98 protein-coding genes and 1 tRNA gene are annotated in these 95,291 nt (G+C 62.6%); 62 read left to right on the top strand and 37 right to left on the bottom strand.

Features of this window, described 5'->3' with window-relative positions; genetic code table 11:
- Window positions 1–278: 278 nt before the first annotated feature.
- Complete coding sequence (locus MVC20_RS03060) at window positions 279–1,325, top strand: efflux RND transporter periplasmic adaptor subunit (protein ID WP_027260084.1); 1,047 nt, start codon at window positions 279–281, stop codon at window positions 1,323–1,325.
- A 10-nt stretch (window positions 1,326–1,335) separates the two neighbouring features.
- Window positions 1,336–4,377: an efflux RND transporter permease subunit gene (locus tag MVC20_RS03055; protein ID WP_297538325.1), complete on the top strand. Its 3,042-nt coding sequence runs from the start codon at window positions 1,336–1,338 to the stop codon at window positions 4,375–4,377.
- Between the two features lie 112 nt (window positions 4,378–4,489).
- Here MVC20_RS03055 and MVC20_RS03050 read toward each other — a convergent pair whose 3' ends face one another.
- A complete protein-coding gene (locus MVC20_RS03050; protein ID WP_297538324.1) occupies window positions 4,490–5,530 on the bottom strand; it encodes a hypothetical protein in 1,041 nt (346 codons plus the stop codon).
- A 378-nt stretch (window positions 5,531–5,908) separates the two neighbouring features.
- Here MVC20_RS03050 and MVC20_RS03045 point away from each other — a divergent pair, with 378 nt between their 5' ends.
- From MVC20_RS03045 to MVC20_RS03020, 6 genes are all read left to right on the top strand, one after another.
- Complete coding sequence (locus MVC20_RS03045) at window positions 5,909–7,141, top strand: integrase arm-type DNA-binding domain-containing protein (protein WP_297538322.1); 1,233 nt, start codon at window positions 5,909–5,911, stop codon at window positions 7,139–7,141.
- Between the two features lie 346 nt (window positions 7,142–7,487).
- Window positions 7,488–7,691: an AlpA family phage regulatory protein gene (locus MVC20_RS03040; protein WP_297538320.1), complete on the top strand. Its 204-nt coding sequence runs from the start codon at window positions 7,488–7,490 to the stop codon at window positions 7,689–7,691.
- Between the two features lie 3 nt (window positions 7,692–7,694).
- Window positions 7,695–8,099, top strand: a complete 405-nt coding sequence (locus MVC20_RS03035) for a hypothetical protein (protein ID WP_297538318.1) — start codon at window positions 7,695–7,697, stop codon at window positions 8,097–8,099.
- 91 nt (window positions 8,100–8,190) lie between these two features.
- Entirely contained in the window at window positions 8,191–9,069 is an 879-nt protein-coding gene (locus tag MVC20_RS03030) for a toprim domain-containing protein (protein WP_297538316.1), read from the top strand.
- Window positions 9,066–10,562: a YfjI family protein gene (locus tag MVC20_RS03025; protein WP_297538314.1), complete on the top strand. Its 1,497-nt coding sequence runs from the start codon at window positions 9,066–9,068 to the stop codon at window positions 10,560–10,562. The genes MVC20_RS03030 and MVC20_RS03025 overlap by 4 nt, the downstream gene beginning before the upstream one ends.
- Window positions 10,563–10,892: 330 nt before the next feature.
- Complete coding sequence (locus MVC20_RS03020) at window positions 10,893–11,423, top strand: hypothetical protein (protein ID WP_297538311.1); 531 nt, start codon at window positions 10,893–10,895, stop codon at window positions 11,421–11,423.
- Window positions 11,424–12,061: 638 nt separating this feature from the next.
- On the opposite strand, the gene MVC20_RS03015 is transcribed toward MVC20_RS03020, so the two are convergent.
- Window positions 12,062–12,991, bottom strand: coding sequence for a class I SAM-dependent methyltransferase (locus tag MVC20_RS03015; protein WP_297538309.1), 930 nt, complete (start codon window positions 12,989–12,991; stop codon window positions 12,062–12,064).
- Window positions 12,992–13,219: 228 nt separating this feature from the next.
- Here MVC20_RS03015 and MVC20_RS03010 point away from each other — a divergent pair, with 228 nt between their 5' ends.
- Window positions 13,220–14,182 carry a sulfotransferase domain-containing protein gene (locus MVC20_RS03010; RefSeq protein WP_297538307.1) on the top strand — a complete coding sequence of 321 codons (963 nt, stop codon included), beginning with the start codon at window positions 13,220–13,222 and terminating at the stop codon, window positions 14,180–14,182.
- Between the two features lie 345 nt (window positions 14,183–14,527).
- Here MVC20_RS03010 and MVC20_RS03005 read toward each other — a convergent pair.
- Window positions 14,528–14,617: transfer RNA gene (locus MVC20_RS03005), tRNA-Ser, on the bottom strand.
- Between the two features lie 133 nt (window positions 14,618–14,750).
- Here MVC20_RS03005 and MVC20_RS03000 point away from each other — a divergent pair.
- The 8 genes from MVC20_RS03000 (at window position 14,751) to MVC20_RS02965 (ending at window position 21,685) form a co-directional block, all read left to right on the top strand.
- Window positions 14,751–15,596 (top strand): DUF2059 domain-containing protein, encoded by an 846-nt coding sequence (locus tag MVC20_RS03000; protein ID WP_297538305.1) that lies wholly within the window; start codon window positions 14,751–14,753, stop codon window positions 15,594–15,596.
- 2 nt (window positions 15,597–15,598) lie between these two features.
- Entirely contained in the window at window positions 15,599–16,405 is an 807-nt protein-coding gene (locus tag MVC20_RS02995; RefSeq protein ID WP_297538303.1) for a DUF2059 domain-containing protein, read from the top strand.
- A gap of 201 nt (window positions 16,406–16,606) precedes the next feature.
- The gene (locus MVC20_RS02990; protein WP_297538301.1) at window positions 16,607–17,221 is read left to right on the top strand and encodes a 50S ribosomal protein L21; all 615 of its coding nucleotides are present in this window, start codon (window positions 16,607–16,609) and stop codon (window positions 17,219–17,221) included.
- An 11-nt stretch (window positions 17,222–17,232) separates the two neighbouring features.
- Window positions 17,233–17,502 carry a 50S ribosomal protein L27 gene (gene rpmA / locus MVC20_RS02985; RefSeq protein ID WP_297538299.1) on the top strand — a complete coding sequence of 90 codons (270 nt, stop codon included), beginning with the start codon at window positions 17,233–17,235 and terminating at the stop codon, window positions 17,500–17,502.
- A 186-nt stretch (window positions 17,503–17,688) separates the two neighbouring features.
- Window positions 17,689–18,228, top strand: a complete 540-nt coding sequence (locus MVC20_RS02980; protein WP_297538297.1) for a GNAT family N-acetyltransferase — start codon at window positions 17,689–17,691, stop codon at window positions 18,226–18,228.
- 35 nt (window positions 18,229–18,263) lie between these two features.
- On the top strand, window positions 18,264–19,307 hold the full coding sequence (gene obgE, locus MVC20_RS02975) for a GTPase ObgE (RefSeq protein WP_297538295.1): 1,044 nt from the start codon (window positions 18,264–18,266) through the stop codon (window positions 19,305–19,307).
- Window positions 19,295–20,401 carry a glutamate 5-kinase gene (proB, locus tag MVC20_RS02970; protein WP_297538293.1) on the top strand — a complete coding sequence of 369 codons (1,107 nt, stop codon included), beginning with the start codon at window positions 19,295–19,297 and terminating at the stop codon, window positions 20,399–20,401. Before obgE ends, proB begins: the two co-directional genes overlap by 13 nt.
- Window positions 20,402–20,419: 18 nt before the next feature.
- The gene (locus MVC20_RS02965; RefSeq protein WP_297538291.1) at window positions 20,420–21,685 is read left to right on the top strand and encodes a glutamate-5-semialdehyde dehydrogenase; all 1,266 of its coding nucleotides are present in this window, start codon (window positions 20,420–20,422) and stop codon (window positions 21,683–21,685) included.
- Here the strand turns inward: MVC20_RS02965 and MVC20_RS02960 are convergent.
- The gene (locus tag MVC20_RS02960; RefSeq protein WP_297538289.1) at window positions 21,645–22,274 is read right to left on the bottom strand and encodes a histidine phosphotransferase family protein; all 630 of its coding nucleotides are present in this window, start codon (window positions 22,272–22,274) and stop codon (window positions 21,645–21,647) included. The genes MVC20_RS02965 and MVC20_RS02960 overlap by 41 nt on opposite strands.
- 25 nt (window positions 22,275–22,299) lie before the next feature.
- Between MVC20_RS02960 and MVC20_RS02955 the strand changes: the two genes are divergently transcribed.
- The 3 genes from MVC20_RS02955 to MVC20_RS02945 all read left to right on the top strand — a co-directional run bounded on the left by MVC20_RS02955 (window position 22,300) and on the right by MVC20_RS02945 (window position 24,188).
- Window positions 22,300–22,482: a DUF3553 domain-containing protein gene (locus MVC20_RS02955; RefSeq protein ID WP_297538287.1), complete on the top strand. Its 183-nt coding sequence runs from the start codon at window positions 22,300–22,302 to the stop codon at window positions 22,480–22,482.
- A gap of 108 nt (window positions 22,483–22,590) precedes the next feature.
- Window positions 22,591–23,358 carry a GNAT family N-acyltransferase gene (locus MVC20_RS02950; protein WP_297538285.1) on the top strand — a complete coding sequence of 256 codons (768 nt, stop codon included), beginning with the start codon at window positions 22,591–22,593 and terminating at the stop codon, window positions 23,356–23,358.
- A 20-nt stretch (window positions 23,359–23,378) separates the two neighbouring features.
- Complete coding sequence (locus MVC20_RS02945; RefSeq protein ID WP_297538283.1) at window positions 23,379–24,188, top strand: lysophospholipid acyltransferase family protein; 810 nt, start codon at window positions 23,379–23,381, stop codon at window positions 24,186–24,188.
- Window positions 24,189–24,197: 9 nt separating this feature from the next.
- Here MVC20_RS02945 and MVC20_RS02940 read toward each other — a convergent pair whose 3' ends face one another.
- On the bottom strand, window positions 24,198–24,818 hold the full coding sequence (locus MVC20_RS02940) for a thiamine phosphate synthase (protein ID WP_297538281.1): 621 nt from the start codon (window positions 24,816–24,818) through the stop codon (window positions 24,198–24,200).
- A 180-nt stretch (window positions 24,819–24,998) separates the two neighbouring features.
- On the opposite strand from MVC20_RS02940, the gene MVC20_RS02935 reads away from it, so the two are divergent.
- Genes MVC20_RS02935 through MVC20_RS02920 form a run of 4 tightly spaced genes read left to right on the top strand, consistent with a single transcriptional unit; the run spans window position 24,999 to window position 30,495 of the window.
- On the top strand, window positions 24,999–26,411 hold the full coding sequence (locus MVC20_RS02935) for a YcjX family protein (RefSeq protein WP_297538279.1): 1,413 nt from the start codon (window positions 24,999–25,001) through the stop codon (window positions 26,409–26,411).
- A complete protein-coding gene (locus tag MVC20_RS02930) occupies window positions 26,408–26,854 on the top strand; it encodes a GNAT family N-acetyltransferase (RefSeq protein WP_297538277.1) in 447 nt (148 codons plus the stop codon). Before MVC20_RS02935 ends, MVC20_RS02930 begins: the two co-directional genes overlap by 4 nt.
- Window positions 26,851–27,852, top strand: a complete 1,002-nt coding sequence (locus MVC20_RS02925) for a TIGR01620 family protein (protein ID WP_297538275.1) — start codon at window positions 26,851–26,853, stop codon at window positions 27,850–27,852. The genes MVC20_RS02930 and MVC20_RS02925 overlap by 4 nt, the downstream gene beginning before the upstream one ends.
- A 3-nt stretch (window positions 27,853–27,855) precedes the next feature.
- Entirely contained in the window at window positions 27,856–30,495 is a 2,640-nt protein-coding gene (locus MVC20_RS02920) for a DUF2339 domain-containing protein (protein ID WP_297538273.1), read from the top strand.
- Here MVC20_RS02920 and MVC20_RS02915 read toward each other — a convergent pair.
- Together MVC20_RS02915 and MVC20_RS02910 are read right to left on the bottom strand one after the other, a co-directional pair.
- Window positions 30,492–31,079, bottom strand: coding sequence for a nucleotidyltransferase family protein (locus MVC20_RS02915; protein WP_297538271.1), 588 nt, complete (start codon window positions 31,077–31,079; stop codon window positions 30,492–30,494). The two genes, MVC20_RS02920 and MVC20_RS02915, sit on opposite strands and share 4 nt — an antisense overlap.
- Complete coding sequence (locus tag MVC20_RS02910) at window positions 31,079–31,885, bottom strand: ABC transporter permease subunit (protein WP_297538269.1); 807 nt, start codon at window positions 31,883–31,885, stop codon at window positions 31,079–31,081. The genes MVC20_RS02915 and MVC20_RS02910 overlap by 1 nt, the downstream gene beginning before the upstream one ends.
- 71 nt (window positions 31,886–31,956) lie before the next feature.
- On the opposite strand from MVC20_RS02910, the gene MVC20_RS02905 reads away from it, so the two are divergent.
- A complete protein-coding gene (locus tag MVC20_RS02905) occupies window positions 31,957–32,838 on the top strand; it encodes a WYL domain-containing protein (protein WP_297538267.1) in 882 nt (293 codons plus the stop codon).
- Between the two features lie 23 nt (window positions 32,839–32,861).
- Here the strand turns inward: MVC20_RS02905 and MVC20_RS02900 are convergent, their stop codons facing one another.
- The 6 genes from MVC20_RS02900 to MVC20_RS02875 all read right to left on the bottom strand — a co-directional run bounded on the left by MVC20_RS02900 (window position 32,862) and on the right by MVC20_RS02875 (window position 37,118).
- Window positions 32,862–33,743, bottom strand: a complete 882-nt coding sequence (locus MVC20_RS02900; protein WP_297538265.1) for an ABC transporter permease subunit — start codon at window positions 33,741–33,743, stop codon at window positions 32,862–32,864.
- A 58-nt stretch (window positions 33,744–33,801) separates the two neighbouring features.
- The gene (locus MVC20_RS02895) at window positions 33,802–34,515 is read right to left on the bottom strand and encodes a transporter substrate-binding domain-containing protein (RefSeq protein WP_297538263.1); all 714 of its coding nucleotides are present in this window, start codon (window positions 34,513–34,515) and stop codon (window positions 33,802–33,804) included.
- A 31-nt stretch (window positions 34,516–34,546) separates the two neighbouring features.
- Window positions 34,547–35,323 carry an ATP-binding cassette domain-containing protein gene (locus MVC20_RS02890; protein WP_297538261.1) on the bottom strand — a complete coding sequence of 259 codons (777 nt, stop codon included), beginning with the start codon at window positions 35,321–35,323 and terminating at the stop codon, window positions 34,547–34,549.
- A 122-nt stretch (window positions 35,324–35,445) separates the two neighbouring features.
- A complete protein-coding gene (locus tag MVC20_RS02885; RefSeq protein WP_297538259.1) occupies window positions 35,446–36,201 on the bottom strand; it encodes a PhnD/SsuA/transferrin family substrate-binding protein in 756 nt (251 codons plus the stop codon).
- Entirely contained in the window at window positions 36,198–36,638 is a 441-nt protein-coding gene (locus MVC20_RS02880; RefSeq protein WP_297538257.1) for a TerB family tellurite resistance protein, read from the bottom strand. Before MVC20_RS02880 ends, MVC20_RS02885 begins: the two co-directional genes overlap by 4 nt.
- 42 nt (window positions 36,639–36,680) lie before the next feature.
- The gene (locus MVC20_RS02875; protein ID WP_297538255.1) at window positions 36,681–37,118 is read right to left on the bottom strand and encodes a TerB family tellurite resistance protein; all 438 of its coding nucleotides are present in this window, start codon (window positions 37,116–37,118) and stop codon (window positions 36,681–36,683) included.
- 144 nt (window positions 37,119–37,262) lie between these two features.
- Between MVC20_RS02875 and MVC20_RS02870 the strand changes: the two genes are divergently transcribed.
- Window positions 37,263–37,838 carry a hypothetical protein gene (locus MVC20_RS02870; protein ID WP_297538253.1) on the top strand — a complete coding sequence of 192 codons (576 nt, stop codon included), beginning with the start codon at window positions 37,263–37,265 and terminating at the stop codon, window positions 37,836–37,838.
- Between the two features lie 9 nt (window positions 37,839–37,847).
- On the opposite strand, the gene MVC20_RS02865 is transcribed toward MVC20_RS02870, so the two are convergent.
- Complete coding sequence (locus MVC20_RS02865; RefSeq protein ID WP_037271396.1) at window positions 37,848–39,155, bottom strand: HlyC/CorC family transporter; 1,308 nt, start codon at window positions 39,153–39,155, stop codon at window positions 37,848–37,850.
- Window positions 39,156–39,225: 70 nt separating this feature from the next.
- On the opposite strand from MVC20_RS02865, the gene MVC20_RS02860 reads away from it, so the two are divergent.
- Window positions 39,226–40,041 (top strand): metallophosphoesterase family protein, encoded by an 816-nt coding sequence (locus tag MVC20_RS02860; RefSeq protein WP_297538249.1) that lies wholly within the window; start codon window positions 39,226–39,228, stop codon window positions 40,039–40,041.
- Here MVC20_RS02860 and MVC20_RS02855 read toward each other — a convergent pair.
- The 3 genes from MVC20_RS02855 to MVC20_RS02845 are packed head-to-tail and all read right to left on the bottom strand — an operon-like array spanning window position 39,978 to window position 42,680.
- Window positions 39,978–40,949, bottom strand: a complete 972-nt coding sequence (locus tag MVC20_RS02855; RefSeq protein ID WP_297538247.1) for a site-specific tyrosine recombinase XerD — start codon at window positions 40,947–40,949, stop codon at window positions 39,978–39,980. The genes MVC20_RS02860 and MVC20_RS02855 overlap by 64 nt on opposite strands.
- Window positions 40,946–42,478, bottom strand: coding sequence for a hypothetical protein (locus tag MVC20_RS02850; RefSeq protein WP_297538245.1), 1,533 nt, complete (start codon window positions 42,476–42,478; stop codon window positions 40,946–40,948). Before MVC20_RS02850 ends, MVC20_RS02855 begins: the two co-directional genes overlap by 4 nt.
- Window positions 42,465–42,680, bottom strand: a complete 216-nt coding sequence (locus MVC20_RS02845) for a hypothetical protein (RefSeq protein ID WP_297538330.1) — start codon at window positions 42,678–42,680, stop codon at window positions 42,465–42,467. Before MVC20_RS02845 ends, MVC20_RS02850 begins: the two co-directional genes overlap by 14 nt.
- A gap of 24 nt (window positions 42,681–42,704) precedes the next feature.
- Between MVC20_RS02845 and MVC20_RS02840 the strand changes: the two genes are divergently transcribed.
- Together MVC20_RS02840 and aroB are read left to right on the top strand one after the other, a co-directional pair.
- Window positions 42,705–43,286 (top strand): shikimate kinase, encoded by a 582-nt coding sequence (locus tag MVC20_RS02840; protein WP_297538243.1) that lies wholly within the window; start codon window positions 42,705–42,707, stop codon window positions 43,284–43,286.
- Window positions 43,283–44,401: a 3-dehydroquinate synthase gene (gene aroB, locus MVC20_RS02835; protein ID WP_297538241.1), complete on the top strand. Its 1,119-nt coding sequence runs from the start codon at window positions 43,283–43,285 to the stop codon at window positions 44,399–44,401. The genes MVC20_RS02840 and aroB overlap by 4 nt, the downstream gene beginning before the upstream one ends.
- A 61-nt stretch (window positions 44,402–44,462) precedes the next feature.
- Here the strand turns inward: aroB and tyrS are convergent, their stop codons facing one another.
- The gene (gene tyrS, locus MVC20_RS02830) at window positions 44,463–45,716 is read right to left on the bottom strand and encodes a tyrosine--tRNA ligase (protein ID WP_037271410.1); all 1,254 of its coding nucleotides are present in this window, start codon (window positions 45,714–45,716) and stop codon (window positions 44,463–44,465) included.
- Between the two features lie 63 nt (window positions 45,717–45,779).
- On the opposite strand from tyrS, the gene MVC20_RS02825 reads away from it, so the two are divergent.
- Genes MVC20_RS02825 through MVC20_RS02815 form a run of 3 tightly spaced genes read left to right on the top strand, consistent with a single transcriptional unit; the run spans window position 45,780 to window position 48,771 of the window.
- Window positions 45,780–46,880, top strand: coding sequence for an anhydro-N-acetylmuramic acid kinase (locus MVC20_RS02825; protein ID WP_297538239.1), 1,101 nt, complete (start codon window positions 45,780–45,782; stop codon window positions 46,878–46,880).
- A complete protein-coding gene (locus MVC20_RS02820; RefSeq protein ID WP_297538237.1) occupies window positions 46,880–47,632 on the top strand; it encodes an Asp/Glu racemase in 753 nt (250 codons plus the stop codon). Before MVC20_RS02825 ends, MVC20_RS02820 begins: the two co-directional genes overlap by 1 nt.
- Window positions 47,629–48,771, top strand: coding sequence for an aminotransferase class I/II-fold pyridoxal phosphate-dependent enzyme (locus tag MVC20_RS02815; RefSeq protein ID WP_297538234.1), 1,143 nt, complete (start codon window positions 47,629–47,631; stop codon window positions 48,769–48,771). Before MVC20_RS02820 ends, MVC20_RS02815 begins: the two co-directional genes overlap by 4 nt.
- A 127-nt stretch (window positions 48,772–48,898) precedes the next feature.
- Here the strand turns inward: MVC20_RS02815 and MVC20_RS02810 are convergent, their stop codons facing one another.
- The 6 genes from MVC20_RS02810 to mdoH all read right to left on the bottom strand — a co-directional run bounded on the left by MVC20_RS02810 (window position 48,899) and on the right by mdoH (window position 56,492).
- Window positions 48,899–49,459 carry a sarcosine oxidase subunit gamma gene (locus MVC20_RS02810; RefSeq protein WP_297538232.1) on the bottom strand — a complete coding sequence of 187 codons (561 nt, stop codon included), beginning with the start codon at window positions 49,457–49,459 and terminating at the stop codon, window positions 48,899–48,901.
- Window positions 49,452–52,406, bottom strand: a complete 2,955-nt coding sequence (locus MVC20_RS02805) for a sarcosine oxidase subunit alpha family protein (protein WP_297538230.1) — start codon at window positions 52,404–52,406, stop codon at window positions 49,452–49,454. Before MVC20_RS02805 ends, MVC20_RS02810 begins: the two co-directional genes overlap by 8 nt.
- Window positions 52,403–52,690, bottom strand: a complete 288-nt coding sequence (locus MVC20_RS02800) for a sarcosine oxidase subunit delta (protein ID WP_037271427.1) — start codon at window positions 52,688–52,690, stop codon at window positions 52,403–52,405. The genes MVC20_RS02805 and MVC20_RS02800 overlap by 4 nt, the downstream gene beginning before the upstream one ends.
- A gap of 13 nt (window positions 52,691–52,703) precedes the next feature.
- Window positions 52,704–53,954: a sarcosine oxidase subunit beta family protein gene (locus tag MVC20_RS02795; RefSeq protein WP_297538227.1), complete on the bottom strand. Its 1,251-nt coding sequence runs from the start codon at window positions 53,952–53,954 to the stop codon at window positions 52,704–52,706.
- Between the two features lie 128 nt (window positions 53,955–54,082).
- Complete coding sequence (locus tag MVC20_RS02790; protein ID WP_297538225.1) at window positions 54,083–54,673, bottom strand: YceI family protein; 591 nt, start codon at window positions 54,671–54,673, stop codon at window positions 54,083–54,085.
- 28 nt (window positions 54,674–54,701) lie between these two features.
- Complete coding sequence (gene mdoH / locus MVC20_RS02785) at window positions 54,702–56,492, bottom strand: glucans biosynthesis glucosyltransferase MdoH (protein ID WP_297538224.1); 1,791 nt, start codon at window positions 56,490–56,492, stop codon at window positions 54,702–54,704.
- Window positions 56,493–56,654: 162 nt separating this feature from the next.
- Between mdoH and MVC20_RS02780 the strand changes: the two genes are divergently transcribed.
- From MVC20_RS02780 to MVC20_RS02760, 5 genes are all read left to right on the top strand, one after another.
- The gene (locus MVC20_RS02780; RefSeq protein ID WP_297538223.1) at window positions 56,655–57,050 is read left to right on the top strand and encodes a 6-carboxytetrahydropterin synthase; all 396 of its coding nucleotides are present in this window, start codon (window positions 56,655–56,657) and stop codon (window positions 57,048–57,050) included.
- Window position 57,051: 1 nt separating this feature from the next.
- On the top strand, window positions 57,052–57,831 hold the full coding sequence (locus tag MVC20_RS02775) for a class I SAM-dependent methyltransferase (protein WP_297538222.1): 780 nt from the start codon (window positions 57,052–57,054) through the stop codon (window positions 57,829–57,831).
- Between the two features lie 107 nt (window positions 57,832–57,938).
- Entirely contained in the window at window positions 57,939–58,757 is an 819-nt protein-coding gene (locus MVC20_RS02770) for a RibD family protein (RefSeq protein WP_297538221.1), read from the top strand.
- Window positions 58,758–58,762: 5 nt separating this feature from the next.
- The gene (locus MVC20_RS02765; protein WP_297538220.1) at window positions 58,763–59,728 is read left to right on the top strand and encodes a zinc-binding alcohol dehydrogenase; all 966 of its coding nucleotides are present in this window, start codon (window positions 58,763–58,765) and stop codon (window positions 59,726–59,728) included.
- Window positions 59,718–60,782, top strand: coding sequence for a glycosyltransferase family 4 protein (locus MVC20_RS02760; protein WP_297538219.1), 1,065 nt, complete (start codon window positions 59,718–59,720; stop codon window positions 60,780–60,782). Before MVC20_RS02765 ends, MVC20_RS02760 begins: the two co-directional genes overlap by 11 nt.
- Here MVC20_RS02760 and MVC20_RS02755 read toward each other — a convergent pair.
- Window positions 60,764–61,771, bottom strand: coding sequence for a helix-turn-helix domain-containing protein (locus tag MVC20_RS02755; RefSeq protein ID WP_297538218.1), 1,008 nt, complete (start codon window positions 61,769–61,771; stop codon window positions 60,764–60,766). The two genes, MVC20_RS02760 and MVC20_RS02755, sit on opposite strands and share 19 nt — an antisense overlap.
- A gap of 146 nt (window positions 61,772–61,917) precedes the next feature.
- Here MVC20_RS02755 and MVC20_RS02750 point away from each other — a divergent pair, with 146 nt between their 5' ends.
- From MVC20_RS02750 to MVC20_RS02710, 9 genes are all read left to right on the top strand, one after another.
- Window positions 61,918–63,153 carry an N-acetylmuramoyl-L-alanine amidase gene (locus MVC20_RS02750; RefSeq protein ID WP_297538217.1) on the top strand — a complete coding sequence of 412 codons (1,236 nt, stop codon included), beginning with the start codon at window positions 61,918–61,920 and terminating at the stop codon, window positions 63,151–63,153.
- Between the two features lie 112 nt (window positions 63,154–63,265).
- A complete protein-coding gene (locus MVC20_RS02745) occupies window positions 63,266–65,770 on the top strand; it encodes a PBP1A family penicillin-binding protein (RefSeq protein ID WP_297538328.1) in 2,505 nt (834 codons plus the stop codon).
- A 64-nt stretch (window positions 65,771–65,834) separates the two neighbouring features.
- A complete protein-coding gene (gene prfB, locus MVC20_RS02740; protein WP_297538216.1) occupies window positions 65,835–66,962 on the top strand; it encodes a peptide chain release factor 2 in 1,128 nt (375 codons plus the stop codon).
- A gap of 164 nt (window positions 66,963–67,126) precedes the next feature.
- On the top strand, window positions 67,127–67,351 hold the full coding sequence (locus MVC20_RS02735; RefSeq protein ID WP_297538215.1) for a twin-arginine translocase TatA/TatE family subunit: 225 nt from the start codon (window positions 67,127–67,129) through the stop codon (window positions 67,349–67,351).
- A 7-nt stretch (window positions 67,352–67,358) separates the two neighbouring features.
- On the top strand, window positions 67,359–67,853 hold the full coding sequence (gene tatB / locus MVC20_RS02730) for a Sec-independent protein translocase protein TatB (RefSeq protein WP_297538214.1): 495 nt from the start codon (window positions 67,359–67,361) through the stop codon (window positions 67,851–67,853).
- A complete protein-coding gene (locus MVC20_RS02725; RefSeq protein WP_297538213.1) occupies window positions 67,850–68,779 on the top strand; it encodes a twin-arginine translocase subunit TatC in 930 nt (309 codons plus the stop codon). Before tatB ends, MVC20_RS02725 begins: the two co-directional genes overlap by 4 nt.
- Window positions 68,780–69,616, top strand: a complete 837-nt coding sequence (locus MVC20_RS02720) for an ATP-binding protein (protein WP_037271460.1) — start codon at window positions 68,780–68,782, stop codon at window positions 69,614–69,616.
- Window positions 69,617–69,728: 112 nt separating this feature from the next.
- Window positions 69,729–72,587 carry an excinuclease ABC subunit UvrA gene (uvrA, locus tag MVC20_RS02715; RefSeq protein ID WP_297538212.1) on the top strand — a complete coding sequence of 953 codons (2,859 nt, stop codon included), beginning with the start codon at window positions 69,729–69,731 and terminating at the stop codon, window positions 72,585–72,587.
- Window positions 72,588–72,590: 3 nt separating this feature from the next.
- Complete coding sequence (locus tag MVC20_RS02710) at window positions 72,591–73,589, top strand: DUF4105 domain-containing protein (RefSeq protein ID WP_297538211.1); 999 nt, start codon at window positions 72,591–72,593, stop codon at window positions 73,587–73,589.
- 19 nt (window positions 73,590–73,608) lie between these two features.
- Here MVC20_RS02710 and MVC20_RS02705 read toward each other — a convergent pair whose 3' ends face one another.
- From MVC20_RS02705 to MVC20_RS02690, 4 genes are all read right to left on the bottom strand, one after another.
- Complete coding sequence (locus tag MVC20_RS02705) at window positions 73,609–73,926, bottom strand: excinuclease ABC subunit A (RefSeq protein ID WP_297538210.1); 318 nt, start codon at window positions 73,924–73,926, stop codon at window positions 73,609–73,611.
- Between the two features lie 87 nt (window positions 73,927–74,013).
- Complete coding sequence (locus MVC20_RS02700; protein ID WP_297538209.1) at window positions 74,014–74,217, bottom strand: DUF2892 domain-containing protein; 204 nt, start codon at window positions 74,215–74,217, stop codon at window positions 74,014–74,016.
- 114 nt (window positions 74,218–74,331) lie between these two features.
- Window positions 74,332–75,114, bottom strand: a complete 783-nt coding sequence (xth, locus tag MVC20_RS02695) for an exodeoxyribonuclease III (RefSeq protein ID WP_297538208.1) — start codon at window positions 75,112–75,114, stop codon at window positions 74,332–74,334.
- Window positions 75,115–75,176: 62 nt separating this feature from the next.
- On the bottom strand, window positions 75,177–75,500 hold the full coding sequence (locus MVC20_RS02690) for an iron-sulfur cluster assembly accessory protein (protein WP_297538207.1): 324 nt from the start codon (window positions 75,498–75,500) through the stop codon (window positions 75,177–75,179).
- An 80-nt stretch (window positions 75,501–75,580) separates the two neighbouring features.
- Here MVC20_RS02690 and MVC20_RS02685 point away from each other — a divergent pair, with 80 nt between their 5' ends.
- The 8 genes from MVC20_RS02685 (at window position 75,581) to MVC20_RS02650 (ending at window position 83,468) form a co-directional block, all read left to right on the top strand.
- Window positions 75,581–76,750: a deoxyguanosinetriphosphate triphosphohydrolase gene (locus tag MVC20_RS02685; protein WP_297538206.1), complete on the top strand. Its 1,170-nt coding sequence runs from the start codon at window positions 75,581–75,583 to the stop codon at window positions 76,748–76,750.
- 100 nt (window positions 76,751–76,850) lie between these two features.
- Window positions 76,851–77,483, top strand: a complete 633-nt coding sequence (locus MVC20_RS02680; protein ID WP_297538205.1) for a hypothetical protein — start codon at window positions 76,851–76,853, stop codon at window positions 77,481–77,483.
- Window positions 77,484–77,535: 52 nt separating this feature from the next.
- The gene (gene argS, locus MVC20_RS02675) at window positions 77,536–79,281 is read left to right on the top strand and encodes an arginine--tRNA ligase (protein ID WP_297538204.1); all 1,746 of its coding nucleotides are present in this window, start codon (window positions 77,536–77,538) and stop codon (window positions 79,279–79,281) included.
- A 73-nt stretch (window positions 79,282–79,354) separates the two neighbouring features.
- Entirely contained in the window at window positions 79,355–80,281 is a 927-nt protein-coding gene (locus tag MVC20_RS02670; protein WP_297538202.1) for an SPOR domain-containing protein, read from the top strand.
- A complete protein-coding gene (gene nagZ / locus MVC20_RS02665; protein ID WP_297538200.1) occupies window positions 80,257–81,285 on the top strand; it encodes a beta-N-acetylhexosaminidase in 1,029 nt (342 codons plus the stop codon). Before MVC20_RS02670 ends, nagZ begins: the two co-directional genes overlap by 25 nt.
- Entirely contained in the window at window positions 81,278–82,066 is a 789-nt protein-coding gene (locus MVC20_RS02660) for a ScpA family protein (RefSeq protein WP_297538198.1), read from the top strand. Before nagZ ends, MVC20_RS02660 begins: the two co-directional genes overlap by 8 nt.
- Before the next feature lie 4 nt (window positions 82,067–82,070).
- Window positions 82,071–82,733, top strand: a complete 663-nt coding sequence (scpB, locus tag MVC20_RS02655; protein ID WP_297538196.1) for an SMC-Scp complex subunit ScpB — start codon at window positions 82,071–82,073, stop codon at window positions 82,731–82,733.
- Between the two features lie 264 nt (window positions 82,734–82,997).
- Window positions 82,998–83,468, top strand: coding sequence for a YHS domain-containing (seleno)protein (locus MVC20_RS02650; protein ID WP_363320677.1), 471 nt, complete (start codon window positions 82,998–83,000; stop codon window positions 83,466–83,468).
- A 101-nt stretch (window positions 83,469–83,569) separates the two neighbouring features.
- Here MVC20_RS02650 and MVC20_RS02645 read toward each other — a convergent pair whose 3' ends face one another.
- From MVC20_RS02645 to MVC20_RS02615, 7 genes are all read right to left on the bottom strand, one after another.
- The gene (locus MVC20_RS02645) at window positions 83,570–84,205 is read right to left on the bottom strand and encodes a uracil-DNA glycosylase family protein (RefSeq protein WP_297538192.1); all 636 of its coding nucleotides are present in this window, start codon (window positions 84,203–84,205) and stop codon (window positions 83,570–83,572) included.
- Window positions 84,171–84,569, bottom strand: a complete 399-nt coding sequence (locus MVC20_RS02640; protein WP_297538190.1) for a VOC family protein — start codon at window positions 84,567–84,569, stop codon at window positions 84,171–84,173. Before MVC20_RS02640 ends, MVC20_RS02645 begins: the two co-directional genes overlap by 35 nt.
- A gap of 2 nt (window positions 84,570–84,571) precedes the next feature.
- Window positions 84,572–85,105 (bottom strand): GNAT family N-acetyltransferase, encoded by a 534-nt coding sequence (locus MVC20_RS02635; protein WP_297538188.1) that lies wholly within the window; start codon window positions 85,103–85,105, stop codon window positions 84,572–84,574.
- Between the two features lie 13 nt (window positions 85,106–85,118).
- Complete coding sequence (locus MVC20_RS02630) at window positions 85,119–85,796, bottom strand: glutathione S-transferase family protein (RefSeq protein ID WP_297538186.1); 678 nt, start codon at window positions 85,794–85,796, stop codon at window positions 85,119–85,121.
- 60 nt (window positions 85,797–85,856) lie between these two features.
- Entirely contained in the window at window positions 85,857–86,213 is a 357-nt protein-coding gene (locus tag MVC20_RS02625) for a cupredoxin domain-containing protein (RefSeq protein ID WP_297538184.1), read from the bottom strand.
- Window positions 86,214–86,486: 273 nt separating this feature from the next.
- Complete coding sequence (locus tag MVC20_RS02620; protein WP_297538182.1) at window positions 86,487–86,969, bottom strand: YHS domain-containing (seleno)protein; 483 nt, start codon at window positions 86,967–86,969, stop codon at window positions 86,487–86,489.
- Window positions 86,970–87,160: 191 nt separating this feature from the next.
- Complete coding sequence (locus MVC20_RS02615; RefSeq protein WP_297538180.1) at window positions 87,161–87,673, bottom strand: cytochrome P460 family protein; 513 nt, start codon at window positions 87,671–87,673, stop codon at window positions 87,161–87,163.
- Between MVC20_RS02615 and MVC20_RS02610 the strand changes: the two genes are divergently transcribed.
- The 8 genes from MVC20_RS02610 (at window position 87,672) to MVC20_RS02575 (ending at window position 94,352) form a co-directional block, all read left to right on the top strand.
- Window positions 87,672–87,890, top strand: coding sequence for a hypothetical protein (locus tag MVC20_RS02610; RefSeq protein WP_297538178.1), 219 nt, complete (start codon window positions 87,672–87,674; stop codon window positions 87,888–87,890). The genes MVC20_RS02615 and MVC20_RS02610 overlap by 2 nt on opposite strands.
- Window positions 87,891–87,900: 10 nt before the next feature.
- Window positions 87,901–88,866: an AraC family transcriptional regulator gene (locus MVC20_RS02605; RefSeq protein WP_297538176.1), complete on the top strand. Its 966-nt coding sequence runs from the start codon at window positions 87,901–87,903 to the stop codon at window positions 88,864–88,866.
- A 387-nt stretch (window positions 88,867–89,253) separates the two neighbouring features.
- Complete coding sequence (locus tag MVC20_RS02600) at window positions 89,254–89,616, top strand: hypothetical protein (RefSeq protein WP_037272407.1); 363 nt, start codon at window positions 89,254–89,256, stop codon at window positions 89,614–89,616.
- Window positions 89,617–89,656: 40 nt separating this feature from the next.
- Complete coding sequence (locus MVC20_RS02595; protein ID WP_297538173.1) at window positions 89,657–90,205, top strand: carboxymuconolactone decarboxylase family protein; 549 nt, start codon at window positions 89,657–89,659, stop codon at window positions 90,203–90,205.
- Window positions 90,206–90,637: 432 nt separating this feature from the next.
- The gene (locus tag MVC20_RS02590; RefSeq protein WP_297538171.1) at window positions 90,638–90,925 is read left to right on the top strand and encodes a hypothetical protein; all 288 of its coding nucleotides are present in this window, start codon (window positions 90,638–90,640) and stop codon (window positions 90,923–90,925) included.
- Window positions 90,926–90,946: 21 nt separating this feature from the next.
- Window positions 90,947–93,364 carry a Hint domain-containing protein gene (locus MVC20_RS02585; protein ID WP_297538169.1) on the top strand — a complete coding sequence of 806 codons (2,418 nt, stop codon included), beginning with the start codon at window positions 90,947–90,949 and terminating at the stop codon, window positions 93,362–93,364.
- 161 nt (window positions 93,365–93,525) lie between these two features.
- Entirely contained in the window at window positions 93,526–93,966 is a 441-nt protein-coding gene (locus tag MVC20_RS02580; protein ID WP_297538167.1) for a hypothetical protein, read from the top strand.
- Window positions 93,967–93,971: 5 nt separating this feature from the next.
- Complete coding sequence (locus MVC20_RS02575; protein WP_297538165.1) at window positions 93,972–94,352, top strand: hypothetical protein; 381 nt, start codon at window positions 93,972–93,974, stop codon at window positions 94,350–94,352.
- 219 nt (window positions 94,353–94,571) lie between these two features.
- On the opposite strand, the gene MVC20_RS02570 is transcribed toward MVC20_RS02575, so the two are convergent.
- The gene (locus MVC20_RS02570) at window positions 94,572–95,159 is read right to left on the bottom strand and encodes an SCO family protein (protein WP_297538164.1); all 588 of its coding nucleotides are present in this window, start codon (window positions 95,157–95,159) and stop codon (window positions 94,572–94,574) included.
- Window positions 95,160–95,291: the final 132 nt, after the last annotated feature.

Raw genomic sequence — 95,291 nt, 5'->3', positions numbered from 1 at the left:
CCGTCTGATCCGCCCTGTTCCAGCTGCTTGTGCGACCAAAGACGCCGGTTGGGGCGAAAAATGCTTGTCCAGCAGGCAAAATCAGGCGATCTTGACGTCAGAAGGCAGGCCACTTGGGGAATGTCGGTCACAGGAAAGTTCCCGCAACTGAGCTATAGGCCGCAAATTCCCCGGCAGGCCGGCGCACGGGCCGGTTTCCAGGCCGATTGCGCAACCGGGCGTGATAACAAAACAATGATGCGGACAGGCGGCAAATCCGCCCGGAAGGAGTGACTAGAATGCGTTGGAGCAAATCCCTTGCCGTTGCGGGAGGTTTTGCCGCCCTTTCCGCGGCCGCCGCGGCCCAGGAGCCGCTGAAACCCGTGAAACTGCTGCAGACCTCATCGGACTCTCTGCTGCTGGAGCGGCAGTTCTTTGGCCAGGTTGCCGCCAAACAGACGGTTGATCTGGCCTTCCAGGTCGGCGGGCAGATCCTGAAATTCCCGGTGACCGAAGGCGGCGCCGTTACCCAGGGCGGCTTGATTGCCGAACTGGACCTGGAACCGTTCGAGTTGCAGCTGGAACAGGCGCAGCTGCGCAAGGAACAGGCCGACCGCACGGTGGTGCGGCTGGAAAAGCTGAGCGGCACCGTAAGCCAGGTGTCGATCGACGACGCCGAGACCGAGGCGGGCCTGGCCCGCGTCGCCCTGCGGGACGCCGAATATGCGCTTGGCCATGCGACCCTGAATGCCCCCTTTGATGCGCTGGTCTCCAGCCGCGAGGTCGAGCAATTCACCACCATCTCCGCCGGCACCCCGGTTGTGCGGCTGCACGACATGTCCGAACTGCACATCAAGGTCGACGTCCCCGAGGTTCTGTTTCAGCAGGCCGATCAAAGCGATGTGCTGACGATTGTTGCGAATTTCCCCGGCCAGGACCAGGAAACGGACTATCCACTGGAGATCCTGGAATTTGACGCCGAGGCCAGCAGCGTCGGCCAGACCTACCGGGTGACCTTCCGCTTGACCCCGCCCGAAGACCGCCAGATCCTGCCCGGCGCCTCGGCCACAGTGAATGTGCGCGTGGACACCGGCGATGCGGCGATCCGGGTGCCCGGCACCGCACTGGTCGCCGCCGCCGATGGCAGCACCGGGGTAATGGTCTTTGCCCCCGCGGGCGCAGAAGACGGCACCGTCACCTGGACCCCGGTAAAGGTCGAGGCAAGCCAGAACGGCGACTTCCGCATCGCGGACGGCCTCAAAGGAGGCGAAGAGATCGTGCTGACCGGCGGCTCCGCGCTGAAAGACGGCCAGCAGGTCAGCCGCTTCACCGGCTTCGGCAACTGAGGGCGAACGCATGGACATCGCACGCGGGTCGATCAACCGGCCGCTTTACACCTGGCTCATCATGCTTGCCGCCTTGCTCGGCGGGATCTGGGGCTTTTTGAACCTGGGCCGTCTGGAAGACCCGGCCTTTACCATCAAATCCGCAGTCATCGCGACCCAGTATCCCGGAGCCAGCAGCGCCCAGGTGGCGCTGGAAGTCTCGGAACCGCTGGAATCCGCAATCCAGAAAATGGGCGAGGTGAAGCTGATCACCTCGGTGAACCGGCCCGGTTCTTCGCTGATCGAAGTGGAGATGCAGGACACTTACGACGGCACCGAGCTGCCCGCAATCTGGACCAAACTGCGCGCTGAGGTCCGCGATGCGGCCCGCGCCCTGCCCGATGGCGTCAGCCAGCCATACGTCAATGACGGCTTTGGCGATGTGTTCGGCCTGTTCTACGCGGTAACAGCCGACGGCTACACCGACGCCGAGAAACACGAGCTGGCAACCTTCCTGAGGCGCGAGCTGCTGACCGTGGACGGGGTCGCCGATGTCGAAATCGCCGGCCTGCCGCAAGAAGCGGTGTTTGTCGAGCCGAAGATGGCGGTTGCGGTCAATCAGAACATCCCGATTGACGCCATCAGCAGCGCTTTGGCCAATGCCAACTCGGTCCGCCCGGCCGGCAGTCTTGAGGCCGGTCCCTCGGACACCCGGCTCAGCGCCCCGGAAGGCTCGGACTCGGTCACTGAAATTGCGGGTCTCACCATCGGCTCGCAGGGTGAAGTGGTCAATGTGATCGACATGGCCGACGTCCACCGCGGCCGCATCAGCGACCCGGACCTGCTGATCCGCTTTGACGGGGTTGAGGCCTTTACCCTGGGCATTGCCGGCCTAGCCACCGAAAACATCGTCGAAGTGGGCCAGAACGTCGACGCCAAACTGGCCGCACTCGACAGCCGGATCCCCTATGGCGTGGACCTGAAACCGATCTACCAGCAGCATGTGGTGGTCGAGCAGGCCTCCAACGACTTCCTTGTCAACCTGGCGATGTCGGTCAGCATTGTTGTGGTGGTTCTGGCCCTGTTCATGGGCTGGCGCGCCGCCGTGGTGGTGGGCTCCACCTTGCTGCTGACGGTTGTCGGCACGCTGTTCTTCATGAACATGTTCTCGATCGAGATGGAGCGGATCTCGCTGGGCGCGCTGATCATCGCCATGGGGATGCTGGTGGACAATGCCATTGTGGTCGCCGAGGGGATGCAGATTTCCATGCTGCGCGGCAAGACCTCGCGCGAGGCCGCGCATGACGCTGCCTCAAAAACCCAGATCCCGCTGCTGGGCGCCACGGTGATCGGCATCATGGCCTTTGCCGGCATCGGTCTCAGCCCGGATTCTGCGGGCGAATTCCTGTTCTCGCTGTTTGCGGTGATCGCAATCTCGCTGCTGCTCAGCTGGCTGCTGGCGCTGACCGCAACACCGCTGCTGGGCCACTATTTTTTCAAACAAGGCACAGAAGACAGCAAAGACGCCTACAGCGGCCTCCTGTTCCGCACCTATGGCAAGCTCCTGGCATCGGCGCTGAAGCTGCGCTGGCTGGTGGCCGCCGGGCTGGCGGGCATTACCGTGGTCTGCTTCATCGGCTTCGGCCAGGTGAAACAGCAGTTCTTCCCGGACTCCAACACGCCGCTGTTCTTTGTCCACTATAAGCTGCCGCAGGGCACCTCGATCCAGGCAACGTCCAAGCATCTGAAGGTGTTCGAGGACTGGCTCGCCGAACGCGAAGACGTGGTCTCGGTTGCCTCCTTCGCCGGCCAGGGCGCCACCCGCTTCATGCTCACCTACTCGGCAGAGAAGCCGAACCCCAGCTACGGGCATCTGATCGTCCGCACCGAAACCCTTGACGCCATCCCGCCGCTGCAGGCGGACCTCGAGGCCTTCGGCCAGGCGCAGTTCCCCGAGGGCGAGTTCCGCACCAAGCGGCTGGTCTTCGGCCCCGGCGGCGGCGACCCGATCCAGGTGCGGTTCTCCGGCCCCGACCCGCGCGTCCTGCGTGATCTGGGAGAGGAGGCAAAGCGGCGGCTTGAGGCGGCCTCCGCCAATATCCTGATCCCGCGCCACAACTGGCGCGAACAGGAGCCTGTGCTGAAACCCGTCTATGCCACCGACCGGGCGCAAACCGCCGGCGTCACCCGCGAAAACATCGCCGATGCGCTGCAGTTTTCCACTGACGGGCTGCAGATGGGGGTGTTCCGCGAACGCGACCGGCTGATCCCCATCGTCGTCCGCCGCGCACCGCAGGAGCCTTACAACATCTATGATCAGGTGGTCTTCTCCTCGTCGGCCGGCAAGTTTGTACCGCTGGAGCAGATGATCGACGGCGTTGATGTGGTGGTTGAAAACACCCTGGTGCACCGCCGTGACCGGCTGCCGACCCTGACCGTCGGCGCCGATATCCCGCCGGACCTGACTGCCGCCACCGTCTTTGCCGAGGTCCGGGAGACCATCGAAGCGATGGACATTCCGCCGGGCTACCTGATGGAATGGGGCGGCGAGCATGAAAGCTCGGGCGATGCGAATGAGTCTTTGGGCAAGCAGCTGCCGGTGACGCTGCTGATCATGGTGCTGATTTCGGTGCTGCTGTTCAATGCGATCCGCCAACCTGTGATCATCTGGCTGTTGGTGCCGATGTCGGTCAACGGCGTGGTGATCGGGCTTCTGGGCACCGGCTTCCCTTTTACTTTCACCGCGCTTCTGGGCCTGCTCAGCCTGTCGGGGATGCTGATCAAGAACGGCATTGTTCTGGTCGAGGAAATCGACCTGGTGCGCGAAACCGGCCTGCCCCTGCGCGAAGCAATCGTCGAGGCATCGGTGTCGCGTCTGCGCCCGGTGATGCTGGCGGCAGTGACAACGATCCTTGGCATGGCGCCCTTGCTGACCGACGCCTTCTTTGTGTCGATGGCGATCACCATCATGGGCGGCCTGGCCTTTGCCACCGTGCTGACACTGGTGGCCGCGCCGGTCTTCTATCTGATCTTCTTCCGGCGGGTGGAGAAACAGGAAATGGCGGGGGTTTGACCCTCCGCCATCTGCAATCCAGGGCGCTTTTCAGGACCACAACCTGATCCTGCAGGGCCGCTTGCCACAAGCGGCCCGCCCTACCCCGCCAGATCCTCCAGCGCGCCGGGGATCAGCTCTTCCCAGAATTCCGCCATCTCACCGGCCAGCAGCGCCGCAGCCCAGCCCCGGTTGCGGAATTCCTCACGGTCGATCTCTGCTTAGTACCAAACCGCACGCTTTGGAATTTATCCGGTGGGATCATCGGAAACTGCTCAGCAATGAACCAATTAACGCTTGTGCTGTGCACCTTCGACCTGGCGACGAAATCAAGCGCTAGAGAATTAAGGTTTGCCGCGATCAGGTCGGCACATTCCCGATAAGCATCAACCTCTTCAGGCAGCAAAAGCGGTGCCTTATTGCCAAACCCTGCCTTGGGAACGATCGCCGCTATCATCGTCCGCGCGTCGGTGGCCCTGGCGATGTCCCGAAATGCGATCGTCCATTCGATGCCCAGAGGGAGATCGACCTCACTCTCCGGCACCCAATATTGAGGGGTCGGCACGAAGTCAGGATCGGCTTTCTGCTCTTCCGATACCGCGCCACTCAGCGCCGCGTTGTGCAAGTTGGCCTCGTTGACCTCAACCGATGCCGCGCGGTGATCGAACTGGTGGATCATCCGCCCGACATAGAGAGGCAGCCAATTTCCCGATGTACTGCCGAACGTGTTGCCGCCCAGGGGATAAGCCGTGTAGGCTTTTTCGAACTCACCTTCTTCATTCTTAATGATGCCGGGGCTTGGCACGACGATTAGATCGCCAAGTTTGGCGTCGTGGTATAAACCGTTGAGCCAGCCTAGATTCAATTCACGCTTTCGGCCCCAGCGCGAAGAACTAAAATCTTTATTCCGTACTTCTCGAAGCTGCGCTTCAAGGTCTTCGCCGTCGGCGTTCACGAGGGATTGCATCTCTTCCGAGCGTGCAATCGCTTGCAACATTTCATCGGACTTATCGTACCCAGTTCGACCGGGTAGAGGGATATGAGGATTATCTAGAAAGACTAGCGAGTGGTCCTTCATCGCCGTGAAGTGGCGATAGCCTTGTCCCGGAAAAAGGCGGTAAGCAACGTCTTCGTCGTCAAATACCCGTGTCTTAATGTCAATAACAATGCTCAAGCGACTTCCCCGAAACTTCAATGCTTTTTTCGGCACACTATCCGCGAAGTTTGATCTAGTCCACACGGATAACGCTTCTGACGCACCGCTAGGACACGCATAAAAAACGAGAAACTAGGCGACGACACCGCGCCAAAAGTAGCAGTAGGGTGTTAGTAGGTTTTGCGACTTGCCAAATTTCACAATGAAATCAAAGGCAAGTGGCGGAGAGACAGTCCGCCTTTTCATCTTCCTATTCTGTCTAAGAGATACCGATAAGTATCTGATCTTGGTTGTACTCCTGCACCTCCCTCATCCAATTTGTTCCGATGTATTCCGTTTACATCCCACAGAATTTGTGGGAAATAGTGTGGGATGATAAATTGGACCGACCACGATATGGCGCAAGCAGTTACAGCTAGAAAACGTCACCCTGAAAAAGCGCTGTCTGCGGTGTTTGTTCGGCAGGTGACGGAGCCTGGTAAATATTCAGACGGCAACGGCTTGTTTCTTCTAGTGCAGCCAAATGGCTCTAAGCAGTGGGTCCAGCGTATCACTATTCGCGGCAAACGTAGTGATATTGGATTGGGTGGTGCAGCTTACGTGTCATTAGCCGAGGCGCGGGATATGGCGCTGGAAAACAAGAAACTCGCAAGGGCCGGTGGTGATCCGCTGAGAGCCAAGCGCGAGGCGCAAGCGGTGCTGACCTTCGCAGAGGCGGCGCAAAAGGTTTACGAAATGCACAAGCCGACTTGGCGCAACAAAAAGCACGCGGCGCAGTTTATCAGTACGCTCGAAACCTATGCTTTCCCCAAGATAGGTGCGCGCAAGGTAGCGGATGTGACAACGGCGGATGTGTTGGGCGTGTTGCAACCGATATGGCTGGACAAACCCGAAACTGCGCGGCGTGTAAGGCAGCGTATAGGCACCATTATGAAATGGGCCGTTGCTCAGGGCTGGCGACAGGATAACCCGGCTGAGAATATCGGGCAGGCATTGCCAAAGCACAGTATCGAAAAGACGCATCGTAAGGCTCTGCCCTATTCGGACGTGGCAGACTGCATTGCGGCGTTGCAGGCATCGAACGCATGGCCCGCAACAAAGCTGGCGCTGGAATTTCTCATTCTTACGGCAGCACGTTCTGGCGAGGTGCGCGGGGCGACATGGAATGAAATCGAATTTGAGGGCGGCGACACTGCTACAACCGCTACATCTGCTACATGGGTGATACCGGCAGAGCGCATGAAAATGAAAAAGCCGCATAAAGTACCGCTTTCAGGTCATGCGCTGGAAATCCTGCGCAAGGCCGAGGCCCTTCGCGGCGCATCGGGACTGCTCTTTCCGTCCATGCGAGACAAGCCGTTGTCTGACATGACGCTATCGAAGTTGGTCAAAGAACAAGGCTATGACGTGCACGTGCATGGTTTCCGCACCTCGTTTCGCACATGGGCGCAGGAGCAAACTAATTTCCCGCGCGAGGTGGCCGAGGCCGCGCTCGCGCATGTGGTCAAGAACAAGGCCGAGGCGGCGTATGCACGCTCTGACATGATTGAGAAACGGCGCAAGATGATGGAAAGTTGGGCGGGATATCTGGCGGTACAAGAACGCGCGAATATCAGCGTACTCAGGTGACAGTTTGAACCGATAATCATACACCAGAGCACAAAATGATGTGGTTGGAGCCCTTAAAGCAACAAAATCTGCATGGTGAAAATCTACTTGGGTCAACTCAGAAATGCAGCCGAAAACACGATAAAGCGCTTGAGCCCACGGGGAAAACTTGTAGCCTGATTCTGTCTTTAGTGGACTTGTGCTAGCTGAAGACGTCCCGCAGGACTGCGACAACAGCACTGCGGGACGGTATTGGGAAAAACCTTGGTAGGAGATTTCCTAAGACCTTTTGAGCACATCGAATCGCTGGCTGGCAAGTCAAAAAGGGCCTCTTGGTCACCTTGCCCCAGCAGCCAAGAGGTAAAAAATGACTAAATCGATATTTCGACGCCCGGATGTGGAGCGAATCACCGGGCTTTCCCGATCCAGCATCTACGCGAAGCTTGATCCGTCGAGTGCATACTACGACCAGTCTTTCCCCAAACCGATCAAACTTGGCAAGCGCGCTGTCGGCTGGCGTGAAGCCGACATAGCCGCATGGCTCGAAAGCCGCACGCAAGACGTGGCATGATCGATGAGCGTCAAAAAGGTTGCGCCGTGCAGCGGGCATGCTGGCACGGCGCGGGATACTTCGTTTGCGACTGCGACGAACTCTCGAAACATATCACCCAAGCAGGCAAAACGCCATAGCGGCAGCACGCCTTATCGCATCACATCCAACGCCGGTGAGGCATTTCGCATACTGGTTTCAGGGCGCGAGCGATGGGCGCTGGAGCAACTGCGCAAAGCAGGTAATAAGGGCTGCACCCTTATCGACAACCCCGCGCCGCGCTGGGCCGCATACGTCCATGACCTGCGCGCTATGGGCGTTGAAATCGAAACCGTCACCGAACCGCATGAAGGCGACTTTCCGGGGCATCACGCACGATATGTGCTGCGCTCTGGCGTGTCACTTGGCTGGGAAGGGGGTGCAGCATGAACCGGCTGCAAATCTCTTTTCTGATGCGCGCGCATGGGCTGACTGAAGCACAGGCGCAGGCGATGGCGGCTCTGATCTGGGGGGCGGGCTGATGAACGCGAAACAGATCACCCAAACCCTTCGCGGCAAGTGGTATCGGAGTTACGGCAGCGCGCCTTGCCCGGTATGTCAGATCGAAGGCCGCAAGAGACAGAACGCCTTGACTTTGGCCGATGGTGATGGCGGGCGGCTCTTATTGCACTGCAAGAAATCCGGCTGCGGTTTTACGGAAATCCTCGCGATGGCAGGGGTTTGCGGGGCTGACTATTCGCCGCCTGATCCTCTGGAAACGCACAAGCGCCAAGCCGACCAAAGGGCCGGAGCCGAGAAACGGGCCAAACAAGCGCACCGGCTCTGGCAGGATGCGCGCCCCGTGGGCGACACGCTGGCGGAAACCTATCTGAGGGGGCGGGGCATATCCTGCCCCCTTCCCGAAACCCTGCGCTTCATGCCCGACTGCTGGCACCCGACTGCAAAGCGGTTTCCTGCGATGCTGACGCGGGTGGACGGCGGTGAAGGCTTCGCGGTGCATCGCACCTACCTTGCCTCAGATGGCAGGGGAAAAGCTGATGTGAACCCTGATAGGCTGATGCTGGGCCGAGTGTCCGGCGGCGCTGTGCGGCTCACAGAGGCGCAGGGGCCACTTGTGGTGGCCGAGGGCATCGAGACAGCCCTAAGCCTGTCCTGCGGCCTTCTACGCACGCCTGCGACCATCTGGGCGGCGTTGTCCACATCAGGCATGCGTGGGCTGATCCTTCCGCCCGATCCACACCGACTGACCATTGCGTCCGATGGTGATGCAGCGGGCCGCTCTGCTGCAAATGCCCTGGCCGAACGCGCGGATGCGCTGGGTTGGCAGGTATCGCTATTGCCAGCACCCGATGGCCGCGACTGGAACGACATTCTGACGATGAAAGGGGAAGCCGCATGACCGCCCCCGAACCTATCCCGTTCAAGGCCGAAGGGCCGCAACCACTACTGCGCGAGATACCGGCGGGCCAGCCTTATCCGGTGTCAGCCCTTGGACCTCTGCAAAGTCCTGTAGAAGCAGTGCAGGGCATGGCGCTTGCGCCGATTGCCATACCCGCACAATCGGCGCTGGCGGTGGCGTCCTTGGCCGTACAGGGCTTTGCCAATGTCGAGACGCTCGGCGGGTCGCGCCCGCTGTCACTCTACTGCTTGACCATAGCAACCAGTGGCGAGCGTAAATCGAGCTGCGATGCGCCACTGATGGCCGCGCTTCGTGACTACGAAAAGGAACAGGGTCAGGCGCAGCGCGATGATATGCAAAGCTGGCAGAACGCGCATGCGCTCTGGAAAGCCCAGCGTGACCGCATCTTGCAGGACGCCAAGAGCGGCAAGGGCGAAAAGCGGGTTGCGGCGCAAGCCGATATGGACGACTTGGAGAAAGAACCGGCTGCGCCCCCCTATCCTGATCGCGTTGTGACGGAACCGACCTTTGAAGGACTGACCCGGCTCTATGCAACCGGACAGCCATCGCTTGGCATCTTTTCGGATGAAGGCGGACAATTCCTGGGCGGGCATGCCATGAACAGCGACAACCGGCAAAAGACGCTGACGGCTTTGAATGACCTTTGGCAGGGCAATCCGATCCGGCGCACGCGGGCAGGTGACGGTGCATATACGCTCTATGGGCGGCGGCTTGCGGTGCACCTGATGGCGCAGCCCGGTGTCGCGCGGGCGTTCATGTCTGATCCAATGGCCGCAGATAGCGGCTTTCTCCCCCGCTTTTTGATCTGCGAACCGCCAAGCCGCATAGGGACACGGCTGCATGCGCACATACGCCCCGATGAAGGCGCATTGGCGGCATTCTCACACAGGTTGCGGGAAATCTTGGAAACACCCCTGCCGATGGACGCAGAAACCCGTGAACTACAGCCGCGCGTTCTTGCGCTAGGCAGCGGTGCGCGAAAGCTTTTGATCCAGTTTGCAGATGCAATCGAGGTGGCACAGGCAAAGGGCGGCAATCTCGAACATGTCACAGGTACGGCATCCAAAGCAGCCGAACAGGCCGCGCGGATCTCCGGTGTTCTAACGCTCTGGCGTGATCTGCATGCGGCTGAGGTGGCTGCGCCAGATATGGCGAATGCTATTACGCTGGCGCAGTTCTATCTGTCAGAAGCTGCGCGGCTGGCTGATGCAGCAACCGTATCGGTTGAAATCGACCGGGCGGAACGGTTGCGCACATGGCTTCTGGAAAGCTGGACGGAGCCTGAAATCACCCCGCGCGATGTGCTGCAATATGGGCCAAGTGCTTTACGCGACAGTCCGAAGGCAACAGCGGCTTTGAAACTCTTGGAAAAGCACAGCTGGCTGGTGGTGCTCGAACCCGGCACGGTTGTTCGAGGCGCGGCGCGCAAGACAGCATGGCGGATCGTGCGGGGGGCCGGCGATGTGGTTTGATGCGCAAGCCGCGCTGCAAGGCCTGGGTGGGGCAGAAACGCCCCGTTCCGAACTTGCCGCCCCTGCGAAACCTGCCCGTCCAAGTGTAGCGAATGTAGCGGATGTAGCAGGGGGTGCGGTTGAAAATTCCAATACCTCGCTCAGAGAAATAGAGCCGGAAACGACCTCTCCCTATGGCGCATCCGTAGGGAGAAGACTGCTAACCTATACCGGGCGCGTCGTGTCGCGAGCGACTTGGCGCAATTTATCAGACTGGGAAAGGCATGGGCCGCGCTCGGGGTCAGGAACGGACGTAAAACACATACCGGCCACTGAAGGGGAATCGAAGCAATGACCAAACCGAAACAAGACATCTCCAAAGCCAAACAACTCCGCAGATTTCCCAAGTTCGGTGTGAACGATGACGGTGATGTTGAAGTCACTCTTCACGGCGATGATGAACTGAAGGCCCTCTATGGCATCAAAACCCGAGAAGCTGGCAAGGGGTTGTTGCTGACAGCCATAGACAGCTTGGGCAACAAGGGGGAGCTATACCGGGACATGATGGCGGCGATGCCTGCTGAAATGGAGCCGCAGGATGCGGTCGAGGCGATGCTGGTTAATCAGATGGTTGCCACCAACGCAGCGCTAGCGGTGACGTCACAGCGCATGATGGACTCGGACACGCTGCAAAGGTTCGAAGTCTACGAGCGGGCCGCCACGCGTCTGGCGCGGACATTCATCAGCCAGACCGAAGCGTTGAAAAAATACCGGGCCAAGGCGCAGCAGGTTGTCCGGGTGGAGCGTGTGACAGTGGAAGATGGCGGGCAGGCCATTGTCGGCACCGTGAGCCATGGGGGTGGGGATGGCGAGAAAAAGTAACGCTAACCCCATCAGCCCGGTACAGCGCCTCAGAGACGCCCCCAGGTGCCGTGCCAAGGCCAAGCGCTCTGGAGAGCGCTGCAAGTGCCCAGCAGTGCGTGGCTGGGCCGTGTGTCGCGTTCATGGCGCTGGCGGTGGTCACAAGGCCGGGCCATCACACCCCCAGTGGAAGCACGGTGGCAGGTCGCGCGAATTGGACGATATGCGCAAGTCCGTGCGTGAGTTCATTGAAGAGCAGAAAGAGTTGGATGCGCTGATTGGGAATTAGCTTTATTTCGTACGGTTTTCATTGAATTCGCAACATTGTGCGGGTCTCTCACCACGAAAACGAAGTGCGCTTTGGGCGGCTGACAGAACTGACAAAACCGACAGAACCTCGCGGGCAAGCCGCGTCGGATGGGTTTTGTCGGTTATGTCGGTTTTGTCAGAGGGGGCTCTTTTGGATGGAAACCTTGCTCTTGACCCAGCCAATAATCTCGGAGGGCAAGGAACTTTCGGACTTTAGAAATGTTCTTATAATTCTCGGAAAATACACAAAAAGATTCGAAATGGTGGAACTCGGGATTAGGGAACATACACATATCCTAGTTAAGGTCCCAAAGCCGATCTAGGACCAGCAATATCCTTCCCTTTAAAGATCAAATGCTCTTGTGGCTCAACACGAGTGCTGCTCCTAGCTGAACCTCCTGAGGAAAATCCATCGTGGCCCAGATGGGTTCTAATCCGTATTGGCTCAGATCATCTATCTTCCCGCGAAAATAGTCACGTCCAAATACGTGAGCGCGACGCAGCAGCGAAGAATTGGCCTCTGCGAATGGCTCCATATTCAGAACATGGCCACCGCTGACGCGCCCGATTTCGGCCAGCGCTTTATCGCGTACGCGCTCCATCTGTTCGATTGATAGCACCGTAAATACCAAATCGAATTCGCCATCATCAAACGGCATGGCGGTCGCATCACCACGCACAAAGTTGATTCTGCGGAACGCCTCGGGATCAGTCGCGGGGATAAAAGGATATGCAGCGAGAGCGGAAGGAAACGTAGCAACGTTCTGTAAATCACGTGCAACACGATTTCCTGCGTCTGTCAACTCAAGCCCGGTGAAGGAAATATCGGGGAACTGATTTGCGAGGAGGATGAGGTTTATTCCATTACCGCACCCAACTTCAAGCACGCGACGCGGCTTGATTGATTTTATAGCCGCGTTGAGGATCAAGTTGCGCCATCTCGGCACGCCAGATCGGTCAGCCATTATACCTTTACCTCGCACAAGCCAAGGTTCGGGCTTGCGGCACCCTACATCTAGATCATACGCCGCATAACCACGCGACCAAGTGACCTCGTACTCGTCCTTGATCACGTCCTTGCTGCGAGTGCTAGATGAACTTTTTCTACCGAAAAGGCGCCTCACGACCCGCTTCGCAGTCTTGAACCAAATCTTGATGATCCGGCGGATACGACCTTCAGATTTTTGATCATTACAGACGAACGGGGAGAACGACGAAATTACTGTATCAGGAGAAAGAGCTAACGTTGTCTCGTCAATATCTCTAAATTTTATAGTCATGGTTTCCGCTATCGTAGTGGTGTTAGTTGAGCGGCTAGATATAAGCCAACGGTATGCAATAAGAAAAGCACTAAGTTCGGTGAAATTAGCATGGACATACAGACCGGAGTCAGAGAAATCATAGGGTGGGTTGATTAGCACGAAATGCCGCCCCATACGACCCGGGCCTCAAGAAAGCGCGCATTTCGTATTCGATGATCGGATGAATTCTCAATGAGCACAAGAACCATGCGTGCAGCGCTCCCCCAGCTCATTCATCAAGCCCGAAGAAGAGCGCGACGCAGCATTGTTAGATTGCATCTCAGCCTGACGAGAGCAAATCATGAACAACGTCTTGGTGCCGAGCGGCAATTGAGAGGACGCGAGCAGTATGATCAGCTTCAAAGCGCTGATGCGGTCATTGTTTCTTACGCAAAAAGCGGACGCACCTGGCTAAGAGTAATGATCTCGCGGCTCTATCAACAGGTATATGATCTGCCAAAAGATGCTGTGATCGGATTCGACAATTTCCATTACATAGACCGTCGCATTCCACGTCTGCTTTTCACACATGACGAGTTTATCCGGGATTATTCTGGCAATACATCGACGAAGCTCGATTTCTACGACAAGAAGGTCCTTTTGATGGTGCGGGACCCTCGCGATGTTGTGGTCTCAAGTTTTTTTCATTGGCGCTTTCGCACACAACCATGGAAGAAGCAGCTTAGCTTTTATCCACCTCACGGAAGCGATCTTTCGATGTTCGAGTTTGTGCAAGATGACAGAAGCGGGCTACGCAGGATCATTAACTTCATGAATAGCTGGGCAGAGGAATTGGTAAACACCCGCGCGCATGAAATTGTCAAATACGAGAACATGCGGGCCGACCCGGTCAATGAGTTAGCCCGGGTCGCTCGGTTCCTAGAAATTCCCGCCAGTGCAGCGCAGATAACAGAGGCGGTCGATTACGCCTCGTACGAAAACATGAAGAAGAAAGAGGCCGAGCAGAGTTTTCGAACTAGCGGTGCGCGTTTAAACCCGGGCGATAAGAGTATTCCAGATAGCTACAAGGTTCGGCGTGCCAAAGTCGGTGGATATCGAGACTACTTTGAAGATGCGCAGATAAAAGTCATCGATGAGATCGTTACTGAAAATCTTGATTCAGCCTACGGCTACAATCAATCGAAAACGGCAGATATCAAATCTGATTGAGTTATAGGAGTGCGCGGCTCCTCGACCGCTATTTCCACGTGCGTCAGAGCACCGACTTGAGCAATCCAAGAATTTTAATTCGAGAGAATGGCCGGAAGGTTAAGTCCTGCTCTTTGTGCTCCACCGTAGGCAATGCTATTGAAAGGGGGGGCGGGGTGAAAGTCTGACAGCTTTGTTTGAGGACCGGCGTGGATGGCAACATTCTCACAATGTCAGTTCAAAGCTTAAAAGTCCGATGCTCGGAAAAGCCCCTACCACTCAAATATAAGCGTGGGAAAAAGTGTGGGAAGACAATCTCTTAAAGTATGGTAACTTGTTGTTAAACAATATGAAAATAAAGATTTGTGGCGGAGAGACAGGGATTCGAACCCTGGGTGGAGTTGCCCCCACAACGGTTTTCGAGACCGCCCCGTTCGACCACTCCGGCACCTCTCCGCGGGGGTCTGGTGGGGCAAGCGTTTATTTGCCTTTCGCCGGAGGGGCAAGGGGGATTTGCATTGTTTCGCGGGATAATTTGCCTAGGTTGGGGTCAGGTCTGGCTGAAGCAATCTGGAAAGGATGAGGTGTCATGGGCGGAGTAGCCTTGCGGTCATGCGGGCGGGGCATCACGTGGGGGGCATTGGTGCTGCTTCTGGCCCTGCTGGTGGCACAGCCCCTGCGCGCGGCGGATCGGGCACGGCTTGAGGCGTTTCTGGAGGTGACGGGCTTTGGCGTGGCGCTGGATAGCATCGCGCTCTCGGCCTCTGGCGCGCCCGCGATGCTGGGCCTGTCGACCAGCGATTTCGGCCAGGGCTGGACAACGCTGGCCGAAGAGGTGTTTGACACCGACCGGATGCGTGAGATGGGGCTGAGTATTCTGGAGCAGGCGCTGGACGACGAGATGTTGGGCCATGCCGCGGAGTTCTATGCGTCGGACCTTGGGCAGCGTCTGGTTGCGGTCGAGAACGCGGCGCATCTGCATGAGGACGACGATGCCAAGCGGGCCGAGGGCGAGGCGCTGTTGGCCGCCATGTCGCCAGAGCGGGTCGAGGTGTTGCGGGCCATGAATGCGGCGGTGGACAGTGCCGGCTCTGGTGTGCGGGCGGTGCAGGAAATCCAGGTGCGGTTCCTGCTGGCGGCCTCTTATGCCGGGGTGCTGGAGAGCGAGATCGACGAGGGTATGCTGCGCGCGGTGATGGCTGAGGGCGAGGAGGAGTTGCGCGAGAGCCTGCAGGCTTCGGCGCTGGCCAGTGCCGCCTATACCTATCAGAGCCTGCCCATCGAGGATTTGCGCGCCTATGTGGCCGCGCTCGAGCATCCGACCATGGCGCGGGTCTATGAATTGATGAATGCCGTGCAATACGAGATCATGGCCAACCGGTTCGAGGTTCTGGCCGCCAGGATGCGGGGGCTGACCCCGGCACAGGAGTTGTGACGGTGCGGGCGGTTCTCTGGGCCTGTGCGGCGCTGCTCCTCGCGGCGCTGCCGCTGCGCGCGGGCGAGATCGACCGGCTGATGACCGCGCTGCACTTTGAAGAGACCGTCGAGATCATGCGCGCCGAGGGGCTGCGCTATGGCGGCGATGTGGGCGACGAGATGCTGAGCACGGTCGAGCGGGCCCGTTGGGATCGGGTGGTCGGACGGGTCTATGATGTCGAGCGGATGCTGGCACAGGTGCAGAGCCGGTTCACGCAGGCGATGGAGGGGGCCGACACGGGACCGCTGCTGGGCTTTTTCGAGGGGCAGGGGGCCGAAGTCGTGGCGCTCGAAATCGCGGGGCGTCGGGCGCTCCTGGACGATGGCACCGAGGCCGCGGCAGAGGCACGCTATGCAGAGCTTGCGGCAGAGGATGCGCCGATCGTGCGCCATGTCGCGGCCCTCATTGACGATAGCGATCTGATCGAGCGCAATGTCGCGGGGGCGCTCAATGCCAACCTCGGATTCTATCGCGGGCTGGCCGATGGTGGCGGTCTGGAGTTGAGCGAAGCCGAGATGCTGGCCGAGATCTGGGCGCAAGAGCCCGAGATGCGTGAAGAAACGCGCGACTGGATGCAGGCCTATCTGACCATGGCCTATCAACCGCTGGCACAAGAGGTGCTCGAGGCCTATATCGCGCTTTACCGAAGCCCCGAGGGCCAGCAGTTGAACCGCGCGCTGTTCGCGGCCTTTGATGCGATGTATGTCGACCTGTCGTATCAGCTGGGGCTGGCCACCGCCTTGACCATGGAAGGCGAGGATTTATGAGGGTTTTGGCGCGGTTTTGACGTGCTTGCCCTTGACTCGGGGGGCAGAGTTTGGCAAGAGCGCGCAACCCGGCGGGATGATCTTGCCGGGTTTGTCTTTGATATACACCCCTAAAAGGGGGCGCAGTTCGAGGTGGCCCAAGGGCCGAGAACGCCCGGAGCATCCGGGGACCACAGAGCGCGGAGAGAAAAGGAAGAGCCCATGTTTGCGGTCCTCAAGACCGGTGGCAAGCAATACAAGGTGTCGTCGGGTGACATTCTTCGTGTTGAGAAACTTGCAGCCGATGCCGGTGAAAAAGTTCAGTTCAACGATATCCTGATGCTGGGCGGCGATGCCCCCGTCATCGGTGCGCCCTTTGTGGCGGGTGCGGCCGTGCAGGCCGAGGTCGTTGATCAAATCAAGGCCGACAAGGTTATCAACTTTGTCAAACGTCGCCGTAAGCACGGCTCGCAGCGCACCCGTGGTCACCGTCAGAAGCTGACGTTGCTGCGCGTGACCGAGATCCTGGCCAGCGGTGCAGAATCAACAGGCGTCAAGGCGGCTGTCGGCTCCGGCTCGGTGGCCCCTGTGGTCGAGGCGAAACCCGCCAAGAAATCCAGCGCCAAGGCCGCAGCAGGTGGCGACGACCTCAAGCGGTTGTCGGGTGTTGGCCCCGCGCTTGAGAAAAAGCTTCATGAGGCAGGTGTGACCACCTTTGCCCAAGTGGCCGCATGGACCGAGGCCGATGTGGCCGCGATGGACGAAAAACTGTCGTTCAAGGGCCGGATCGAGCGTGAAGGCTGGATCGAACAGGCCAAAGAGCTGGCTAAAGGCTAAGGAGAGACCAAATGGCACATAAAAAAGCAGGCGGTTCATCCCGTAACGGGCGCGACTCTGACGGTCGTCGCCTTGGCGTCAAGAAATACGGTGGCGAATCCGTAATTTCCGGCAACATCCTCGTGCGTCAGCGCGGCAACAAGTTCTGGCCGGGTCTGAACGTGGGCGAGGGCAAGGATCACACGCTCTTTGCCGTGGCGGAAGGCGCCGTGAAGTTCCACAAGGGCCTCAAGGGCCGCACCTTTGTTTCGGTTCTGCCAGTGGCGGAGGCCGCTGAGTAAGCCGTCCTTAGGGTTTTGACACTAGAGGGGATCGGCGAGACCGCCGGTCCCTTTTCACTTTTGTGGGCTGGAGGAAGGGTTCGCGAGGGTGACATTACTGCACAATTGCGCGACGGAGCCGTTGTGCTTTGGCGGAGAGAGGCCATCTCTTGCCATGATCCTGGCGCTGATCGGAGGAGCAGGCGCATGAAGTACGAGACGATTGTGAACCAGCCGGTGATTTCGGCGGAGCGGTTCGATCTGCGGCCCTTGCGGGTGTCGGATGCAGGTCTGATCGGGATGAATGCCGGGGATGTGCGCGTTGCGCGCTTTACCCGCAGCATTCCGCACCCCCTGCCACCGGGCGCGACCGAGGCGTTGATTGCGCGGGCGCAGGCCGAGGGCCGGTCCGAGGATATCTGGGCCATTGACGGCACCAAGGCGGGTGGCTCCGAGGTGATGGGCCTCGTCAGCCTGGAGCGGGTGGATGACGGCCAATCCGAGATCGCCTATTGGGTGGCCCCGGCCTATTGGAATACGGGTGTCGCGTCGGCGGCGGTCGAGGCGCTGTTGTCGGCCAATCCGCATCGGGCACGGACGATCTTTGCCTCGGTGTTTCAGGACAATGCCGCTTCGGCGCGGGTCTTGACGAATTGCGGGTTTCAGTATCTTGGGGATGCCGAAGCGTTCAGCGTTGCACGTGGCGCCAAGGTCTTGACCTGGACCTATAGTAAAAAGATGATCTGAGGCTCGGACAGGGGCCTTTGCGATAAGGACGGCATATGAAATTTCTCGATCTCGCAAAGGTTTATATCCGCTCTGGCGGGGGTGGCGCGGGCTGCGTCAGCTTTCGCCGGGAAAAGTTCATCGAATTTGGTGGCCCGGATGGCGGGGATGGCGGCAATGGCGGTTCGGTCTGGGCTGAGGCGGTCGACGGGCTGAACACGCTGATTGATTTCCGCTACCAGCAGCATTTCTTTGCCAAGAGCGGCACGCCCGGCATGGGGCGTCAGCGCACCGGGGCAAGCGGTGAGGACATCGTGTTGCGCGTGCCGGTGGGCACGGAGATCCTCGATGAGGATATGGAAACCGTCATCGCCGACATGACCGAGATCGGGCAGCGCGTGCTCTTGGCTCAGGGTGGCAACGGCGGCTGGGGCAATCTTCATTTCAAGACCTCGACCAATCAGGCGCCACGTCGGGCCAACCCCGGGCAAGAAGGGGTGGAGCGCACGATCTGGTTGCGGCTCAAGCTGATCGCCGATGTGGGCCTCTTGGGGCTGCCCAATGCCGGCAAATCGACCTTTCTCGCCGCCACGTCGAATGCGCGGCCCAAGATCGCGGATTATCCGTTTACCACCCTGCATCCCAACTTGGGGGTCGTGGGCGTGGACAACGTCGAATTCGTGGTGGCGGATATTCCCGGCCTGATCGAAGGCGCGTCCGAGGGGCGTGGCCTTGGCGATCTGTTTCTTGGGCATGTGGAGCGCTGCGCAGTGCTGTTGCATCTGGTGGATGGCAGTTCGGGTGATATCGTGGGCGATTATCAGACCATCATCACCGAGCTTGAGGCCTATGGTGGCGGCCTGGCGGAGAAGCCGCGCGTGACCGTGCTCAACAAGATCGACACCTTGGATGACGAAGAACGGGATTTCCTGCGCGAAGAGCTGGAGGCTGCCTGCGGCACGCCCGTGATGCTCATGTCTGCCGTGTCGGGCGAGGGGGTGACAGAGGTGCTGCGCGCATTGCGCGAGCGCATCGACGCGGACCGCCTGCGCCACAAGGTGCGCGACGAGGATGAAGAAGACGCACCGTGGCAACCGTAACCGACGCGAAACGACTGGTAATCAAGATCGGCTCGGCCCTGCTGGTGGACCGGGTCACCGGCAGTTTGCGGGCCGAGTGGCTGGGCGCGTTGATCGAAGATGTCGTTTGGTTGCGGCAGAATGGCACCGACGTAATTCTTGTGTCTTCGGGGTCCATCGCCCTTGGGCGGCGGGTGCTGAACCTGCCGCAGAGCGTGCTCACGCTAGAACAATCGCAGGCGGCGGCGGCCGTGGGGCAAATTCGTCTCGCAGGGGCCTATGACGCGGCCCTGGCCGCGCATGGGCTGACGGCGGCGCAGGTGTTGGTGACGCTCGAGGACAGCACCGACCGGCGGCGCTATCTCAATTCCCGCGCCACGCTGGAGCAGCTTTTGCGTCTTGGGGCAGTGCCCATCGTCAACGAGAATGACACCGTCGCCACAGATGAAATCCGCTATGGCGACAATGACCGGCTGGCGGCGCAGGTGGCGGTGACGGCGGGGGCGGATCAGTTGATCCTGCTCAGCGATGTGGACGGGTTTTACTCTGCAAATCCGGCGCAAGACCCCACCGCGCGACGCTTTGACGTGGTTGCGGCCATCACGCCCGAGATCGAGGCGATGGCGGGCGATGCCGTTTCTGGCCTGAGCAAGGGCGGCATGAAAACCAAGCTGATGGCCGCCAAGACCGCCACGGCGGGGGGCTGTGTGATGGCGATCACGCAAGGCGACGTGTTGCACCCGGTGCGCGCGCTGGATCAGGGGGCCGCGGCGACGTGGTTTCTGGCTCAGGGTGATCCGCAGCAAAAGCGCAAGGCCTGGATCGCGGCGATGAAGCCCAAGGGGCGTGTCACGGTCGATGCGGGGGCGGCGCGTGCGCTGTCGGCGGGCAGCAGCCTGCTTGCGGCGGGGGTCACGGATGTGACGGGCCGCTTTGGCCGGGGTGATCCGGTCGAGGTGGCTGACGAGGCGGGCCGCGTGTTGGGGCAGGGGCTGACCCGCTATGACGCGGCGGATGCGGAGCGGATCAAGCGGCTGCGCTCGGATCAGATCGAGGCGGTGCTGGGCTATCCGGCGCGCGGACCTTTGATGCATCGCGACGATATGGCATTCTGACACGCGGGAGGGCAGCGGATGAAGGATCAGGCAGAGATTACGGCGCTGATGGCCGAAATTGGCGCGCGCGCCCGTGCGGCGGCGGCCGATCTGGCGGTTGCAGATGCCGCGACCAAGCGCGCGGCGCTGGAGGCGGCAGCCGATGCGGTCTGGGACGGCCGGGCCGAGATCATGGCGGCCAACGCGCGCGATCTGGACTATGGCCGCGACAAGGGGCTGTCCGAGGCGATGATGGACCGTCTGGCGCTCGACGAGGCGCGGATCAAGGGGATCGTGGACGGATTGCGCGCCGTGGCGGCGCAGGACGATCCGGTGGGCGAGGTTCTGGCGGAATGGGATCAGCCCACGGGCCTGCATATCCGCCGGGTTCGCACACCTTTGGGCGTGGTCGGCGTGATCTATGAAAGCCGTCCCAATGTGACGGCGGATGCCGGGGCGCTCTGCGTGAAGTCCGGCAATGCGGTGATCCTGCGCGGCGGGTCGGAGAGCTTTCATTCCTCGGGCGCGATTCACGCCTGTCTCGTGGCGGGGTTGCGCGCGGCAGGGCTACCGGAGGATGCGATTCAGCTTGTGCCCACACGGGACCGGGCAGCGGTGCAAGAGATGCTGACCATGACCGACACGATTGACGTGATCATCCCGCGTGGCGGCAAGGGCCTTGTGGGTCTTGTGCAGCGCGAGGCGCGGGTGCCCGTCTTTGCCCATCTTGAAGGCATCGTGCATATTTTCCTGGATGCGGCGGCGGACCCGGCCAAGGCGCTGCGCGTGGTGCTGAATGCCAAGACCCGGCGCACGGGGATTTGCGGAGCGGCGGAATGTCTGCTCATTCATCGCGATATTGTCGAGACCATTGGTCAGGGTGTGATCCGCGCGCTGATCGACGCCGGGGTCGAAGTGCGCGCCGACGCGGCCCTGCAGGGGATCGCGGGCACGGTTGCGGCCACCGAAGAGGATTGGGGGCGCGAATATCTCGACAGTATCATCGCCGTCAGGGTTGTGGACAGCCTGGATGACGCCATCGCGCATATTCGGCGCTATGGGTCCAACCACACCGATTGCATCGTGACCGAGGATGATGCGGCGGCGGCGCGGTTTTTTACCCGGCTCGACAGTGCCATCCTGATGCGCAACGCCTCGACCCAGTTCGCCGATGGCGGCGAATTCGGTATGGGGGCGGAAATCGGGATTGCCACCGGCAAGATGCACGCGCGCGGCCCTGTAGGGGCGGCGCAACTGACCAGTTTCAAATATCTGGTTGAGGCAGATGGCGCCGTGAGAGCGTGACGCAGAACTCTGTTTCGCTGAGCCTGCGTTGAATGGTCAGGCCCTGTGCCGCGAGACAGTGATGCAGGAGCAGGAAATGCACCTGTGCGGGGCTGACCTTTGGCCATGGCCCGCCCGCGTCGAGCGCTTGCCAGAGGTCAGGGTTCGGGGCAAGGCGCGGGGCGGTGGCCGTGACCTGCCACCCGCCGGAGGTTTCGCCAAGCACGATATGACCGCCCTGGGGCAGCGCCTGCTCGACGCAAAGCAGACCAAGCAGCAGAATCTGCGCCGTGGGGCGCGGCAAGTTGCCGGTGATCTGAAGTGCAAGGGCGATGCGCCCCCCCTCGTGCAAGATGCCAAGGATATCGCGCAACTCGTCGGTCCGCGTGGCCTGATCCGCCTCGGCGTGACCAAAAGCCAGCCGAAAAAATCGCACGCGGGCCAATGCCTGGCTTGCCGATGCCGTGACAAGTGCCATTTCCGGCCCTGTCGAAGCCCCGGCAAGGCCCATCAATTCGAGGCCATTGTCGATCGCGCCCAAGGGGCTGACGAGGTCATGGCAGATGCGAGAGGCTATCAAAGCGCCAATAGCATGGGTATGTTGGGGCATTGGACACTCCGGGGTGAGATGCGGCATGACGGATATGAATTCGATACTTGAGCCGGGAATGCTGGTGCGGCATCCGCAGAGGCCGGATTGGGGAACGGGGCAGGTGCAATCCAACATCGGCGGGCGTATCACCGTCAATTTTCGTGAAGAGGGTAAAGTGGTGATTGATGGCACTCGCGTCGAACTGATACCTCTTCTTGATCCCTGATCCGGGTTAGCAAAAGGTTAACAACCGTCGGGCAGTGCGACCAGCGGTATCGTTGCACTTGGCCGTGCTCTTGCCTAAAAGGCGGCGCAGACCCGAGAGGCAAGGCCGATGACCGCAAGCGCCCCCAAGTTCCGTGTGAAGCTGGCCGAAACGCCCGAGGAATTGCGCGCGGCGCAACGTCTGCGCTACGAGGTTTTCGTCGAGGAATTGGGCGGCGACGGGCCGTTGGTGGATCACGCCGCGCGGCTGGAATGTGATCGGTTCGATCCGTTCTTTGATCATCTGCTGTTGCTGGACGATGCGAATAATGGCGCAGTGGTCGGGGTTTACCGCCTGCTTCGCGATGATCAGGCGGCGCGCGCGGGGCAATTCTATTCCGAGGATGAATATGACCTGAGCGCGCTCAAGGCCAGTGGGCGGCGGTTGATGGAGTTGGGGCGTTCTTGCCTCGCGAAATCCTATCGCGGGGGGCCGGGCATGTATCATCTGTGGAACGGTCTGGGTCGTTATGTGACGGATCATGGTATCGAGATCCTGTTCGGCGTGGCTAGTTTTCATGGCACCGACATCGCGGAACTTGCCCCTTCTCTCAGTCTGTTGCATGAGCGGCATCTGGCGCCAGAGGGCTTGCGTGTGCGGGCGCGGGAGGGGCATTTTCAACGCATGGACCTGATCGCTGCCGGGGATCTGGATCGGCCCGCGGCGATGCGCCAGGTGCCTGCGCTGATCAAGGCCTATCTGCGATTGGGGGGATATGTTGGCGATGGGGCCTTTGTGGATCATCAGTTCAACACCACCGATGTCTGCCTGATTCTGGATACCGATCGGCTGAGTGAGAAACAAAAATCAACCTATCAGCAAGGTCTTATGTCTTGAAGTTCAGGTGGAACTCCGACGTGCCACCCGCTGATTTCACGCTGACACCGGGCGGTTGGTTGCGTGCGGGGATGCGCGGGCTGTGCATGGCGCTGGTGATTCTCTTGGGCGTGATCATCACGGTCGCATTGCGCCTGATCGAGCGGCCCCTGCATGGGCTGCACCGTCCCTGGACGCCCTATGTGACGCAATGGGTCTGCTGGGCAGTGTTTCGCATATTGGGCATGGGCCATGAGGTGCAGGGCACGCCGATGCGCGTGCCGGGGGCGGTGGTGGCCAATCATGCCTCGTGGCTGGATATCTTCGCACTCAATGCGCGCAAGCGCGTGTATTTCGTGTCAAAATCCGAGGTGGCGGGCTGGCCCGGCATCGGGTATCTGGCACGTCTGGTGGGCACGGTGTTCATCACCCGTGATCCGAAAGAGGCCAAGGCGCAGACCGATATTTTCGAATCGCGCCTGTTGGCGGGGCACAAGCTCTTGTTCTTTCCCGAAGGCAGCTCGACAGATGGCATGCGCGTTATTCCTTTTAAATCAACGCTCTTTCAGGCTTTCTTCAGCCAAAAACTGGAGCATGCGATGCACGTTCAGCCGGTTTCGGTGATCTACGAATCCCCCAAGGGGCAAGACTCCCGGTTCTATGGCTGGTGGGGCGATATGGATTTTGGCACGCATTTGCTGCGCGTCCTTGCGGTGCGGCGTCATGGCCGGGTGCGGGTGGTCTACCACGCCCCGGCGCGGGTGGATGCCTTTGCGGACCGCAAGACGCTGGCAGCCTGGGCCGAGGCGCAGGTGCGGTCCGGCATGCCCGCAGAGCGCCGGGGGCGATAGGGGCGGGGCTTAGCCCATGGCAGCGATAAAGCGACCAAGAGCTTGGGCCGGATCGTCTTCGCGCCAGATTTCGTCGCCAAAAGCCAGAAAATCCGTCACGGGTGCGAGTTGTTTGACAAGTGCCAGATCAAGAGCGCCCTCGGCGACAACTGGCAATTCGATCATTTGCGACCACCAGTCGAAGACCTCCGGATCGACCTGCTCTCCGGCGTCGAGGGGGCTTGCTCCGACCGGCCCGAAGCTGATGTAGTCCGCTCCCGCCTCACCGGCGGTCATGCCGTCATGGCGCGAGGTGCCGCAGAAACAGCCGACAATGGCGTCTTCGCCCAGTTCCTTGCGCGCGGCGCGGACCGAGCGACCGGCGTCTGGCAGGTGCACGCCGTCGAGGCCGTGCCGCTCGACGAGCATCAGATGACGCTCGATCACCAAGGCCACGTCGCGGGCGTGTGTCACTTCGCGACAGGCATCGGCGGCGCGTGCAATGCGATCCTCGTCACGGCTGGCGAGGCCAAGGCGCACGCAGGCGACAGGATGGGCGTCGAGCACGCGGGCCAGCGTGTCGGGAAAGAGGCTCAACTCGAATTCGGTCGGGGTGATAAGGTAAATCTGCGGCTGCTCGGTCTCGGCCATCGGGGCGCTCCTGCTGGATTTTTGCTCCTATAACGCGGAATTGCGGCGTTGACCATTGGGCTGGTCCGGCTTCTTGTCGGGGTGCTTGCGCCGACGGTCCGGGGACACGGGGGCGCAATTGCCCCTAGCAACCCCTCTGGTGGGTCTCTATCTTGAGGGCAACGGGAAAAGGGGCGGTTCTTGGCAGTAGCAGGCATGGCAGAGGGCGTGGTGCGCGGCATCGAGGGCTTGGGCGACCGCGTGAGCCAAGCGTTCTTGGAGCCGGTAATCCGCGTCGGGGTGACGGGCCTTGCACGGGCGGGCAAGACGGTGTTCATCACCTCGCTCATCGCCAATCTGATGAACCGGGGGCGGATGCCGGGGCTCTTGGCGCAGGGCGAAGGGCGGATTCTCGCGGCCTATTTGCAACCACAGCCTGATGTGACGCTGCCGCGCTTTGACTACGAGGCGCATCTGGCGGCCCTGACCGGCCCCACGCCGCATTGGCCCGAGAGCACGCGCACGGTTTCTGAATTGCGCCTGTCGTTGCGGGTTCGGCCCGCGGGGCTCTTGGCGGGGGTCGCAGGGCCGAGGGTGGTTCATCTCGATATCGTGGATTACCCGGGCGAATGGCTGCTTGATCTGGCGTTGCTGGACAAGAGCTATGATCAATGGGCATCCGAAGTTTTGACACGGATTGCCCCGCGCGCCGAAGCGGCTGGGTATCTGGCACAGGTGGCCAATATGGATGCGGCGGCGCGGTTGGACGAGCCGGTCGCACAGGCGCTGGCCGCAGGGTTTACCGCCTATTTGCAGGCGGCGCGGGCCGCCGGATTCTATGATTGCACGCCGGGGCGTTTCATTCTGCCCGGTGATCTGGCAGGCTCGCCCGTCGTGACATTCGCGCCGCTGCCCGAAGGCAAGGCGGGGCGCGGCAGCCTGCGCGCCGAGATGGCACGGCGCTATGACGCTTACAAGCGCGAGGTGGTGAAACCCTTTTTTCGCGATCATTTCGCGAGGATTGACCGGCAGGTGGTGCTGGTGGACGCACTCGACGCGATCCACAAGGGACCGCAGGCGGTCGAGGACATGCGCCGGGCAATGGCGGATATTCTGGGCGCGTTCCGGCCCGGCCGCAATGCGTTCCTGACGCAATTGCTGCTTGGCCGGCGGGTGGAACGTATCCTCTTTGCCGCAACCAAGGCAGACCATCTGCATCATGCGCAGCACGGGCGGTTGACGGGGATCATGGCCGCGCTCTTGCGCGAGGCGCGCGACCGGGCGGAGTTTGCCGGGGCTAAGACAGAGGCAATGGCCTTGGCCGCGTTGCGCGCCACGGTCGAGGAACGGGTGAGCCACAACGGCGAGATGCTCGATTGTGTGCGCGGGCGGTTGCTAGATACCGGGCGACAGGCGGCGTTCTATCCCGGCGATCTGCCCGAGGACCCCGGTCAATTGCTATCCCCGGCGCGGGCGGGGGCGACCGAGTGGCTGGGGCAGGATTACCGTGTCATGCGCTTTGCGCCAGCGCCGCTCAACCTGCGGCCCGGTGAGGGGCCGCCGCATATCCGGCTGGATCGCGCCGCGCAATTCCTGATCGGGGACAAGCTATGAGAACGGCGCGCGGGCAGCTTTGGCATCTGCCGCAACTGGCTATGATCCTGTGGGGGTTTACCCGTGCGACGCCGTGGTTGCCGCAGGTGCGCAGCCATTGGGACGACCTTCGCGCGCTCTTCAAGGTGATCCGCTGGGGTTGGGTGAGGGTGATCCGCAAGCAGGGTCGCGTGGCCGGATTCGTGGTCCGCGACGGCGATATTCTGCATGCGCTCTACGTGCATCCGCTGCGGCAGGGACAGGGATTGGGCCGGGCGCTCTTGGCCGAGGCCAAGGCCGAAGCAGGTGTATTGCGCCTCTGGGTGCTCGAGGCGAATGCAGCCGCGCGCGCGTTCTATGCCCGGCAAGGCTTTGTCGAGGCCGCGCGCAGCATGGGTATGGGCAATGACGAGGGGCTGCCGGATGTCCTGATGGTCTGGCACGGCAAAGGAGAGAGCGCGTGAGCGGCAACAAGGCAAAGGGGCCGGTTCTGATCGAGATGGACGCGCAGGCCGCCGAGGGGCCAGACCGTGCGCCGCCGGTGCCCGATCTGATGGATCGGCCCGACGGGCGGGCCATGCGGACGGTGATCTCGCGCGGGGCGGCGGGGCCGTCATGGCTGGGGCGGCTTTTCTGGGGCTTGGCGCTTGGCTTGATGGGGGCGGCGGTTTCTGTCGCGGCGTGGGATTTTGCGATGGGCTTGATCGCGCGTGTGCCGGTGCTGGGCTACGGCGTGGCAGCGATGGGCGCGGGCCTCTTGATTGTGGCGGCGATCATCGGGTTGCGCGAACTGGCTGGATTTGCCCGATTGGGTCGGCTCGATACCCTGCGGCGCGAGGCCGGGGCTGCGCGTGCCACCGAAGATCTGGAGGCGGCACGTCGGGTGGTGGCGCGGCTGCGTACGCTTTACGCCAAGCGTCCCGAAGCGTCCTGGGGGCTGGAACGGCTGGCAGAGCGGCAGGAGGAACAATTCGACGCCGAGGCGCTGCTCGGATTGGCGGAAGTCGAGATTCTGGCCCCTCTCGATGCGCAGGCTTTGCGCGAAGTGGAGGTCGCGGCGCGGCAGGTGGCGATGGTCACGGCGCTGGTGCCGCTGGCCCTGGCCGATGTCGTGGGGGCGTTTGTCGCAAATCTGCGCATGATCCGGGCGGTGGCCGAGATCTATGGGGGGCGCGCCGGTGTCCTGGGCAGTTGGCGACTGGCTCGGGCGGTCATGGCCCATCTCCTGGCCACGGGGGCCGTGGCGGTGGGCGATGATATGATCAGCAGCGTGGCCGGTGGCGGCGTGCTCTCCAAGGTGTCGCGTCGGTTCGGGGAGGGCGTGGTTAACGGCGCGCTGACGGCACGCGTGGGCGTGGCCGCGATCGAGGTGTGCCGCCCGCTGCCGTTTCAGCGCGGACGCAGGCCCTCGGTGACAGGGGTGGTGCACCGGGCGTTGACCGGACTTTTCGGGCAGGGGTGATCCATGGATGCACTCGCCGTTCTTTTCGGGCTTGGATTACTGGCGCTCCTCGTGATCGGAGTGCCCTATCTCCTGATTTCGCATTTGCGTCTCAAGGCGCGGGTTGCGCGGCTTGAGGCGGGGCTGGCACAGGCGCGTCCCGAAGCGGTGGCAGAGGTTGCGCCCGTGGTCGAGGAACGGGCTGGTCCCTGGGCCGTTGACCCTGTTGATACGCCAGAGGCAAGTCAGGACGTCACGCCGCCGCGTGCCTTTGTGCTCGGCGCGGGCCGGATGGCGGCGCTGATGGCTTGGGCGCGTGCCAATTGGGCGCTGGCGGTGGCGGGCGTGTCGCTGGCCTTGGCCGGGGTGTTCATGGTGCAATACGGCGTCGAGCAAGGATTGCTCACGCCATTCTGGCGCGTGATGGGCGCGCTGACACTTGGGGCTGCGCTGATTGCTTCGGGCGAGCGGCTGCGGCGGCGCTACGGCGACGAGGCGGCCGGCGCGGTCACCGGGCTGCCTTCGGTTTTGTCCGGGGCGGGGCTGATCGCGCTCTTTTCGGGGGTGCTGGCGGCGCGGGGGCTCTATGATCTGATCGGGCCGGGCGTGGCTCTGGCTGGTCTGGTTGGGGTTGGTACGGGGGCTGTGATCCTTGGCTGGTTCCATGGGCCGGTTCTGACGGCACTTGGTCTTGTGGGCGCGGGGGCGGCGCCATTCCTGGTGGGGGGACAGTCGGACATGCCCGGCGTCCTCTACGGATACTTCGTCGTCTTGGCAGCGGTCGGTCTGGCGGTGGATGCCGCGCGGCGATGGGCCTGGATTTCGGTTCTGGCCTTGGCAATCAGTATAGGTGGCGCAACGTTGCTCTATTTGGCGCAGGCGGGCGCGCTGCTTTACCTCATGTTCTGGGCTATTCTGGGGGTGCTGACCGTGCTGGTACCCGAGGCGCGGGTGGTGCCTCAGCACGCGGGCAATTCGCTGCTGCGCCGGGTACTGGCAGGGGGGAGCTATCCCGACTTCCCGGTCCGTCTTGTGTGGGGGGTGGTGGCTCTGGCAAGCTTTGCCGCTCTCTGGCTGGCACAGGAGGCGCGCGAGGCACTGGTGGTTTGGGGCGCGCTGAGCCTGCTGGCGGGGATGCTGGCGGCGCTGATTCTCGGCACGCGACGGGCCTCGGCGCTGGAAGATGTGCCGGTGGTTCCGGCCGTGGCGACGCTGCTGCTGGTGGCACTCGAAGGATTTGGACAGGGGCCGGTCTGGTCGGCGTTCATGGCCGGGGCCGAGCGATTGCCCGAATCCAAGACGCCGCTAGAGGTGAGTGTGATCCTGACGGGCGGGGCGGTGGTCTCGATCCTTTGTGCGTTTCGAGCGAGATATGCGGCGGGCGCGGTGCCGGTGATCCTCTGGAGCCTTGGCGCGGCGGTTATGGCTCCGGGGGTTGCGCTGATCCTTGAGCTGTTCTGGATCCCCGCCGTGGTGCTCGGGGCCTATGCGTGGGCCTTGCAGGTGATGGCCTTGGCGGCGCTGATGGTGGTGTTTGCGGTGCGTTCGCGCGGGCCGGAGGGGGCAGTCGGTGCGGCGCTGTTCGCGGCGGCGGCCTTGGTGCTGATCACGCTGGCGCTTTTTGTGGTGCTGAGCAAGGCGGCGCTGACGCTGGCGCTCGGGCTGATGATTCTGGCCACGGCGGTGATTGACCGACGGTTCAATCTGCCGCTGCTGGGGGGGCTGGCGCAGGTGGGCGTTGCAGTGATCGGCTATCGGCTGGTGATTGATCCCGGTCTGGTTTGGGCCGTGCGCGAGGCAAGCGCAAGCGATGTGCTCCTGTCGCATCTGGGGCCGTTGGCCCTGCTGGCAGCAGCATGGGGGGCGATGGCGGCGCGCGCCGGGGGTGCCACGCGGGTGGTGATCGAAAGCGCCGTCTGGAGTATCGCGGCGATCTTTCTCAGCGTCGTCTTGCAGCGATGGCTGGGCGGACCGGGGGCGATGGGACATGCGGGGCTTGGTCTGACGGCGGTGGTCTGGCTTGCGTCCAGCGTGGTGCAGCTCTGGCGGTTACGCGCGGGGGGGCGCGTGGTGCGGTGGCTGCGGCTGGCGCTTGGCTGTATCATGGGGGCGGTGGCGCTGGTGACGCTGGTGGCGCAGGCGGTGCTGACCAATCCGCTGGTGCCGCTGCTCTGGCGCAAGGAGTTTGTGAGCGGGCCTCTGATCCTCGATACATTGGCGGCGGCCTATTTGCCGGTGGCGCTGGTCTTTGCACTGGCGGCGTGGAAACTGGATCACCTGCGGCGTTTGCCTCGGCTGGCGTTTGCTGTGGCGGGGGCGGGGTATGGGGCATGGTATCTCGCGCTCGAAATTCGGCGGCTTTGGCAGGGGGATGACCTGAGCGTGCCGGGGGTGAGCGATGGCGAGCTATACAGCTATACGGTCGCGCTTATTCTGATCTCGGTCGTGCTGTTGGGCTTGGCGCTGGTGCGGCGATCCGAGACCTTGCGCCGGGTGGCCATGGCCGGGGTCGCGCTGACCGTGGCCAAGGTGTTCCTGGTGGATATGTCCGGGTTGTCGGGGTTGGTGCGGGTGGCGTCTTTCCTTGGCTTGGGGCTGTCGCTGGCGGGGCTTGCCTGGCTCAACCGGCGCATCGCCGAGCATATGGGCCGCGATGCGGCTTAGGGATTCGCGGCGCGCCATGCCGCCCAAGCCTCGGGCGTGTCAAGGTCGGTTGTGGCATGTCGTCCGGGTAGGGGAACGGGTGTCACGGGATGGGCGCGCAAGAGGTCGCGCGCGCCGGTGTCGCCGGTAACGCGCGTGAGGTCCGGCAAAAGGCGTGCAGGCAGGATGACAGGATGGCCGGGGGTGCCATCTGCATCGCAAGCGCGAAAGATTCCGGAATGATCATTCGTGTGAAGGAGGGTTTGCAAATCCTCTGCCGTCAGGTCTGGCAAATCCGGGAGCAGCACCATAAGGGCGGCCGCATCTTGGGTCATCGCCCAGGCCGCGCCGGTGCGCAGCGAAGCTGACATGCCGGAGGCAGCGTCGGGCACGGGCAAAAGGGTGACATGGAGCCCGTCCAGAGCCGCGCGGCGGGCGGCGTCCTCTGGTGGCAGGGTCACGGCCACGGCGCAGCCCGTGCCAAGGGCGAGCGTCACGCGGTCGCGCAGGAGCGGTTGACCGCGCACGGTTTGCAATAGTTTGTCCTTGCCCCGCATCCGCGACGACGCGCCAGCGGCGGGAACGAGGATCGCGACCCCGCCCATCAGCGGATCAGGTTCACCCGCAGGCTAAGCTTGCGGCGATATTCCTGCGGCAGGTGACGGTTGAGCCGACGATTGATCAGGCCAAAGACGCCGATCACCACCAGCGTGAGCAGGATGAAATAGCCCGCAAGGATCGGGTAGGGTACGAAGGGGTTAAACGTCTTGTCGGCGAAATACTTGGCATAGTAGAGCGCATCGCCGCGCTGTTGCCAGACCGGAAAGCCCGAGAAAAAGACCAGCGTCGTGGCATGAAAGAGAAAGATCGCCTCATTGGTATAGGCAGGCCATGCGAGCCGCAGCATGGTGGGCCAGATGATCCGGCGAAAGCGGGGCCAACCGGAAAACCCATAGGCATCTGCGGCCTCGACATCGCCTTTGGGAATGGACCGCAGCGCGCCATAGAAGATCTCGCCGGAATAGGCGGCCGTGTTGAGGAAAAGCACGATCAACGCGCCAAGCCAGGCCGAGGTCAGGATATCAAAGAAGGGCGAGACCGATTTGAGAGAAAGAAAGAAGAAATAGGCAAAGAAAAACTGGATGAAGAGCGGCGAGCCGCGAAAGACAAAGATGAACCACTCGGACAGTTTGCGGATCACGCGGTTGCGTGAGCCTTTGCCAAGTGCCACGGCAGTCGCGAGGATGAAGCCGCTGACGAGGGCGAACAAGCCGAAATAGATATTCCAGATCAGGCCGGAGCCGATCAGCGTGACCTGCTGGCAGAGGGTGAAATCGCTTTGCGGCAAGAGGCGCTCGCCGATGCCGATGGCGCGCAGCCCATAGGCCTGAATGGTCTCCAGACAGCTCATGCTTGACACCTCAGTTGACAGATGTGCAGCTTAAATTCCATGCGCTTACTTTGATTAAGGGGAACGAGTGAATGAGATTTTTTTCTTGGTTGAGAGGCCGGACGCCGAGCGAAACTGAAGCAGTTACTGTAGTTTTTGAACTTCCACCAAGTGGATTTGTTGACGTCGAACTCGGAATTGACATTGAGCACGAGTGCCGCGAACTCCAGCATGAAAATAACCCAATTGTTCCTCAAACTCGCCGCTATAACTTGGAGCCTCTTTTCCTTGTCATCGACTACCGCGACGCGGGAGATAACTTCAGCCGAAGACGAATAACTACGCGGTGGGTAGAGAACCGCGGGGGAATATTCTATGTCGGTGCGATTTGCCATGAACGAAGGGCTCACAGAACGTTCAGGTTGGATCGAATCGAAGGGGTTATTGATGATGACGGCGTCGTTGAAGACGCACAGCTTCTCATTGGTGAACTGATCGCAGGGGATTCTGGTTACGAGGTTGAACTTACAAGTTTGAAAGAAGATAGCGTCGGTAAATCCAGCTATTCTAGTTCTCCTTACACAATGCTTCGGCGAGAACTCAAAGCAGCGATTGTCGTGCTTTCGGCAGCTGCGCGTGCGGATGATCTGCTTCACATTGAAGAGGTTGATAGGATCATGCAATTTACCGAAACTGAAGCTGAATGCCTTAAGAATGAAGGTGTTCTGGATGTTCTGCCCGGTCTGGACGGCTTTGAGAAACTCGGACGTTTGGTGCGACGAACGCGTCCAACGCAAACGGAATTGGACGAGGCTCTTGCAGAAATAGCGAATTGGCCAATTAAGCGCATTGAGCGACTTTTTAAGGCAGCCGTAGGCGTAGTTCAAGCGGATGGCATCATCACCCAAGACGAGGATGATTTTATCAGAGACATATCCGAATGGTTGGAAGGGTGCGCATCCAAAATGGCTTAGTGTGGTTCGCAAAGGTATGCAGCTCATGCCGCTTTCCTTTGCGCTTCACCGCCGGTCGTGGCCTGCCCGAATGTAAGGCGCTGCATGAGGCGCTCCAGCATGACCTCTGACACGCGGGTGAAGCCGAGATAGAACACCATCAGCCCCAGAAAATACCACATCCGCCAGTCGCCATGCGGATAGTCGGTAAATCGCGGATTGGCCGTGGCGCCGAGTTCGCGCGCCCAATAGACGATATCCTCGACCCCGAGCAGGAAGAGCAGCGGTGTGGCCTTGATCAGCACCATCCAGAGATTGCCAAGACCGGGCAGGGCGTAAACCCACATCTGCGGCACCATGATCCGCCAGAAGGCCTGACGACGGGACATGCCATAGGCCTCGGCGGTTTCCATCTGGGCACGGGGCACGGCGCGCATGGCCCCAAAGAGCACATTCGCGGCAAAGGCCCCAAAGACGATGGCAAAGGTCAGCACAGCAAGGGCAAAGCCGTAGGTTTCATGCACCCATTGCGGGGCTGTGCCGAGGGGGAGTTTCGCGGCCTGACAGACCACAAAGTCATTGCCCTGACGGATCGGTTGGTCCCAATCTGGGCACAGGATCTGATGCCGCGTCCATTCAAACGCCTGATCCAGCGCGATGACGAAAAAGAGAAAGAACGCGATGTCGGGCACGCCGCGCACGACGGCGATATAGGACTTGCCGAACCAGCGCAGGGGGGCCAGATGCGCCCGCGCGGCCATTGCCCCACCAAATCCAAAGGCAAGCGCAGCCGGTGCAGTGATCGCCAGCAGCAACAGAACCGTGCCCACCGCATAGTAAAGTTGCAGGTGTTTGGACGTGGTCAGGTAGCAGGAAATCCACGCAAGACCGTCAAGGCTGGCTGGATCGGAGCAAAAGGCAAACATCGCAAAGAGCCTTGTTGGAGGGGGCGGGGCCGCATTGGACCCCGCCTGTCGGCCAACCTCAGAAGGTCAGGCCGATTTCCCATTTCTCGATCAGGGCGTTCAGGCTGCCATCGTCCTTCATCGACTGAATGGCGGCATCGAACTTGGCCTTGAGTTCGGTGTCGCTCTCGCGCAGGCCCAGACCCACGCCGCCCCCGATCATGACCAGCTCTTCGAGGAGTTCCAGCCCGGCATCCTCTTCGGCCACGGGCAGAAGGAAGGCACGGTCGGCCAGAACGGCATCGGCTTCGCCATTGCGCACGGCTGCGATGGATTCCTCGGGGGTCGCATATTCCACCAGCGTGGCACCGCTGCTGGCCACATAGGATGCCTGAATCGTTCCGGACTGAGCCGCGATCACACCGGATTTCACATCGACATCCGCGGAGGGGGCGAGATAGGCCGAGGGATCGGGCTGGGTATAGTTCTGGGTGAAATCAATCACCTGATCCCGTTCGTCGGTGATCGACATGCCGGCGATGATCACGTCATAGTTCCCGGACACGAGGTTCGGGATGATGCTGTCCCAGTCATTCGTGACCCATTCGCAGGTCAGTTCGGCGCGCTTGCATAGCTCATCGCCCAATTCGCGCTCGAACCCGTCGACTTCGCCCTTGTCGTTGATGAAGTTATACGGAGGGTAGGCACCTTCGGTGCCAAGTCGCACGGTATCGGCCATGGCAAAGCCAGCCGAGAGCGCCAGTGCGGCGGTGGTGAGTAGCAGTTTCTTCATGGTTTTCTCCCTTTTGAGTGGTGGTCTTGCCTCAGTCGCCGCTGGTGGAGCTGAGGAATTGTTGCAGGCGCGCCGATTTCGGTGCGCCAAAGAGCGCGTCGGGTGGGCCTTGCTCCTCGATCAGTCCCTGATGCAGGAACACGACATGGTCGCTGACATCGGCGGCCATTTTCATGTCATGGGTGACGATCATCATGGTGCGGCCCTCGTTGGCCAGATCCTTGATGACGCGAATCACCTCTTGTTCCAATTCGGGGTCGAGCGCCGACGTGGGTTCGTCGAAGAGGAGCGCCTCGGGCTCCATGCAGAGGGCGCGGGCGATGGCCGCGCGCTGTTGCTGGCCGCCGGACAATTGAGCGGGGTAGACATCGCATTTGTCGCCAATGCCCACCTTGTCGAGATGTTTGCGTGCGGCAGCCTCGACCTCGTGCCGGTTGCGGCCAAGCACGGTCACGGGCGCCTCCATGACGTTTTGCAGGATCGTAAGATGCGCCCAGAGATTGAATTGCTGGAACACCATGCTGAGATTCGTGCGAATGCGCAGAACCTGCTTGGGATCAGCGGGGTGGCGGGCCAATCCCGCACCTTTCCAAAGAACCGGTTCGCCCTTGAACAGGATGTCGCCCTGCTGGCTATCCTCAAGCAGATTGGCGCACCGCAGGATGGTCGATTTGCCCGAGCCCGAAGAACCGATGAGTGAGACGACTTCGCCACGGTGGGCGGCAATATCGACCCCCTTGATCACCTCAAGCGCGCCATAGGCCTTGTGCAGGTTGCGGATCTCGATAACCGGGGGCGTGTCGGACAAGGGCAGCTTCCGTTTCGGTGAGTTTTGACGGCTTTGTGACAATAGGGCCGAAAAAATGGGCCGATGCAACTTGCAAAGCGGGCGATTGGGGGGCTGTTTGTGCGAATTGACGTGCCGTTAGCTCAAATCGGAGGCGCAGACAAAGGCGGCGGCGCGGGATTGGGCTGGGCCAGATAATCTGTTGCGGCGATAAAGGTGACGCCCTTTAGCCCAAGAGTTGCGCGCGTGTCTGAGGGGAGCGCCTCGATTGCATGCGCCACCGCCGCGCGCATCGCGTCTGCATCGCGCCCAAGGGCGGTGATATAGGGCAGGGTTGGCGTGGGATTGGTACGGGCCAACACCCGCAGCCCTGTCGTGAACGGGTCATGCGCCTGCATCAACTTCCAGGTAAGCGCGTCGAGCGCCGCAATATCGGCGCCCCCCTCGGCCACGGTCAAGGCAGAGGCGCGGTGCGTGCCGGTGTGGATGGGGGTGGTGAAGGCAAAGCCGCGCGCGGTGGCCCAGTTCTGCGGTGCGGCCCAGCCGGATTGCGACAGGGCATCGTTATAGGCCAGGCGCGCGGTGGCAAACTCCTGCGGGTCAGTGCGGGGATCATCGGCGCGGACGACAAAGACGCTATAGTAATAGCCCGGTGGACAGTCGGGCAAATCCAGCACAGGGCTGCCCACCAGCGTCACCTGGCCATGCAGCCGCGCGCGGTAGGGATAACCGCAGGTCTGCGAGAGCAGGAGATCGGGGCTTTGCCAGTGATTCCAGAGATCGCCTTCGCGGGTCAGATGCTCTGGACCTGTGCCCAAGGCGTCGCGAATTCCCTGCCAGAGGGCATCATTGGCCGCCGCGGTTTCGGGGCGGTCATACATCGGCAGGCTGGCAATCATGTTTGACCCATGATGCGCTGACGGGCGCGGGCACTTTCCTGATCGGTGATGCCCAAAAGGCTGGCCACCAAACGCAACAGCGCGTCCTCATCCGCCTCTCGCACCCCATCGGCCAAGGCCACTTGCCAGAGCGCCTCGATCACGCCGAGACGGTCCTCATGTGGTACTGCATCCTTGATCGCGCGGGTAAAGCGGACAGTGTCGGGTGCCTCGCTCTCGAGATTTTCGGCCTGTTGGCGCAGGGCCTCTGCCTCGGGTTGAGACAGGTTGTAACGGGCTGAGATGATGCGCGTGATGCGGATGATCTCGGCCGCAGCGTAATCTCCATCGGTGCGCGCGACGCGGACGAGGAGGGCACAGAGCGCCAGACGGGCATCACCGCCGGTCAGAGGCTCGGGGGCTGGTTGGATCAGCCGCTTCAGGAAATCTGCAAACATGGCTCTGGTATAGGATGCCATGCGCGGCGCGCCAATGGGGAATTACTGCGCCTCGGCCAAGGCGCGCGCGGCATCGCTATCGGCATGGCTCAGACCCATTGCCTCGCGCGCGGCGTCAATCACGTGCAATTCCTCTGGCTGGCTCGCGCCGTCGGACAACACCACCTCCCACAGAGCCTCGAGCGCGGCAAGGCGGGCCTCGAGGCTGACGGTCTCGCGGATGATATGGCCAAAGCGGTCGGTTTCAGGGGCGGCATGCTCGATCCGCTCCGAGAGGGCGCGCATCTTGGCCGCCTCGACCGGGCCAAGCCCGTAAAGCCGCGCCAAAAGGCGGTCGATCCGTTTGATCTCGGCAAGGTCGTAATGATGGTCGGATTTCGCCACCCGCACCATCAAGGCGGCCAGCGCCAATTTGTCGTCCGGCTCGGGCAGCGGGGCCGGTTTCGGGGAGGAGAAGGAATGCAGAATACGGGTGAGCATGAATCAAGCCTAGTCGCCAAAACCCCGCGCCCCAAGCGAAACTTTTGTGTTTGCCTAATTGGTGTCACAGTTGTTCCGCACAAAACGCACTTTCGCCGCTCACATACACAGTATTGATTTTTCGCTTTAGTTACGGAGCCGATGATGCCGCATGCCAGTCCGTTTGATTGGTCCGCAAGCCCTGTTGCCGAGCAGATCGAGCATTTGCGCGGCCTCTCACCCGAGGCGTTTCATCGAGCGATTGTCGAATACGACTGGAGGCTGGCACCAGAGCCGGTTCTGGGTTGGGCCATGGCGCAGCGCGGCATTGATCTGTGCACGGCGCTTGCTGTGTTTTTCAATGGCGATCCCGGGCGGTTCAATTATATGCCCAAGGCGCATGTTCCCGAGGCGTATCACGGCGTGGCTCGGGTGCTGGACAATATCTGTTTGCGGGTCAACAGCGGCTTTTACCTGATCTATCCCGGCAAGGCCCTGTGCTGTCAGACGCGTTTGTCGGCGTGGCTGAGTTATCAGCAGGCAGATCGCGCCGAAGGGCGGCGGGGCCGCTGGATGCTGGACGAGCGGATTCTGGCACCGATGCTGGAGGATGATCTGCGCCTGCCGCGCGATCCGTCCGCCAAGGACAAGCCACGTCAGAGCCTGTGGCGCGACTTGTTGAGCCCCATCATCGGTCTGGGGGTGGATCGCGACGTTCTCAAGTACAAGGAACCGCGTTAAGCGAGGCTCTCAGAGCTTGCGCACCTTGAGACGCGTGATGCGATTGTCCTTGCGGGCCATGACCTGGAACCGGAAACCGTGAAAGATGAAGACCTGATCGACCTTCGGGATCATCTGGGCCTCATGGATCACCAAGCCCGCCACGGTATTTGCGGCCTCGTCGGGCAGGTTCCAGTCATTGGCACGGTTGAGGTCGCGGATGGTCATGGCGCCATCGACGAGAAACTGATTATCCTCGGTCCGGCGCACGGGATGTTCGGCATCGGGGTCGAATTCATCGGTGATCTCGCCGACGATCTCTTCTAGGATATCCTCCAGCGTTATCAGGCCCTGAAGTGTGCCATATTCGTCCACCACCATGGCGAAATGGCTGCGCATACGCAGGAACTGCCGCATCTGGTCATCCAGCGTGGTGGTTTCGGGCACGAAATAGGGTTTGCGCGCGATGCTGCACACGTCGAAATTCTTGAGCGCCGCCGCCCCGTCCTGCGATTCCGTCACCAGTTTGTGCATGGCGCGCAAGAGGTCCTTGGCGTGGACGACGCCAATGATGTTGTCGGGGTCGTCGCGATAGAGTGGCAGGCGTGTGTGATTGCTCTTGAGGCATTGATCGAGGATTGCATCGGGGTCTGCCTCGGCGTCGATCATCTCGATCCGCGAGCGATGCAGCATGATTTCCTCGACTGCGCGTTCGCCCAGGTCAAGCGCGCCCAGGATCCGGTCGCGGTCTTCCTTTTCCACCACGCCTTCGGATTGCCCCAGATAGAGCGCGCCCGCGATTTCTTCGCGCACCGCAAGAATGTGGCTGTCGGGATCGGTCTGCACGCCAAAAAGCGCCAGAACCCGGCGCACAAACCAGCGCACGGCGGTGACGATGGGGGAAAAGACCTTGATCACCCAGACGATCAGCGGCGCCGTGCGGGCTGCGGCGGCCTCGGCATTGGTGATTGCATAGGTTTTGGGCAGAACCTCGGCAAAGACCAGCACCAGAAGGGTCATCACGAGGGTGGCCAGCGCCACACCGCCTTCGCCAAAGAGGCGGGTGAAGAGCGCGGTGGCCAGCGAGGCGGCGAGAATATTCACCATGTTGTTGCCGAGCAGGACCGATCCGATCAGACGCTCGTTGTCTTCGGTGATCTTGAGAGCTGTTTCCGCTCCGCGAGAGCCCTTTTCAGCCTGCGCGCGCAGTTTTCCGCGTGAGGCGGCGGTGAGGGCGGTTTCGCTGCCCGAGAAATAGGCGGACATCACCAGAAGCAGCACGATCGCGCCACTTGTGATCCAGAATGTAAGGTCGGTTGCGCTTGACGCGGCTTCCATCTCTGTGCGGTCCCTTTTAGTTTACAGGGTTATGGGGCGTGCGCCCCCTGCATTCAAGGGAGCATGGCCGATGCAAATCACAGATTTGGGCGCGTTGTCTGGGCCTGTGCTGATTTTTGGCGGGCCATATTCCAATTTGCAGGCGACGCAGGCGGTTCTGGCTTGGGCAACTGCCCATGAAATTCCCCCGGAACGTATGATCTGCACGGGCGATGTCGTGGCCTACTGCGCCGAGCCGGCCGAGACCGTAGCGTTGATCCGCGCCGCTGGTTGTGTCGTGCTTGCGGGAAATTGCGAGAAACAATTGGCGCGCAACGCGATGGATTGCGGATGTGGGTTTGATACGGGCACGACCTGCGACCTCTTGTCTGCCGGGTGGTACCGACACGCGGACCGTGCGGTTGGCGGAGAGGCGCGCCGCTGGATGGGGGCGCTGCCGGATCTCATCCTCTTCACCCATGCCGGTCGACGCGCGGCGGTGATCCATGGTGGCCTGACGGACATCAGCCGCTTTCTATGGTCAGTATCCAGTGATGAGGTGTTTTTGGATGAAATCGAACGGATTCAGGAGGTTGCAGGCCATATTGATCTGGTTTTCGCGGGTCACTCCGGATTGATGTTTCAGCGGCGCATCGGCACGGTGGAGTGGATAAATGCCGGGGCAATCGGCATGCCGCCGCATGATGGTCGGGTTGAGACCGGCTTTGCGGTATTGGATGAGCGGGTCAGCTTTCACCGCCTCAGCTATGATCATCGTGGCGCGGAGGCAGCAATGCGGGCGGCGGGGCTGGTGCAGGGTTATGATGTGGCGTTGACGACCGGCTATTGGCCCTCAGAAGAGGTTTTGCCCCCGGTCTTGCGCCGGGCGGCCTGCGCCAACGGGTGATGCTCTTGCACCAGTGCTTGGAGTCGGGCCTCAAGCACATGGGTATAAATCTCGGTTGTGGCGACATCGGCATGGCCAAGCAGGGTCTGGATCACTCTCAGGTCGGCACCGTTGGCCAAAAGATGCGTGGCAAAGGCATGGCGCAGGGTATGCGGCGTCACCTTGTCTGGATCGACATGAGCTTTGACAGATATTTCCTTGATAAGGTTATAAAACCTGTGACGCGTCAGGTGCCCAGTCGCCCCACCTGATGCGAAAAGATAGGGCGCGGGTTGCAGGCCTTTGGCGCGGCGCGTGCTCTCTTCGGCTTCGCGAATCGCAAGCCAGTTTGCCAGGGCCGCGCGCGCGGGCGGCGAGAGGGGCACCATACGTTCCTTGCCCCCCTTGCCGCGGACCAAGATCATGCGCGGATCGCCCCGCGCGGCGGCAAGGGGCAGTGACACCAGTTCGCTCACGCGCATGCCGGTAGCATAGAGCAGGGCGATCAGGCAGGCATTGCGGCAGCGTTCGGAGGCGGTGCGCCCGTGGGCCGGGGCACTGTCCAGCAGGCGGTTGACCTCGTCTTCGCTCAGAGTCTTCGGCAGGCGCTGCGCCTTGCCGGGCCCCTTGATGCGTATGGCGGGGTTATCCGCGCGCAACCGCTCGTCAAAGGCAAATCGGTAGAGCTGGCGGATTGCGGAGAGCCTGCGCGCCCGCGTGGCCCTTGCCAGGCCCTGCGCGTCGCAATGGATCAAATAGCGATCAATATCCGCCTGGGACAGCGTTTCCAACGAAAGCTGTTGATTTGAAACCCAATCAACAAAGTCATTAAGATCCCGCGCATAGGCCAGAAGGGTGTTTCTTGCGGCTCCGACTTCGGCAGCTTGCGCCTCGAGAAAGAGATTGACCCAACGTGCCGCGGCGTTCACCCGCGTGACCCCAGCAGGAGGAGTTGCAGGGCGGCGCGGCGCGCTGTGTCCTCTAGGCCCAGAGCCCGCAGTGTGGCAATCGCGCCCGGCAGGGCATCGCGGGCACGGTCGCTGTGACCGATCTGTCGGGCGGCGGCCAGAATCGCTTCGCCCAGCCGACCGGCATCAATCAACGCCTGATGCTCTGGCGGGGGCGTGACGCTGGCAAAACCCGCGGCGATGGCCCCTTGAAGCGCGGTGCGCGCGGTCTCGGCAGAGGGGGTTCCAAGCGCGGTTTCAATCAGGAAGCGTTGATCCGACGACGGTGACTCGACCCGAGCGGCAGCCGTTTCATACTGATCCGACAATAGCGTGATTTCAAAGACTTGCGACGCGATACTCGGCGGAATTTCCGCTTCGTTCAGGCGTTCTGCGAAAAGCTCTGCGAAGGTGACCTCTAGTCGTTGGTCCTGCGCGGCGCGCCAGGCCCTCGGTAGCGCCTGAACGAGATCTTCCGTGGCCCCTTCACTCAGCGCCAGATCAAGCGCCTGAACCGCAGCAACCCGATCCCACACCCCGCCCGAGGCCGCAGGGCGGCGATCCGTGTAGAGCCCCAAGAGGCGCGAGGCGGGAACGGCACCGGTGCGCGCGAGGCGCTCTGCTGCTTCGATTTCGGCCTTCCAGCCTGAATTGCCGCGCAGGTCGGCCATGGCGAAGGCGCGGGGCAGATTGTGGGTGGGCAAGGCGGTGCCGATGGCCTCAAACAGGCGGAACTGCAACGCGGTGAGGGATTGGGGCGGTTCTGGTGGCTCCGTTACGTCGATCAATTCGGGATCCAGGTAGAGCGCAAGAAGGGTGGCATCGGTCTCCGTCAGGGTGTCAAGGGCTGTGGCGCTGTGATAGGTCAGGGCCGCCGTGTTCCAGTCGCCGGTGCGCGCCGCGCAGTAAATCCGCGCGCCGATATCCGAGGTCAGGCGCGGTTTGCGACTGAGCATGGCGCAGGCCGGGTCCTCTTGTCCCAGCAAGAGTGACAGATCAAACCATTGGTCAAAAAGAGATTTTGTCATCGGGCCGGCGCGCTCGGCCATGGCTTGTGCGGGCTCGATTGCGCCAAAGTCACGCAGGGCCTTGAGGCGGGCTTGCAGAAAGGCGGCCTCTGATCCGGCGTCGAGGGGGGCATTCGCCTCGGCCAGCAGCAGAGTGTAATAGAGCGCCTGAATCGCGGGCAAAGGTTCCGATTCAAGCTGAGACAGAGCCCACAGGAGCCTAGAGTTTGTGCTTTTTTCCCAGAGGGTTACAGGCAATCCCGTGGTGGTTCTGGGAAGCAGGCCAACCGCATCGGCGCGCGGCGCATCAAGTGCGGTGACGGTGACGTTCGGCACGGTCACCGTATCGGCAGCGGGGGGTTCGGTAAGCGAGGCGCGTGGCACGGTGGTGACAGCGGCGGTGCTGGCCTGATCCAGCCAGTCGATGGCCGAGAGAGGCTGCTGCGCGAGGGCGGCACCCGTTGAGGTCAAACCCAGAAAAACTGCTGCACTAATCCGTATCAAGAATGATGTCCTGCCGAATCTCGATCTGATCAGGCGAGAAGTCCGCGCCAAAAAACGGCCCGATATAGGCATAGGCAACCAAAGCGATAAATCCAAGAATTGCCAGATAAATCAGCCATTTGATCAATCTTAGCATGTCATCCCCTGCCTCTTTTGCCTGTTCTTTTTCCCAAGTTATAACTGGCCTTTTGCGCAAGATCACGTCATTGAGTGAAAAACTTTGTGAATGGGCAAGGGAGCGCCGAAAGTGTCGGCCAAGGGGCACTGGAAATTGGGCAAGACGGTCGTGCTGGTGGGCATGATGGGGGCAGGCAAGACGGCGGTGGGCAAGGCACTGGCGGCGCGTCTTGGCGTGCCGTTTCTTGATTCGGATGCCGAGATCGAGAAGGCCGCAAACATGGCAATTTCCGAGATATTTCAAAGGGATGGAGAGACATTCTTTCGTGCGCGAGAAACCGAGGTGATTGACAGGCTGCTCGATGGGCCGAAGGCGATCCTGTCCACCGGGGGTGGCGCGTTTCTGGCCGAGCGCAACCGCGAACTGGTGGCGCGCAAGGGCGTTTCGGTCTGGCTCGATGCGGACTTGCCGCTTTTGTGGTCGCGGGTAAAAGGAAAGAATACCAGACCCTTACTGCGCACAGCTCATCCATTCGAGACGCTGACACAGATCTACAATGCCCGCGTGCCGATCTATCAGTTGGCCGAGATACGGGTGCAGGCGCGACCGGAATACAGCGTCGAGGCGATGGCCGAGCAAGTTCTTAACGCGCTCAGCGCTCGCAAGGACATATTGGAGTGGGTGAAATGACCGAGATCGTGCATGTGGGCCTGCCGGGGCGGGAGTATGACATCCACATCGGACCGGGACTGTTGGGACAGGCCGGGGCGTTGATCGGGCCGCTCTTGCGGCGTCCGTGCGTGGCGATCGTGACCGATGCCACGGTTGGGCCATTGCATCTGGAAACGCTCTGCAAAGGATTGGAAATTCAGGGGATTTCGTCGGTTTCCTTGACCCTTCCGGCGGGAGAGGCGACCAAATCCTGGCCGCATTTCGAGCGGGTGGTCGAATGGTTGCTGGAGGAAAAGATCGAGCGCAATGACGTGGTGATTGCCTTTGGCGGCGGCGTGATCGGCGATCTGGTGGGCTTTGCGGCGGCAGTGCTGCGGCGGGGCGTGCGGTTTGTTCAGGTTCCCACGAGTTTGCTCGCGCAAGTGGACAGTTCGGTGGGGGGCAAGACCGGGATCAATGCACCCCAAGGCAAGAACCTGATCGGAGCGTTCCATCAACCGAGCCTGGTTCTGGCTGATACCGAGGTCCTGGGCACGCTGACAGAGCGGGACTACCTTGCGGGATACGGTGAGGTCGCCAAATACGGATTGCTTGGGGATAGTGAATTTTTTCAATGGCTTGAGGTCAATGCTTCACGTGCGGCAAGCGGTGATATGGCGGCGCGTATCCATCTGGTCAAACGCTCGGTCGAGATGAAGGCCGAGATCGTGACCCGCGACGAGACCGAGCAGGGCGACAGGGCGTTGCTCAATCTGGGGCATACATTTTGTCATGCACTGGAGTCGGCCACACACTATGATGGGTCGCGGCTCTTGCATGGGGAAGGGGTGGCGATTGGCTGTGCGCTCGCGTTCGAGGTGTCGGCGCGGTTGGGGCTGTGCTCGCAAGAGGACCCAAGCCGGGTGCGGGCGCATTTTCGCGACATGAAGATGAAGGTTGATCTATCTGATATATCAGGAGATTTGCCGGATGCCGATGGGCTGATCGCGCTCATGGGGCAGGATAAAAAGGTCGTCGATGGCAAGCTGCGCTTTATTCTTGCGCGCGGTATCGGCGAGGCGTTCATCACCTCGGATGTGCCGCCGGAAGCGGTGCGTGACGTGCTGAAAGAGGCGCTGCGCGGGCGGGGGTGAACCTTACAGACCTTACAAATCGGAGGCCGATTTTGTAAGGTCCGGTGTCAGGATTTGCCGCTCAATCGGACAGCTTGACGAGGGCGTGCCGCTTCTTGCCCGCCGACAGCTTGATCGGTGATTGGAGGGCGGCGGCGTCGATCATCAGGCCTGCGTCGGTTAACGGTTCGTCATCCAGACGCGCGCCGTTTTCAGTGATGAGGCGTTTGGCCTCTTTGCCGGATTTGGCGAGTCCGGCGCGCACGATGAGTTGCACGATGGAAATTCCCTCGGACACTTCCTCGGCTGTCACCTCGACGGTGGGGAGATCATCACCCACGCCACCCCGCTCGAACACTTCGCGGGCGGTCGCCTCGGCGGCGGCTGCTGCCTCGGCCCCGTGCAGGAGGGTCGTGACCTCATTGGCGAGAATGATCTTGGCGGCATTGATCTCGGAGCCTTCCAGGGCGCCAAGGCGCTCGCATTCCTCGATCGGCAGTTCGGTGTAGAGTTTGAGGAAGCGTCCGGTATCGGCGTCGGTGGTGTTGCGCCAGAACTGCCAGAATTCATAGGGGCTGAGCATGTCGGCCGAAAGCCAGACCGCGCCGCCCGCCGATTTGCCCATCTTGCGCCCGTCCGAGGTGGTCAGCAGCGGCGAGGTGAGGCCAAAGACCTCGTGGTCGATCACGCGGCGGGTGAGGTCGATGCCGTTGATGATATTGCCCCATTGATCCGAGCCGCCCATCTGCAGGACGCAGCCATGACGGCGGTTCAGTTCAAGGAAATCATAGGCTTGCAGGATCATGTAGTTGAATTCGAGGAACGACAGCGATTGCTCGCGGTCGAGGCGCGATTTCACCGATTCAAAGCTGAGCATCCGGTTCACCGAGAAATGCCGCCCGATGTCGCGCAGGAATTCGAGGTAGTTCAGCCCGTCGAGCCATTCGGCGTTGTTGAGCATCATGGCATCCTGCGGCCCGTCGCCATAGGCGAGGTAGCGGGCAAAGACGCGGTTCATGCCGGCGATATTTTCGTCGATCTGCGCAGGTGAGAGCAGCGGACGTTCATCCGAGCGGAACGAAGGATCGCCCACCTTGGTGGTGCCGCCGCCCATGAGCGTGATGGGGCGGTGCCCGGTCTTTTGCAGCCAGCGCAGCATCATGATGTTGAGCAGGTGCCCGACATGCAGAGATTTTGCCGTGGCGTCGTAGCCGATATAGGCGGTGACGGTTCCAGCCTGCAGCGCCTCGTCCAGACCCTGATAATCGGTGCAGTCGGCGAGATAGCCGCGCGACGTCATCACGTTCAGGAAATCGGATTTGGGGCGATAGGTCATAATGCTTGTCCCGGCTTGGTTTGCGCGGCATGTATATGCAGTCGGTGGGCAAAGGAAAAGGCCATGTTGAAGGCGGAGCGCCTCTGGGCGTTGGGGGCGATGTCGGGCACCTCGTTGGATGGGGTGGATGCGGCCATGGTCGAGACCGATGGCGAGACGATTTTTGCCTTTGGGCCAACCGCTTATCGTGGATATTCCGCCGAGGAGCAGGCGGTTTTGTCCGCCGCCCTGGGGAAGTGGCCGGGCGAAGATCTGGAAGAGGCGCAAGCGCTGGTTGAACGCGCGCATCTGGAGGTCCTGAGCCAGTTCGAGGGCGCGGCGCTGGTGGGGTTTCACGGGCAGACGCTGGCGCATGAGCCGCGCGGGCGGGGCACGCATCAGTTGGGCGATGGCGCGCGTTTGGCCGAGGGTCTGGGCCTGCCGGTGGTCTGGGATTTTCGCAGCGCGGATATTCGGCTGGGGGGCGAGGGCGCGCCCCTGGCCCCGTTCTTTCATTTCGCCTGTGCCAAGTGGATCGGGGCTGAGGAGCCGCTGGCGTTTCTGAACCTTGGCGGGGTCGGGAATATCACCTGGCTTGATCCGAGGTTTGCGCGGCCAGAGGAGCCGGGGGCCATTCTGGCCTTTGATACCGGCCCGGCCAATGCGCCGATCAACGATCTCATGCTGGCGCGGCGCGGAGAGGCGTTTGACCGCGATGGCGCCTTGGCGCGACAGGGCGAGGTGGCGCAAGGGGCGTTGGAGCTGTTCCTGGATGAGCCCTACTTCCTGCGGATGCCGCCCAAGTCGCTGGATCGGGACACATTCGCCGACATGATCGGATTGGTGGGCGAGTTGGGCGATGCGGATGCGGTGGCGACGCTGACCGGCATGGCGGCGGCGGCGATCCTGCGCGGGATGGAGCATTGCCCGCGCCCGCCCGCGCGCTTGCTGGTGACGGGCGGCGGGCGGCATAACGCCGTGATGATGCAGATGCTGCGCGCGGCCCTCGATTGCCCGGTGGAGCCGGTCGAGGCGGTGGGGCTCGATGGGGATATGCTGGAGGCGCAGGCCTTTGCCTATCTGGCGGTGCGGGTGGCGCGGGGACTGCCTACGTCCTGCGCCAGCACCACGGGGGTGCGCGCCGCCGTGTCGGGCGGGACAATCAGCCGGGTGGAGGGGCGGTGATGGAGTATGATCTGGATGGTGGAGCGGGGTCTGGGCTGCGGCTTGGGATGATCGTGCTCAGCACCGATGAAACGGTGGAATACGAGGCGCGGATGGCGCTGGCGGGGCGGGATGTGAACCTGCTGCACGCGCGCATTCCGGCGCAGGCCGATGTGACGCCCGAGGATCTGGCGCGCATGGCGCCCGAGATGACGCGCACGGCGGCGCTCTTGCCGCGCGGGTTGCAGGCGGTGGCCTATGCCTGCACCTCGGGGGCGACGATCATCGGATCGGACGAGGTGGCGCGGCTGATCCATCTGGCGCATCCCGGCGTTCCGGTCACGAACCCGCTGAGCGCCGTGATCGCGGCGCTGCATCGGTTGCAGGTGCGGCGCATCGCGATGGTCACGCCCTATGTGCGCGAGGTGAGCGGGCCGATGGCGGCGGCGCTTGGCGCGGCGGGGATCGAAGTGATCCATGCGGTCAGTTTCGGGCAGAAAGAGGATTGGACCGTGGCGCGCATCACCGAGGCCAGCACGCGGCGGGCCATGCTGGAGGCGGGACGTGTGCCGGGGGTGGAGGCGGTTTTCGCCAGTTGCACCAATTTGCGCACCTTCGGCGTGATCGGGGCGGTGGAGGCGGAATTGGGCCTGCCGGTCGTCACCTCGAATCAGGCACTCTTGTGGGATATGCTGCGCCGGGCCGGGGCCGATGCGCGGGGATGGGGGCCGGGGCGGCTCTTTGCGATGGAACATGGAAAGATCGACGCATGAAGAATGAACCGCTGAAACCCGCAACGATTGCCGCGCAGGCGGCTGGGGCCAAGGACACGGCGACAGGCGGCGTGGTGCCGGGCATCTCGCTGGCCACGACCTATACGCGGGATGCAGACTATGCGCTGCTGCGGCCTGACAACATGTATGGGCGCGATCAGAACGACACGGTGAGGCAGGCCGAAGAGGTGATCCGGCAGTTGGAGGGGGCTGCGGCGACGCTGCTCTTTCCCAGCGGCATGGCGGCGGTGGCGGCGGTGTTTCGCGCGCTGCCCAGTGGTGCGCGGGTGGTGATGCAGACCGGCATTTACTGGGGCACGCTGAAATGGGTGCGGGCCTATTGTGTGCGCCGCGCGATCCTGCTGGACGAGATTGACGCGTCGGACCCGGCGGCCCTGGCGGCGGCGTGCCGGTCTTCGGCGGATATGGTCTGGATCGAGACACCGTCGAACCCGTGGCTGAAAACGGTCGAGATCGCCACAGCGGCGGGGATGGCGCATAAGGCGGGGGCCATTCTGGTGGTCGATGGCACGGCGGCGACGCCGGTGCTGACGCGGGCGCTGGATCTGGGCGCGGATATTGTCATGCATTCGGGCACCAAGGCGCTGAACGGGCATTCCGATGTGTTGGCGGGGGTGCTGTCCTGCCGCGAGCCGGGCAATCCCATGTGGCAGGAGATCGTGACCGACCGGCATGATGCGGGGGCGGTGATGGGGCCGTTCGAGGCGTGGCTCTTGATGCGGGGGATGCGCACGCTGCCGCTCAGGATGGAGCGGATGTGCGAGAATGCGCTGGCCGTGGCAAGGTATCTGGAGGGGCATTCGCAGGTCGAGACGGTGCTTTACCCCGGATTGGAGAGCCACGCGGGCCATGCCATTGCCACGCGGCAGATGTGCGGCGGCTATGGCTATCTGCTGTCGGCCGTGGTGGCAGGCGGGCGCGAGCGGGCGTTGCAGGTGGCGGGGCGGTTGCAGCTTTTCCATCGGGCGACGTCGCTGGGCGGGGTCGAGAGCCTGGTGGAGCATCGCCATACGATCGAGCCGCATACGGGCATCCCCGAGGGGCTGTTGCGGTTTTCGGTGGGGATCGAGGATGCGGGCGACCTGATCGCCGATCTGGCGCAGGCGCTGGATGGGTAGGGGAAGTCTCGGGGCTTTTTGAGGTCCCGGGGCAGGCCCGGCATGGTTGCGGATGGGGAGCGCCCCGGCCTTGAGCCGGGGCCTTTTTTTGGGAATGGTGAGGTCCCGGGGCAAGCCCGGGACGGGGCTAGTGCGCCGAGCGGATCGCGGTCAGGAGCGCGTGATGCAGCGAGCCGGCTGACGAGCGCGGACCGATCACCGAGATATGGCGCGGGCTGTGGCAGAGCAGAAAGCATCCCATATGTTCGACCGCTGCGCGCTGCGCCTCGCCGCCTGCGAAGGCGCGGGTATTGGCGTTTGTGAGGCGTTCCAAGACATCGGCCAATCCGTCCCCCGTCAGATCAAAGCGGCACCAGGCGCCGGTCTGGTCGGTGACGCTGGCGGAGCCTTTGGCCTCTGCCGTGATCCGCTCTGCCAGATCTTCGTGGCTGTCAATCGGCGCGTCCAGCATCCATTGATCCGGTCCCATCCAGAAGGCGGTAAGGGTATCGCCCGCCATGCGGGCAGGGCCGGGGGCCGGGGCGCCGATCAGGGCGGTCACAAGGGCCGTGGCCTGCGCCTCGTGCCCGAGGCGGGCAGCGACGGAGGCCAGCGCGCGGTCGGTGACTTCGGTCAGGGTCACGGGACCGTGGTTGTCGATGCGGGGACGGGTGGCCCCGAGCGGGCTGATGGCGATGAGATCATGCACGGAGGCGCTCTCCTTCTGGATCGACGAAATGGGCGCTGACGACTTCGACTTCGTGGTCAAAGCCGGTCAGGGGCGAGACAAGGCGCAGGATTTCGCCCATGCGGGTATCGCCCGATTTGAGGAAGGCCAGCGCAATGGAATGCCCCAGGTTGGGCGAGTAGCAGGCAGAGGTCACATAGCCCTGATCATGGGCGGCATCGACCGGGCTGCCCTTGGTCATCAGGTGCGCGCCGGCGGGCACGGGTTTGGAGCGATCCACAGGGCGCAGGCCGACGAGGCGCAGCGCGTCCGGCGCATTGAGACCCTCACGGCGGGAGAGCACGGCACCGATCGAGTCCTTGTTGGTCGAGACCATCTTGCCCATTCCGAGATTGAGGGCGGTGGTGGTGCCGTTCAGCTCGTTGCCGGCCGCGTGGCCCTTTTCGATACGCATGACGCCGAGCGCCTCGGTGCCGTAGGCGACCACGTCGAATTCGCGCCCCGCCTCCATCAGGCGGCGGATCATGGCATCGCCATAGCGCGTGGGCACGGCGATTTCATAGGCCAGTTCGCCCGAGAAGGAGATGCGGAAGAGCCGCGCGCGCAGGCCGCCGCAAACCGTGATCTCGCCGCAGGCCATGAAGGGGAAGCCCTCGTTGGAGATGTCGAACTTGGGGTCGACCACCTTTTGCAGCAGTTTGCGGGCGTTGGGGCCAGCCACGGAAAACTGCGCCCAGGCCTCGGTCGTGGAGATGAGTTGCACATCCATGTCCGGGCAGAGGCACTGGCGCACGAATTCCATGTGGCGATAGACCGTGACCGCGTTGGCGGTGGTGGTCGTGACCACGAAATGATCCTCGGCCAGGCGTGCGGCGGTGCCGTCATCCATGGCAATGCCGTCCTCGCGCAGCATGAGGCCATAGCGGGTGCGCCCGACGGGCAGCTTGGCGAAGGCGTTGCAATAGATCTTGTTGAGGAAGGCGGCGGCATCCGCCCCCTGCACGTCGATCTTGCCCAGGGTCGTCACATCGCAGATGCCGACGGAAGCGCGGGTTTGCAGGACTTCGCGGTCCACGCTCTGCCGCCAGTGGGTTTCGCCGGGGCGCGGGAACCATTGGGCGCGCAGCCACATGCCCACCTCGACAAAGACCGCGCCCTGTTCCTCGGCCCAGAAATGGCTCGGGGTCTTGCGGGTGGGGCGGAAATCCTTGCCGCGCGCGCGGCCCGCAAAGGCCCCGATGGCGGTGGGGGTATAGGGCGGGCGGAACATGGTGGTGCCCACCTCGGGGATGGATTTGCCCGCCACCTCGGCCATGATCGCGAGACCGGCGGTGTTCGAGGTCTTGCCCTGATCGGTGGCCATGCCAAGCGTGGTATAGCGCTTGAGATGCTCGACGGAGACGAAATTCTCCTGATGTGCCAGTTTCACATCCTTGGCGGTCACGTCGTTCTGTTGGTCGACCCAGGCGCGCTTGGCCCCTTTGACATGCCAGAACGGGGTGATGGCGAGCGGCGTATCCTCGGCCTGCGGCAGGTCGGGGCGGGTGGCGCTGTGGCCAAGCTCTGTGGCGATCCGGGCCGCGATGTCGGCCCCGGAGGTGAGGGCGGCATGGGTCGAGAAGAGACCGTTGGCCGCCCCTGCGACCACCATGCCCTCGGGCAGGGTGCCGCCGGGGACGAAGGCGTGAATATCGGCGTTCCATGTGGGGCGGCCACGCTGATGGCAGGTGAGGCTGACGTTGGGGTTCCAGCCGCCCGAGACGCCGAGCGCGCCGCAGCGGATCGTGCGGCGGCTGCCGCGTGCATCCGTCACCTCGATCCGTGACAGGCCAAGGCGGCCCGAGGTGTTTGTGACGGTGCCGCCCGCGATCACCTCGTACCCGTTGCCCTTGGGGGCCTGCGCGCGCGTGTCGATCACGGCGGCGACGGTGACACCCTTGGCGCGCAAGTCCTGTGCGGTGCGGTGGCCGTCGTCGTTGTTGGTAAAGACGGCGATTTCCGGTGCCGGGGTGGCGGCCCAGCGGTTGGCATAGGCGCGCAGCGAGCCTGCCAGCATGATGCCGGGGCGGTCGTTGTTCTCGAACACGATGGGGCGTTCGGTGGCCCCGGCGGCAAGGATGGCGCGGCGCGAATAGATGCGCCACAGGATCTGGCGCGGCTTGCCCTCGGGGGGGACGGGCAGGTGATCGCTCACGCGTTCGAGCGCGCCGTAGATGCCGTGATCGAAAGCCCCGAGCACGGTGGTGCGGGTCATGAGGCGGACATTGGGCAGGGCGGCCAGACGCTCGGTGGCCTCGGCGGCCCAATCGGCGCCAGATTGTTGGCCAAGTCCATAGGTTTCGATGTTGAGGCGGCCACCGGGCAGGGAATCTTCATCCGCGAGGATGACGTTGAGACCGGATTCGCCCGCGGTCAGCGCCGCCGCCAGACCGGCGGGACCAGCACCGATGATCAGCAGGTCGCAGTGCAGATAGCCCTTGTCGTAGCTGTCGGGGTCGGCTTGCAGGCTGAGCGAGCCGAGGCCCGCGGCACGGCGGATGATCGGCTCGTAGAGTTTTTCCCAGAAGGCCGCGGGCCACATGAAGGTTTTGTAGTAGAACCCGGCGGCAAAGAAATTCGACAGGCGGTCGTTGATCGCGAGCGCATCAAAGGCAAGCGAGGGCCAGCGGTTCTGCGACTGCGCGGTGAGGCCGTCGAAAAGCTCGGCGGTGGTGGCGCGGGTGTTGGGTTCGCGCCGCGCGCCGTCGCGCAATTCGACAATGGCGTTGGGTTCTTCGGAGCCCGCCGAAAGGGGGCCGCGCGGGCGGTGGTATTTGAACGAGCGGCCCATCAGGCGCACGCCATTGGCCAGCAGCGCCGAGGCGAGGGTATCGCCGGGATGGCCCTTCATCCATTTGTCGTCGAAGCGGAAGGAAATGGTGCGGCTGCGGTCGATCAACCCGCCAGCGAGGCGATTAACTTGGGTCATTTGGAGCGTCCTTCGCGGCGGGCCACGTCACGGGCCAATTCCACCGAAGTGATTTCATGGGTGAGTGTGTTGCGGGTGACGACAAGCCAGCTTCGGTCGCCCTGTTCGTGGAACCATAGTTCCCGATGGGCACCGGCGGGGTTGTCGCGCAGATAGCCGTAGTCGATGAACTGCTCCAACGCGTCGGGCGCGTCGGGGTCGGGCCGGTTGATGAGGGCGGCGTCGCCCTTGTAGACGAATTCGCTGGCGTCGCGGGGGCCAAGGAGGGGGTGATTGATCAGCATGGTGCGCGCTCCCTCAATGCAGGTTGGGCTGGTTGCCCATGCCCTTTTCGTCGATCATCAGCCCCTTGGCGAAGCGATCGAAACGATAGGCGGTGGCGGTGGGATGGGGGGTGTCGGTGGCCAGCAGATGCGCGTAGACAAAGCCTGACGCGGGCGTGGCCTTGAACCCGCCATAGCACCAGCCGCCGTTGAAATAGAGGCCGCCGATATGGGTGCGGTCGATGATGGGCGAGCCGTCCATGCTCATGTCCATGATGCCGCCCCACATGCGCAGGAGGCGCGCGCGCCCGATCATCGGGAAAATCGCCATGCCGCCTTCGCAGACATCCTCGACCACGGGCAGGTTGCCGCGTTGGGCGTAGGAATTGTAGCCGTCGATGTCACCGCCGAACACAAGCCCGCCCTTGTCGGACTGGCTGCAATAGAAATGACCGGCGCCAAAGGTGATGACACCCGGCAGGACGGGTTTGAGACCCTCGGACACGAAGGCCTGCAACACGTGGCTCTCGATCGGAAGGCGCATGCCCGCATGCGACATGAGCCGCGAGGACGAGCCTGCGACGCAGGCGCCGACCTTTTTCGCGCCGATGAAGCCGCGCGAGGTTTCGACCCCGAGGCATGTGCCGTTCTCGATGCGGAAGCCGGTGACTTCGCAATTCTGGATGATGTCGACGCCGCGCTGGTCGGCGGCGCGGGCATAGCCCCAGGCGACCGCATCATGGCGCACGGTGCCGCCGCGATGCTGGGCGAGGCCGCCCTTGATCGGGAAGCGCGCGTCATTCACGTTGAGAAACGGATAGCGCGCGACGATCTGCGCCGTGGTCATGAGTTCGGCATCCGCGCCGTTCAGCATCATCGCATTGCCGCGCCGGGTAAAGGCATCGCGCTGCGCGTCGGTGTGGATCAGGTTCAGAATCCCGCGCTGGCTGACCATGGCGTTGTAGTTGAGGTCCTGTTCGAGACCTTCCCAGAGCTTGAGCGAGAATTCATAGAAAGGCTCATTCCCGTCGAGCAGGTAGTTGGAGCGGATGATGGTGGTATTGCGCCCCACGTTGCCGCCGCCGATCCAGCCTTTTTCCAGCACGGCGATGCGCGCCTGCTTGAATTCCTTGGCCAGGTAATAGGCCGTGGCAAGGCCGTGCCCGCCGCCGCCGATGATGACGTAATCATAGGATGATTGCGGCGCGGCATCGCGCCATGCGGGGCCCCAGCCGCGGTGGCCGGTGAGGGCCTCTTTGATGACCTTGAATCCTGAATAGCGCATTGTATCCGACTCCTTTGCCCCAATTTCGGGGAAAAAGGGCGGCTATGGTATATCGAATTCGGTCAAAGCAGGTCTCAAATCGGACTCTGTGACAAAATGATTGAGCGCGCTGGTCGCGCGGCGGGTGATCAGTCGGCGCGGATCGCCTCGAATTCGAGAATGATGCTGACCGCATCGCCCACGAAATCGGGCAGGGCATAGGTGCTGCCGAAATCGCTGCGCAGGATTTCAGCCGTGGCGGAGATGCCGAGCGTTTCCTTGCCATGGCAACAGGGGTAGTCGGCGCGTTTGTTGAGGGTCACATCGAGGGTCACGGGCTGGGTCACGCCCCGGATCGTGAGATCGCCGGTGACGGTGCCGGTGGTCTCGGAGGTGGGGGTGCTGTCGGTGGCGGTGAAGGTGATCATCGGATGGGCGCCCGCGTCGAGAAAGTCGGTGGAGCGGACATGCTCGTCGCGCTTCTCGTGATCCGTATCGACGCTGCCCGCGCCGATGCGGGCGGTCACGTCGCCCAGGTCCTGTGTGTCGGGATCGTAGGTAAAGCTGCCTTCGATGTCTGAAAACCGGCCGAGGACCTTGGCATAGCCTGCGTGCATGATGGTAAAGGCCACGACCGCATGGTCGGGGTCGATCTGCCATGTCGCGGGTTCGGCCTGTGCGGGGGGCGCGAGGCCAAGGGCCAGCGTTGCGCCGAGGGCTGTCAGTCTGAAGGCGGTCATGCGGTATCTCCCTTGTGTGGCTCAGGCGTCAGGCGGTGTTGGCGTGGATGGTCTGGTCATGCCGCGCGGGGCGGCGATCCTCGGGGATGTCGAAAAGGCCGGTGGATTGCGACCAGCGGCTGAGGCGGGGCAGGGTGGTGAGCACCGCCACCGGAATGGACAGGGTCAGCGCCAGCAGCACCGGCGCGCCAAAGATCAGCGCCCAAGGGGCCTGAACCCAGAACCAGAGGCAAAGCCCCGCGCCCAGCAGGGTTTGCGGCCAGAGCACGCGCGCGGCCTCATGCCATTCGAGGCGCTCGCGCGAGCGTTGTTGCGCGCTCCAGCCGATGCGCTGGCCAAAGATCAGACCGATGGCGAATTGCGTGAGCGCGACCGCCACGACCGGCGAGGTGAGCATCGAAAAGACAATCTCGACCAGCCCGCCCGCCAGCACGCGGGCGCGCCCGCCATAGGCCGCCGAGCGCGCGGGCGAGGCCAGCACTTGCGCCAGCCCCATGAGTTTGGGGCTGAGGCTGAGCGTCATCAGCACGGCAAAGAGGGCGAGACCGGCAGCGGCGGGAATGGCGTTGATCTGGTCGACGGTGCCAGCCAAGGCCGCGCCGATCAGGATGAAGGCAATCCACGCGGGAGAGCTGATATACATGAGGATTGCCAGCACCAGTTGCAGGCGGCTCACGGGTTTGAGGCCGGGCATGGACAGCAGTTTGAAATACTGCAGGTTGCCATTCATCCAGCGGAGTTCGCGGCGGATGAAATCGACCAGGCTGGGGGGATTTTCCTCGTAGCTTTCGGATTCCTCGGCCAGAACGCGCACCTCGTATCCGGCGCGGCGCATGAGCACCGCCTCGACCTGATCATGGCTGAGGATCGCGCCCGAAAGCGGCCCGCGCCCGGCGAGCACCGGCAACATGCAATGGTCGCGGAAGGGGGCGGTGCGGATCACGATGTTATGCCCCCAGTTGGGGCCGCAATCGCCCTGCCACCATGCGGAACCAAGCGTATAGGAGCGCATGCCGTGGCGCATGCCGAACTGAAAGGCGCGGGTAAAGAAGCTGCGGGCGGGCAGGCCGGTCACGAGGCTTTGCAACATGCCGATTTCGGGGCTGGCCTGCATCACGCGGATCAGGCGAAAGACGGTTTCGGCCCCCATTTCGCTATCGGCGTCGAGCGGCAGGAAAAGGTCGCTCTCGCCTTGCGGACCATGCAGGAATTCCGCGATATTGCCGGCCTTGTAGCCGGTGTTGTCGGTGCGGCGGCGGTAATAGATGGCCGCCATGGGCCGTGCGGCACGCCATTGCGCGATGCGCGCCTCTTCCTTGAGGGCGACGCGGGCGTCATCGGTATCGCTGAGCACATGGTAGGAAAAGCGCCCCGCATAGGGGCTGCGGGCGATTTCCTCTTCCAGGCGGCGCAGGCGGGCGATGGAGGCGTCCGGGTCTTCGTTGCGCAGCGGCATGACCACGGCGACCCGGGCCGTGATCGGCTCGTCGCCGCGGATGCGGGCAAGCGCCGGGGTGACATGAGCCGCGGCCGCCGCGCCATGGCGCAGGTCGAGCGCGAGGCCAAGGATGCTGTTCCACAGACCGATGGAAAGCCAGGGCAGGGTCAGAAGGAAGGCCGTGAGCATCGCACCTTCGGCCCATGTAATGCCGAGCGGCAGAAAGAGCGCGAACATCGCGGCAAAGAGTGCTGCGACCGTGACCACGTTGAGCGCCAGCACGATGCGGCGGCGGGTGGCCAGCGCGGGCGCACGCCGCAGATGCGGCGCAATCGGCGTCACGGCAGGCGCGGTCGGTCGGTTCGGGGTCAACTCTGTCACGATGGGTCTCTCGCGCTGATTGTGTGCCACAGTTATGGCGATGCTGGCGCAGGTCCAATGAAATTATTGTGCGCGCGCGGGGTTTTGCCGATGCGATCCCGAGGCTTGACGCAATCGGAGCGCGTGTTACGTCTCGCCTGCCATGCAAGGAAGGAAAGCCCCATGTTTGCCGTCGAAGTTCGCGATCACATCATGATCGCCCATTCCCTGCCCGATCCCGTCTTTGGCCCCGCGCAGGGGGTGCATGGGGCGACATTCGTGGTCGATGCCGCATTCTACACCGAGGATATTGATGCGCATGGGCTGGTGGTGGACATCGGCCTTGCGTCGGAGGCGCTGGCGCGGGTGCTGGCACCGTTGCGCTATGGCAATCTGGACGACAAGCCCGAGTTCAAGGGCAAGTTCACCACAACGGAATTCCTGTGCCATCACATCTGGACCGGGCTGCGCGACATTGCCCGCGCCGAGGGTCTGGGCGATGCGGGGCGATTGGCCCGTATCCGGGTGATGCTGCACGAAAGCCATGTGGCGCGCGGCTGGTACGAGGCGGACATCTGAGATGGGGTTTGACCCCCGATGGCTGGCGCTGCGGGAACCGGCGGACGGGGTGGCGCGGGATGCGTCGCTCTTGCGCCGCGCCGTGGCGCTGGCTGGGCCGGGGGGCTGCGTGCTCGACCTTGGGTGCGGCACCGGATCGACCTTGCGCGCCTTTGAGGATGTCGGGGCCTCGGGCGCGGGGTGGCGTCTTTTCGACAATGACGCGGACCTGCTGGCGCGGGCGGCGGTGCTGCATCCGGAGGCGAAAATCTGTCAGGGGGATCTGGCGGAGATCGACGCCCTGCCGCTTGGGGGTGTGCGGCTGGTGACGGCCTCGGCGCTCTTTGACCTCGTGTCGCGGGACTGGGTCGCGGCATTGGCGGCGCGGTTGGCGGCGCAAGGCGCGGCGCTCTATGCCGCGCTCAGCTATGACGGCGTGATGCGCTGGTCGCCCGAGGATGCGGAGGATGCGGCGATCACCGCGCAGTTCAACGCGCATCAGCGGGGCGACAAGGGCTTTGGCGCGGCCCTTGGCCCGGAGGCGGCAGAGACCGCTGCCGGGATATTCGCGTCGCTGGGTTACGAGGTGCATCTCGCGCCAAGCCCATGGCGGTTGGGGCCGGAGGTGGCGGAGATGCAGAGCCTGCTGCTCGCGGGGATTGCGCAGGCGGCGGGCGAGGCGGGATACACCGGGGCAGAGGGCTGGCAGGCGCGGCGCCTGCGGGCGCTTGCCGGGGGATGGGCGGAAATCGGCCATCTCGACCTATTGGCGGTGCCGCCGGGGGATGGCCGACGGGCATGACATTTTTGAAAACCCGTCTATCTCTGCTATGCAGACCATAACGCGACCCGCCTTGGCCTGCGCAACCCTGACGATCAACCGATACGCAACGCGAAACGGAGACCCGGATGCAGAGTGCTGAAGTCACCCCCAAGGTCTGGGAGCATATTCTTGCGGCGCGCGCGGGGCGGGCGTGCCTGTGTTGCGGGGAGTGGGCGACGGGCGAGCGCGCGGCGATGGCGCTCTATGGGTCGATGCTGGCCGCGCCCGGCACGCCGCAGGTCGTGGCGCAGATCGGGCAATCGCTGGACGGGCGGGTGGCCACCGTCACGGGCGATGCGGCGGATGTGTCAGGCCCGGACGGGCTGGCGCATCTGCACCGGATGCGCGCGCTGGTCGATGCGGTGATCGTGGGCGTCAAGACCGCCCTGCACGACGACCCGCGCCTGACCGTACGTCTGGTGCCGGGGCAGAATCCGGCGCGGGTGGTGATTGATCCCTCGGGGCGGTTGCCGAATGACGCGCGTTTGTTCGCAGAGGACGGCACGCGTCGGATCGTCATTCAGGAGGTGGACAAGCCGCGCCCCGAGGGTGTCGAGATCATCCGCCTGCCGCGCAAGGACTGGATTTCGCCCCCTGCCATTGTCAGCGCCCTGCGCAAACTGGGGCTGCATCATCTGATGGTGGAGGGCGGGGCCATCACGATCGCGCGTTTCATAGAAGCGGATATGCTGGCGCGGCTGCATGTGGCGGTGGCGCCGCTCTTGATCGGGGCGGGGCCGCAGGGCCTGACCACGCGCCCCGTGGCGCGGCTGGCGCAGGCGCGGCGGCCCGAAACGCAGGTTTACGGACTTGGTTCGGACGTGCTCTTTGATTGCGTGATGGGCGCGCGGGTGGCGGCGGAGGTCTGGCCGCATGCGCGCCAGCCGGCCGCGCGGCTGGGGTGAGGGGCATGGCGCAAGCGGCGCGCGCGCTCTGGATCGTGGCGCCGGGGCAGGTGGAGCTGCGCCCCGTGGCGGTAGAGCCGGGGCCGGACGATGTCGTGGTCGACACGCTCTACACCGGGATCAGCCGGGGCACCGAGCGGCTGGTTTTCGAGGGCCGGGTGCCCGAGAGCGAGCACGCCACGATGCGCGCCCCATTGCAGGAGGGCGCGTTTCCCGCGCCGGTCAAATACGGCTATTGCGCCGTGGGGCGCGTGAGCACGGGGGATCGGGCGGGGCAGGTGGTCTTTGTGCTGCACCCGCATCAGACATGCTTTGCCTGCCCCGCGCAAATGGCGGTGCCGGTGCCGGATTGCGTGCCGCCTGCGCGGGCGGTGCTGGCGGCCAATATGGAAACCGCGCTCAATATCCTGTGGGATGCGCAGGTGGCACCTGGCGACCGGGTGGCGGTGATCGGCGCGGGCACGGTGGGGGCGCTCGTGGGCTATCTTGCGGCGCGGGTGCCGGGAACGGATGTCACCTTGATTGACCGCGACGGGGCGCGGGCTGCGCTGGCCGAAGCGTTCGGGTGTCGGTTTGCGCAGCCTGAGGCGGCGCAGGGCGATGCGGATGTGGTGATCCATGCCACGGCCAGCCCCGCAGGGCTTGGCACGGCGATCAGGATTGCGGGGGTCGAGGCGCGGGTGGTCGAGGCCAGCTGGTATGGCAGCGGCGAGATCGGGGTTGCCCTTGGTGGTGCGTTTCACCAGCGGCGGTTGCAGATCATCTCGTCCCAGGTGGGGCGTATCCCGGCCAGCCATGCGGCACGCTGGGATTATCGGCGGCGGATGGAGGTGGCGCTGCGGCTCTTGGCCGATCCGGTGCTGGATCGGTTGATTTCGGGCGAGACCCGGTTTGACGATCTGCCGCGCGACTACCCGGCGATCCTGGCCGCGGCGGACACCCTCTGCCATCGGGTGCGCTATGGCGCGTGAGGCGGGGCGCGCGTTGGCCTTTGCCGTGCCGGGTGATCCGGAGCTGACGACGGGGGGATACCTCTACGACCGGCGGTTGGCGGAGGCATTGGTGGCGCGGGGTATCAGGCTGCGGCATCTGCGGTTGGGGGACAGTTTTCCGCATCCCGATGCGCGCGACATGGCGGATGCGCTGGCGCAACTGGGTGCGTTGCCGCGCGACTGTCCGGCCCTGGTGGACGGGCTGGCCTATGGCGCGCTCGACCCGGACGGGGTGGCGCGTCTGGCGGCCCCGATGGTGGCGCTGGTGCATCATCCCCTCGCGCTGGAACCGGGGCTGAGCGCGCCACAGGCGCAGGCCATGGCCGCGCGGGAGCGGGCCAACCTGAGCCGGGCGCGGCATATCGTGGTGACGAGCGGGCATATCGCGGGCCTCTTGCAAGAGACTTATGGTGTGGCACCGGAACGGATCAGCGTGGCGCGGCCGGGGTTTGTGGCCCCGAACCTGCGCCCGGTGCCGGAGGTGCCACCGCTGATCCTGTCGGTGGGGCTCTTGGCGCGGCGCAAGGGGCATGACGTGCTCTTGCGGGCCTTGGCGCGGATCACCGATCTGGATTGGCGGGCGGTGATTGTCGGGCGCTTGCACGAGCCCGGGACAGTGGCGGCGTTGCGCGCGCTGCGGGCCGATCTGGGGTTGTGGGACCGGGTCGAGATCGCGGGGGAGATTACGCAGACGGCGCTGGAGGCGCTGTATGGGCGCGCCACGCTCTTTGCGCTGGCGACGCGTTACGAGGGCTATGGCATCGTGTTTGACGAGGCGATGGGCCATGGGCTGCCGATCATCAGCACGCAGGCGGGGGCGGTGCCAGAGACGGTGGCCCCCGGCGCGGGCATTCTGGTGCCGCCCGAGGATGACGCGGCCTTTGGCGAGGCGCTGCGGCGGATGCTGAACGAGCCTGCGTTGCGGGCAGGCTGCGCCTTGGCGGCGCGGCAGGCGGCGGCGGGCTTGGGCGATTGGGCGGCGGCGGCGCAGGTGGTGGCCGACGCGGTGCGGGTTCACACCTCGGCGGAGTAGTCGAGCACGCGCTCGCGGTGTTTGCCGCGCAGGTCAGAGGGCGTCACGCCGTAGAATTTCTTGAACGCCGTGGAGAGCGTGCCGGTCGAGCCAAAGCCGGTGGCGGTGGCGATGTCGATCAGCGGCAATTTCGTGCTCTGGATCAGGTGATGGGCGCGGCGCACGCGCAACTGTTTGTAGTAATGCCCCGGCGAGGTTTCGAACACGGCGCGGAAACGGCGCTCGAGGCAGCGCTGCGAGGTGTCGACCTCATCGGCGATGTCCGCGATGGAGAGCGGCTCGCTCAGGTTGTCTTCCATGATGGCGAGGGCATCCGACACGGCCTTGTCAAAGAATTTGTGGAACGCCTCGGGGGCGAAGGGCTGTGTGCTGGAACTGGTGCGGATTTCCGGCAAGAGCAGGTGACGGCCGATTTCGGTGATTTCCGACACGGGCAGGTCGCGGGCCAGGAGCCCGATCACAAGCTCGGCCGTGGCTGCGCGCCCGGCGGCGGTGATGATGCCGTTGGAAAACTCCGACAGGTTCTCGGTCAGGCGCGGCTGATCCTGGGTCTCGCGCAGGATCACGGCATCGGCCCAATGGGTCGTGACGGCGCCGGTTTCGATCTGGGTGCGCGAAATGAAGGTGGTCGCGGCATCCGCCAGCAGGATCACCGAGCGCCCGAGCCGCCGCATGCTGCGGATTCGTGCCATCCAGACGGCCGGATCGGCCGTTTTCGAGGCGATGACGATCAGGAAATCCGCGAGGCAGTGATCGGGGATGACCGGCTCGGCCCGCACGAGCCCGGCACCGCTGCTTTGCACGAGGCCGGGACGGTCGGAGATGATGCGCCAGCCGAAATGCTCAGCGCCATGCACCTTGTTGGCGATTTGCAGGGTGTGGATGATCGAGGCCAGTTCGAGATCGCAGTATTTGCGCTGCACGAAGATTTCAAAGAGAACCTTTGGGTCCTCTGCGGTGACGATGGGGCGTGGGCTTTGGCTGGTCATGGCGATTCTATAGACCGGAATGTGCGGGATAAAAACCTTGATTGATCGTGCGGCAGGATCAAGCGCTTGTTGCACGGGACATCGGGGCTGTTGCGTCGAGCGGTGCTCGTGTATCCTGTGGGCGAACACGAACCGGGAAACGGCGGATGAGCAGGATCATTGGCATGGGGCTGGCGCTTGCGCTGGCGATCGGCGGCGCGGGTGTGCGCGCGCAGGAGGCTGCGTTCAGCGGTCTGGCGCGGCTCGATGCCGAAGGCAGCGCCATCGCGGACACGGCGCGCGGGGTCGAGATGACCCTGAGCCTGTCGCAGGGCGTGCCCTACCGTGTCTATACGCTCGATGCGCCGCCGCGCCTCGTGCTTGATTTTCAAGAGGTGGATTGGCAGGGGATCGGAGCGCGCGATCTGATTGCGGGGGCGCGGGTCAAGGGCTTGCGATTGGGTCAGATCCGGCCCGGTTGGTCGCGCATGGTGGCGGACCTGGACGCGCCCTATCCTCTGGATCGGGCCGGGCTGGAGATCGACCGCGCAAGCGGGCGGGCGGCTCTGCGGGTCGTGCTTGGGGCGGCGGATGCCGAACGCTTTGCCGCCACGGCGGGCACGCCTGCGTTGCCCGGGTGGGACCTGCCCGACCCCAAGACCGCGTTGGCGGCTGCACCTGTCCGGGTGCCGGGCGCGGGGCCGCTGGTGGTGGTGCTTGATCCGGGGCATGGCGGGATTGATCCGGGCGCCCAGGAGGGCGCGTTGACCGAAAAGGAGCTGATGCTGCAATTCGCGCAGGAATTGCGCGATGAATTGCTGCGGGCGGGGGGATTCGAGGTGGTTCTGACGCGCGAGCGCGACGAGTTCGTGAGCCTCGAGCGGCGCGTGGCGCTGGCGCATTGGGCCGGTGCGGATGTGTTTCTGTCGCTTCATGCCGATGCGCTCTCGGGGGCGCAGGCGCGCGGGCTGTCGGTCTATACGCTGTCCGAGAGTGCCTCGGACAAGGCCAGTGCTGCGCTCGCCGAACGGCACAATCGTGCCGATATGCTGGCCGGTGTGGACCTGAGCGGCAAGGACGATGTGGTGGCCGATGTGCTGATGGATCTGGCGCGGGTCGAGACGCAGCCGCGCACCGCGCATCTGGCGCAGGCCTTGATCGAGAGCTTTGCCGCTCAGGATGTGCCGCTCTTGACGCGGCCGTTGCGGCGGGCGGGGTTTTCGGTGTTGAAGGCCCCCGATATTCCGTCGGTCCTGATTGAATTGGGGTTTCTGTCCAGCCCGCGCGATCTGGCGCGGTTGCGCGATGAAGAGGGGCGGGCCCGGATCGCCACGGCCCTGCGTATGGCGCTGACCGCATGGCGGGATGCGGACGTCGCGCGCGCGGGATTGGTCCGCCAGTGACGGGGGCGGAGGCCCTGACCCGGCGGAATGTGGCGCGCGGGTCCGCCCATTCCCTTTTGACCCCGAGGGCCGCTATGCCTATATCGGGGCCAGCAAGCATGCGGGGGCGCTTTTGATACGTGCGATTCTCAGCCTTTTCGGCACTGTCTTTAGTTTGATCACGCTCGTGGTGGTGGTGATCGGGCTGAGCATTGGTGCCGTGCTGCATATCTATGGTCAGGATTTGCCCAGCCATGAGAGCCTTGCCAATTACACGCCACCGACCATCAGCCGGATTTATTCGGGCGAGGGGCGGATCATCGACGAATTCGCGCGCGAGCGGCGGTTGTTCACGCCGGCCGAGGATATTCCCGACCTTGTGAAACAGGCATTCATCAGCGCGGAGGACAAGAATTTCTACACACATGGCGGTTACGACGCGGTGGGTATCGCCTCGGCCATTGTGGATGCGGTCAAGTCACGGGGGCGCAATGTGCGCGGGGCCTCGACCATCACGCAGCAGGTGATGAAGAATTTCCTCTTGTCCGGCGACCGGCAGATGGAGCGCAAGATCAAGGAGATCATTCTGGCCACGCGGATCGAGGAGACGCTGAGCAAGGACGAGATTCTCGAGCTCTATCTCAACGAGATTTTTCTGGGTCAGAACAGCTATGGCGTGACTGCCGCCGCGCAGACCTATTTCAACAAGACCCTGACCGAATTGGCCCCGCATGAGGCCGCCACCATCGCCGCGATGCCGAAAGCGCCGAGCGATTATCACCCGGTGCGCGAGAAGGAGCGGCTCTTGGATCGCCGCAATTTCGTGCTGCGGGAGATGTTCGAGAATGGCTATCTGACGCAGGCGGCCTATGAGCAGGAGCGCGAAGCGCCCCTGCGGAGTGTGCAGAATGGCGATTTCCCGCCGTTCAGCGCCGAGTTGCCGCCGCGCGATTATTTCACCGATGAGATCCGGCGTCAGTTGAGCGCCGATTTCGGCGAGGGTGAATTCTTTACCGGCGGTCTGTCGGTGAGGGCGACCATTGATCCCGAGATGCAGGTCTTTGCCGCGCGGGCGCTGCGGCGCCAGTTGGAGAATTACGACCGGGGCCAGGGGCGCTGGCGCGGCACGGGCGAGAGCCTGCCTGCCGAGGTTCTGGACGATGAGGCCGCGTGGCGCGCGGCGCTGTCCGCGCTGAGCGTGGCGCGGGACATTGATCTGGATGGCGTGTGGCATCCGGCGGTGGTGCTGGGGATCGGCGATCAGGCCATGCAAGTGGGGATCGAGGGCGTCGAGGGTGTGCAGGAGGTGCCGCGCAGCGACATCAAATGGCTGCCCAAGGATTTCAAAGCGACCTTTGATCTGGGCGATGTGGTGCATGTGCGCGCCGTCACCAAGGATGGGGAATTCGTGAACTGGTCCCTGCGGCAGGTGCCCGAGGTGCAGGGCGGCTTTGTCGCGATGGATGTGAACACGGGCCGCGTGATTTCCATGCAGGGCGGGTTTTCCTATCAGGCCTCGGTGTTCAACCGGACCACGCAGGCGTTGCGGCAGCCGGGTTCGTCCTTCAAGCCGTTCGTTTATGCCGCCGCGCTTGACAGCGGCTATTCGCCCGCGACCATCGTGATCGACGCCCCGATCGAGATCAACACGCCTCAGGGTCTGTGGCGGCCGCGCAATTCGTCAAACAAGTTTTACGGCCCGACACCGCTGCGCACGGGCATCGAACAGTCGCGCAACCTGATGACCATCCGCCTTGCGCAGGAGGTGGGTATGGATGTGATCGCGGATTATGCCGAGCGCTTTGGTGTCTACGAGAACATGGGGCGGTTTCTGGCCAATTCGCTGGGGTCCGAGGAAACCACGCTTTACAATATGGTCGCGGCCTATGCGATGTTTGCCAATGGCGGTGAGCGGGTGCGCCCCACCCTCGTGGACCGCGTGCAGGATCGCTATGGCAAGACCGTCTATCGCCACGATCAGCGCGATTGCGTCGATTGCGATACCCCGGACATTCCTGGCGATCGCGGGCCGCGTATCGTGTCGGATCGGGAACGCGTGATGAATGCGGTCACGGCCTATCAGCTGACCTCGATGCTCAAGGGCGTGGTGGATCGTGGCACGGCGGCGGGGGCGATCAACCTGCCGGTGCCCGTGGCGGGCAAGACCGGCACCACCAATGACGCGCGCGACGTGTGGTTCGTGGGCTTTACCAGCAATATCGCGGCGGGCTGTTACATCGGCCATGACCAGCCGCGCGGCCTTGGGCGGTCGGCCTATGGCTCGTCGCTCTGCGGGCCGGTGTTTCAGGAGTTCATGGAGGAAGCGATCAAGAAATACGGCGGCGGTCCGTTCGAAGTGCCGCCGGGCGGTCATTTCCTCAAGATCGACCGGTTCACCGGCGCGCGCCTCTCGGATGATGCGACCGGCGACAATGTGGTGTCCGAATATTTCCGTGATGGCGAGGAGCCGATTTTTGGTGTGACCTATGACGGGGGCTTTGCCATGGGCAATGACCTTGATCTCTTCTCTGCGGGCGAACGCGAGCAGGTGCAGGAGGTCACGACCTCGACCGGTGAGAAGGCTCAGGTGGGCAACAAGGCCAGTTTCGGGTCGTTGAGTTCGGGTGGCTTGTACTAGGGCTCTCTTGCCCGGCCCGGCGCGCTGCGCTATCACCCGCACCTGACCAGACAAGGACATTCCGATGCGCGCAGAAACCCAGAACCTCGTGGCCGAGATCCAAAAGTCGTTGGAGCTGTTGCGGCAGCGGCTTGGGTGGGAGACCGCCCGTCACCGGCTGGAGGAATTCAACGCGCGGGTCGAGGATCCGACGCTCTGGGATGATCCCGCCCGGGCGCAGGCGCTGATGCGGGAGCGGCAGGCGCTTGTCGATGCGCTCGAGACCCATGACAGCATCAAGCAGGAGTTGGAGGATCATCTGGGTCTGATCGAACTGGGCGAAGCCGAAAGCGACACCGAGGTCGTGGCCGAGGCCGAGGCCGCGATCAAGGCGCTGGCCAAGGTGGCGGCCGCCAAGGAGCTGGAGGCGCTGCTTGATGGTGAGGCGGATTCCAACGATACCTTTCTGGAGATCAACGCAGGGGCCGGTGGCACGGAAAGCTGTGACTGGGCCTCGATGCTGGCGCGGATGTATGTGCGTTGGGCGGAGAAGCGCGGCTATACCGTGGAATTGCAGTCGGAGTCGGCGGGCGATGAGGCGGGAATCAAATCCGCCGCCTACAAGATCAGCGGCCATAATGCCTATGGCTGGCTGAAGTCCGAATCGGGGGTGCACCGGCTGGTGCGGATTTCGCCCTTTGACTCGGCGGCCAAGCGGCACACGTCGTTTTCCTCGGTTTGGGTTTATCCGGTGGTGGACGACAATATCGAGATCGAGGTCAACCCGTCGGATATTCGCATCGACACCTATCGCAGCTCCGGGGCGGGCGGGCAGCACGTGAACACCACCGACTCGGCGGTGCGGATCACCCATATTCCCACGGGAATCGTGGTGACGAGTAGCCAGAAATCCCAGCACCAGAACCGCGACATCGCCATGAAGGCGCTGAAATCGCGGCTCTACCAGCTGGAACTGGACCGGCGCAACGCCGCCATCAACGAGGCGCATGATGCCAAGGGCGATGCCGGCTGGGGCAATCAGATCCGGTCGTATGTGTTGCAGCCCTATCAGATGGTCAAGGACCTGCGCACCGGGGTCGAGACATCGGATACCAAGGGGGTGCTCGATGGAGATCTGGACGAATTCATGGCCGCCACGCTGGCGATGAATGTCAGCGGCAAGAGCCGCGCCGAGGCGCAGGGGAGTGATTGACCGGGGCGGGCCAGCCTGATTAGGGTGCGGTCCGTGGAAATTTGTGGTGGAATCCGGGGCGCTCTGGTGCTTTGCCGCTTCCAACCGCCGGTACGAGCGACTAGATAGTTAAATGAAATTCCCGGGGACCCTGCAACCGACCCCCGAGAAAGGGAGAGATTGAAATGCTGAACAATATTGGCCTTCCGGGGCTTCTTCTGATCGCGGTGGTGGTGCTTGTGCTGTTTGGGCGCGGCAAGATTTCCTCGCTCATGGGCGAAGTGGGCAAGGGCATCACCTCGTTCAAGAAGGGCGTCGCCGAAGGCAGCAAGGAGCTGGAGGACGCGGACAAGCACAGTGCCGAGTCGGCGCGTGACGTGACCCCGGTCGAAGACAAAGACAAGGCCTGATCCCTAGATGTTCGATCTTGGCTGGACGGAGCTTCTGCTCATCGGCATCGTGGCCTTGATCGTCGTCGGGCCCAAGGACTTGCCCGGAATGTTCCGGGCCGTGGGCAATTTCGTGGGCAAGGCCAAGGGCATGGCCCGGGAATTCAGCCGGGCAATGAATGACGCCGCCGATCAGTCCGGCGTGGGTGACATTCAAAAGACCTTCAAATCCGCCGCGAACCCGATGAAAACCGCGATGGATGAGGTGCGCAAGACCACCGACAGCGTTACGCGCGATCTGAACGCGGCGACCAAGCCGCCGCTCAGCGCCGAACAGCAGGCGGCTGCCGAAAAGGCCCGCGCCGCGACCGCCGAGATGGCAGAGGCGCGCAAGGCGGCGAAAGCCGAAGCCGCGCCGGAGAAGGCGGCGGCAAAGCCCAAGGCACCCGCCAAGCCCAAGACGGCGGCCAAGCCCAAGGCGGCGGCCAAGGCCAAGAAGACCAAGGCAGGGGATGAGGCATGAGCCCGCAGGACGAGATCGAGGACAGCAGCGCGCCGCTGATCGAGCATCTGGCGGAACTGCGCACGCGGCTGATCCGTTCGGTCATCGCCTTTGTCATCGGGATCGTGCTGGCCTTTGCCGTGGCCGAGCCGATCCTGCAATTTCTGCTGGGACCGATTGAGGCCACGCTGCGCGAGTTGGGCGATCCCTCGCCCACGATGCAGTACACCAGCCCGCAGGAATATCTGTTTACGCTGTTTCGCATCTCGATGGTCTTTGGCTTTGCTCTGGCCTTTCCGGTCATCGGATTCCAGATGTGGCGCTTTGTGGCGCCCGGTCTTTACAAGCAGGAAAAGAACGCATTTTTGCCCTTCATGATCGCCTCGCCGATCATGTTTCTTCTGGGGGCGTCCTTTGCGCATTTCGTGGTGACGCCGCTCGCGATGGCGTTCTTTCTTGGCTTTGCCGATGTGCCGTCGCTGATCGCGGACCTGATGACAGGGCTGGTGGGGGCCGAGGCCGTGCCGGGGGTCGCTGCTGCGCCCGAGACATCGGGTATTCGCATCACCTTTTTCGGCAAGGTGAACGAGAGCCTCGATATTACGCTGAAATTCATCATTGCCTTTGGTCTCTGCTTTCAGTTGCCGGTGTTGCTGACGCTGATGGGCAAGGCGGGGCTGGTGAGTGCGGGTGGCCTCAAATCCGTGCGCAAATATGCCGTGATCGGGATTCTTGTTCTCGCCGCGTTGGTGACGCCGCCCGATGTGATGACGCAATTGATCCTCTTCGTGGTGGTTTATGGCCTCTATGAGGTTTCCATCCAGCTTGTGACCTGGGTCGAGAAAAAGCGGGAGGCGGAGCTGCGCGCACAGGGCTTGTGGTTCGACGAGGAAGAGGCTGAGGATGCAGCCGAGGCCGAGGCGTCCGAGGAAAAAGGCAAGATCTGAATGAGTGATCCGTTGGACCGTATCGCCGCCGCGCTGGAGCGGATGGCCCCGGCACCGCTTTCAGCCCCTGATTTTGACGCGGCGGATGCCTTTGTCTGGCATGTCAGCCCCGATCGGCTGGAGCCGGTGCGGCAGGTGAGCCGGGTCGATATGTCCCTCTTGGTAGGGGTGGACCGGTCGCGCGACACGCTGTTGCAGAACACGCTGCAATTCGCGCGGGGATTGCCTGCGAACAATGCGCTCCTCTGGGGGGCGCGGGGCATGGGCAAATCAAGCCTTGTCAAAGCGGTGCATGCGGCGGTGCGGGCGCAGGACCTGCCGCTCAAGATCGTGGAATTGCAGCGCGAGGACCTGCCGTCGGTCAGCCGCTTGTTGAACCTCTTGCGCGGGTCGGAGGCGCGGTTCCTGCTCTTTTGTGACGACCTGTCGTTTTCCCATGACGATCAGCATTACAAGTCGCTCAAGGCGGTTCTGGATGGCGGGATCGAGGGGCGGCCCGACAATGTGGTGTTCTATGCCACGTCGAACCGCCGCCACCTGATGCCGCGCGACATGATCGAGAACGAGCGGTCATCGGCGATCAACCCGTCCGAGGCGGTCGAGGAAAAAGTCTCGCTCTCGGATCGGTTCGGGCTGTGGCTGGGATTCCATGCCTGCGATCAGGATCAGTATCTGGCGATGATCCGGGGCTATTGCGATGCCTACGGCGTCGAGATCGACGACGAGACATTGCGCGCCGAGGCGATCGAATGGCAGGCCACGCGCGGGGCGCGGTCGGGCCGGGTGGCGTGGCAGTATTTCACCGATCTGGCGGGGCGGCGCGGCGTCGCGGTCTAATCCTTGCGCGGATTTCACGGAAACTTGCGCGTTCCCTTTATGTTCTCAGATTTGTCTTGGAAGCGGCGGCTCTCTCGCCTATGTGTGGGAGAGGTGAGTCCGGGGGGTCAGAATGGCCGATCTGAAATATATCGAGGTGCGCGGCGCGCGCGAGCATAACCTCAAGAACATCGACGTGGATATTCCGCGCGATCAGCTTGTGGTGATCACCGGGCTGTCGGGATCGGGGAAATCGAGCCTCGCCTTTGACACGATCTATGCCGAAGGGCAGCGGCGCTATGTCGAATCCCTCAGCGCCTATGCGCGGCAGTTCCTCGACATGATGGAAAAGCCGGATGTGGACCATATCAGCGGTCTGAGCCCGGCGATTTCCATCGAGCAAAAGACGACGAGCAAGAACCCTCGTTCCACTGTCGGCACGGTGACGGAGATCTACGATTACCTCCGGCTGCTCTTTGCCCGTGTCGGCACGCCCTATTCGCCCGCCACCGGCCTGCCCATCGAGGCGCAGCAGGTGCAGGATATGGTGGATCGCGTCATGGCGATGGAGGAGGGCACACGCGCCTATCTGCTGGCGCCCATCGTGCGCGACCGCAAGGGCGAGTATCGCAAGGAATTTCTGGAACTGCGCAAATCCGGGTTTCAGCGGGTCAAGGTGGACGGGAAGTTCTACGAGTTGGACGAGCCGCCCACGCTCGACAAGAAATTCCGCCATGACATTGACGTGGTGGTGGATCGTCTGGTGGTGAAGGACGGGTTGCAGACGCGGCTTGCGGACAGTTTCCGAACGGCGCTCGACCTGGCGGACGGGATTGCGGTGCTGGAATCCGCGCCCAAGGAGGGCGAGCCGGAGCGGGTGATCTTTTCCGAGAAATTCGCCTGTCCGGTCAGCGGGTTCACCATCCCAGAGATCGAGCCGCGGCTCTTTTCGTTCAACGCGCCCTTTGGCGCCTGCCCGGAATGTGACGGGCTGGGGGCGGAGCTGTTCTTTGACGAGCGGTTGGTGGTGCCGGATGAGGCGCTGAAACTGGCGGATGGGGCGATTGCACCCTGGCGCAAGGGCAAGAGCCCCTATTTCACGCAGACCATCAATTCCATTGCCAAGCATTACGAATTCGACCGTAACAGCCCGTGGAAAGACCTGCCGGCGCATGTGAAGCAGGTGTTCCTGCATGGGTCCGGCGAGGAAGAGATCAATTTCCGCTATGACGAGGGCGGGCGCGTTTATCAGGTGAGCCGGGTCTTTGAAGGCGTCATTCCCAATATGGAACGCCGCTATCGCGAGACCGATTCAAGCTGGGTGCGCGAAGAGTTCGAGCGTTACCAGAACAACAGGCCCTGTGGCGCCTGTGGCGGCTATCGCCTGCGGGCCGAGGCGCTTGCGGTGCGCATTGCGGGCCTGCACGTGGGGCAGGTGGTGCAGATGTCGATCCGCGAGGCGCTGGAGTGGTGCGGCACCGTGCCGGATCATCTGGGCAAGCAGAAGAACGAAATCGCGCGTGCCATTCTCAAGGAGATCAGCGAGCGGTTGGGGTTCTTGAACAACGTGGGCCTCGATTACCTGACGCTGAGCCGCAATGCGGGCACGCTGTCAGGGGGCGAGAGCCAGCGGATCAGATTGGCCAGCCAGATCGGCAGCGGGTTGACCGGGGTGCTCTACGTGCTCGACGAGCCGTCCATCGGCCTGCATCAGCGCGACAACGGGCGGCTGTTGCAAACGCTGCGCAATCTGCGGGATCAGGGCAATACGGTGATCGTGGTCGAGCATGACGAGGAGGCCATTCGCACCGCCGATTACGTGTTCGATATCGGTCCCGGTGCCGGGGTGCATGGCGGCCGCGTGGTCAGCCGCGGCACGCCCGAGGCGGTGGCCGCCGATCCGGCCTCGCTAACCGGGCAATACCTGTCGGGGGCACGCGAGATTGCGGTGCCAGAGGTGCGGCGCAAGGGCAACAAGAAGAAGCTGACCGTGGTCAAGGCGACCGGCAACAACCTCAAGGAGGTGACGGCCGAATTCCCGCTGGGGCAGTTTGTCTGTGTTTCGGGCGTGTCGGGCGGGGGCAAATCCACGCTGACGATTGAAACGCTGTTCAAGACCGCCTCGATGCGTCTGAATGGGGCGCGTCAGACGCCCGCGCCCTGTGAGACGATCAAGGGGCTCGAACATCTCGACAAGGTGATCGACATTGACCAGCGGCCTATCGGGCGCACCCCGCGCAGCAACCCGGCCACCTATACCGGGGCATTCACGCCGATCCGGGATTGGTTCGCCGGTCTGCCCGAGGCCAAGGCGCGCGGTTACAAGCCCGGGCGCTTTAGCTTTAACGTCAAGGGCGGGCGTTGTGAGGCCTGTCAGGGCGATGGGCTGATCAAGATCGAGATGCATTTCCTGCCCGATGTCTACGTGGAATGCGAGACCTGCAAGGGCGCGCGCTATAACCGCGAGACGCTGGAAATACGGTTCAAAGGCAAGAGCATAGCAGATGTTCTTGATATGACTGTGGAAGAGGCGCAGGAATTTTTCAAGGCGGTGCCAAGCATCCGCGAAAAGATGGATGCGCTGATGCGGGTGGGTCTTGGCTATATCAAGGTGGGCCAGCAGGCGACGACCCTCTCGGGCGGTGAGGCGCAGCGGGTGAAGCTGTCGAAGGAGTTGTCGAAGCGGTCCACGGGCCGCACGCTCTATATTCTCGACGAACCGACCACGGGGTTGCATTTCGAGGATGTGAACAAGCTATTGGAAGTGCTGCACGAACTGGTGGATCAGGGCAACTCGGTGGTGGTGATCGAGCATAACCTCGATGTGATCAAGACCGCCGACCATATCATCGATATCGGCCCCGAGGGTGGCGATGGCGGTGGCGAGATCGTGGCGTTTGGCACGCCCGAAGAGGTGGCGGAAGAGCCGCGCAGCCATACCGGGCGCTATCTCAAGGAGATATTGGCGGCGCGCCGTGTGGCGGCGGAATAGGGTGTGCGCCGGTTTCTAGGCTTGCTCGGACGGGGGGTCGGGGGGGCGCTGCTTCTGATCCTTGGGGTCTGGATCGGGCTGAGCCTGCACTTCCAGATCGCCGCGCCGCTCGTGTATCTTCTCTACTGTGGTCTGGCGGTAGCCATTCCGGGGGCTCTGCGGATGCTCTGGCGCGGGCAACTGGGCCGGGCATTCGGGCTGAGCGCTGTGGTGCTGGCGGTCTGGGCGCTGTGGTGGGGCAGTCTTGCGCCGCGACAGGAGCGGGACTGGATGGCGGAGGTTGCGCGCGGTGTCACCGCTGAGGCGCAGGGCGATGGTCTGGTGCTTGTGCGCAATATCCGGGACTTCCGCTGGTCCAGCCCGACCGAGGCAGTCGAGACCTGGTATGACCTCGTGGTTGATCCGGAGCAGATCACGTCTGTTGACATGATCATGTCGGTCTGGGACAGCCCGGAGATTGCGCATACGCTGGTCAGCTTCGGCTTTGCGGATGGGCGGCACATTGTCTTTTCCGGGGAAATCCGCAGGGAGGTGGGCGAAGAGTTTTCGGCCATTGGCGGATTCTTCAAGCGGTATGAGTTGGTCTTGATCGCTGCTGACGAGCGCGACATCGTGCATCTGCGCACCGATGCGCGGGGCGAGGCGGTCTCGCTCTATCCGGTCCAGATGGGGGCGGCACAGCGCGCGGCGCTGTTCGAGGCGTTTCTGGACTATGGAAATGCTCTGGCGCGGGAGCCGCGCTGGTATCACACGCTCTGGACCAATTGCACGACGATGCCCTATCGGCTGGTGCGGCAGGTTGCGGAGGGGGTGGTGTTCGATCTGCGGGTGATCCTGTCGGGGCGGTTGCACGGATACCTCTATGATCTGGGGGTGTTGCCGGGGGCGCAGACGACGCCGCTGGCAGAGTTGAAGGCGCGGGCCGCCCTGCCGCGCCGCCCTGTGGCGGGGATGAGCAGCGCAGACTATTCTGCGCTGCTGCGCCAAGGGTGGCGCGACTAGGGCGTGATCGGCCCGGGGGTTAGTTCAACACAGCCGCCGCGGCCCCGATCAGGTCGAGAACCTCGCGGGTTTCGCGGTTGACGCGGTAAATCTGATCACCGACGCGGTAATAGGTCTCGTTCCGGTCCAGACCGTAGCGACCGGGATTGCGCAGGATGATGTAATCGTCGCCGATACGGTCGCCGATGCGATAATACCCTTGCTTTTTCGCATGGCCGGGGGGCTGACAGCCATTGTGTTTCTTGGCCAGCCCCGGCGGGCAATGGCCGTGATCGGCAAAGGCGGGGGCACCGCCCAAGGTCATTCCCAGGATCAACAGGATCATCGTGTGTTTCATGGCCTGTCCTTTCTTTTGAGGGAAAGACATGGGCCTTGTCACGCCCGATGCCAAGGCCGGGCGTGAGCGATGGGCGAAACCTTGCCGTTACTTCTTGAGCGGGCAGGTCGAGAGACCGAGGATCGAATAGAGCGGGCAAGACGACATCAGGCCCGTCACGAGCGGAACGACCCCGATGAGGTAAAGCCAGCTATAGGCGCCTTCGCGGTTGAGCACGAAGCCCAAAAGCAGGGCAAGGCCGAGCAGGATACGCAGGGTGCGGTCGATGGAGCCGACATTCTTCTTGAGCATGGGATCACCTATGGCTTGAGGGGCGCGCAGGCCCGGTTGATGCGCCATTGTCGCATGCCGGGGAGGCGCCGGTCTGTGATCTGGTCACAGAGGCGATCGGATTTGTGCAGAGGCTCAGGCGTCGATTTCGACCCAGAGGGGGACGTGATCCGAGGGTTTGTCGTGGCCGCGAATATCCCTGTCGATGCCGCAATCGGTCATCAGGTCCGCCGCCTGTGGGCTAAGGAGGAAATGGTCGATGCGGATGCCGTCATTCTTGTTCCACGCGCCCGCCTGATAATCCCAGAAGGTGTAATGCCCCGGTCCCTGCACCCGCGCGCGGAACGCCTCGGTGAAGCCGAGATTGAGGATGCGGCGAAAGGCGGCGCGGCTCTCGGGACGGGCGAGCGCATCCTCGCGCCAGGCATCCGGGCGGGCGGCGTCCTCGTCCTGAGGGATGATGTTGTAATCGCCGCCCAGCAGCACCGGTTCCTCGGTGGCAAGAAGGGCGCGGGCGCGGGTGTAAAGCCGTTCCATCCAGGCGAGTTTGTAGTCGTATTTCGGTCCCGGTGCCGGGTTGCCATTGGGCAGGTAGAGACCGCAGAGGCGCAGCGCGCGATGCTCGCCCATCACGGTGGCCTCGATCCAGCGGGCCTGTTCGTCGCTGGCATCACCGGGCAGACCGCGGGTTACATCCTCGAGTGGCCGTTTCGAGAGGATCGCCACGCCGTTGAAGCCCTTTTGCCCGTGGGTCTCGACGTTATAGCCGCGCTCTTCGAAGATTTCGCGCGGGAAGCCGTCGTCGACGGATTTGATCTCTTGCAAGAGGGCCACGTCGGGGGTGGCGGCGTCGAGCCAGGCGGGCAAAGCCTCGATCCGGGCCTTGATGCCGTTGATGTTGAACGTGGCGATTTTCATGGCGCGGCCCCCTGTTCCCGATTGACCCCTCTATCGCGCAGGGGCGCGGGGGTGACAAGCGATCACATCGAAAAGGAGGTGCCGCAGCCGCAGGAGGAGGAGGCGTTGGGATTGTCGATGACAAAGCGCGCGCCGATCAGTTCCTCGGTAAAGTCAATCGTGGCCCCGGCGAGAAAGGGCAGGGAGACCGCATCCACGACCACCTTTTGCCCTTCGCCTTCGAGAATCAGGTCATCCTGCGCGGGCTGGTCGAGGCGGATGTCGTATTGAAAGCCGGAACAGCCGCCGCCCTCAACCGCGACGCGCAGGGCCTGTCCCTGATCGCTTGCGCCGATTTCGGCGAGGCGGGCGAAGGCGCGGGGGGTCACCTTGGGCGGCAATTGCATCGAGATGCTCCTGACTGGTTCACGTTTGCTGTCAGGTGCAATATATGGGGCCTGACCTCGGGCGACAAGGATTTGCAGCGATGACGGCCCCCTATGCCTCTGATCCCGCGCGGGTGCGTGGACGGCGTGTTCCGGAAGAGGAAAGCGCGTTTCGCTCGCCGTTTCAGCGGGACCGGGACCGGATCATCCATTCCAGCGCGTTTCGGCGGCTCAAGCACAAGACGCAGGTGTTCGTGGCGCATGAGGGGGATTATTTTCGCACGCGTCTGACGCATTCGATCGAGGTGGCGCAGGTGGCGCGCACGATTGCGGGTGCGCTCGGGCTGAATGGCGAACTGACCGAGGCGGTGGCACTGGCGCATGATCTGGGGCATCCGCCCTTTGCCCATGCGGGCGAAGATACGCTCGATGCGCTGATGGCACCCTATGGCGGGTTCGATCACAACGCGCAGGCGGTGCGGATCGTGACCGCGCTGGAGCGGCATTACGCCGAGTTTGACGGGCTCAACCTGACATGGGAGACGCTGGAAGGGCTGGCGAAGCATAACGGCCCTGTGACGGGGCCACTGCCCTATGCGCTCGCCGATTACAACGCGCGGCATGATCTGGAATTGCTGACCCATGCCAGTGCCGAGGCACAGGTGGCCGCGCTCTCGGACGACATCGCCTATAACAACCACGATCTGCATGACGGGCTGCGCGCGCGGTTGTTTGACGACGACGAGATTGCTGCTTTGCCCATCGTGGGCGATTGTTATGCCGAGGTGGACCGGCTCTATCCCGGGCTTGATCGCAAGCGCCGCCGGCATGAGGCCCTGCGCCGGGTGTTCGGGGTGATGGTGGGGGATGTGATTGCCCGCTCGCGGCATCTGCTGGAGACAGAAGCGGTCGTTTCCGTCGAGGAGGTGCGGCATCTGGGGCGTCCGGTGATCCGGTTCTCGGATGCGCTCTGGTCCGATTTGAAACAGATCCGGGCCTTTCTTTTCGCGCGCATGTATCGCGCGCCCTCGGTCAACGAGATGCGCGCGCGGGTGCATGGGGCGGTGAGCACGCTTTTCCCCCATTATCTCAACCGGCCCGAGCACTTGCCCGAAGAATGGCGGCGCGACGTGGCGCAGGCGGTGGATGAGACAGCCTTGGCGCGGCTGGTGAGCGATTATATCGCGGGCATGACGGATCGCTTTGCCTTGCAGGAATATGCACGTCTGACGGGCGAAGGTGTGCGGGATTTCGCCGATAACGGTGTCTAACCCTTTATAACTTAAAAGATTATACAGCGTGGCGCGCGGCCTGCGTTGTATGCGGCGCACCCCGATGCTAACCAACAGGCGTATTGGGGACGTATCGGTGATGTCGGGTTCCATGTCTCAGATTGCGGGCAAGACGGTGCTGATCGCTGCGGCGGGCTGTGCGGCCGGTGTTGTGCTGGCGCAGGGTCTGGCGCAGCGCGGGGCGCAGGTGATCGTGATCGACCGGGAGGATCGGCGTTGTCAGGCGTTGGCGCGGCTGGTGCCGGGGCGGATCGAGACGCTGGCGCTCGATGTGATGCGCCCCAGGGTCTGTGCGCGGCTGGGGGATCTCTGGGGGGATACGCCGATTGACCTTCTGATCCATCTGCAACCTCTGCGTTTGGCGGGACGGTTGGGGGCTGTGACGATGGCGATTCCGGCGCTGACGCGGGTGTTGAGACCGGGATTGGCGGTGGCGCGGGGCCGGGTTCTGATCGTCAATGCGGTGCCTGGCGCAGGGGCCGGGGCGGCGGAGCGCGCCTGCCGTCTGGCTCTGGACCATCTGGGCGGTTATCTGGCCGAGGAGATGGGCGGGGCGGTGCCGGTGCATACGCTGCGCCTGATGCGGGCGGCGGGCGCGGGCAAGGCGGCGCTGTCGGTTCTCTTGGAGCCTGCGGTGTTTTTGGGCTTTGGCGCCGCCCGGGACGGCGGGTTGCACCCGTCGAGCGTGACGGTTTGCGCCGCTTGTGATTGACGCGCCGCGCGCCGTTGGATAACCCCACGCCCAAGCAGCAAGGATAGCTTTGATGAACCTCTTTACCGATATGCGCGACCTCGTGCTGGAAAAGCTGGCCGCGATGCAGGCCGCGGACCAGTTGCCCGAGGGGCTGGACATGGCCAATGTCACGGTCGAGCCGCCGCGCGATGCGGCCCATGGCGATGTGGCGACCAATGCGGCGATGGTGCTCGCCAAGCCTGCGGGCCTCAAGCCGCGTGATATTGCCGAAGCCCTCGCGGCGCGGCTGGCCGAGGACGACCGCGTCGAGAGCGCCGAGGTGGCGGGGCCCGGGTTTCTCAACCTGCGGCTGGCGGCGTCGGTCTGGCACCGGGTGGCGCGCGCGGCACTGACCGAAGGCGCGAATTATGGCCGCTCGACCCTTGGGGCGGGCAAGCGTGTGAATGTCGAATATGTCAGCGCGAACCCTACGGGGCCGCTGCATGTGGGCCATACGCGGGGCGCGGTATTCGGCGATGCCCTGGCGCGGCTTTTGGACTATGTGGGCTATGATGTGACGCGCGAGTATTACATCAACGACGGTGGCGCGCAGGTCGATGTGCTCGCACGGTCGGTCTATTTGCGGTATCTTGAGGCGCATGGGCAGGCGGTGGCCTTTGCCGATGGCACCTATCCCGGTGATTACCTGATCGAGGTGGGCGAGGCGCTCAAGGCGGAAGTGGGCGATGCCTATGTGGACGAGCCCGAGGCGGTCTGGCTGGAGCCGGTCCGCAATTTCGCCACGGACCGGATGATGGCGCTGATCCGCGAGGACCTCAAGGCGCTTGGCGTCGAGATGGACGTGTTCTATTCGGAAAAATCGCTCTATGGCACAGGCCGTATCGAGGCGGCGATCGAGGATTTGCGCAGCAAGGGCTTGATCTATCGCGGTGTGCTGGAGCCGCCCAAGGGCAAGATGCCCGAAGATTGGGAACCGCGCGAGCAAACCCTGTTCAAATCCACCGAACATGGTGACGATGTGGACCGGCCTATCATGAAATCTGACGGCGGCTGGACCTATTTCGCGCCGGATATTGCCTATCACTATGACAAGATCGGCCGGGGCTTTGACCTCTTGATCGACGTTTTCGGCGCGGATCACGGCGGATATGTCAAGCGGATGAAGGCGGCGGTTTCGGCGCTGTCGGATGGGCGGGTGCCGGTCGATATCAAGCTCTGCCAGCTGGTCAAGCTCTACAAGAACGGCGAACCGTTCAAGATGTCGAAACGCGCGGGCACCTTTGTCACGCTGCGCGATGTGGTCGATCAGGTGGGGCCCGATGTAACGCGTTTCGTGATGCTGACGCGCAAGAACGATGCGCCGCTGGATTTCGATTTCGACAAGGTGCTGGAGCAGTCCAAGGATAACCCGGTGTTCTACGTGCAATATGCCAATGCCCGCGTCAACTCGGTGCTGCGCAAGGCGTCAGAGGCCGGGATTGCCGTGGATGACGCCACGCTGGCGGCGGCCGATCTGTCTGGGTTGACCCATGAGGCGGAGTTGGCGGTGGCGCGCAAGATCGCGGAATGGCCACGTCTGGTCGAGATCGCCGGGCGCACCAATGAGCCGCACCGTGTGGCGTTTTATCTCTATGATCTGGCGTCTGATCTGCACGCGCTGTGGAACCGGGGCAATGACGATGCCTCATTGCGCTTTATCCAAGAGGGCGATGCGGCCACATCACAGGCGAAAATCGCCCTTGCCCGTGCCGTAACCGTTGTCATTTCCGCAGGTCTTGGTATTCTTGGCGTCACTCCGGCGGAAGAGATGCGATAACGCACCAAGCCGGGGGTGAGGCAGAAGAAACCATCCCCGGCGACCATGTATCGCCGGAGAGCATGAGGCGGACATGGCAGATATGCACTATGCGCGGCCCGAGCGGGGGCCTGAGCGGGCAAAGTTCTTTGTCAAGCTGACCAATCTGACCGGCGCGGCGCTGTCGCTTGCGCTGATTGCGGGCGTTGGGGTGTGGGGCACCAAGATGGTGATGCGCGATGTCTCGGGCGTGCCGGTGGTGCGGGCAACCGAGGGGCCGATGCGCGAGGCACCCGCCGACCCCGGCGGAGATGCTGCGGCCAATCAGGGGCTGGCGGTCAATGCCGTGGCGGCCGAAGGCACGGCGGCGGCCCCGGCGGATCGGCTGGTTCTGGCCCCGCCACCGTTGGAACTGTCGCTCGAGGATGTGGCACCCGTGACGCAGGCGGCAGAGGTCGCTGAGGCGGCCCCGCGTGCGGAGGTGGCGGAACCCGCGCCTCAGGCCGTGCCGGAAGAGATTCAGAATGCGTCCATTCAGGCGCTTGCGGATCAGATTGCGGCGGGGGCCGCGCCAATCGCCCCGCTGGAAGAAGAGGTGACGGGAGCAGATGGCGTGGACACGCCGGAAGCGGAGCAATCGGCAGGTGCGCAGACCGTGCGCCCGCGGGCGCGGCCGGCGGCGCTGACTTCTGTGCCGGAGGCGGTCGCGCTTGCGGTGGCGGCGGCACGCTCGGCCCCTTCGGACGAGGTGGATGCCGATACGATCCCGCTAGGCACGCGACTGGCACAATTGGGCGCGTTCGACTCGGCCGAGGTGGCGCGCGCGGAATGGGACCGATTGGTAGGCCGGTTCGGTGATTTTCTGGACGGAAAGCAACGGGTTATTCAGCGTGCCGAAAGCGGCGGGCGCACGTTTTACCGGCTGAGGGCCATGGGGTTTGCCGATCTGGGGGATGCGCGGCGGTTCTGTTCGGCGCTGGTCGCGGAACGGGCCGAATGTATCCCGGTGGTCACGCGGTGACGCGGTTCGGAGCGACGATCCTCGACGCAGAGGGTCTGCGGCTGACGGCAGAGGAAAAGGCGCTGTTTCGCGACACGCGCCCGTTTGGCTTTATCCTCTTTGCGCGCAATATAGACAGCCCGGATCAGGTGCGCGCGCTGGTGGCCGAGATGCGCGAGGCCGCAGGGCATCAGGCGATGGTCACGATTGATCAGGAGGGGGGGCGCGTGCAACGGCTCCGCGCGCCGCGCTGGCGCGAGTGGCCTGCACCGCTGGATCAGGCAGAGGCGGCGGGTAGCCGCGCGGCAGAGGCGATGTATCTGCGCTATCGCCTGATCGCGGCGGAGTTGCACGCGCTTGGCATCGACAGCAATTGCGCGCCGTTGGTGGATGTGGCGGGGCCTGCAACGCATCCGTTCCTGCGCAACCGTTGTTATGGCACCGATGCCCATACGGTCGCGACTTTGGGCCGTGCGGTGGCGAATGGTTTGCTGGACGGGGGCGTATTGCCGGTGGTGAAGCATATCCCCGGACATGGCCGCGCCGAGGCGGATAGCCACCATGATCTGCCGGTGGTGACGGCCCCGAGAAGCGAGTTGCAAGATACTGATTTTGCGCCGTTTCAGGCGCTCAACGATCTGCCGCTCGGGATGACGGCGCATCTGGTGTACCGGGCGATTGATTCAGCCCCTGCGACGCTCTCGGCTGCGATGATGCGGGTGATCCGGGAGGACATCGGCTTTGACGGCCTGATCATGACCGATGACATTTCGATGAAGGCGCTGCAGGGCACGCTGCCGGATCTGTCGCGGGCGGCCCTTGTGGCGGGTTGCGATGTGATCCTGCATTGCAACGGCACGCTGGCCGAGCGCATTGCCGTGGCCGACGCCGCAGGCGAAATGAGCGAGCCTGCGCAACGCCGGGCAGAGCGGGCGCTGACATGGCGCAAGACCCCCCAAGAGATTGACATTTCCGCCCTCTCGGCACAGCTTGATGCGCTGATGGGCGGGTGTGCGCATGGTTGAGGACGATTTCGACAGGGATGAGACGCCGGTCAATGTCGCCGAGCGGTTGGCCGCTGAGGCGCTGATTGTCGATGTGGACGGGTTCGAGGGGCCGCTCGACCTTTTGCTGACGCTGAGCCGGACGCAGAAGGTGGACCTGCGCAAGATTTCGGTGCTGGAACTGGCGCGGCAATACCTGGCCTTTGTCGAACGTGCCAAGGCGTTGCGACTGGAACTGGCGGCGGATTATCTGGTGATGGCGGCGTGGCTTGCTTTTCTCAAGTCCCGCCTGTTGTTGCCGCCTGATCCGAGTGAAGAGGGACCATCGGGCGAGGAACTCGCGGCGCATCTGGCCTTTCAATTGGAGCGGTTGCAGGCGATGCGCGACTGTGCGGCGCGGCTGATGGGGCGGGACCGGCTGGGGCGCGATTTCTTTGCGCGCGGTGTGCCCGAGGATGTGGCGCGCCTGCGGCGTGTGACCTACACGGCAACGCTGCTCGATCTCATGCAGGGCTATGCCCGGATCAGGACGCGCGACGAATTCCGCCCCTTTGTGATGGATCGCGATGCGCTGTTCACGATGGAACAGGCGTTGGAGCGGATGCGCGGATTGATCGGCTATGCGGGCACCTGGACCGATATTCTGAGCTATCTGCCGGAAGGGTTCACCGCCGATCCGGCGCGGCGGCGCTCGGCCACGGCCTCGACCTTTGCGGCGGCGCTGGAACTGGTCAAGGAAGGACGCGCAGAATTGCGGCAGGCAGAGGTTTTCGCGCCGATCGAATTGCGGCGCAGGGATTAAGATCATGGCGGAAGCATCAGACGAAAAAGAACAAAGCCTGTTTCAAGCGCCACCCATTGGCGAGCAGGAGCGGATGATCGAGGCGATGCTCTTTGCAAGCGCCGAGCCTCTGACGACGCGCGATATGGCCGAGCGCATGCCGCACGGCAGCGATCCGGCCGAGGCCCTCGTGCATCTGCGCAAGCGCTACGAGGGGCGCGGAGTGCGCGTGGTCAAGGTGGGCGATGCCTGGGCCATTCGCACCGCGCCCGACCTTGGGTATCTGATGAGCCGCGAGACGGTGGAGACACGCAAGCTGAGCCGGGCCGCGATCGAGACGCTGGCAATCATTGCCTATCACCAGCCGGTGACGCGCGCAGAGATCGAGGAAATTCGCGGTGTCGCGGTCAGCCGGGGCACCGTGGATCAGTTGCTGGAGATGGAATGGATCCGCTTTGGGCGGCGCAAGATGACGCCGGGGCGGCCGGTGACATTCGTGGTGACGCAAGAGTTTCTGGATCATTTCGGGCTGGAGAGCGCGCGCGACTTGCCGGGCTTGAAGGAGTTGCGCGCCGCGGGTCTTTTGGACAACCGCCCACCACCGGGCACGATGCCGCAGATGGGGGGAGAGGAGGACGAGAACGAGAGCGAGAGCGCACCCGGGCAGAACGAGCTGTTCGAGGATTGAGAGCCGGTTTGCGGCGTGGCTGACGCGTCAGGCGCATGTGTTGCCGCTCCTGGGGCGGGGCGCCACGTTGCCATCGTTCATCGAAAAGGACGAATGGGCATATAACACGGACTGATCGGCATTAAAGAAACGCGAGGATTGGATAGTTAGACTGCGCGCCTTTGTTGGCGGGACGCAATGCTTTTCCCGCAGGCTTTGGCGCCCTGTGCCCTGCGGTGCGGGCTGTAATCACTTATGAAAAGAGGAAATCCAATGTCTCGCAAGTTGACCCTCGCGGCCACCGCGTTGAGCGTGCTCTGCGCTTTCGGACCTGCAATGGCTGCCGACGAAGCCAACGTCACTCCGGGCCTTACCTATAGCGGTGCGCCGCTCGGCCTGCATGGCGCCGACCCGGTTTCACTCGTCGATCATGGCGAAAACACCGAAGGCAGCGCCGCTTATGTCGCCGCTCACGACGGGATCGCCTACTACTTTGCCTCGGAAAAGAACATGAAGGCGTTCAAGGCGAACCCGGCGCGCTACATGCCGCAATATGGCGGGTTCTGCGCCTTTGGGGTCTCGGTCGGGAAAAAGTTTGACGGCGACCCGAGCTTTGCAGCCGTGATGGACGACAAACTCTACGTTTTCCTCAACGAGGATGTGTACAAGGCATACCTCAAGGATCAGGCGGGCACTGTTGCAAAGGCCGAAGCAAACTGGGGCAAGATCAAACACACTGCCGCAACCGACCTCTGACGCGTTCACCGAAAACCGGGCCAGCCTGTCGCAGGTTGGCCCGGATCATTTAAAAAGTGCGGTCGTGATTTCAATCCGGGCTCAAGCTGTCCGATCTCGGGTCAGTGGCCCAAGGTGCGCTGCTCGGCGCAATTTCCGATAAGTTCGATGACGCGCGCCTGTACTACGGGGAGCAGATCCGTTTCGAACCAGTCATTGCGTCGAAACCACCCCACGTTGCGCGGACTTGGATGCGGCAGAAGGATGCTGGTGGGCCAACGTGTCGGCCAATCCCGCATCGCTTCGGCAAGGGGCAGGTGTGAGGTTTCGGGCAAGTGCCAGCCTTGCGCATGGCGGCCGATCACGACGGTCAGCATGATATTGGGCATCTGCGTCAGCGCGCGTGCACGCCACCGAGGGGCGCATTCGGGGCGCGGAGGCAAATCACCCGAACGGCCAGTTCCGGGAAAGCAGAACCCCATGGGCAGGATCGCGATCTTTTCCGGATCACGGAACGTCGCTTCGTCGAGGCCGAGCCAGCTGCGCAGCCGCACGCCTGAGGCATCGTCGAAGGGGCGGCCTGCATGGTGCGTCTTGCGCCTTGGCGCTTGTCCGACAATGAGTATGCGCGCACCCGCGCCAATCTGAAAAATCGGACGAGGTCCAAGCGGCAGGTCCCGGCAGAGGGTGCAGGCCGTGATTTCGGCCTGCAGCTGCGCGAGCTCAGACCGGTTCCTGTCTGGCCGAGAAACCGGCATGGACGATCTCCAGCTTGTTGCCCCAAGGATCGCGCAGATACGCGGCATAGACATTCGGCATGGGATAGGCCGCGCGCAAACCTGGCGCGCCTTCGTCATCCGCCCCGGCGGAAAGCCCCGCAGCGTGGGCGGCATCGACCGCCGCACGCGACGGGGCTGCGAACGCGACATGCGCGCCATTGCCGGCGCTTGCCGGTTTGCCGTCGAAGGGTGGCAGCAGCAGGAACGCGATCTGGTCACGGCCGAAGGCGGCAAAGCCGTCGCCCGCGGCCAGACAGGCGATGCCCAACGGCTCGAACAGGCGGGCATAGAAGCCGCATGCGGCTGCGATATCGGCAACGCCGAGGCTCAGGTGGTCGATCATTGTCATGGCATGTCCTTTCGGTTGTGCAAAGCGGGGGGCGTGGCAGGGCAGGGGGTATCGAGGCGAAATTTTAGGAAACGCTCGGTTTCATACTGCACCTCGCCCAAGGGCACGGCGCCCATCCTGGCAAGAGCCCCAAGGTGACGACGTGATGGTGGCAGCAGGAAGGTGACGTATGGAATTCCTGGGTCCGCATGGGCGAAATCAAGTGCCGCGCGCGTGATCGCAAGGCCCAGACCAAAGGCCTCCCAACGCAGCACAAGGCCAAAATCCCACTCAGACCCTTCCTTTTGGAAGCCGCCCCAGCCGAGGTATTGGCCATCGTGAAAGAAAGCCCAATGCCCCAACCCATCACGCTGCCAGCAGGCTTCCTTGGCAGCGATGAAGCGTTTCGCTGCATCGGCATCCCAAGGTAGACGCAAGAGCGGCATATGCCGTGCGACACGGGGATCGGACATATGGCTGACAAGCGTTGCGATCGGGACCTCTGTCAGGCGTGCGAAGGTCAGATCAAGAGGCGAGTGAGGCTGGATCATTGTGGACAGTGACTCAGGCCGCGCCTGAAGCCGTCATGCGCGCGGCAAGCACGCTGTCGCGGCGAAGCAGAAAGGCACGCAAGAGCGCGTTGTAATCCTTGCTCACCGCATCTTGCACCGAGGGGCGGGCCGCAAGAAGCAGCGACCAAGCCTGAACTTTGGTCAGCCCGTCGAAGAACCCGAATCTGTCAATCTCGTGAAAGACGTCAAAATATCGAAAAACCGGAGCAAAAACCACGTCTACGAGGCTGAAGCCCGCACCGGAGAACCACGGTCCGGCGCTAAGATGATCCTCAAGAAGTGCGAAGTGACGGCGGAGTGCGGCTGTCTTTGCCTCGAACGTCATGGCATCCCGGGCCGAGTAGAATCCCGCGATCGTGTCGAGCACCTCTGCGCTGAAAACCATCCAGGCGCGATGGCGTGCGCGCGCAACCGGATCGGTGGGATGCAACGGATTGGATTGCGTTTCTTCAAGATACTCCAAGATAGCGGTGGACTCGAAGAGCGCCGCGTCCCCAACAGTCAGCACCGGCGTGCGTCCCAGCGGCGATATATCGAGGAACCACTGGGGTTTGTTGCCGAGGTCAACGACGCGTCGCTCATGCGCCACCCCTTTCTCGAGCAGGGCAATGGCGATGCGTTGCACATATGGGCAGAGCGCGTGGCTGTTGAGAGTTATCGGCTTGTTCATCGTGGTCTCCTGGGGCCAGCGACATGTCAGTGCCAAGGCCATTTGCATTCTAGAGTGGGCTCATCCATCATCGCGATTGCGCACCAGAATGGTTGCCTTCATGTGCGAGCGAAACGTGCTGACATAGGGATACTCGCCGGGTTCGGTAAAGATGATCCGGCCCCGCGCGCCCCGCTCAAGCGGCCCGGTGTCCCAGCTTCCGTCCGGAGCCGTCGCGGTATGGGGCGCAGGATCGTTATTCTCCCATGTCACGCTATCCCCCGCGAAGATTTCAACGACCAAGGGCTCGAAGGTGGAATTGTCGATGCGCACCATGACCTCTTGGCGCCCATCGTGCGCGTGTGACTGGCGCAGCGTTCCGCCGCTAACGAGGAACGCGCCAAAACCAAGACCGAAGCGACGGCGTGTGAGGGGCATGAAATTGGGCATTGTCACCTAGGAACAGTGCGGGGTCATCGGTTATTCTCTCGCTCAGATATTCGCGACTGACATTGCCCGAATTTTGCTGGCGTCTGAATGCGGGGGCGTTCGGTATTTCTGCCCGATCGTCCGGAGATTTACCCGTAATGCTGGACGAATGGGGAGTGCGTCGCTTGCCTGTCATAGCACGCGGCCCAGCCACGATTCGTCTGGCTTAGACGCGGAAGACGCAGAGCCGGTTTGTGCGACCGGCTCTGCGCGGTAGGTGGGTCAGAGATCCTTGGCGGCGGTGTGCTGGATCTTTGTCCAGTTCTGCTCCGCCTTGTGGATCGTTCCGGCCTGATCCTTGAGATAGAGGTTGTAGATATCCTCGTTCAGGAAAACGTAGAGTTTTCCATCGACCACCGACGCGAAACTCGGGTCGCCATCGAACTTCTTGCCCACGGAAACCCCATAGGTGCAGAAGCCGCCGTTTTGCGGGAGGTATTTCGACGGATTGGCCTCAAAGGATTTCTGGTGCTTTGCGCTGGTGAAGTAATACGACACACCGTCGTGGACCGAAGTGAATTTCGCACTCCCGGCCTGTTCCTTGTTGTACTCGATCAGCGACACCACGTCGACGCCATGCACCCCGAGCGGGGCACCTGCCGCAGTCAGGCCAGATACGACGTTGAATTCGTCGGCAGCCATCGCTGGCCCAAAGGCGAGGATTGCTGACAGCGTCGCAGCGGTCAGAGTCAGTTTCCGTTTCATGCGTTGTCCTTTCTTTATTGCGGAAATTCCCATCCCGGCTGGAATGGGACATCGCCTGGCCACCGCGTGAGTTGCGGTATGTCCTGACGATGTGGGCCCATGTTACCGAGCGAGTTTTGTATTATTAATGCTGGTTAAGCCTAATATTATGCTCAATCGTCCAGTTCTGCGCGGGGTGCTCTGGCGTGGTATCAGCGCAGGGCCGGATAGCCTTGAAGGTAGATCAATCCCTGATCACGGGCCGGTTCATGGCAGGCCAGACAGGCATCCCGGTAGTCTTTGGTATCGGTGATCCGGGTTTCCTGTCCGGGGAAAAAGGCCCATCCCCAACCGTCACCAAACCGCGGGCCTGCACCCAGCTTGGCGTCGGGGTCGGCGACCATGACGAAGCGGCCCTTGAGCGTGTCGGCATAGCTGGCGCGTCCGGTTGTCAGATCTTCGGTCTGGGTGCTCCAGACCTCCTTGACGATTTTCGTCCCCTCGACGAACCGGCCTTCGGCGAGGTAGGCCTTGAGCGCATCCTCGTCGATGAAGACCGCGTGAATTTCCTGCGCACCGTCTGCGGGATTCTCTGCGAGCACCGAAAATGCCCCGATCTGAACCCACCCGGTGCGATAGTCTTCGGTGGGAACCTCGAGCACTGGCTCTACCGCGATGAGATTTGACTGTGTTGCCATCTGGGCAAAAGCGGGCAAGCTGGTCATGGCCATGATCATGGCAAGGGTTTGGACCTTCATTTGGATGTCTCCTTGTGGTCAGTTCAATAAAACCGCAACGACCGACGAGGCCGTGACCGTCCGGTCGGTCGTCGCCGCGCGGCTACGCCTGTTCACCGCAAAACTTCTGCGCGATGAATGGCGTTTCGTCCGAAATGAATGCTCGATCGTCCACGGCTCTGGATTCCTTGCGCCGAAGCTGTAAGCTGTGCCGCATGTTGGACTTACTCAGCGATATCCTTACCCGCCTGTCGTTTCGCGGCACGCTCTACTTCCGAACGAGTTTCACCGAACCGTGGGGAGTGCGCGTGCCTGCTTATCGCGATGTGGCGCGGTTCCATTACGCGCATCGCGGCGAGGCGTTGGTGCGTGTTGGCGGTCAACAGGCGCCGGTGACCCTTGCGCAGGGCGATCTTGTCATCATTCCGCATGGCGAACCGCATGTTCTGTCATGCCGGCACACCGGACCAGAAGAGGCGTTGCCGCTGGATGATGTGCTGTCCCGCTCAGGGTTTCCGGGATACGGGACGCTGGTTTGGGGGGGCGAGGAAAGCCCGCGAGACACGCAGCTCATCTGCGGGCATTTCGCGCTGGCCGAGGGCTCGCGCCACCTGCTGTTTGACCGGTTGCCACCTTATATCCACCTGCGCGGATATGGCGAAGACGCCGGCGGGTGGCTCGATGCGACGCTCAAGGTTATCGGGGCCGAGGCGGGCGGCGCACGGCTTGGCGGTGACTTGATCGCGCTCAAGATGTCCGAAGCAATTTTTGCCCAGGCCATACGGGCCTTTATCGAACAGTCGCCCGAGGACATCCCGGGGATCGCAGGCTTTGCCGACCCGCAGATCGCGCGCGCGCTGAGCATGTTTCATCGTGACCCTGCTGCCGAATGGACAGTGGCGGGCCTTGCGCGTGTCGCAGGCCTGTCACGCACCGGTTTTGCCGAACGATTCACGGCGCGGCTTGGGGTGACCCCCATGAGCTACGTGACCGCATGGCGGATGCAGATTGCGCGCGAGGCATTGGCAGAGCGCGGATTGTCGGTGGCCGAGGCCGCGGAGGTTTCGGGATATGCGTCGGAATCAGCGTTCAGCCGGGTTTTCAAGAAAGAGATCGGCGTCACCCCTGCAGCCGTTCGCCTGCTGGCCAAAGCCGGGCGTGCGGCACTGAACGCAGCCTGAGCAAGGCGCCTTTGGAGGTGATCCGCGCGGCGCTGACCGGTGACGCCTTTGAATACGCGCGTTTGTCTGGCGCCTGTCAGGGCGTGTCCTATCCCCCGATTTCGGCAATGACGGGGTGCTGGATGTAGCGGCCTCTTTCGGGGCGGAGCGCTGTGGCCGGGGGAGGTGACGTGATCCCCCAGCCTCGCCGCCTATGATCGACCCTTCGTCGGTGTGACCGCCCTTGCTGTGGTGAGCGTTTGCCCGGGCTGGCAATGGTTGCCCAAAGTTCCGGACGATCACGCAGGTTTATCGGATTTTCAAACATTCACCGTCCAGTCCTTAGGGCCTATGTCGAGATCACGGCGAGCCGCCGTTCTCGCAACCATAAAGAAAGGTCCCTGCGCCATGCGCTTCGTTACCAAAAATATCCACGCCTATCTCGATTACCCGGTCGCCATTGCTCTCATGGGGTTGCCGTTCCTGTTGGGGCTCGGTGCGTCCAATCCGCTGGCACTGAAGATCTCTCCCGTGGTCGGGCTGGCGGCCTTCTTGCTCACGGTCTTTACGGATCACCACCTCGGGATGATCCGGGTGCTTCCCTACAAGTTGCATCTTGCAGTCGATCTTGCGGTCGGGCTGCTGTTCCTGGTGCTGCCGTTCGCCCTTGGCTTCTCTGGTCTGGACGCCGCCTATTACTGGCTGAACGGCGCGGCGGTCGTGACCGTCATAGGGCTGTCGAAGCCCGAACCGCAGATGCCTGCGGCCTGATCCCCCGTTTTCACAACTGCCAACGAAAGGACATGATTCCATGGCACGCATCACCCAAGTCTCCGATACCGCTGCCACGCCTGAGGCAAGCGCCCTCTTTTCCGCCATCAAGGGCAAGATCGGCATGGTGCCCAACCTGTATCGCGTTGCTGCGAACCAGCCGTCGGTTCTGGCGGCCATGCTCGGCCTGAACGAGACGCTGTCGGGGGGCGCCTTTGATGGCCGCACCCGAGAAGCCATTGCCCTCGCCGTGGCCGGCGCCAATACCTGTGATTACTGCGCCTCGGCGCATTCGGCGATCTCGGCCGGGCTCAAGGTTGCACCCGAGGCGGTCAAGGACCATCTTGTCGGCCGCTCCGACGATCCGCGCACGGCCGCGATCCTGAAGCTGTCGGTCAGTATCGTGGCCGCAAAGGGCAAAGTGTCGGATGCCGATCTCGCGGCGGCGCGCGCCGCAGGGCTGAGCGAGGCTGACATTGTGGAGACACTCGCCAATGTCGTGGCGAACATCTTTACCAACTATCTGAATCATGTGGCGGACACCGATATCGACTTTCCGGTCGTCACCACGGGTCAGGTCGCGGCGTAAACCAGCAGGCCCGCCGACCTTTCGGCGGGCCTGTCGCGCGTTCCCGATCATCCGTTGCGACGCTACCGTGAAGGGATCGGTATGCTCGACGCGATACGGCTTGCTCGCACATCAAGGCTCTGGCTGGAGAGGTCATGCAAGGCTTTATGCGTGGCAGGGCTGAGCAGCTAACCTCCTCTTACATCTTCTGAAAATCATCTGTGCCCGTAGGGGTGCGCCTGTCAGAGCTCGTGCGCTGGCTCTGCTGCCGCCCTGTTGTCAGGCACGGCTGGCCACCGATCGTAAGCCCAACTCTGCTGACCATAGAACTGGACGTTTGCGCAAAGATCCCGGACCCCCCGACATTCATCGGCTTTCCCATCAAACGTAACGTGGCCCCGCGATCAAACGTCGTGTCCGAACTGAATGGCACTACTGCACGGAGAGAGTGGAATGCTACGCGCCCCCGAAGCACTGCGCGCTGATGCGATGATGCACGAGGCCTCTGAATTTTCCGGCCTGCCCAGCAAGAGGGGACGGCGCGTTCCGCCAGAAGCTTCGACTGTCGCGCGCAAGGACGTGCTTCGCCGCCGCAAACGCCATGCCCCGCGCGCCGCAGCGATGATGCTGAGCGGTCTGCTGTGTCTCTTGCTGATCATTGGTTTTGCCGAAGGCGGCGACCATCACACCGCGCTCTGGTTGCACCTGTGCCGTGCCGAACCAGTGCTTGCGTGCCGTTGAAACTAAGAAGGCCGCCGTCCCATGAAAAAACTCACGTGGCTTTTCCTTGGAAATATCGCTGCAGGTCATGCGAGCCGGACGACAACCACCGGGACCCAGGGCTTGGAGGTGGCGACGGGGGATATATTCGAACCTGCTGAGTACCTGCGCGTCACGTTGGACGGGGGGGACAGCACGGAAGAAACTGCCCTCACCCTAAGTTACGTACAGGCCGAGCGTGGTCTGGTCACTGCAACGGTGGGACAAGTTTATACCTCTGCGTTCCAGGTAACGTTTCCGGATGGAGATATTCAGCGCCTCCAAGCAGGGACCGTCGTGCGGATGTCGAACGGCGATCTCTTTTTCAGCGTTTCGTCGGAGGATCGGGGGGCTGTTGCGCTCTTCTCCGAGGAGGATGGAACCGAGAGAAACATCGCGACGCTACGTGTCTCGGGCCAGCTAGGGAACGAGGACATTGATCTCACGGCGCAGAGCTTTCCACTGAGCTTTGGAGGCACGTCGCGGGTAGATGATGTTGCGAGCGTCGATGTGCTGCTGAGTGCCGGGAATGGGCAGGTAGCAGGCACGCTCGGAAATGATCTGATTAATCAGAATTATGTCGGTGATCCAGAGGGCGACCGAATTGATAATCTGGATGCTGGCGGGGCGAATGGCGAACTCGTCAACAGCAACGCGGATCTGGTCGACGCATCGGGCGGTGATGACACGGTTCTGGCCGGGTTCGGGAATGATACCATTCTCGGCGGCGATGGGAACGACAGCCTAGACGGTGGAACCGGGGCTGACCTGATCTTTGGCGGAACGGGGAATGACACCCTTGATGGGGGCACAGGCACCGACGCCAATGATACGGCCGTGGGACCTGTCTATCAGGAGATTTCGACCGCCGGTGCGCAGGCTGTTGCCGGCACGAATGGACGTGGGGCGTTCACCGTCACGACAACGTCCAATGAAACCGTCGCATTCGGGTCTACGGATGATTTGTCCGGGTTCTTCGTGGGGGATAGAGCGCTTCCCAACCCGCAGGTTGAACGCGAGACGCATACGCACCGATACACGGAAGGTCTGTCTCCGACGCAGGTTCCCGGTGTGCGGATCCTGATGAGCCGTCTTGAGAGCCTTGAGGTCGTCACCTTGAGCCTCGACGGAATAGCGCTCGATCTGAATGCCGCCGTCGCATCCGGAGACGTATCATTCGAGGGCAACGGTGCGTTCACCATCGACGCGTCAGGCAGGTTGACCGGATTGCTGGCTGACCCGGCGGACAGCGAACAGGCGTTTCTCGAACTTACGATCAGAATTCCGCATTCGCGCCTCGATGTCTTTATCTCCACGGCGACCTTCGGATCGATCGACGGGGCGATCTATGAGCTCTTCGTCGATACCAACCCTCTCGTTCCTGCCATTTCCACGTCTGCGAATGACACCCTGTTTGGTGATGCCGGAAACGATCTTTTGCGAGGGCGGGAAGGTGATGACCTGATTGCGGGTGGCGTGGGGAACGACCGTTTCGAGCCTGGAACCGGGCACGACACGATTTCAGACTTCGGAAATGACGACACGGACGGCGCGCGGGATGGCGATCAGTCAAACAACGACTTTGTGGACCTGTCGGGCTTTTACAATCAGGCCAGTTTTGATGCCGCCGTCCTGAGGGGGGATATTGACCCCACGGTAATCCGCAATCCGCTGGAGTGGCTGCGTGCCGACTACGGCGATGACGGAATCCTTAATGAGCGTGCGGCTGGATGGACAGCCGGCAACAGCCTGACCCTGACCAACAGGGGCGCCACGGTCGATCCACGAAGGCTGAACTTTGATACAACGAATGTCATTTGCTTTTGCCGTGGAACGCGCATCGCATGCGCCAATGGCGCGTTCGCGGTCGAGGATCTGAAGGTTGGAGATCGCGTGATCACGCGCGATCATGGCTATCAGAAGATCCGCTGGATAGGCCGCACGTTGATCAAGGCACATCCCGAGATTGCCCCGATCCGGATACGCAAGGGCGTTCTTGAGAATTCTCGTGACCTGCTCATATCACCCAATCATCGCGTTCTCCTGAAGGGACCGATGTTGGAGCTGTTGCTCGGGCATACGGAAGTGCTGGTTCCGGCAAAATACCTGGTCGACGGGGAGGCGGTCCTGCGTGAGCCGCCGGGTGATGTTGAATATTTCCACATTCTCTTTGACTGTCACGAGCTCATTCTCTCCGAGCAGTGTTGGACCGAGAGCTTTCATCCGGGTTGTGTCGGCTGGTCGACTCTTTGCGAGGAGGCGCGGGCAGAGATACTCCATCTGTTTCCCTGCCTCGATGCGCAAACCGGCAAGTCCGACATGATCACCGCGCGTTACGTGGTGAACCGCAGGGAGGCGGCCGTTTCGTTGCACGCGATGCGCAACGGCGGCAGTCGAGCCAAGAAACCATCGCTATGTTGATGCAAGAAAGACGCACGACCTGTTCGGGAGGGGGGCCTATCCGACGGACCACCGTGAACAGGAGCGGGGCGGACCCCGATCCGCATGAGACGTTCCAAGCCGCGCCTTTGAAAGACGGCGGGGATTTGGATAGTTTGCATCAAGAGACCACCGCGCACCCCGTGATCCTGATTGTTGTGAGCAGCGTGATAGGATTCGGTCTGGCGGTTGTTTCTGCATGGCTTGGCAGCGGTCTCTGGATGAGTTTTCTTGTGTATCTCGTTGTTTCCATTTCTATTTTTACGGCGGTGTTCGGTCTTTCCTGCTTTGCTGCGCGGCCGATCGCCAGCTGGCGAAGCGCAGTGGATGCACCGGACCTCTTGGAGTGCGAAATATCCGAGGTGACGCGCGTTCTCTGGATACGCAACAGGCTTATCCGGATTTGGTGGGTGATCATCATCTGCGCACTGTTTCTCGCGATGAGGTTCAGCGATGCGATAGCCCTTCAAATTGCGGTTTGCGCAATCGGGGTCGTGGGTTGGATGTGGTTGCTTTACGACAGATCACGGCCGAATTCTCAGCGAGTTGCCGCAACCCGTAACCGCGCGCGGGGCGGCGAATGACAGGGATGGACAGTTTCGACAAGATCGAGGCAGAGGTCATTGCCGTGACGCGCCACGAGGATAGCGATCGTCTATCCGCGCAGGTGAAGCTGCGATTTCGACTGTCTGAGCAGCAGGACCTTAACATTGGGGAAATGATCGTCTGCACTGAACTGATCGAACGGGAAAACTACCGCTGGCGGAGAACCAAGCGCCGAATTATCGAGAGTGCCTGGGGCTGGCTAGACCGTTATTTCGGTGGGGCAAACCTTGGATCCGAGAATGAAAACCTGTTCTCTGATATTTTCGATGACCCAGAAGGTTTGTCCGATGGCGGCCTCACTGCGGAAGAGGAGCAAAACTTGCAACAGGAACTCCGAGAAATAGAAGGGGACGTGGCGGCATAGAGAGCCTGGGCGCTCAATGTCTGTGACGACCGCAGTCGTCTATGACCTGGCCCCCTGATGCAAGCACCTGCTGAGGAAGATGCCACGGTGTTCGCTGGAAAAGTTGGTCCATTTACCAAGCCAAAGTAATGGGAGGCGTGGTGATCGCAAGCGTGCAAGCCCTGACGCAGGTGTCCTGCGCGCACCTGCGGACGTAGCCATCGTGGGGGCCAGACAGCCTTAGCTTCCGGCGTATTTCATCACGATGTCCGCCACCTGCTCTGGCGGCAGAACCGGTGGCAGCAATGTCAAAACCTCGCCGGTCTGATCCAGAAGAAAGATATGGCTGCTGTGAGCGTAGATCGGGCCATACTCTGGATCGTCCATGATCTTTTCAAAGTTGATCTGAAATGCATCATAGGCGGCGCTCAGCGCGTCACGGTCGCCAGTCAGACCAACAAGATCCGTCGAAATCTTTGCCAGCGCCGGACCCATCGTCTCGACCGTGTCCAGCACCGGATCAATGGTGATCAGGACCGGGCTGACTGAAACGCCACGCCGCTCCAAAAGCTCTGCCGTATCTGCCATCATCGGCAGCGCCGCACTGCAGATACCGGGGCAATTGGCATAGCCGAAAAACACAAGCTGCATCCGGCCCAGGGGATCAATTTGGGTATGGGTCTTGCCGGTATGGTCGACAAGCTCGAACGCGCCGCCCAGTTTCCATGGCAGGGCTGTGACCTGGTCCGACAGCGCAGGGGCGGGCGGCGCTGCGTGCGTCTCGGGGCCATGGGCCAGAGCGCCGGAGGCCAACCCGCTCCATGCCACGGCCAGCAGCAGATGGCATGACCATTCTTGGCGCTTCAGTCCACGTGGGTCAGAATCGCTGGTGAGTGATCGCGGTCCGCACTCTTCTTCGGTCCGCAGCCGGAGGAGATGGCATGGAAGAATACAACGCTT

This window comes from Roseovarius sp., from assembly GCF_027019125.1.
GTDB lineage: Bacteria > Pseudomonadota > Alphaproteobacteria > Rhodobacterales > Rhodobacteraceae > Roseovarius.
Note: the sequence above shows the minus strand (reverse complement) of the source record. Positions and strands in the feature narration are given on the sequence as shown.

Excerpts from the sequence above, each read along its gene's own strand:
- MVC20_RS02585 (WP_297538169.1), top strand. The coding sequence starts at position 90,947 with ATGAAAAAACTCACGTGGCTTTTCCTTGGAAATATCGCTGCAGGTCAT.
- MVC20_RS02870 (WP_297538253.1), top strand. The coding sequence starts at position 37,263 with ATGCCGCATGCCAGTCCGTTTGATTGGTCCGCAAGCCCTGTTGCCGAG.
- MVC20_RS02690 (WP_297538207.1), bottom strand. The coding sequence starts at position 75,500 with ATGCAATTGCCGCCCAAGGTGACCCCCCGCGCCTTCGCCCGCCTCGCC.
- aroB (WP_297538241.1), top strand. The coding sequence starts at position 43,283 with ATGACCGAGATCGTGCATGTGGGCCTGCCGGGGCGGGAGTATGACATC.
- MVC20_RS02955 (WP_297538287.1), top strand. The coding sequence starts at position 22,300 with ATGACGGATATGAATTCGATACTTGAGCCGGGAATGCTGGTGCGGCAT.
- MVC20_RS02765 (WP_297538220.1), top strand. The coding sequence starts at position 58,763 with ATGGCGCAAGCGGCGCGCGCGCTCTGGATCGTGGCGCCGGGGCAGGTG.
- MVC20_RS02685 (WP_297538206.1), top strand. The coding sequence starts at position 75,581 with ATGACGGCCCCCTATGCCTCTGATCCCGCGCGGGTGCGTGGACGGCGT.
- MVC20_RS02880 (WP_297538257.1), bottom strand. The coding sequence starts at position 36,638 with ATGTTTGCAGATTTCCTGAAGCGGCTGATCCAACCAGCCCCCGAGCCT.
- MVC20_RS02905 (WP_297538267.1), top strand. The coding sequence starts at position 31,957 with ATGAGATTTTTTTCTTGGTTGAGAGGCCGGACGCCGAGCGAAACTGAA.
- MVC20_RS02885 (WP_297538259.1), bottom strand. The coding sequence starts at position 36,201 with ATGATTGCCAGCCTGCCGATGTATGACCGCCCCGAAACCGCGGCGGCC.
- MVC20_RS02875 (WP_297538255.1), bottom strand. The coding sequence starts at position 37,118 with ATGCTCACCCGTATTCTGCATTCCTTCTCCTCCCCGAAACCGGCCCCG.
- MVC20_RS02980 (WP_297538297.1), top strand. The coding sequence starts at position 17,689 with ATGAAGTACGAGACGATTGTGAACCAGCCGGTGATTTCGGCGGAGCGG.
- MVC20_RS02725 (WP_297538213.1), top strand. The coding sequence starts at position 67,850 with ATGAGCCCGCAGGACGAGATCGAGGACAGCAGCGCGCCGCTGATCGAG.
- MVC20_RS02770 (WP_297538221.1), top strand. The coding sequence starts at position 57,939 with ATGCAGAGTGCTGAAGTCACCCCCAAGGTCTGGGAGCATATTCTTGCG.
- MVC20_RS02735 (WP_297538215.1), top strand. The coding sequence starts at position 67,127 with ATGCTGAACAATATTGGCCTTCCGGGGCTTCTTCTGATCGCGGTGGTG.
- MVC20_RS02780 (WP_297538223.1), top strand. The coding sequence starts at position 56,655 with ATGTTTGCCGTCGAAGTTCGCGATCACATCATGATCGCCCATTCCCTG.
- MVC20_RS02645 (WP_297538192.1), bottom strand. The coding sequence starts at position 84,205 with ATGCCGGTTTCTCGGCCAGACAGGAACCGGTCTGAGCTCGCGCAGCTG.
- MVC20_RS03000 (WP_297538305.1), top strand. The coding sequence starts at position 14,751 with ATGGGCGGAGTAGCCTTGCGGTCATGCGGGCGGGGCATCACGTGGGGG.
- MVC20_RS02895 (WP_297538263.1), bottom strand. The coding sequence starts at position 34,515 with ATGAAGAAACTGCTACTCACCACCGCCGCACTGGCGCTCTCGGCTGGC.
- MVC20_RS02575 (WP_297538165.1), top strand. The coding sequence starts at position 93,972 with ATGGACAGTTTCGACAAGATCGAGGCAGAGGTCATTGCCGTGACGCGC.
- MVC20_RS03030 (WP_297538316.1), top strand. The coding sequence starts at position 8,191 with ATGAACGCGAAACAGATCACCCAAACCCTTCGCGGCAAGTGGTATCGG.
- prfB (WP_297538216.1), top strand. The coding sequence starts at position 65,835 with ATGCGCGCAGAAACCCAGAACCTCGTGGCCGAGATCCAAAAGTCGTTG.
- tatB (WP_297538214.1), top strand. The coding sequence starts at position 67,359 with ATGTTCGATCTTGGCTGGACGGAGCTTCTGCTCATCGGCATCGTGGCC.
- MVC20_RS02760 (WP_297538219.1), top strand. The coding sequence starts at position 59,718 with ATGGCGCGTGAGGCGGGGCGCGCGTTGGCCTTTGCCGTGCCGGGTGAT.
- obgE (WP_297538295.1), top strand. The coding sequence starts at position 18,264 with ATGAAATTTCTCGATCTCGCAAAGGTTTATATCCGCTCTGGCGGGGGT.
- MVC20_RS02595 (WP_297538173.1), top strand. The coding sequence starts at position 89,657 with ATGGCACGCATCACCCAAGTCTCCGATACCGCTGCCACGCCTGAGGCA.
- MVC20_RS03020 (WP_297538311.1), top strand. The coding sequence starts at position 10,893 with ATGACCAAACCGAAACAAGACATCTCCAAAGCCAAACAACTCCGCAGA.
- MVC20_RS02805 (WP_297538230.1), bottom strand. The coding sequence starts at position 52,406 with ATGACCCAAGTTAATCGCCTCGCTGGCGGGTTGATCGACCGCAGCCGC.
- scpB (WP_297538196.1), top strand. The coding sequence starts at position 82,071 with ATGGCGGAAGCATCAGACGAAAAAGAACAAAGCCTGTTTCAAGCGCCA.
- MVC20_RS02860 (WP_297538249.1), top strand. The coding sequence starts at position 39,226 with ATGCAAATCACAGATTTGGGCGCGTTGTCTGGGCCTGTGCTGATTTTT.
- rpmA (WP_297538299.1), top strand. The coding sequence starts at position 17,233 with ATGGCACATAAAAAAGCAGGCGGTTCATCCCGTAACGGGCGCGACTCT.
- MVC20_RS02915 (WP_297538271.1), bottom strand. The coding sequence starts at position 31,079 with ATGGGCGGGGTCGCGATCCTCGTTCCCGCCGCTGGCGCGTCGTCGCGG.
- MVC20_RS02755 (WP_297538218.1), bottom strand. The coding sequence starts at position 61,771 with ATGACCAGCCAAAGCCCACGCCCCATCGTCACCGCAGAGGACCCAAAG.
- MVC20_RS03040 (WP_297538320.1), top strand. The coding sequence starts at position 7,488 with ATGACTAAATCGATATTTCGACGCCCGGATGTGGAGCGAATCACCGGG.
- MVC20_RS02750 (WP_297538217.1), top strand. The coding sequence starts at position 61,918 with ATGAGCAGGATCATTGGCATGGGGCTGGCGCTTGCGCTGGCGATCGGC.
- MVC20_RS02660 (WP_297538198.1), top strand. The coding sequence starts at position 81,278 with ATGGTTGAGGACGATTTCGACAGGGATGAGACGCCGGTCAATGTCGCC.
- MVC20_RS03010 (WP_297538307.1), top strand. The coding sequence starts at position 13,220 with ATGCGTGCAGCGCTCCCCCAGCTCATTCATCAAGCCCGAAGAAGAGCG.
- nagZ (WP_297538200.1), top strand. The coding sequence starts at position 80,257 with ATGTATCCCGGTGGTCACGCGGTGACGCGGTTCGGAGCGACGATCCTC.
- MVC20_RS02900 (WP_297538265.1), bottom strand. The coding sequence starts at position 33,743 with ATGTTTGCCTTTTGCTCCGATCCAGCCAGCCTTGACGGTCTTGCGTGG.
- MVC20_RS02990 (WP_297538301.1), top strand. The coding sequence starts at position 16,607 with ATGTTTGCGGTCCTCAAGACCGGTGGCAAGCAATACAAGGTGTCGTCG.
- MVC20_RS02840 (WP_297538243.1), top strand. The coding sequence starts at position 42,705 with ATGGGCAAGGGAGCGCCGAAAGTGTCGGCCAAGGGGCACTGGAAATTG.
- MVC20_RS02705 (WP_297538210.1), bottom strand. The coding sequence starts at position 73,926 with ATGAAACACACGATGATCCTGTTGATCCTGGGAATGACCTTGGGCGGT.
- MVC20_RS03015 (WP_297538309.1), bottom strand. The coding sequence starts at position 12,991 with ATGACTATAAAATTTAGAGATATTGACGAGACAACGTTAGCTCTTTCT.
- MVC20_RS02590 (WP_297538171.1), top strand. The coding sequence starts at position 90,638 with ATGCTACGCGCCCCCGAAGCACTGCGCGCTGATGCGATGATGCACGAG.
- MVC20_RS03035 (WP_297538318.1), top strand. The coding sequence starts at position 7,695 with ATGAGCGTCAAAAAGGTTGCGCCGTGCAGCGGGCATGCTGGCACGGCG.
- MVC20_RS02775 (WP_297538222.1), top strand. The coding sequence starts at position 57,052 with ATGGGGTTTGACCCCCGATGGCTGGCGCTGCGGGAACCGGCGGACGGG.
- MVC20_RS02630 (WP_297538186.1), bottom strand. The coding sequence starts at position 85,796 with ATGAACAAGCCGATAACTCTCAACAGCCACGCGCTCTGCCCATATGTG.
- MVC20_RS02815 (WP_297538234.1), top strand. The coding sequence starts at position 47,629 with ATGAAGAATGAACCGCTGAAACCCGCAACGATTGCCGCGCAGGCGGCT.
- MVC20_RS02930 (WP_297538277.1), top strand. The coding sequence starts at position 26,408 with ATGAGAACGGCGCGCGGGCAGCTTTGGCATCTGCCGCAACTGGCTATG.
- MVC20_RS02960 (WP_297538289.1), bottom strand. The coding sequence starts at position 22,274 with ATGCCCCAACATACCCATGCTATTGGCGCTTTGATAGCCTCTCGCATC.
- MVC20_RS02640 (WP_297538190.1), bottom strand. The coding sequence starts at position 84,569 with ATGATCGACCACCTGAGCCTCGGCGTTGCCGATATCGCAGCCGCATGC.
- MVC20_RS03045 (WP_297538322.1), top strand. The coding sequence starts at position 5,909 with ATGGCGCAAGCAGTTACAGCTAGAAAACGTCACCCTGAAAAAGCGCTG.
- MVC20_RS02865 (WP_037271396.1), bottom strand. The coding sequence starts at position 39,155 with ATGGAAGCCGCGTCAAGCGCAACCGACCTTACATTCTGGATCACAAGT.
- MVC20_RS02825 (WP_297538239.1), top strand. The coding sequence starts at position 45,780 with ATGTTGAAGGCGGAGCGCCTCTGGGCGTTGGGGGCGATGTCGGGCACC.
- argS (WP_297538204.1), top strand. The coding sequence starts at position 77,536 with ATGAACCTCTTTACCGATATGCGCGACCTCGTGCTGGAAAAGCTGGCC.
- MVC20_RS02920 (WP_297538273.1), top strand. The coding sequence starts at position 27,856 with ATGGATGCACTCGCCGTTCTTTTCGGGCTTGGATTACTGGCGCTCCTC.
- MVC20_RS02670 (WP_297538202.1), top strand. The coding sequence starts at position 79,355 with ATGGCAGATATGCACTATGCGCGGCCCGAGCGGGGGCCTGAGCGGGCA.
- xth (WP_297538208.1), bottom strand. The coding sequence starts at position 75,114 with ATGAAAATCGCCACGTTCAACATCAACGGCATCAAGGCCCGGATCGAG.
- MVC20_RS02795 (WP_297538227.1), bottom strand. The coding sequence starts at position 53,954 with ATGCGCTATTCAGGATTCAAGGTCATCAAAGAGGCCCTCACCGGCCAC.
- MVC20_RS02720 (WP_037271460.1), top strand. The coding sequence starts at position 68,780 with ATGAGTGATCCGTTGGACCGTATCGCCGCCGCGCTGGAGCGGATGGCC.
- MVC20_RS03055 (WP_297538325.1), top strand. The coding sequence starts at position 1,336 with ATGGACATCGCACGCGGGTCGATCAACCGGCCGCTTTACACCTGGCTC.
- MVC20_RS02605 (WP_297538176.1), top strand. The coding sequence starts at position 87,901 with ATGTTGGACTTACTCAGCGATATCCTTACCCGCCTGTCGTTTCGCGGC.
- MVC20_RS02790 (WP_297538225.1), bottom strand. The coding sequence starts at position 54,673 with ATGACCGCCTTCAGACTGACAGCCCTCGGCGCAACGCTGGCCCTTGGC.
- MVC20_RS02625 (WP_297538184.1), bottom strand. The coding sequence starts at position 86,213 with ATGCCCCTCACACGCCGTCGCTTCGGTCTTGGTTTTGGCGCGTTCCTC.
- MVC20_RS02800 (WP_037271427.1), bottom strand. The coding sequence starts at position 52,690 with ATGCTGATCAATCACCCCCTCCTTGGCCCCCGCGACGCCAGCGAATTC.
- MVC20_RS02910 (WP_297538269.1), bottom strand. The coding sequence starts at position 31,885 with ATGAGCTGTCTGGAGACCATTCAGGCCTATGGGCTGCGCGCCATCGGC.
- MVC20_RS02615 (WP_297538180.1), bottom strand. The coding sequence starts at position 87,673 with ATGACCAGCTTGCCCGCTTTTGCCCAGATGGCAACACAGTCAAATCTC.
- MVC20_RS03060 (WP_027260084.1), top strand. The coding sequence starts at position 279 with ATGCGTTGGAGCAAATCCCTTGCCGTTGCGGGAGGTTTTGCCGCCCTT.
- MVC20_RS02950 (WP_297538285.1), top strand. The coding sequence starts at position 22,591 with ATGACCGCAAGCGCCCCCAAGTTCCGTGTGAAGCTGGCCGAAACGCCC.
- tyrS (WP_037271410.1), bottom strand. The coding sequence starts at position 45,716 with ATGACCTATCGCCCCAAATCCGATTTCCTGAACGTGATGACGTCGCGC.
- MVC20_RS02965 (WP_297538291.1), top strand. The coding sequence starts at position 20,420 with ATGAAGGATCAGGCAGAGATTACGGCGCTGATGGCCGAAATTGGCGCG.
- uvrA (WP_297538212.1), top strand. The coding sequence starts at position 69,729 with ATGGCCGATCTGAAATATATCGAGGTGCGCGGCGCGCGCGAGCATAAC.
- MVC20_RS02940 (WP_297538281.1), bottom strand. The coding sequence starts at position 24,818 with ATGGCCGAGACCGAGCAGCCGCAGATTTACCTTATCACCCCGACCGAA.
- MVC20_RS02680 (WP_297538205.1), top strand. The coding sequence starts at position 76,851 with ATGTCGGGTTCCATGTCTCAGATTGCGGGCAAGACGGTGCTGATCGCT.
- MVC20_RS02700 (WP_297538209.1), bottom strand. The coding sequence starts at position 74,217 with ATGCTCAAGAAGAATGTCGGCTCCATCGACCGCACCCTGCGTATCCTG.
- MVC20_RS02820 (WP_297538237.1), top strand. The coding sequence starts at position 46,880 with ATGGAGTATGATCTGGATGGTGGAGCGGGGTCTGGGCTGCGGCTTGGG.
- MVC20_RS02610 (WP_297538178.1), top strand. The coding sequence starts at position 87,672 with ATGGCCATGATCATGGCAAGGGTTTGGACCTTCATTTGGATGTCTCCT.
- MVC20_RS03025 (WP_297538314.1), top strand. The coding sequence starts at position 9,066 with ATGACCGCCCCCGAACCTATCCCGTTCAAGGCCGAAGGGCCGCAACCA.
- MVC20_RS02635 (WP_297538188.1), bottom strand. The coding sequence starts at position 85,105 with ATGATCCAGCCTCACTCGCCTCTTGATCTGACCTTCGCACGCCTGACA.
- MVC20_RS02620 (WP_297538182.1), bottom strand. The coding sequence starts at position 86,969 with ATGAAACGGAAACTGACTCTGACCGCTGCGACGCTGTCAGCAATCCTC.
- MVC20_RS02600 (WP_037272407.1), top strand. The coding sequence starts at position 89,254 with ATGCGCTTCGTTACCAAAAATATCCACGCCTATCTCGATTACCCGGTC.